This window comes from Arthrobacter sp. BE255 (assembly GCF_031457335.1).
In the GTDB taxonomy this organism is placed as follows: domain Bacteria; phylum Actinomycetota; class Actinomycetes; order Actinomycetales; family Micrococcaceae; genus Arthrobacter.
In genome coordinates, this window is the sequence record NZ_JAVDWK010000015.1 from 1 (window position 1) to 107,735 (window position 107,735).

Genomic DNA, 107,735 nt, shown 5'->3' on the forward strand with positions numbered 1-107,735 from the left:
GCTTCCTCACGGAAAGCGGCATCATATTTCCTTCTGGGCGTGGTCATCTGAAGTGAAGCTCCCATCAAGCTGTCTCAGAAAACCATACGACCGCAGAGCGATGGGGATTAACCGGCGTTAAGTGAGAGAGCGTCGTAGTTGTTCACTTGAGGTGAGGGAGCGTTGGGCAGGTCAGGACTTGCTGCCCGTCAGCGCCAGCGTTCCGCCGAGGCCGATCATCATGACCCCGCCGGCAGCGCCGAGGGTGGAGATGCGCTTCGGTGAACGGGCGAACCAGTGCCGGGCGGTGCCGGCGGCCAGTGCCCAGATGCTGTCCAGGGCAAGCGCCATCACCAGGAAAACCGCGCCCAGGGACGCAAGCTGCAGCGGAATACTGCCGGCCCGGTAGTCAATGAACTGGGGCAGCACTGCCACGAAGAAAACGATCGACTTGGGGTTCGTGGCACCCACCACGAAGCCCTCCCGCAGCAGGCGCCAGGTGGACGACGGCGGTACCGGGCCACTCGCCGTCGTGCCTCCGCCCCGGTGCCGGATCGCCTGGATGCCGAGGTACACCAGGTAGGCCGCGCCGGCGAATTTGATGATCGTGAACAGCACGACCGACTGGGCCAGCACCACGCCGACCCCCAGTGCCACCGCGATGATCTGCGGCACCATCCCCAGGGCGTTGCCCAGCACGCTCAGGAGCCCGCCCTTGCGTCCGAGGGCAAGGGAACGGCCGATGACAAACAGCACGCTGGGGCCGGGGATGGCGATGAGGACCAGGGAGGCCAGGGCAAACGCCAGGAGATTGGTGATCGGAACCATGCCTGATGATAGTCCTGGCCTCCGCCGGGGGTCGATGCCTAGCTGTTGGCGGAAACCCGGGCGGTGTCCCCGGTGGTGACCACCGGCAGCGGTGAGGTCTCGTCCACGAGGTCGGCCCGGCGTCGTCCGTTCCCCTTTATCCAGAGCCGGTAGGCGAGGACAAGCAGTCCCAGCCACACGGCTCCCACGTACAGCGCCACGCGTGTGTCCTCGAAGGCGCCCAGGACGCCGATGACCAACGCCATGAAGGCGATGGTCAGGACGGACGCGGCCGGCCACCATGGGGAAGGGAATTCCGACGCCGGCAGGCCCTTCCGGGCGATCTCCCGTTTCATGGCCACGTGGGACGCCAGGATCATGACCCACACCCAGACGGTGGCGAATGTGGCGATCGAGGCGATCAGAATGAAGACGTCTTCGGGAATGACAGCGTTGAGGACTACGCCCACCAGGAGGATGCCGGCCATCATCACCACGGTCATCCAGGGGACGCCGTGGCGCGAGACCTTGCCGAACACTGCGGGCGCGTGGCCCTGGTTGGACAGGCCGAACAGGATGCGGCCTGCGCCGAAGATGTCGCTGTTAATGGCGGACAGGGCGGCAGTGATGACCACGGCGTTCAGGATGTGCGGTGCGGCCGGGATGCCGAGGCCGCTGAAAATCTGGACGAACGGGCTGCCGTTGGTGCCGATCTCGTTCCACGGGAAGAGGCTCATCAGGACGCCGAGGGTCAGGACATAGAACAGCAGGACGCGGACCGGAACGGTGTTCACGGCTTTGGGGATGACCTTCTTGGGGTCCGCGGCCTCGCCCGCAGTGATGCCGAGGGTCTCGATCCCGCCAAAGGCGAACATCACGACGGCGAACGAGGCCAGGAGCCCTTCGAAGCCGTTGGGGAAGAGGCCTCCGTGCTCGACGAGGTTGCCCAGGCCCGGCGCCACCGTGGAGCCGCCCGCCTGGAAGCCGAAAGCGATAATGGCTGCGCCGCCGGCGATCATGGCGATGATGGCCACCACCTTGATCAGCGAGAACCAGAACTCGAGCTCGCCGAAGACCTTCACACTGAGCAGGTTCAGTGCGGCCAGGAAGCAGATGATGGCCAGGATCCAGATCCAGCGGTCCACCTGGGGAAACCAGAAGCCCATGTAGATGCTGAAGGCCGTGACATCGGCGATGGCCACGATCGCCATTTCGAAAACGTACGTCCAGCCGGTCACAAACCCGGCCAGCGGTCCGAGGTAGCGGCTCGCGTACTGGCCGAAGGAGCCCGAGACAGGGTGGCGGACGGCCATCTCGCCGAGGGCCCGCATCACCATGAACACGGCCGCGCCGCCGATGATGTACGCGAGGAGGACGGCGGGTCCGGCCTTCTGGATGGCCGAGGCCGAGCCGTAGAACAGGCCGGTGCCGATGGCCGAGCCGAGGGCCATGAAGCGGATGTGCCGGACGTTCAGTCCCCGGTTCAGGACGCTTGCGACGGCGGCGCCCGGCCCGGGCCTTTCGGTGGGGCGGGCGTCCGGGCTGGCTGCTGTGGCTTGCCTGGTGGCGTCGTGCTGCATACAAATACCTTCTCGTCATTGGGAGGGGGATCGTTAACCAGCAGACCATTTTGGCGCCCGGCGTGATGAGCCTCACGGCAGCTTGGTGTCTTTCATTCCAGACTCACGTCGGCCGCTAGAGGGCTGGCCGGTGAGTTGGATCCGGAGGAAAATGGTTCCCGCAGGGCCATCCCGGACGTTGAGCCGGACCCTGAAGGGGAGGACAAGGTGGATGACTTCATTGCGTATCTCGATACGTCCCAGGTCCGGCCCGGCAAGCTGGATGAACTCAAGGCGGCCATGGCGGAACTTGCCGCATTCGTGGATCTGAACGAGCCCAGGATCATCGCCTACCGCGTGTATTTCTCGGCAGATGGAACCACGATGAGCGTCCTGCATTTCCATCCTGACCTGGCCTCCCTGGAATTCCACCTGGAAGTGGCAGGACCCAAGTTCCCGCCGATTGCCCCACTCATCAGGATGCAGACGATCGAAATATTCGGGCGCCCAACGGAGGAACTCGTGGCCCGGCTTCAAGAGAAAGCGAAGCTTCTGGGCACCGGGTCCGTCATTGTCCGCGACTGCCACGCCGGGTTCGCCCGCCTTCCGGGCCCCTGAACGGAGGGGCGCAAAGCAACTTCCGCCTATGTCAATTAACCTTGACTCCATGTCTGCTTTCTTTTACATTGGGAGTGTCAAGTTTCTTTTACACACCTCGTGTCGGCATGGGAGCGGAAATGTCCTTCGAAGAGAAGAGCGCGTGGATCATGGGCGTGGTGGCCGTGGGCTCCTACGGCGCCTACCTGGCCATCGTCCTTGGCCTGGCCGGAACCATGCCTCTTGTTGACGTCCCGTACGTTGCACCGCTGCTGTGGACTGTTGGGGCCTCCATTGCGGCGTCCATCGCCATGCACGCCCTGATCGGCATCTTCTCGCCGAAGGAAGCAGGCAAGAAGGACCAGCGGGACCGGCAGATCTACCGCTTCGGCGAGTACATCGGGCAGTCGTTTGTGGTGATCGGTGGAGTCGCGGCACTGCTGATGGCCATGGTCGAGGCGGACCATTTCTGGATCGCGAATGTCATCTACCTGGCGTTCGTCCTGTCGGCAATCCTCGGCTCCGTGGCCAAAATTATTGCCTACCGCAGGGGGTTCCAGCCGTGGTGAAGCCAACGCTCGTGACCAACTCAATCCGGCGCCTGCGGTTCGAACGCGGCGAGATGACCCAGGCCGAACTAGCCGAGCGTGTGGGCGTCACCCGCCAGACCGTCATTGCCATCGAACAGGGCCGGTATTCGCCGTCCCTGGAGATGGCCTTCCAGATCGCCCACGTGCTCAGCGTGCCGCTCGAGGACGTTTTCCAGTACCCGCAGCTTGAAGGAGACGCATCGTGAAAGCCATAGTGCAGGACGTTTACGGGAGCGCGGATACGCTCCAGTTGCGGGACATTCCGACGCCGGCGCCCGGCGACGGCGAGGTGCTCATCCGGGTCTGCGCTGCCGGCGTCGACCAGGGCGTGTGGCACCTCATGACCGGGATGCCTTACCTCGTCAGGCTGTTCGGCTTCGGGCTGAAGAAGCCCAAGGTGCCGGTCCGTGGCAGGGAAGTTGCCGGCGTTGTGGAGGCCGTAGGTGCGGAGGTGGCCCGGTTCCAGCCCGGCGATGAGGTGTTCGGCACCTGTGAGGGGTCGTTCGCGGAATTCGTCTGCGCCAAGGAGAAGCTCGTGGCGCGGAAGCCCGCAAACCTCACGTTTGAGGAAGCGGCAGCCGCGCCGATTTCCGCCGTGACGGCACTGCAGGCCGTCCGCGACGCCGGACAGGTCACTGCAGGCCAGAAAGTGCTGGTCATTGGTGCAGGCGGGGGAGTGGGGTCTTTTGCGGTCCAGCTGGCCAAGGCGTTCGGAGCAGAGGTCACCGGCGTGTGCAGCACCGGCAAGATGGACCTGGTCCGGTCGCTTGGCGCCGACCACGTCATCGACTACACCCGGGATGATTTTGCCACCGCCGGTGTGTTTTACGACGTCATCCTCGACACTGCCGGAAACCGGCCGCTGTCTGTCTCGCGGAAGGCACTCACGCCGCAGGGGACGCTGGTGATCGTGGGCGGTGAGGGCGGCGGCAAACTGACCGGCGGGTTTGAGCGGTCCATCGGTGCGCCCCTGGTCTCGCTGTTTTCCGGGCAGAAATTCAAGGGGCTTGTCTCAACCGAGAACTACCGGGATCTTGAGGCCCTGACTTCACTTATTGAGTCCGGAGCCGTGAAACCGGCCGTGGACAAGGCCTACCCGCTCGCGGAAGCCCCGGCCGCCGTCGCCTATCTGCATGAGGGGCGGGTGCGCGGCAAGGTGGTGGTGCGCATCTGACGCTTGCCCGCCCTGCTCCCGGCCCCAGCGCGAACGTACACTTGGGGCCCGTTTTCCGGCCCGAAAGTACAGTTGTGGCCCCCGTGGTCGCAGGTTATCCACATAGGCCACCTGCTGCGTCGTTTTACTCGGGTCCTCGCCGGATGATGTGAGCATGGAAAGCACAACGTCAGTTAATGCTGAAGACCGCGAAGCCCTACGGGCGATTGAAGTGTCGATCGCTCGGCTTCAGCCGATAGTCTCAGCGTACGAATTTGATCCACCTCCTTCCGCTTATGGCCCATATGTTGATGCCGTCGGCCGAAAAGCTGCAGAGTACTGGGTGCTCAGCGAACTTGCCCGCGTGGGGATACGGCTCGCTGCGCTCAAACGACGGCTCACTGCGCGTCGCGCCCAGGCGCTGGCGGATGCGGGGGAAACGCCTTCCGGGCGCTAGCCAGGACGGCGGAGTCAGACGTCCCCGCGGAGAGGCCACTACGGCGTGGCGGCCCGCGCTGCAGCCTCGATGGTGGCGCGGTGAGTTGCCCATTCTTCCGGGGTGCGCGGAGTCAGGTTGGGATCGCCGGGACGCTGCCCCGCGGTGCCGTCGATCATTTCGCGCAGGATGTCCGCATGGCCCAGGTGGTGGGCCCTTTCCGCAACCATGTGGACGAGGATCTGGTGCAGGGTGACGTGGCGCCGCGCCTCCGGCCACCACGGAACTACCCCGGCGGCGTCCAAGGGCAAAGCCCCGATAGTTGCGTCACTGTGCGCCCCGGCAAACAAATGCAGCTCAATGATGTCCGCACGGCTTTCGTCGGGCGTGACCCACAGGTCGGCGTCGGGGCTCGCGTCGTCGTCGAACCACGGGAGGTGCCGGCCGCTGGGGCGGCCAAAAACATCACCAAGGTAGCCGAGCTCCATACTCGCCACATGCTTGACCAGACCCAGCAGGTTGGTGCCTGTGGGTGTGAGCGGTCGGCGGACGTCGTACTCGCTCAGCCCATCCAGTTTGCCGAGGAGGTTATCCCGCCTGACGCGCAGATAGTGGTGCAGTGTCTCTTTTTCGTCCATAGCGGGCACTCTATCCAACTGCCCCACCGGTCAGTGCAAAGAGCCAGGCCCCGAAGCCGTAAGTCTGTCCCGCAGCCAGTGAAGGACCGCGTCACCTTGCTGTTGCTGGAAAGCCCGGAGGGTGGGGAGCCCCGGCGGTGGCGGTTGGCGGGCGGCATCGATGAAGTACGCGGCCAGGCCTGACAGGAATCCGTTGACGTTCTTAGAGTTGGCGGTCCGGAACACGTCGTGGGAATTCACCAGTGCATCCACATCGAAGGCAGGATCGAAGACGCGAACGTTCACGAGGACCGTGACGGCGTCCACCCACGGTGCGCCGACGGCAGCCCAGGGCCAGTCCACCAGGACGGCCCCGTCCGTGGTGATGAGGATGTTGTCTGCACGGACATCCGTGTGGGCCAATGAACTCCCGGCTACATCCCGCAGCCCTTGCTCCGCCAGCCTCTCGAGCGTGTCGAGGTTCCGGAGGATCCACGGATCGCAGGCCTCCGGCGGACTGCGCCTGATGCGGGTCCAGCCGCGAAACAGATCGGCGAGCTCTGACTCAAGTCTGGGCAGTTGACCCAGTTCCGGCAGTAGCGGCGTCCGGCAAATCTTCAGCAGGGCATCGAGGACAAGGTGAACCTCGACGGCGCGCCAGGGAAGGTGGGGATGCCTGCCTTTCACGTCGCTGAGCACCAGCGCGACCCAATCGCCGTCGTCGTAAGTTCCGATCAGGGCGGGTGCCGGCAACGTGGCCGGCAGCGCCGCCGCAACCGCGGCCTCCTTGCGGTGGATTCCGGGTGAGTGCTCGTTCAGTTGCGGACTGACGGCTTTGACGAAGGCGCGCTGCCCGGAAGCTGTGAGGACTCGGTCCGCAGTGCCCGGAGAAAAGCCTCCCTGCTGGCCCGTCGCCTCCATCACGGGTGCCCCGAGAATCTGTTCTATTCCTTCCCGAACATGGCCGGGCAGGTCAGTCCAGCTGATGCGCGGACTCCATTCGGGTTGCATGCACCCATTATTCCTTCGCGGTGGATGACCCACTTGTCCGCTGTCGGAGAAGGTAGTGCGGTCCCACTGGTTACCGTTCACGGCGGCCTGGCGGCACGCACCACGGGTCTACCTGCCCGGCCAATCCTGGGAACCATCAGTCCTGAGCTTCGTGGTCAAAGAGGGGTGGCGTTGGGGCGGTTCATCTGCGTATAGAATTCGGGTACGCAACCCCGGTATCAAACGTCGTGGCCTCCCAGGAAGCCTGCTGTTAGCCGCTTCAACGGGTTGACATCACACCTGTTGGGGGAACCTTGATTACCGCTCTGCAACGCGCCCTGCGCCAACGGCTTTCAGCGGCGATGGCTGCCGGCCTCGTCTTGGCAGTCGCCATGGCTGCCCTGCTGATTCCCTCGACGCCGGCACAAGCTGCACCGGCAGATGATGACCGGGTGAAGGCTACATATCTCATTGAGAGCGAATGGGTTCGCGTCAGGTTGGCTGCTCAAAGGGCATTGGACACCTATTCACCTGCGGTCATCCGGGAGTTCCTCCGTTACGAGCAGTACCTCGCGGCAGCCATGGACACTGAGGAACAGGTCGTCCTCCGTCTGACGGCCAATGCTGATTCTGCCAGCCTGGAAGCGCGGTCGCAGAGGCTTGCTGCCGAAAGCGCCCTGGCCCAGGCGGGCGATCCTCAGCACGCCACAGCCTCTGCGGCTTCCGCCCGGGCCGCAGCTGATGCCGCGCGGACGGCAGCGCAGAAGGCTGCCGAGGCGGTAGGCGACGCGGTAGCCGTAGAAAAGGCCGCCCGAACGGAGGATCGGTCGCGCCTCGGGGTTGAATGGGCGTTCCGCACGGCCGAAGCCAAGGCCGCCAACACGGCTGAAGACGCCCAGTTGGCGGCAGAGGCCCAAGCCAGGTTGGTCAACCCGGAACCTTATCCCGCCGAGCAGCAGATCATTGCCGACCGGCAACGGACGTATCAGTACCAGGCAAGGGGTGGAGCGCACGTCCGTTCATCCGCAGAAAGCATTCTCCTCGCTGACGATCCACTCCGTGTGCGCGAATTCCTGGTGGAGGGTGTCCTCGCAGCCGAGGAACTGGACAATAGGATCGCTGCCTACTGGCTGCTTGAAACAGGCGGTCCCGAGACCAGGGTTGGAGCAGACGTAGCCATTGACGGGACGAGGGAAATGCTCCGCGCCCTGGCAACGACAGACCAGTTCCGGTTCGCTGATCGCGACCGCGAAAAGTCAGCCCTGGTCTCAGGTCTTCAGGCAAGAATTTCCAGATCGACTGGCCAGGCTGCCCAGGCTGAGTCCGACGCCCTAGCCGCAGAAGCTGCTGCAGTCGACGCGGCCGCCCGTGCGGCGTCCGGAGTCGCCACGCCGCCAGTCAGCCAGCCCAAAGCGTTTAGCAATCAAGCCCCGGATGCCAGCCGGCTTGGCTTTGCGGGAGGAACCGTTTTGAACGCAGGGGTCGTCGAGGCAGGAGCCCTTCAGCAGGTTGCACCGGCTCTACCAGGCGAAATTGCCGGGATGACCGATGCCACACCCGCAGGACCAGCAGCAGTGGGGGGTAAACCGGCGTCTGGAACAACGGACGCCGGAAATCCGGCCAGTCAGGCGGAAAGCCCGCAGGCAGCCGAGACCCGGGCTGGCCAGGGCGGCCGGTCCGTGTGGATGGTCCTGCTTGTCCTTGGCGTGATTGTGCTGGGCGGCATCGGCGCCCTTGTCCTGCACCGCCGGAGAAGCCTGGCCTGACACGGAGCAGCCGACGGACCGCCGCGGCTGCATCAGAGTTGCGGGCCGGGGCAGGGATCTTGGCGCCCTCGGGCGAGGGTGTCCGGGATTAGAGACACGGCAGCGGTGAGCGGGTCCGCCGCAGTCACTCACGGGGTGCATCCTTAAGTACGGGATACCGGACACCACCGACCAAAGAGGACGTATGCCAGCCACTGCAGCCGCCGTAACCACCACCCAGGCCCCGGCCCATGCGGGGTCAAAGGCGACCTCCAAGGTCCCCGCCGCCGAAAACACGCTGCGCATCCTCAAACTGCTGGCCTCCAAACGCGGGCCGATGGCGGCGTCGAGCATTGCCACATCCCTCGGCCTACCCCGTTCCAGCGTCTACCACCTGCTCGCCGTGATGGAGGCAAGCGGCTTTGTCCTCCACCTGCACGAGGAGCAGCGCTACGGGTTGGGCATCAGTGCCTTTGAGCTCAGTTCCGCCTACTCGCGGCAGGAACCGCTGTCGCGCCTGGGCCGGCCGCTGCTGGCATCGCTGGTAGACGTCATCGGCGAAAGTGCACACCTGGCGGTGCTCCACGGCCGCGACGTGCTGTACATCGTGGAGGAGCGGGCCAAAAACCGCCCGTCCCTCGTGACCGACGTCGGCGTCCGCCTCCCCAGCCACCTCACCGCCAGCGGCCGCGCCATCCTCGCCTCGCTGCCCAAATCGCAGGTCCGCGCGCTGTACCCGAACGCCGCGGCCTTCACCGCCCGGCACGAGGTGGAGGGTGCCATCATGAAATACTCCGCACTCTCCTCGCACCTGGACCAGGTCAGGCAGCGCGGCTACGCCACGGAACACGGCGAGGTGACGCCCGGCTTCGGCTCGATCGCCGCCGCCGTCACCGACCACGTGGGATGGCCGACGGCGGCAGTCGCCGTCACGTTCCTCGAAGACAAACTGCCGGCGGACCAATGGCCGGCGCTCGCCGCCAGGGTGCAGAAAGTGGCGGACGAGCTCTCGGTCCGCATCCACGGGCGGCCAGCCAAGTAGCACCGGCCCGGACGCTCGTCGCAGTGGTCTGGAATCCCGGACAGCACCCTCGTGAAAGCCCTGTCCGGGCCCGCCCTCAGGGGCTTTAGTAGATACAGAACCTCTTCCCAACACCGCGAAAACTACACCCGCCCAAAACACGAAGGAGCCCCTCATGGCACCCGCCGATTTCACCACCGGTGCCCGCCCGGTCAAAGCAGCCCGCGGCACAGAGCTCACCGCCAAGAGCTGGCAGACGGAAGCCCCGCTGCGCATGCTCATGAACAACCTGGACCCCGAGGTGGCCGAACGCCCGGACGACCTGGTGGTCTACGGCGGCACCGGCCGCGCCGTCCGGTCCTGGGCCGCGTTCGACGCGATCACCCGCACCCTGGAAACGATGGAGAAGGACGAGACCCTGCTGGTCCAGTCCGGCAAGCCGGTGGGCGTGTTCCGCACGAACGAATGGGCCCCGCGCGTGCTCCTGGCCAACTCCAACCTGGTGGGCGACTGGGCCAACTGGCCCGAGTTCCGCCGGCTCGAGGCCGAGGGCCTGATGATGTACGGCCAGATGACCGCCGGGTCCTGGATCTACATCGGCACCCAGGGCATCCTGCAGGGCACTTTCGAGACCTTTGCCGCCGTCGGGCGCAAGCTCCAGGCTGAAGGCCGTATTGCAGCGGGCGACGGCGGACCCCTCGCCGGGACCCTGACCCTCACCGGCGGCTGCGGCGGCATGGGCGGCGCGCAGCCGCTGGCCGTGACCCTGAACGACGGCGCCTGCCTGATCGTGGACGTCGATGAGTCCCGCCTGCGCCGCCGCGTCGGAAAGCGTTACCTGGATGAGGTCGAAACCGATCTGGACACCGCGATCGCCAAGGTCCAGAAGGCCAAGGACGAGCGCCGCGGCTGGTCCGTGGGCTACGTGGGCAACGCCGCCGAGGTCTTCCCCGAACTCCTGCGCCGCCACAAGGCCGGTGAGCTGACCATCGACGTCGTCACGGACCAGACCTCCGCACACGACCCCCTGTCCTACCTGCCCGAGGGCATCACCGTGGACGAGTGGGCCGCCGAGGCCGCCGCGGATCCGGAAGGCTTCACCAAGAAGGCCCAGGCCTCCATGGCCCGGCACGTGCAGGCCATGGTGGAATTCCAGGACGCGGGCTCCGAAGTGTTCGACTACGGAAACTCCATCCGCGACGAGGCCCGCAAGGGCGGCTATAACCGCGCGTTCGAGTTCCCCGGCTTCGTCCCGGCGTACATCCGCCCGCTCTTCTGCGAGGGCCTTGGCCCGTTCCGCTGGGTGGCGCTGTCCGGTGACCCGGAAGACATCGCCGTCACGGATGCGGCCATCAAGGAGCTCTTCCCGGAGAACACGCACCTGCACAAGTGGCTTGACGCCGCCGCCGACCGCGTGGAGTTCGAGGGCCTGCCGGCGCGCATCTGCTGGCTGGGCTACGGCGAACGCGCCAAGGCCGGACTGCTGTTCAACCAGCTGGTCAAGGAAGGGAAGGTCAAGGCGCCCATCGTCATCGGCCGTGACCACCTCGACTCCGGCTCCGTGGCCTCCCCGTACCGCGAAACCGAGGCCATGGCCGATGGCTCCGACGCGATCGCCGACTGGCCGCTGCTCAACGCCCTGCTCAACACCGCCTCCGGCGCCACCTGGGTCTCGATCCACCACGGCGGCGGCGTCGGCATCGGCCGCTCCATCCACGCCGGCCAGGTCTCCGTCGCCGACGGAACGGACCTCGCGGCGGAAAAGCTGGAACGCCTCCTGACCAACGACCCCGGCATGGGCGTCATCCGCCACGTCGACGCCGGCTACGACCGCGCCGTCGAGGTCGCCAAAGAACGCGGCGTCCGCATCCCCATGAACGAAAGCAAGTAGGCCCATCATGACTCTTACAACCCACGAACCGCTCACCGTCACCCTCGGCTCCAGCGGCGTCACACCCGAGGACGTCGTCGCCGTCGCGCGCCACAACGCCAAAGTGACCATCTCCCAGGACGCATTGGCCACGGTTGCCAAGGTCCGCGCCCACATCGACGACCTCGCCCACAGTGAGACCCCTGCCTACGGAATCTCCACCGGCTTTGGCGCGCTGGCCAACCGGCACATCCCCACGGAGCTGCGCACCCAGCTGCAGAAGTCCCTCATCCGCAGCCACGCAGCCGGCATGGGCCCGGCCGTGGAACGCGAAGTGGTCCGCGGCATCATGTTCCTGCGCGCCAAGACCCTCGCCTCCGGCCGCACCGGCGTCCGCCCCGTGGTCCTGCAGACCATGGTGGACGTGCTCAACGCCGGCATCACGCCCGTGGTCCGCGAATTCGGCTCGCTTGGCTGCTCCGGCGACCTCGCCCCGCTGTCCCACTGCGCCCTGGTGCTGATGGGTGAGGGTGAAGCGGCCGGGCCCGACGGCGTGACGTACGGCGGGCAGGGAGAGCAGCCTGTCGCAGTGCTGCTCGCGGAGCACGGCATCGAGCCGGTGACCCTTGCCGAGAAGGAAGGGCTCGCGCTGGTCAACGGCACCGAAGGCATGCTGGGCATGCTCCTGATGGCCATCGCGGACCTCCGCAAACTGCTGACGACGGCGGACATCACCGCCGCGCTCAGCGTCGAGGCGCTGCTGGGCACCGACCAGGTGTTCCTGCCGGAGCTGCACGCCGCGCTCCGACCGCATCCCGGCCAGGCCGCGGCCGCGGACAACATGCTGCGCGTGCTGTCCAACTCCCCGATCGTGGCGTCCCACCGTGTGGGCGATTCCAAGGTCCAGGACGCCTACTCGCTGCGCTGCGCCCCCCAGGTTGCAGGCGCCGCCCGCGACACCGTGGACTACGCCGCCCTGGTGGCATCCCGTGAACTCGCCGCCGCGATCGACAACCCGGTGGTCCTGCCGGACGGACGGGTGAGCTCCAACGGCAATTTCCACGGCGCGCCCGTGGCCTACGTGCTGGATTTCCTGGCCATCGCTGTCGCCGACCTGAGTTCCATCGCCGAGCGCCGCACCGACAGGATGCTTGACCCCGCGCGGTCCCACGGCCTCCCGGCCTTCCTCGCCTCTGACCCGGGCGTCGATTCCGGCCTGATGATCGCCCAGTACACACAGGCAGGGCTGGTCTCGGACAACAAGCGGCTGGCCGTGCCGGCGTCAGTGGATTCGATTCCCAGCTCCGCCATGCAGGAAGACCACGTGTCCATGGGCTGGCACGCGGCCCGGAAGCTGCGCAAGGCCGTGGAGAACCTCCGCCGTGTCCTGGCTATTGAGCTCGTCACGAGCGCGCGGGCACTCGATATCCGGACGGAACTGTCCGGCGGCGAACTGGTTCCGGGACCTGCCGGGGCGGCCATCCTGGGCGTCCTGCGTGGCGTGGTTGAGGGTCCGGGCACGGACCGGTTCCTGTCCCCGGAACTCGAAGCGGCGGACCTGCTGGTCGCCTCCGGTGAGGTGATTTCAGCCGCCGAATCCGCCGTCGGGAATCTCGCCTGACAGGGAATATTGTTCAGTCCGGCTTAGCTTTTCGGGTCGATGTCGAAATATGTGGCGACACGTACATTTCGGGCCCGGGAAGTGTAGTAGAACTGAGGATGTAGTGAAAGTCACATCAAAGAGGCTGTGGCAGCAGAACGCATACAAAGGGGTAGTAGTTCACATGAAAGCACGTGGGGCAGTCCTAACGAGGCGAAATGCCCATTCGGCCACCATCTCCGACTGGGGAACACTCCGGCCCGGGGTTCGGGTGGAAATTCTCAAGCATGCGCATGTCATTGCGACGGGCGAAGTTGAGGAAGTGTCGCAGAGCGGGAACGTTCTGTGGCTGGTGCCGGCCGGTCCGACCGAAAAGCAGCTCTTCCTGAAGTCCGACGGAGTGCAAGTGCGCCGGAGCTAACCCCAACAGGTCCTGCACCAGAAAGTCCCCGCCGTTTGGCAGCCCCTGGAAACAAGGGCAGGCCAAAGGCGGGGACTTTCTGTCTTTAAGAGAATGCAGTGCTTGAGAACTACGCTGCGATGTTCTCGTAGGTCTCGCCGAACGGCACCGACTCGTCGAGGGCGACGGTGTAGCGGCCCGGGTGCAGGCGTGTGACCAGGATGCCGCAGGCTGCATCCTTTGCGGCGGTCTCGATCAGGGTGGCAACAGCGTTGTCCAGTCCTTCATGGACCTCATCCGCGCTGGAGAATTCCAGGTCGATGGAGGGGAATTCCGCGGCTTCATCGACCGGGGAAACGGCTGGGCGGCGTTCGAGGGTGGCGGTAGTCATGTGCTGGTCTTTCTGTGATTCGTGCCGGAGGGCACGGTACATTCTACCGGCGGGCCCTCCGAATGTCAGATGACTGGTGTTTATCACACCGGGATAGCGCTTTCCCCCGGGGACCATTGTGCCACAGTGTCCCTTGAACGTTCAAGAAAAAATCCGAAGCCTGTCCGCGGAACCGCACCATCAAGGCGCGGAGCCGCGGACAAGCCCCGGATTGGTCGGAGCAGCGCCCTCAGTTGGCTTTGACGGCCAACACCGGACAGTCAGCCTCCAGCAGGATGCGCTGGGACACGCTGCCCATGATCAGCTTTCCCACCGGCGTGCGGCGGCGCAGCCCGATCACAATGAGCTCGGCGTTGTGCTCCTCGGCGGCATCCAGGACCTCCGCTGCCGCGTCATGGCCTCGGACCGGCTGTTTGATGACATGTTTGATGCCCTGGGTGGCGAGGCGTTCCTCGATGCCCTGGATCTCAGGTTCCTGCGCATACCGGTTGTCCACCAGCGCATCGCCCTTGGACGAGTTGATCACCAGCAGGGTGGTGTCGGTCTTCCGGGCCTCGGCAATGGCCTGGGTCAGCGCCGCCTCGCCCTCCGGTGTGGGGACGTATCCCACCACGATCGTCATGGCTGTTCCTCTTTTCTGTATCTTGGTCTTTTGGCTTCGGGGGCGGATGCAGGGACTGGTTAGCCGTCCCCGTCCCCGTCGCCATCACCGGTGGCGTCGCCGCGTTGGCTGCCGTGGCTGACGCTGCCGCCGGCCTCCCTCGGTGCGGAAGCGCCGGAGCCAGTCGGGGGCATTCCGGCCGGCGCTGCGGCCGGCCGGTTCCGCCGGATCAGTTTGAACAGGAACGGCCAGAGCAGGATGAGCGCTATGAGGACGTAGACTCCGACGGCGATCGGCTCGCTCCACAGGCCGGCGGGGTCGCCGGCGCTGAGCTGCAGCGTCTTGCGAAGCTGGCCTTCGATCCTCGGCCCGAGGATCACGCCAAGGATGAGCGGAAGCACCGGAAGTCCGAAGCGGCGCATCATGAACCCGAGCGCACCCAATACCAGCAGGAGGACCAGATCGAATGCCTGCAGGTTCACGGAGTAGGCGCCGAGCGTGGCGAAGAACAGAATCCCCGCGTAGAGGTAGGGCCTGGGCAGTTGCAGGAGCTTGGCCCACAGCGGTGCCAGCGGCAGGTTGATGATCAGGAGCAGGAAGTTGCCGATGAAGAGGCTCGCGATCAGGGCCCACACCAGCGGCCCCTGGCTGGCGAACAGCTGCGGCCCCGGCTGGATGCCGTACGAGGTGAACGCCGCCAGCATCACGGCGGCGGTGGCGTTGGTGGGCAGGCCCAGGGCAAGGAGGGGCGTCATGGTGCCGGCGGCGGCAGCGTTGTTTGCTGCTTCCGGTCCGGCCACACCCTCAATGGCGCCGTGGCCGAACTCCTCGGGATGCTTGCTGAGGCGTTTCTCAGTCACATAGGAGAGGAACGTGGGAATCTCTGCCCCGCCGGCCGGAAGTGCGCCGAACGGGAATCCGAAAGCGGTCCCACGGAGCCAGGGCTTCCAGGACCGCTTCCAGTCCTGCTTGCCCATCCACGGACGGCCCACCGGAATGACCTGCAACGGGTTGCGGCGCAGGTGCGCGGCGACCCACAGCGCTTCGCCAACGGCGAAGATGGCCACCGCGACCACCACGATGTCCAGGCCGTCAGCCAGCAGGGGCTGGCCGAACGTGAGGCGTCGCTGGCCTGTCACGGAGTCGATGCCCACCAGGCCAATCGCAAGGCCGAGGCCCAATGAGGCAAAGCCCCTCAGCCGGGATGATCCAAGGACCGCGGTGACTGCCAGGAGGGCAAGCACCATGATGGCAAAGTAGCTGGGCGAGCCCAGGCTGACGGCGAACTTCACCACGATCGGAGCAAAGACTGCGAGCAGGGCGGTGCCGATGGTGCCGGCCACAAACGAGCCGATGGCCGCCGTCGCCAGTGCCTGGGCGGCCCTGCCGGCTTTCGCCATCTTGTTGCCTTCGATGGCGGTGACCACCGACGACGATTCACCCGGCGTATTAAGCAGGATGGAGGTGGTGGAGCCGCCGTACATGCCCCCGTAGTAGATGCCGGCGAACATGATGAAGGCGCTGGTGGGTTCCAGGACGTAGGTGACCGGGAGGAGCAGGGCAACTGTCATGGCCGGACCCAGGCCCGGGAGGACGCCGACGGCGGTGCCCAGGAGCACGCCGATGACGGCGTAGAGGAAATTCATGGGGGTCAGGGCGGTGGCGAAGCCGTCCATGAGGGAGGAGAAGACATCCATCAGAGAACCCCTTCCAGGAGGCCGGCAGGCAGCGGAATGCCGAGGCCCAGGTAGAAGCCGTAAAAGGTGAGCACGGACAGGGCCACGGAGATGATGCCGTCACGGATGTAGTGCCGGCTTCCCAGGGCCCATGCGCTGCCCCAGAAGAGGACAGTTCCGGAGATCACCCATCCTGCCCAGTCGATGAGCAGGATATTGGCGAGGAAGGCTCCCACCAGCGGCAGGACGGTCTTCCAGTCGGCGGGGTGCGTGAGGTCCACGTCCTCGCCGCCTTCGGCTTCGCCCTGTCCGCCGCGCAGGACGTTGATGGCAAGCAGCACAGCGCACACGATGAGCAGGCCGGCCACGAGATACGGCACGGTCTTCGGTCCCACCGGATCCGACTTGGAGTATGGGGTTACCAGGGCAATGGCGTCCACTAGGACCAGGACGCCCACCGCCCCGAGCAGGAGGGCTACCCCCAGCTCGGAGCGGCCTTTGAGCCGTGAGGCCAAAGTTGGTGAAGAGCTCACGTCAGGCCAAGCTTCGTGAGGACGTCCGCCACCCGCTTGTCCTGCTCGCTCAGGAAGGTTTTGAACTTGTCACCGGTGATGAACGCGTCCGACCAGCTGTGGGTCTTCAGGGCTTCCTTCCAGGCGTCGGTGCCGTGCATCTTTTCGAGGGCGGCGATCAGCTTGGCCTTGTCGGCATCGCTGATGCCCGGAGGGGCCACAATGCCGCGCCAGTTGGTGAACACCAGGTCGATGCCGGATTCCTTCAGCGTCGGGGCGTCCACGCCGTCGAGCCGCTTTTCGCCACTGGTGGCCAGGACGCGGACCTCGCCGGACTGGATCTGCTGGAGGTACTCGCCGGCGCCGGAGGCTGCGAAGCCCACCTTGTTGCCGAGGATGGCCGGCAGGAGGTCCCCGCCGCCGTCGTAGGACACGAAGTTCACCTTGGTGGCATCGATTCCGACGGCTCCGGCGAGCTGCATGGGCAGCAGGTGGTCCGGGCCGCCGGGCGAGGATCCGCCGCCCACGCTGATGGAGCCGGGGTTTGCCTTCCACGCGGTCACCAGATCATTGATGGTCTTGTACGGTGAGTCCTTGTTGACCATGATGGCGCCGGGCTCTTCGATGAGCTTGGCCAGAGGCGTGGTGTCGGTCAGCTTGGACTCGGACTTGTTGGTGTAGCTGGCGCCCACCACCCCAAGGCCCATGAGCATGGTGAGGTCGCCGTTGCCCTTTTCATTGACGATGCGGGCCAGGCCCACGGTGCCGCCGGCACCGGCCAGGTTGAAGACTTCGGTGTTGGTGGCGACCTTCTCGTCGTCGAGAACCTTCGCCGCAACGCGGGCGGTGGTGTCGTAACCGCCGCCGGGGGTGTTGGGCACCATGATCTGCAGCCCGGTCACGGGGCCTGCAGCGGCGCCGGAAGTGGTGGTGTCTGTGGAGCTCTTGCCGGTGGCACCGCAGCCGGTGGCCATCAGGGCGATGCCGGCGGCGACGGCGGCAATACGCAATGCGCGGATCTGGCGCATGGTGTTCCTCTTCTCATCAAAACTGATCAGCAGGGCTGACTTGTAATTCCGATGCTAGGCCTGGGCGTGACCGGCATCACTCTTGTGTACTCAGAGAAAGTTAAGTTCATTGCGTTCACGTTTCCGGCATGCCACCGGCACTCTGCCGCAGGCATTGTTCAGGTAGCCTGACGTGCAGGGGCCAGCCATTCAGGAGAAAGAACCACTGTGACTCGACGAAGAGGAATGTCCCTTGCGGGGCAGTACCTGGTTCTGCAGTTGCTGATCGTCCTCGCGGTCCTGGTTGCCGTGGTGGCCATTTCGCTGGCGCAATCGGCCGCGGCCTTCGAACGGACCGAGGGCCGGCGGGCGCTGTCCGCCGCCGAAGCGCTCGGCGCCAACCCCACAGTCCGCGAACTGCTCCCCGCGGCGGAACCGCGGGGCGGATCAGCCCTTCCCGCTGTTGCGGAGTCGGTGCGTACTGTCTCCGGATCCTCGAACGTGGCGCTCGCGAAGCTGGACCGCACAGTCGTCGCATCGTCCGATCCCGGCCTCCTGGGCCAGCAGTTGGAACTCGGCCCTAGCCGGGTGCTGGAAGGCCGGGCGTGGACCGGCGTGGTGGGCGGCAATGGTACGCAGGCCCTGTCCGCCCACGTCCCGGTCCTTGACGATGCCGGGAAAATAATCGGCATCGCGTCCATCAGCCGCGACTATCCGTCCACCCTGGAGCGGCTGGGGGACGCCGTGCCCAACCTCCTCACGTACCTGGGGGTGGCCAGCGTGCTGGGCGTTGCAGGGTCACTGCTGCTGTCCCGCCGTGTGAAACGGCAGACCCTGGGCATGGAACCGAGCGAAATCACGGGGCTGGTGGAAAACCGCGAGGCCATGCTCCACGGCCTGAAGGAAGGCGTGGTGGCGCTGGACCCGCACGAGCGCATCACCGTCGCCAATGACAGCGCCCGCGCGCTCCTCGGCCTTCCCGCCGACTGCGTGGGCAAAAGGCTTGCCAGCCTCGCCGTGGAGCCCGCACTGAAGGAAGTCCTCACCCGCGAGCAGCCGGGGCCGGACCGGCTGGTGCTCGTCGGTGACAGGCTGGTGGTGCTGAACCGGGTGCCCATCCAGTCGCGCGGCCGGGACATCGGATCCGTCACCACGCTGCGTGACCGTACCGAACTGTCCTCGCTCGAGCAGGAACTTGGCGCCACGCGCACGGCAACCGACACCCTCCGCGCCCAGGCCCACGAGTTCGCCAACCAGTTGCACGTGATCTCCGGCCTGATCCAAATCGGTGAATATGATTCGGTGGTGCAGTTCGTCAATGGTGCCACCCTGGACCGGACCCGGCTCAACGACGAAGTCACCAGCCGCATCCAGGATCCGGCGCTCGCCGCCCTCCTGATTGCCAAGTCCAGCCTGGCCACCGAGCGCGGCGTGACGCTGCAGCTTGACCCCGCGTCCGGGCTGGCCAGGGTCGATGATGAGCTCTCACGCGACCTCACCACTGTCGTCGGGAACCTGGTGGACAACGCGTTCGACGCCGTCACCGGGCTTCCGGAGGCAACCGTCACTGTGCTGGTGGAGGACACGGCCAACGGCGTCACGCTTACGGTCCGCGATACCGGCCCCGGCGTGCCCGGCCGGGATATGGGCGAGATCTTCCGGCAGGGCTTCACCACCAAGGCACCGGGCCCGGGCGGCAGCCGCGGCTTCGGCCTGGCGCTCTCGCGGGTAGTCTGCCGGCGCAGCGGCGGCGACCTCACGGTGGCTAACGACAATGGGGCAGTTTTCACCGCACGCCTGTTGCGGGCGCACCCGGAAGGAACACAGCCATGATCAATGTCCTGATCGTCGATGACGACTTTATGGTGGCCAAGGTCCACGCGGGGTTCATCCAGCGCACGCCCGGGTTCGCCGTCGTCGGAGTCGCCCACACCGGTGCGCAGGCGGTGGCCGAAACCGGGCGCCTGATGCCGGACCTGGTCCTGCTGGACATCCACCTGCCGGACATCAACGGCCTGGACCTGATGCACCAGCTGCGCGAGGTGGCCCCGGAGCTGGACGTGCTGGTGATCAGCGCCGCCCGTGAGGTGGATACCGTGCGCAAAGCCCTCCGCGGCGGGATTGTCCACTACCTCATCAAGCCTTTTTCACAGTCGGACCTGCAGGAACGGCTGGAGCACTACCGCAGCGCCTATCACGGCCTGGACGCCTCCAAAAATGTGGCGGAGCAGTCGGACGTCAACAAAGTCTTCGGCCTGGACCGGACCGACCGGCCCCTTCCCAAGGGCTGCAGCATCGAAACGCTCAAGCTCGTGGAGGCGGCCCTGAAAGAGGCCGACGGCGACCTGTCCGCCAACGAAGTCGCGGTCCAGCTGGGCACGTCCCGGGTCAGTGCCCGCAGGTACCTGGAGTACCTCCACGACGAAGGCGTGCTGGACGTCCGGCTCAAGTACGGCGTCGGCCGGCCCGAGCGGCGGTACGTGCTGAAGGCGTAGGTGCGCCGTCAGCGCAGCAACGTGTTGACCAGCCGGGCGGCCACCTTGGCGGTCCGGCCGTCAATGTCGAATCCCGGGTTCAGTTCGGCCACGTCCAGATGCAGGAGCTTCCCGCTGTCGGCCGCCTGCCGGCACACCGCACTGATCACCGGCAACGGAACGCCAAAGGCGGCGGGCGCGCTCACGCCGGGAGCCGTCGACGCCGGCAGCACGTCAAGGTCGATGGTCAGGTACAGCACGTCCACGCCTTCCAGGAACTGCGCAACGAACGCCTGCGCACGCTCTGCGGTGCAGTCCTCATCCAGCAGGTACTGCACGCCCAGCCGTTCTGCCGTGCCGAAGAGTGCCCGGGTGTTGTTCGGCTCGGAAATCCCGACGACGGCGTACCGGAAGTCGCGCCCAGCGGCAGCTTCCGCCTGGGCCATCTGGAGGAACGGTGTGCCGGAGCTGGGGCGCGGCTCGTCGCGGAGGTCGAAGTGGGCGTCCAGGTTCAGGATGCCCAGCCGCAGGCCGCCGCGCACGGCCTCGGAGCCGGCCACCCCCAGGTAGCTGGCATAGGCGGTCTCGTGTCCGCCGCCCAGCACCACGGTGAGCCTGCCGGCGTCGATCATGGCGGCAATGGCCTGCCCGGCACGGGCCTGTCCGGCCTCCATGTTGCCGTCCGAAACGACGATGTCCCCGGCGTCTGACACGGCGCGGTCCAGATGGAAGGCCAGCGGCCCCAGGGCCGCGCGGATCGCCGCGGGGGCAAGGGCAGCGCCGGTCCGTCCCTTGTTGCGGCGCACGCCTTCGTCGCTGGCGAACCCGAGGACGACGGCGGGGCGGGGCGGGGCGTCAGTCGCGGAACCGGATGGCGCAGCGGCGGTCTGGCCTGGGGCGTAGGGCGACACCGCCTGCCACCAGCGCCGGTGCTCGCCGCCGTCGCCGTCGAACCGTCCCGTCCAGGGCTGCGGGGGGACATCAACGGTGAGTGCGGGGAGGACCATGATTCAAGCTCACCGCATGCCTGCACCGAAAGCGAGCCGGACCGCCGTCCTGATGTCTGTAATTCCGGATTTCAGGCGGGCCGGAGCGCCCCGCCCGCGCCAACGGAGGTTACATTCCCAGCGCGGCCTCGATCGGACCCACCGCGAAGAACAGCAGGAACGCGCCGGCCACGGCCCACATCAGCGGGTGGACATCCTTCACCCGGCCCTGGACCGTGCGGATGAGGACATAGCCGATGAAGCCGGCTCCCAGGCCGTTGGCGATCGAATACGTGAACGGCATCAGCGTGAACGTCAGGAAAGCCGGGATCGCGATGCCCCAGTCCTGCCAGTCGATCTTTCCCACCTGGGACACCATCATGAAGCCGACAACCACCAGCGCTGGGGCCACGGCTTCGAAGGGCACCAGGTTGATCAGCGGAGTGAAGAACATGGCCACCAGGAACAGCAGGCCGGTGACGATCGACGCAATGCCCGTCCGGGCGCCTTCGCCAATGCCGGCGCCGGCCTCGACAAAGATCTGGTTCGAGGACACCGAGGCGCCGCCACCCACGATGGCGCCCAGGGCGTCCACCTGCAGCACGCGGTCGACGTCGGGAATGTTGCCGTGCTCGTCCACGGTGCCCGCCTCGTTGGCCAGGCCAACCATGGTGCCCATGGCGTCAAAGAAGATGCTGAGCAGGATGACAAAGGCCAGCAGGGTGGCGGCCACGAAGCCCAGGTGCTCAAACGCGCCGAACGGGTTGGCTTTGCCTATCAGCGAAAGGTCCGGGGCCGCCCAGCCAGAGAAGGCGGGGGCAACCAGGGACCAGCCCTGCGGATTGAAGGGCTTGTCCGGGGCGACGCTCGGGCCGATGTGCAGCGTCAGTTCCAGGATGACGGAAATGACGGTGGAGGTGATGATGCCGATCAGGATGGCGCCCTTCACCTTCCGCACCACCAGGGCGATGGTCAGGACCAGGCCGAACACAAACACTGCCGTGGGCCAGCCCAGCAGCTTGCCGTCGAAGCCCAGGCCCACGGGCACTGTGGTTCCGGCGATATCGGGGATGCGGCGGACAAAGCCGGCATTCACCAGGCCGATCAGTGCGATGAACAGCCCGATGCCCACCACGATGGCCGTTTTCAGGTCCTCAGGAACGGCCTTGAAGACGGCGGTCCGGAAGCCTGTGAGGACCAGGATCAGCATCGTGACGCCGGAAAGCACCACCAGGCCCATCATGTCCGGCCAGGTCAGGCCCGGGTTGGTGGCCACCGTGACGGCGACGAAGGCGTTGACGCCCAGGCCGGTGGCCAGGGCGAAGGGGTGCCTGGCCCAGGCGCCCATCAGGATGGTGAGGATGCCTGCCACAAAGGCGGTGACCGCGGCCACGGCCGGGAACCCGAGGGAGTTGCCGCTGGAGTCGGCCCCTGAAAGGATCAGCGGGTTCAGCACCACGATGTAGCTCATGGCGAAGAAGGTGGCGAACCCGCCGCGGATCTCGCGGGACAGGTTGGACCCCCGCTCGGTGATCTTGAAGTACCGGTCCAGTGCAGAGCCTTGCTTAAGCATTGAGTCCTCCGGGGAGTCTGTGGGGATAGTTGAATCCTATGGGCCCTCCGGGCAGCGGTCCGGCAAATTCGCCTAGTCTGTAAGGAAGCCAACACAAGGGAGCAGTCCACGCATGGGTTCCATCCGCCGCCAGTTGCTGAGCGCCGTGCTCGGTTCGTTCGTTTTCGCCGCCGCCATGGTGGGCCTGGCCGGTCCGGCCTCCGCGCACGACGCCGCTGAATCCAGCAGCCCCGCCCAGGGCGCCACGGTCGCAACGCCGCCGGAAAAAGTCTCGGTGACTTTCAGCAACAAACCCCTGGGTATCGGCTCGCAGTTTTCCGTCAAGGACGCAGCCGGTATTGAATGGGCGGACGGCGCCGTCGAAATCGTGGACAACGTGGCGTCCCAGAAACTCAAGGCTGGCGCACCGGCCGGCGCGTACACGGTCAGCTGGCGGGTTGTCAGTTCGGATTCCCACCCCATTGAAGGGACCTTCGGGTTCACAGCCACAGCGGCGGCTGCCGGTGCGGCACCGGCTACCGGTCCGACGTCGGCCGCAGCCGTCCCGGGGATGGGCACCGCCCAGCCGGGCAGCACCGCGACGCCCGCGCCGGTTCCGGATGCATCCCAGCCGTTCCCGTGGAGCCTGGTGCTGTTCGCTGCAGTGGCTGTGGGGCTCCTGGTGGCCATCGGCGTCCTCGCCAGGCGGCGCCTTGGTGCGGGCGGCGACGACGACGAGGCCGCCGCCTAGGCGGGTAGTCGCCTGCGGATTGGGTTTCCTGTAGTCCCTAGGCGGGCAAAACGGCGGCGAAACTGCCGGTCATGATGGTCGGGGCGTTCTCCGGGTGGACTTTCGCAGAGATCGCCTGGCCCACGGTTTTCGCCTGGCGAAGGACTTCCTTCGGCGATGGCGTGATCAGGTCGCCCACCCCCACCAGGTAAATGCCGATGGCCCGCATCGCGGCCACCAGGTTACGGCCCACCGTGATGCCGAAATCGCTCAGCATGCGGCGCAGCTGGCTGTGCGCGCAGCGGGTGAGGACGATGTGGTCGGCCAGCAGGATGCCGGTGGGCGTGTGCACCTCCCACTGGTGGGAGGACGCCCCCTCGGCGCTGGACCCGTTGGCGCTGGACCCGTCGGCCGTGGGGCCGGGTACGGGGCGGACCATGGTCAGCTGGACGGCGCGCGTGGTGTTGCGGACGTCCACCTGGTGGCTGGCCGCGTAGTTGCGCAGGTGGCGGAGGATTTCATTCCGCTCCCGCAGCGAGACGGAGTCGGCGGCATCGCAGCGCTGCAGTGATGCGGTATTTGCCGGCTGGCCCGCGCCCAGGATGTCGAGCCCGTCCACCACGATGGAGTGCACGCCCCTGCGCCGCAGCTCGGCGGCCACGGCCAGGCCGGAGAGGCCAGTGCCGATAATCACCGTGGTGGTCTGTTCGGTCCCGCCAGTCATAGGCATGCTTGACACTACAGTTTCCTCCTTCGAAGGTGTGGGCAAACGCAGGCATCCTCGCCGTGCTCTCGCTCCGTTACCCCCAAAGTCCGGTCGCAATAGCTGGCCCGGGATGTTCTGACACAGAGCATCGGCGGACCAGCAGTGCCTCGAAGACTACAGAACAAAAACGTCCATGGATAGCCCAACCGCAAACATTCTTCCCGCGTTGAATGCGCTTTCCGCCGGCAGCGAAACCGGGTGTGGATAACCTCAGGTTGCGCCTGTGAGCATGCTTGCTAAGAACCTGTGGAACGAGAATAGTGAGAAGTGGACGCGGGCTTTGCTGATCCGGTGCGTGGCCTGTCCGGCGAGTGCACTGGTAATGGCCCGCTTCTGGCAGAATAGCCGCAACATCAGGCAGTATCGCGAGGAGGCGGCCCAATGGGCGCACATGAGATGCATCCGGACCCGGCACGGGATGGCGGCGGCAGTTCCACCGCTCCGCTGGGGATCGTGGTGGGCGTCGACGGATCGGATCACGGCCAGTGTGCCCTTGTCTGGGCAGCCCGCGAGGCTGAGCGCCGCCGCCGTCCGCTGCACATCGTCACCGCGTACTCCGTGCCGATCTTTGCTGCCTCCGGGCTCGACGGCGGCTATGCCACCGTGGATGACTCGGTGATCCGCGAGGGGGCCGAGGCCATCGTCAAGCAGGCACTGGAGAAGGTGTCCGGCTACAACATCGACGTTGATGCCTCTGTTGAGAATGGCGACGCCTCCGGTGTGCTCCTGGAGATGTCCGAGTCGGCCGAGCTGCTGGTGTTCGGGACCCGCGGGCGTGGCGGCTTTGTGGGCCGCCTCCTCGGGTCTGTGAGCAGCGCGCTTCCGGCCCACGCCAAGTGCCCCACCGTCACGGTCCCGCTGATTTGCTCCGACCGGCTGGGCGAGACCACCGAGGACAAACGGATCAAGGCTGAACAGGCGAGGTCCGGCCACCAGCCTGTGGAGAACGTTGTGGTGGTGGGCGTGGACGGTTCCGAGCAGGCACGCGTCGCCGTCCTGGAGGCCGCCTCCCAGGCCGAACGCCTCGGGGCAACATTGCGGGTGGTCTGCGCTGTGCCGCAGTACAGCGGCTCCCTCGCCTGGGTGCCGGCGCCGATGGACCGCAAAGCCCTCTTCGCCGACATCCGGGTCCAGCTCGATGCCGGGATGGCCTGGCTCAAGAGCCACTACCCGCATCTGCCGGTGGAATCCGAGCTGAAGGACGGCTCGCCGGTGGACGTGCTCGTGGAGGCCAGCCGGCATGTGGAACTGATCGTGGTGGGCACCCGCGGACGCGGCGGCTTCACCGGGATGCTGCTCGGCTCCACGTCCGACGGCGTCCTGCACCACGCGAAGGGACCTGTCCTTGTTGTCCCGGACCGGGAGGATCCGCGGTTGGCGGACCGGGCAAGCTTCGGCCCCATCCTCGGGGCAGCCTGAGGTTCCTGGCACGTCCGGGCTGAAGCCACCGTCCGAAGCCGCCCGCCCAAGTCCCTTTTTCAGCCGCAGGCCTCATGATCAGGAGGCATGGAAATGCCAGACAACCTTGGCCCGGTCCTGGGACTGGAGCACGTCCGCGCCGGCATGGTGCAGCTCGTGGGCGGCAAGGCCGCGAACCTGGGTGAGCTGCTCGCCGCCGGGCTGCCCGTACCGGAGGGCTTCTGCCTCACCACCGACGCATACCTCCAGGCCACTGCCGGCAGCCGGGAGGACGGGCAGCAGGACGGTGCGCTGGCTGATGGGGGCTCCCTCGCCGGGATCCATGAGGCGCTGAACGGCCACGCGCGGAACGGGGCTGCCCGAAACGGAACCGCCCACGGCGACTTGCCTGCCCTCGCCGCATTGGCCGGACAGGCGCGGGACCTGGTCCGCGGCACGCCGGTTCCAGCCGGCATAGCCGCCGCCATCGGGCAGGCCTACGCCGCCCTGGGCACCGATGTGCCGGTAGCGGTCAGGTCATCGGCCACGGCCGAGGACCTTCCCTCCGCCAGTTTCGCCGGCCAGCAGGACACCTACCTGAACGTGGTGGGGACCGCCGCCGTCGTGGAAGCCGTCCGGAACTGTTGGGCCTCGCTCTGGACGGACCGGGCTGTCAGCTACCGCGCGGAGCTGGGGATCGACGCCTCCACAGTGGCGCTGGCCGTTGTAGTCCAGCGGATGGTGGACGCCGTGACGGCCGGAGTGATGTTCACCGCCAACCCGTTGACCGGCCGTCGGCAGCAGGCAGTCATAGATGCCAGCCCCGGGCTCGGCGAAGCCGTGGTCTCCGGCTCAGTCAACCCGGACCACTTTGTGGTGGACCCCGGCACGGGGCAGGTCATGGAGCGGCGGCTCGGGGACAAACGGCTGGTGGTGCGGCCGCTGCCGGGTGGCGGAACCGAAACACTGGACATGCCCGACACCGGATCGACCGCCTGCCTGACGGACGGCCAGGCAGCCGAGCTTGCCCGGCTGGGCCTAAGGGTGGAGCGGTATTTCGGCTCGCCCCAGGACACCGAATGGGCCATCGATGCTGAGGGCCTGCTGTGGCTGACACAGTCCCGCCCCATCACCACCCTGTATCCGCTGCCCGAGAATGCATCGGCGCGGGAAGGCACCCGGGTTTACCTGTGCTTCAGCCTCGCCCAGGGCCTCACCCGCCCCATCACGCCAATGGGGCTGGCCGCGTTCAAATTGATAGGCTCCTCCGTTGCGCGGGCCGCCCGTTTTGACGTTCCGGAGCCCCGGAACGGCCCGTCGCCCTTTGCGGAAATCGGGCAGCGCATCTACTTCGACCTGACCACCGTGGCCCGCAGCACCGTTGGACGTCGGATCGTTCCCCGCGTGTTTGACGTGATGGAGGCCCGCTCCGCCACGGTCCTGAGGCGCGTCTTCGAGGATCCCAGGTTTTCGGTGACGAACAGGACCCCCATCGGCCTGCTGCGGCACGTGGTCCCGGCGGCGGTGCATGCCCGGGCGCCCGAGACGCTCCTTCGCGCCCTGTTCAGGCCGGAAGCCGCCCTGCGCCGGGTGAACCGGTTTGCACGGGACTTCGGGAAGTCCCTTGAGCTCGGGCCGGGCGCCACGCCGGCCGAGCGCCTCGACCACGCCGAATTCCTCCTGGGCAACCGCCTCTTCTCGATCGTGCCCGCGGTCCTTCCCCTCCCGGCGCTGGGATTCGGCATGCTGGCGCTCGCAGGGAAACTGCTGGGCGGCAACAACCGCTGGGACGATCTTCAGCACGTGCTGCGCGGGCTGCCAAACAACGTGACCACGGAGATGGACCTGGAACTGTGGCGGCTCGCCACGGTGATCAGGGACGACGGCGGGTCGTCCAGTGCGGTCAGGAACCAGGCACCGGCCGCGCTGGCCCGGCAATTCAATGCCGGGGAACTGCCTGCCGTGCTGCAGGCCGGCCTGGCCCGCTTTATGGACAGGTACGGCCAGCGGGCCGTGGCGGAAATCGACGTGGGGATGCCGCGCTGGTCCGATGATCCCACCCATATCCTGGGCGTACTGGCCAACTACCTCCGGCTGGAGGACTCCAGGCTTGCTCCGGACGTGCAGTTCAACACTGCCACCAAGCAGGCGGAGGAAACCGTAGTGCGCCTTGTGGCGGAAGCCCGGCGCCGCGGCCAGCTCCGCGGTGCCCTGGTGCGGGCGGCGCTGCGGCGGGCCAGGCTTTTCGCCGGGCTGCGTGAAATGCCCAAGTACCAGATCGTGGTGGGTCTCGCCGAGGTGCGCCGGCAACTGCAGCAGGTGGGAGCCGCGCTGGCCGAGGCCGGAAGCATCGCGGATCCGGACGACGTCTTCTTCCTCGATTTCAGCGAGGCACGGCAGGGCCTTAGCGGAAGCACGTCCGCGGACCTGCGCAGCCTCGTTGACCGGCGGAGGGAAGCGTACGCGCGTGAACTGGAACGCCGCCACGTGCCGCGGCTCCTCCTCTCGGACGGAACGGAACCCGAAGCGGTGCCATCCGGCGTCGCCGGCGCAGCACCCGCGGTGCCCGGCACGCTCAGCGGCAGCCCGGCGTCGGCCGGTATTGTCAGCGCCGACGCACGGGTCATCCTGGACCCGGTGGGAGCGCACCTGGAACCGGGGGAGATCCTGGTGGCACCGTCCACGGACCCTGGCTGGACGCCGCTGTTCCTGACGGCGGGCGGCCTGGTCATGGAGATGGGCGGCCCTAATTCGCACGGTGCCGTGGTGGCGCGGGAATACGGCATACCGGCCGTGGTGGGCGTCCCGGACGCCACGGTCCTGCTGTCCAGCGGGCAACGAATTACGGTGGACGGCGCCGCCGGAACCGTGGTGCCCGGTGGTGGCTGACCACCAAAAACGGGGTAGTGTTCCGGGCCCGTCCCAGGCGTAACCTGAACCTATGGGCTCCAAGGATGGAGTGTGGGTGGCATGAGCCGCACATGGTTGCGGTGGATGCCGGCGGCTGCAGTACCAGCCGTGATCGCCGCCGGGGTGCTGGCGGGATCCATTCCGGCGCGCGCGGGCAACCCGTTGCCCGAAAAGACTCCGGCGCAGGTGCTCGTCCTGCTCGGCGGACACACCACTACCACCCTCTCCGGAACCGTGGCGCAAACCTCCGAGCTTGGCTTGCCGGAACTTCCCTCAACCGCCCCGTCCTCCGGACCTGCGTCGGCCAGCGGAGCAGCCTCGATCGCTGAACTCCTGACCGGCCAGCACACCGCACGGGTATTTGTTGATGGTCCGTCCAAAGTCCGGGTCCAAGTGGTGGACCGCCTCGCTGAACGCGACCTCATCCGCCGGGACAGCGAGCTCTGGTTCTACAGCTCCAGGGACAATTCGGCCGCGCACCTGACCCTTCCGTCGTTTGCCCGGGACCTGCCGCTGGCTGAACCGCCGACGGCACCCACGCCGCCGGACCAGGCGCCAGCCCCGGTGCCAGGGCTCCCAAAGCCTGAACTCCCGGCCCCCGGCCTGCCACTGCCACCGATCCCGGCACCGGACATGCCGATACCGGTGCCAATGCCGGAATATTCCATTCCGACGCCGGAGGACATCGCCACCAGGCTGCTGGCCGCCGTGGACAGCTCAACCCAGGTCACCGTGGGTCCCGACGTTGAAGTCGCGGGCAGGGCGGCCTACAACCTGCTGCTGGAGCCCCGCACGCAGGGGACGCTGGTGGGACGGGTGGCCATCGCGGTCGACGGCGAAACGGGACTGCCGCTGCGCGTGACGGTGACGGCGCGTGACCAGACGGAGCCCGCCTTCCAGGTCGGATTCACCAGCCTGTCCCTCGCGAAGCCCGACGATTCGCTCTTCACGTTCGTCCCGCCGCCCGGCGCCAGTGTCAAGGAACTGCAGCTGCCAGTGCCCGCCCGGCCCTGGCCGATCATGTCTGGCTTCCCGGGATCGCCGGGCATGGCCGTCACGCCGGACACAGCCGCTGCGGAGATCCATGCGGGGACCGGGCGCCCGCAGATGCCCTCGATGGAGCGGCCCAGCGTGACAGGAACCGGCTGGGAAACGGTGATCGGGTTCCCTGCGGCACCGGCCGGACAGGGATCCATGCTGAGTGAATCCCTGCTGGAGGATCCGTTCCTGGCCCAGGCCGCCGTCGTCGTTCCCGGTGGCCGGCTCCTGTCCACCACATTGGTCAACGTGCTGATCACCGACGACGGACGGATTTTCGTCGGCATGGTTCCGGCGGAGCGGCTGCAGGCCGCAGCGGGCTCCGTGGCCAAGTGACCGCCGCTGTGGGCGGAAACGCATCAGGGACAGGGATCACCGGGCTGACCATCGAAACGCAGGGCCTGACCAAGCGGTTCGGCCATCAGCTCGCCGTGGACGGCGTTAACCTGGCCGTGCCGCACGGCTCCGTGTTCGGGTTCCTGGGCCCCAACGGGTCGGGAAAAACCACCACGATCCGCATGATGCTGGGGCTTGCCGCGGCGACGTCGGGCACCGTCAGCGTCCTCGGGCTGGACATGCCGAACCGGCTGCATGAGGTACTTCCCCGTGTGGGTGCCCTCGTGGAGGGGCCGGCTTTTTACCCTTTTCTGTCCGGTGCCGCCAACCTGCACCGGCTGGACGCCGCGAGCCGCAATGCGCGCCCGGCCACACGCCGGACCCGGGTGGGTGAGGCGCTGGAGCGGGTGGGGCTTTCGCATGCCGCCGGCAAGCGCGTCCACGCATATTCGCTGGGGATGAAGCAGCGGCTGGGGATAGCGAATGCGCTGCTGTCCCCGCGCGAGCTCCTGGTTTTGGACGAGCCCACCAACGGGCTGGATCCGCAGGGGACCCGGGAAGTTCGGAACCTGGTCCGCTCGCTGGCCGCCGACGGAGCGACGGTGTTCGTCTCCAGCCACCTCCTGGCCGAGGTGGAGCAGATCTGCACGCACGCTGCCATTATGAGCACGGGCCGCCTGGTCGCCCAGGGACCGCTCCCGGAACTCCGGCAGGCCGGTGAGGCCCGGATCCGCCTGCTAACGCCCGACGCCGGCACGGCCTTTGGCGTCCTGGCGCGGCTGGGCATGACTCCCGTGGCCGGCAGCCCAGAAACGGACGGGTCGGTGGTCACCGCCGTGTTGGGGACCGGCGCGGGCCCGGGTGCTTTGGCGGGGAATGGTTCCGTTGCGCCGGAGGAGATCGTAGCCCGGCTGGTGGAAGCCGGCGTGCGGGTCCGCGGATTTTCGGTTGAACGCGAAAGCCTCGAGGACCGCTTCGTGGCGCTCACGGGGGAGGGGTTCGACGTTGCCCAGTAGCGTGCCGGGCGATTTGCCCAACAGGGTTCCGCAGAGCATGTCCGGCGCCCAGCCCCGAGCCGTCTCCACGAGCGTCCGGGCGCGGGACCGCGCGGCGTCCAGTATCCCGCTCCTGGGTTCCGAACTAAGCGTCCTGTTCAGGCGCCGGCGGACCTGGGCAATGCTCCTGGCGCTGGCCGCCATACCCGTGCTGATCGCTGTCGCGGTCCGGCTCTCGTCCAGCGTCCCGTCGGGCCGCGGACCGGCCTTCCTGGACCGGATCTCACAGAACGGGCTCTTCGTGGCGGTCACCGCGATGCTGGTGTCAGTCCCGTTGTTCCTTCCCCTGACCATCGGTGTTGTTGCAGGCGACACCATCGCGGGGGAGGCGAGCCTGGGCACTCTGCGGTACCTGCTGGTGGCGCCGGCCGGCCGTGTCCGGCTGCTGCTGGTCAAGTACGCCGGCGCGTTGGCTTTTTGTGTGGCCGCGCCGGTTACGGTTGCCCTGGCGGGGGCGGCCATCGGTGCCTCGCTGTTTCCCATAGGGCCGGTCACACTGCTGTCCGGGGATGTGGTCCAGCCGCCGGAGGCTGCCGTGCGGCTCGTGCTGATCGCCGCGTACATGGCGGTGTCGCTGGCCGGGCTGTCGGCGATCGGGCTTTTCCTGTCCACACTGACGGTTGTCCCGGTGGGCGCCATGGCCGCCACGGTGGTGCTGTCCGTGGTCTCCCAGGTCCTGGACCAGCTGCCGCAGCTGGAGTGGTTGCACCCATGGCTGTTCAGCCATTACTGGCTGGGATTCGGGGATCTCCTGCGCCAGCCGGTGTTGTGGGATTCCTTCGGCAGCAACGCGCTGCTCCAGGCGGGCTACGTGGCCGTGTTCGGCGCCCTGGCCTACGGTAGGTTCGTCACCAAGGACGTCCTGTCCTGACGATTTGCCCCGGCGCGTTGCCCCGCCTGCGTCAGTAGCGGGCGGCGTACGGATGGAGCTGCATGCCGGCCATGCTGCTCAGTGACGTGACGCCGATGCCTTCCTCAGGGTTGAGCGCCTGTACCACCTGGCCGTTCCCGAGGTAGATGGCAACGTGGTAGAAGTTTGGCGCCGAGCCCCACACGAGCAGGTCGCCCCGCCGGGCCTGCGAGATGGGGACATGGACCGGTGCCGCCGCGTATTGCTGCGAGGCCGTGCGCGGGAGATACTTGCCCGCGGCGGCGAAGGAAGCCTGGACCAGCCCCGAGCAGTCAAAGCCAGTGGGGCCGGTGCCGCCCCACTGGTAGTAGTACGGTGCGCCGACTTTGGTCATTGCCACTGAGATGGCCGTCTCGTTGGAGCCGCCCGGCGCTGGTGACGGTGCGGGGGCCGGAGCGGGAGCGGGTGCTGGAGCCGGAGCTGGCGCCGGGGCAGGGGCCGGAGCCGGGGCAGGCGCAGGTGCTGGTGCGGGGGCCGGAGCGGGTGCTGGTGCGGGGGCCGGAGCGGGTGCTGGAGCTGGGGCCGGTGCCGCCGGTGCCGCCGGTGCAACGGGTGCGTCGCTTCCGGCACCCTGGCCCGACGCACCCTGGTCCGCCGCGGCCTGGTCGGCTGCCGCCCGGTCCGCGGCGGCGGTCAGGGCAGCAAGCCGGGCCTCCTCGCGCTGCCGGTCCAAAGCGTCAACGCGCGCCGATTCGAGGGCGACAGTGGTGTTCCGCAGCTGTGCGAGCTGGTCCACCAGGACTGTCCGCTGCGCCGCTGCCTCGGCCACCGCCTTGGCCTGAGCAGCATTGGCCTGTTCGGCCTGGGACTTGCGGGCTTCGGCGTTCCTGGCTGCTTCATCTGCTGCCCGGTTGGCGTCCTCGGCCGCTTCCGTCAGGGACGTTGCCGCCGTTGCCGCGTTCGCAGCGGATTCGAAGGCGCGGCTCCGGCTTGCCGAGATGGCTTCGAGCGTGGCGGCCTGTCCCAAAACGTCCCCGCCGCCCGTGACGAACGTGGTCAGGGCAGGGTTCATGCCGCCGTTGCGGTAGAGGTCCCCGGCCAGCTGCCCCACCTGTTTGCGCGTCCTGTCCTGCTCCAGCCCGGCTGCTTCTGCCCGTGCGGTGGCCACTTTTGCGGCCGCCTGCCGTGCCTGAAGCTCAACGAGCGACTCGCTGTAGGCGTTGTTGGCCTGCATCGCCAGGGCGAAGGTGGCCTCCTGGGCGCGCGCTGCGTCCGCAAGGAGCCGTTCGATGGCGGTGACCTGGTCCGCCGTCGCGCTTTCACTTGCCTTGGCCGCGGCAATGTCCTCGGGGGACGGGATCTCCGGCGCAGCCGGAATGCTGACGACAGGCGCGGCGGGCGCCGGTGCCAATGGTGCCGGCGCAGCCTGGGCATGCAGCGGGATGCTGCCAAGAAGCACGACGGCGAGTCCCAGCTGCGCGGCCCAACGGCCGGGTCCGGTCAAAGCCATTCGCAGAACCTCGCAGCATCTTTGGGCTGGGGAGCGAGGTCTGATTGGTCGGCACTGAGTGCCCCTCTGCCGATCGCCCAGCATTTCAGAGGCTACGGGACCATCTGCACTTTGGCAACACTGGTCACATCAATAACATAAACAACAAGAGGGCTGATGGGGTGCATTTCCGCCGGGTGTGTCGGGGCCGTTTGTGAGCTATGCGTGCTGCTGCGACTCGTGCTCTGAGTGGCTGGCCGGTTCAAGCTGGAACGTGCAGTGGTCCGTATCGAAGTGGGACCCCAGGCACGCTGTCAGCTTGTCCAGGAGCTGGTCCGCGCCCCGTGCGTTGAGAACCCCGTCCTCCACCACCACATGCGCGGAAAACACGGGCACTCCCGAGGTGATGGTCCAGATGTGGATGTCGTGGACATCCGTGACGCCCTCGACCGAAAGGATGTGCTCGCGGATCATCTTCACCTCGACGCCCTTCGGGGTTGCCTCGAGCAGGACATCCACCACGTCCCGCAGCAGGCTCCACGCCCTCGGCAGGATCATTAAGGCGATCACCACCGAGGCGATGGTGTCCGCGGCCTGGTAGCCGGTGAGCAGGATGACCACGGCAGCGGCGATGACGGCAAGGGACCCGAGTAGGTCCCCGAGCACCTCGAGATAGGCCCCGCGGACGTTCAGGCTGTCCTCATGCGCTCCCCGAAGGATCAGCAGGGACACCAGGTTGGCCACCAGGCCCAGGATGGCAGCAAAGAGCATGACGCCGGTCTGGACCTCGGGGGTGGAACCGATGCGCCGGATGGCTTCCGAGAAGATGACCACCGAAATCACAATCAGGATCAGCGCGTTTGCCAGCGCCGCCAGGACTTCGGCGCGCTGGTAGCCATAGGTCCGCTGGTCGCTGGCGGGCCGTCCGGCGATCCAGGCTGCCAGCAGGGCGATGGTAACGCCGGCGGCGTCAGAGAGCATGTGGCCAGCGTCCGCGAGCAATGCCAGCGATCCGGACAATGCCGCGCCCACCAGCTGGACCACCACAACTGCCATCGTGATGGCCAGGACAGCGATCAGCCTCTTGCGGTGCCGGCCGGTGGCCGTCATCCCGTGCGAATGGTGGTGGTCGTGTCCCATGCCTACAAGGCTAGTCCCAGGGGAAGCCGAAACCAGGCAATGCTAATCCCAGCCGAGTTCATGCAGGCGCTCGTCGTCGATGCCGAAGTGGTGGGCAATCTCGTGGATGACGGTCACCGCCACCTCCTCGACGACGTCCTCGCGGGTCTCGCAGATGTCCAGGATGGGTTGGCGGAAGATGGTGATCCTGTCCGGCAGCGACCCCGCGTCCCACCACGAGTCCCGCTCCGTGAGGGGGACTCCCTCGTAGAGCCCCAGCAGGACGGTGTCCGGGTCGTCGCCGGGCCCGGGAATGTAGTCGTCGTCGATGAACACCGCCACGTTGTCCATGGCCCGGGCGATCTTGGCCGGAATCCGGTTCAGGGCGTCGCTGACGGCGGCTTCGAACTCGTCGTCGGACATCGAGAACGGAGGGGTCTCCTGCGGACCGTCCGGGATGATGGGAAGTCCGGGCGGAAGGTGTGCGGGCATACCCTGACTCTAGCGGGAAACCCCGTCAGGCGGCTTTGCGCAGGGGGCGGGACCGGCGCCTTGTAAGGCCCACTCCCACCAGGCAGACCGCGCCTCCCACCAGCCCCCAGACGGTGGGGATTTCGCTCAGCAGCAGCCACGAAATCAGGATGGTGGTGCCCGGCACCAGGTAGGTGGTGGCGGCCAGCCTGCCGGCGTCAATCAGGGACAGCGCGTATGCCCAGGTGGTGAAGGCGATGGCGGTGGGGAAGATGCCCAGGTACACCAGGCCCAATGTGGCCGGCAGCGGTGCCGACTGCAGCTCGGACACCAATTGGCCGCTGAAGGGAAGGCAGCACAATGCCCCCACCGTGATACCGAACCAGGTGGCCTGGCCGGCGGGGAACTTCCGCAGTACCGGCTTCTGGATGATGACGCTGACGGCGGCGAGCACAGCGGCAAGGAGGCAGAGCAGCACGCCCGCCACATCCGCCGTCGAACGTTCCCCGGAACCTGGGCCGGAGCCGATCGCGATCAGCGCCACCCCGCCGAACGCCACCAGGCTGCCGATGATCAGCCACCGCGGGAACCCTTCCTTCAGCACGAGTCCGGCCATGATGGCAACCAGGATGGGGCTGACGTTGATCAGCAGGGCGGCGGTCCCGGCGTCCAGCAGGTGTTCCGCTGCGTTCAGGGCCACGTTGTAGCCGCCGAACCACATCACGCCGTACCCCAGGATGGGCCACCATTCCCTGCCCCGCGGAAGCACTTTGCTTTTGGCCAGCTGCGGGACCACCAGTGCGCCTAGCGCGACGGCGGCAACGGCCAGCCTGCCCAGCGTCAGGGAGCCCGGGGAAAAGGTAGGCCCAATCGCCCGGATGCCCACAAACGCCGACGCCCAGAGCACCACGGTCACCGCCATTGCCGCGACGCCGAGCGCCTTCACGCGGTTCGGGAGTGCGGGAGGTGCCGTCGATGTAGCGGAGTCCGTCGAGGAGGTGGTTGCCATGCTGCCAATCTAGCCTCGCGCAGGCCTCGGCGGCTGGCGGAAATCGGCCACGTCTAGTCGAGTTCCTGCCAATCGTGCGGGCGTGGACAGCGAGGGGAACGCGCAGCCTCGGTTAGGATGCGTGCCATGGTCTCAGCCACAACTTCACCGCCGGACACAGCCAAACGAATACGCCTGGTCATCTGGATCATTCTGGCCGTCATCGTCGTGGGCGGTGCGGCCTGGTACGCCGTGCTCACGTCCAACAAGCCCTCGCAGGACCCGCCGGTGGCCGGCAGTGAACAACTGGTTCGGACTGACAGCCACAGGCTCACCACACCGGCCGTGGAAAAGGCGCAGCTCGTGGAGTTCCTCGACTTCGAATGCGAGGCGTGCCGCTCCGTCCACCCCTTCGTCGAAGAGCTAAAACAGGAGTTCGGCGACAGGATCACCTTCGTCAGCCGCTACTTCCCGCTGTCGTCGCACCCGAACTCCGGACAGGCAGCGCTCGCCGTTGAAGCCGCGGCACAGCAGGGAAAGTTTGAAGCGATGCAGGCCAGGCTGTTTGAAACCCAGGACCAGTGGCACGGAAAGGCCGAATCGCAGGCGCCCCTCTTTCGGACCTACGCGGCGGAACTCGGGCTGGACCTCGCCGCGTACGACGCCGCCGTCGCGGACGACAAGACCAAGGAACGGATCCGGGCCGACATCACGGACGGCACCGCCCTGGGCGTGACCGGCACCCCGACGTTTTTCCTCAACGGCGAGAAGCTCACCCCCAGCACCAGGCAGGAGTTCCGGCAGATCCTCGCCGACGCCGTGAAGTAGCTCCTGGTCAGGCCTTTCCTGACCACTCCAGGAGGCGGTCCAGCGGCCACGTGGTGATGATGCGTTCGGCGGGCACGCTGTTGCTGGCCGCCCGTGCTGCGCCGTACTGCAGGAAGTCCAGCTGCCCCGGGGCATGCGCGTCGCTGTCGATGGAGAACAGGCACCCGGCATCGAGGGCGAGCTGGATGAGGTCGTCCGGCGGGTCCTGCCGCTCCGGGCGCGAGTTGATCTCTACGGCCACATTGTTTTCGGCGCAGGCGGCAAACACCTTTTTGGCGTCGAATTCCGACTGCGGCCGGGTCCCTCGGGAGCCTTCCACGAGGCGTCCCGTGCAGTGGCCCAGCACGTTGGTGTGCGGGTCCCTGATGCCCGCCAGCATGCGCCGCGTCATGGTGCTCCGGTCCGACCGCAGTTTTGAATGGACGCTTGCCACCACAATGTCCAGCCGGTCAAGCATCCCGGGCGTCTGGTCCAGTTCGCCGTTCTCCAGGATGTCCACCTCGATCCCGGCCAGGAGCGTGAAGCCGTTTCCGCCGGTGCCGTCGTTGATCCCGGCCACGACGTCGAGCTGTTCAGCCAGGCGCTCAGCGGTGAGCCCGTTGGCGATCTTCAGGTTGGGGGAGTGGTCGGTCAGTGCCAGGTACTCACGTCCCAGCAGCCTCGCGGCCTCGGTCATCAGACTGATGGGGGAGCCGCCGTCGGACCAGTCGCTGTGGCTGTGGAGATCGCCACGGAGTGAGCCGAGGAGCTCATTGCCGCCCTCGGCCAGAGACCCGGTGCTGCGCTGGCGCAGGTCTTCCAGATAGTCCGGCACCGCGCCGTCGACCGCCTGGCGGATCACCTGGTAGGTCCTGTCCCCGATCCCCTTCGTGCGTTTGAGCCGGCCGTCCTCCGCCCGGGCCTTCAGCTCGGCGGGCTCCAGGCCCGCGATGGTGTCCGCCGCTTTCCGGAAGGCCTGGACCTTGAACGTGGCGGCGCGTTCGCGCTCCAGCCAGAAAGCAATTTCGTTGAGCGCGGCGACGGCATCCATGGGTCCATCTTCGCCGCTTCGGGGCGCTTTGGTCAGGTGCCTGCGGGCCGATTTTGGAATATCCCGGCGTAGGCCCTATAGTTTTAGAGTCCAGTTCGGAGGAACTGCGAAGGACAAAGACTGACAGCCCCGGCTCGAAGCCTTTTCTTTTTGCTCCGAACGGGTTCTGGCCCCCATCGTCTAGCGGCCTAGGACACCGCCCTTTCACGGCGGCGGCACGGGTTCGAATCCCGTTGGGGGTACGCAAGGAACTGGTCAAACAGGCTGATAAAGTCTGGTAGGCTGGAAGCCTTGAAAAAACGCGGTAGCGATACTGCGGAAGCAAGAAAAGCAAGGCCCTGTAGCGCAGTTGGTTAGCGCGCCGCCCTGTCACGGCGGAGGTCGCGGGTTCAAGTCCCGTCAGGGTCGCTCTGATTGCCGGAAGAAATTCCGGTGGTCAAGGTGACATGTCACCTAGGCTCTGTAGCTCAGTTGGTAGAGCGTTCGACTGAAAATCGAAAGGTCACCGGATCGACGCCGGTCGGAGCCACCACTGGGAAGCATCAGTTCTTCGGAACTGGTGCTTTTCTTCTTTAACGGCCCGCACTCCTTTACCACGCCGCCTGCCAACAGGACGCTTCTCCCCGCCGTCTGGTCAATTCCCCGAGCCGTTCCCAGTGGATAAGTCCGTCTCAAGGGGACAAATCAAAATTCCCGTTGACAGCTTCCATGTAACGCGCGTAACCTGAATCACATCGCAGCATGTAACGCGCGTAACTAAAATTCCGGCCGGTCACCAGACAGGCCCCACGCAGAAGTCCCGGAGCATTCAATGGCGAACAGCACCCCACCCGCACCTGCAGCGAAGAAACGCGCAGCCGGTACGACGGCGGCGACCCCCGGGCAGCGTGGCGTCACCATGGCGGAAGTGGCTAAGCACGCCGGAGTGTCGCGCACCGCTGTGTCCTTCGTCCTTAGCAACCGGGAGCACCCCAACGTCTCCCAGGACACCAAGCACCGCATCCTTGAGGCCGTCCAGACACTCGGCTACCGTCCCAACGCCGGCGCCCGGGCCCTGGCCTCCAAGCGAAGCGACTGGTATGGCATCGTCACGGAAATCGTTACGGCCCCGTTCGCCGTCGACATCATCAAGGGCGCGCAGGACCAGGCGTGGCTGGACCGCAAGTTCCTGCTCATCGCCCCGTCAGACCAGGCGGACGCCGTAGGACCAAACCAGGGCCTGGAAGATGCCGCCGTGGAAAAGCTGCTGGAACAACGGGTCGAAGGACTCCTTTACGCGGCCACCTTCCACCGGGGCGTTCACGTTCCGAAAAGCACCCATGAGGTGCCCACTGTCCTGATCAACTGCTTCGACGCGGACGGGAAGCTGCCCTCGATCGTCCCGGACGAACGCGCAGGTGGGCGCGTCGCCGTCGAGCGTCTGCTCCAGGCCGGCCACACGAGGATCGGTGTCATCAACCTGGATCCGAACATCCCCGCCGCCGTCGGACGACTGCAGGGGTGCCGTGAAGCACTCGCCGAAGCAGGGCTGGAACTGGACCCTGATCTTGTAGTCTCCGGATACGCGACGGCGGACGGCGGCTACGAGGCAGCCTGCCAAATTCTTGATAAATATCCCGCTGGGGAAGGCAGGCCAACTGCCTTGTTCTGCCTCAACGACCGGATGGCCATGGGCGCCTATGACGCCATCAAGGAGCGCGGGCTCGCCATCCCCCAAGACATCGCCGTGATCGGCTTCGACAACCAGGAACTCATTGCGGCCTACCTCAGGCCGAAACTGACGACGGTTGCGTTGCCCTTCGAGGAGATGGGTGCGCTGGGTGTCCAGACACTCGCAAACCTTACAGCCGGACAGCCGATCACTGCACACCAGCAAATGGTCGACTGTCCGCTGCTAGAACGCTCTTCAGTCTGACGGCAAATCAACCACTGAAAAGCAACCCCCAACCACACCTTCACCTTCAGCGATGAAGAGAGGAAAGAGATACCCATCATGACACAACAGCGATTCTTCAGGGCTGCCCGAATCACGGCGGCCGGCCTGGCCGTGGGAGCCCTCCTGCTCACCGGCTGCTCAGCCAACCAGGGCACAACAGGTGCCACCGGCGCTTCGGCCGAGAGCGCATTGCTGACCATTCCCCGCGAGGACATGGGCACGTTCGTGCAGAACTTCAACCCATTCGCACCCACGGTGAACCCCATGGTGCAGCAGTCGATCTACGAGTCCCTCCTGATCTTCAATCCGGCCAATGGAGACACAACGCCGTGGCTCGCCACTGAGTGGCAAGCGGCAGGCGACGGCAAGTCCATCACTTTCACCCTCCGCGACGGCGTGAAGTGGTCCGACGGGAAGCCGCTCGTGGCCGACGACGTGGCGTACACGTTCGAACTGCAGAAGAAGATCAAAGGTGGCTTTGAATACCTCGAAACGGTGACCGCCGACGGCGCCAACAAGGTCACCTTCAGCTTCAACAAGCCCTGGTCGCCGGCCCTTTACGACCTCGGCCAGCTCACCATCCTGCCCAAGCACATCTGGTCCGCACTTGCTGATCCGGGCAAGGACACCAACGCCACGCCGGTAGGCACCGGCCCGTACACCGAAGTGGACAGCTTCCAGGCCCAGTCCTTCGTGCTGAAGAAGAACCCCAACTACTGGCAGCCGGAAAAGCAGAAGATCGCCGGAATCAAGATGCTTGCCTTCGCCGGGAACGACGGCGCCAACCTCGCCGCCGCGAACGGCGACGTCGACTGGGCGCCGCAGTACATTCCCAACATTGAGAAGACCTTCATCTCCAAGGACAAGGAACACCGCCAGTACTGGTTCCCGGCCACTGGTGCGATGATCAACTGGCAACTCAACACCACCAAGGCCCCCTTCAACGACGTTGACGTCCGCAAGGCACTCAGCATGGCCGTGGACCGCGACCAGGTGACCAAGATCGGCATGAGCGGCTACGCGAAGCCGGCGGACTGCACGGGCCTTTCCGGCAACTATGAAAAGTGGAAGAACGCCACCGTCAAGGACAACTGCACGTGGACCAAACTGGACGTGGACGCTGCGAACCAGCTGCTGGACAAAGCCGGCTTTGCCAAAGGAAGCGACGGCAAGCGCAAGCTGAAGGACGGCACGCCTTTTGAGTTCAAGATCTCCGTGGGCGCTACTTCATCCGACTGGCTCTCCGTGGCCAACGTGATTTCCCAGAACCTCGCCGAGATCGGCGTGAGCGCCAAGGTTGACTCCCCGGACTGGGCCGCGGTGGTAGCCGGCTACGAGACGGGCGACTTTGATTCGGGCATCGTCTGGAGCGCCAACGACCCCAGCCCGTACAAGTACTTCAGCACCTCCATGGGCACGGCAACGTTCAAGCCGGTAGGCACCAAAACCTTCGACAACTACCACCGCTTCGGGGACACCCAGGCAGACGCGCTGCTCGCCGAGTTCGCCGCGGAAGCCGACGAGTCCAAGCAGAGGGACATCGCCGACAAACTCCAGGAAGAATACAACGACGTCGCGCCCTTGGTGCCGCTGTTCTCCGGTCCGGAATGGGGCGCCTTCAACGACACCCGCTTCACAGGCTGGCCCACCCAGGACAATCCCTACGCGACCCTCTCGGTGAAGTCCCCGACCACGGTCCTGGTCCTGACGTCGCTGGAACCGCGCAAGTAGCCATCTTTCTCGCGGCCCCACCGCCGCACTGATCCGCACACCCGGCGCTGTTTCCGGCGCCGGGTGTGCTCCCAAACTTTCCGCAACTCCCGAATGGAGGGAAGCCGTGCGCTTTATCCTGCGCCGCCTGGGTTTCTACCTGATTGCCTTCTGGGTGTCCATCACCCTGAATTTCCTGCTCCCGCGCTTTATGCCCGGCGACCCCGTCTCCCGGATGTTCGCCCGGAACCAGGACCGGATGCAGCCCGAGCAGATCGAGCAGCTGCGCAAACTGCTCGGCGTGGACGACCGGCCGCTCTGGGAGCAGTACTTCGGCTACCTCCACAACATGCTGACCGGCCAGATGGGCGTTTCCATGTCCCGTTTCCCCGCTCCCGTCACTGAAGTGATCGGTTCACAGGTGGGCTGGACCCTCCTGCTGGGCGGGACCGCACTGGTGATTGCCGCCGTCGTGGGCAACCTCCTGGGAATCCTGGCAGCGTGGCGCCGCGGGGGAGCCGTCGACTCGGCGCTCCCGCCGCTGCTGATCTTCATCGGTTCCTTTCCGTACTTCTGGCTCGCCATGGGCGCCCTCTACCTGTTCGGCGTCACGCTGGGCTGGTTCCCCATCCGGCACGCCTTCAGCGACACCATCGTGCCCGGCTTCAGCTGGGAATTCATTTCCGACGTCGGCATGCACCTGGTGCTGCCGGCCCTCACCATCGTGCTGGTTTCGATCGGCGGCTGGATGCTGGGCATGCGCAACACCATGATCGCCACCAACGCCGAGGACTACATCACCATGGCCGAGGCGAAGGGCCTGCGTCCGGGGCGGATCATGTTCCGCTACGCCGCCCGCAACGCGATGCTGCCGTCCGTGACCGCCTTCGGCATGAGCCTGGGCTTTGTGGTGGGCGGTGCCCTCCTGACCGAGGTGGTGTTCGCCTACCCGGGCGTGGGCTACCAGCTACTGGCCGCCGTGCAAGGACTCGATTACCCGCTCATGCAGGGCCTGTTCCTGACCATCACGGCCGCCGTGCTGCTGGCCAACTTCCTGGTGGACATCCTCTACGTCCGTCTCGACCCGCGCGTGCGCAGCAACTAGGACTGATCATGACCACTTCCATCGCAAACACCGCTTCCAGCCTGCCCGCCGGGACCGTCGCAGATCCGCTCACCGGCAAAACGCCCGACGGCGGTACGGGGGTTCCGTCCGGCGGCACCGTACGCAGGTCCAACCGGAGCCTCCTCCACGGGCTGCTGACCAACAAAAAGGCCATGACCGGCGCCGCCATCCTGTTCGTTTTCATCGCGTTGGCGCTCCTGGCCCCGGTTCTATATCCGGACAACCCGTCCAAGATCACCGGCATGGCCTCCCAGGAGCCCGACGCCGAATACTGGCTGGGCACCACGGCCAAAGGCCAGGACGTCCTGGCCCTGACCATCCACGGTTCCCGCAGTTCACTGTTGGTGGGCCTGACCGTGGGATTCGCGTCCACCTTCATCGGCATCCTGGTGGGCCTGGCCTCCGCCTACTTCGGCAAGTTCATCGACGAAGCTTTGTCCCTGACCACCAACGTTTTCCTGCTGCTTCCGGGCCTGCCTCTCCTGGTGATCCTGGCTGCGTTCCTGCCGCCGGGCCTGGGCACCGTCATCCTGGTCCTGGTGGTCACCGGCTGGGCCGGCTCCGCCCGGGTGCTCCGCTCGCAGGCGCTGTCCATCCGGTCCAAGGACTTTGTGGCCGCTGCCGTGGTCACCGGTGAACGGCCGCTCAGGATCATGTTCGGCGAAATCCTGCCGAACATGGCCTCCATCGTGATGGGCACGCTCCTGGCCTGCATCATCTACGGCATCGGCGCCCAGGCCGGCCTGGAGTTCCTGGGCCTGGGCGACGTCAGCACGGTCTCCTGGGGCAACAACCTCTACTGGGCCGGCAACGAAGGCGCCCTGCTCACCGGCAGCTGGTGGGTCTTTGTCCCCTCCGGCCTGTGCATCGCGCTGGTGGCCTTCTCGCTGGCGCTGATCAACTACGCGGTGGACGAAGTCACGAATCCCCGCCTCAGGAAAATCAAAAAACCCAAGCCTGTCCCCACCCGAAAGCGAGCAGCGGCATGACCGTCTCCCAGACCTCCCTCGGCTCGCACCAGCCTGTCCTGGAGATCAAGGACCTCACCGTGAAGTACCGCGGCGACACCCGGTCCACCACCGCCGTCGACCGCGTCTCCTTCAGCATCGGCGCCGGCGAGATCTTCGGCCTGGCCGGCGAATCCGGCTGCGGCAAATCCACCATCGCGAACGCCATCATGCGGCTGCTGCGCGACCCTGCCGAAATCGCCGGCGGCAGCATCCGCTTCGGCGGCAGGGACGTCATGGCACTGGACAAGGAAGAGCTCCGCCGGTTCCGCTGGCAGGACGTGGCCATGGTGTTTCAATCGGCCATGAACTCCCTCAACCCGGTGATGACCATCGGCGACCAGATCGTCGATATCTTCACCACGCATGCCGGCTACTCCCGCAAGGAGTCCCTGCGCAGGGCCGCCGAACTGCTGGAACTGGTCCGGATCGATCCCGCCCGGCTGAAGTCCTACCCGCACCAGCTGTCCGGCGGCATGCGCCAGCGCGCGGTCATCGCCATGGCCGTGGCGCTGAAGCCCTCGCTCCTGATCCTCGACGAGCCCACCACCGCCCTGGACGTGGTGGTGCAGCAGGAAATCATGGCCCAGATCAAGGACCTGCAGCACCAGCTGGGCTTCTCCGTCCTCTTCATCACGCACGACATGTCCCTCATGGTGGAACTCTCCCACCGGATGGCGGTGATGTACGGCGGCAGGATCGTGGAGACGGCCAAGTCCACGGACATCCATACCGCCCCTCGCCACCCGTACACGCAGGCGCTGATGGGAGCGTTCCCACCCCTGACGGGACCTCGTGTGCCGCTCACCGGCCTGGCCGACGGCGTGAAGTTCAGCAACATTGCCGACCTCCGGGAAGCGGCTCCCGGGCATTTCGTGGCACCGGTTTCCCCCGCTCAGACTGCCCGGAACCAGCCTGCCCTGGAAGGAGCAAGCTCATGAGCAAGCACAGCGAAACACCAACCCTTGAAGTCCCAGCCCTTGAGGTACGGGGCCTGGTCAAGGATTTCCACAGCGGCGGCCTGTTCTCCCGCGCGGCCGTACGGGCCCTGGGCGGAGTGGACCTGAGCATCGGCCGGGGCGAAATCGTGGCCCTCGTGGGAGAGTCGGGCTCCGGCAAGAGCACCCTCGCCCGGTGCATTGCGCGGCTGGAACGGCCCACCTCAGGCCAGATCCTGCTGGACGGCACCGACGTCCTGAAACGGGACCGGTTCCAGGCATCCAAGGAATACCGGGCACACGTGCAAATGGTGTTCCAGGACCCCTTCGGCTCATTGAACCCGGTCCACCGGATAGAACACTTCCTGACCCGTTCCCTCACGTTGCACGGAAAAGCCGGGACCCCTGACCAGCTGCGGTCGAGGCTGGATGAACTGATGACCACCGTCGGACTCACCCCGGATATGCTCAATTCCTACCCGCATGAGCTCTCCGGCGGCCAGCGCCAGCGCGTGGCCATCGCCCGGGCCCTGGCCGTGGAGCCCGAGGTGGTCCTGGCCGATGAGCCCACCTCCATGCTGGATGTTTCGGTGCGGATCGGCATCCTCAACCTGCTGCGCCGGCTCCGGGACGAGCAGGGCATTTCCATGCTCTACATCACCCACGACCTTGCCTCGGCGCGCTACCTCGCGGACCGCATCGCCGTGATGTTTGCCGGCGAACTTGTGGAGGAAGGCGAATCGCTGGACCTCCTGGCGAACCCGGCACACCCCTACACCCGCCTGCTGGTATCGGCCGTTCCGGACCCTGCCCGCACCGGATCCTACGATCCCGTCGAGCGCGCCGCGCTGCGGGCGGCGGTGATGGAACCGGCGTCGTGCACGTACGACGGCGACCCGCAGCAGCGGTGCTCCGCCGCCGAACCCGTGCGGCACCAGGTGGGCGATCCTGCCCACCGGCACTGGGTCCGCTGCCATCTGTACCGGCCGCCGGCCGCTGCCGCCGGACACGCGCTGACCACCGACGCCCTGGAAGAAATGGTTTCCGCATGACCGGCCTGACCCACCCGCTGGCCACCGTGCCGCAGGATGAACTCGTGATCCGCGCCGAGGCGGATCCGCACCGGCCGCGCTTCCACTTCGTCTCGCCTGCGGGCTGGCTCAACGATCCCAACGGGGTCAGCCAGTGGAACGGCACCTACCACCTCTTCTACCAGTACAACCCGGAGGGGGCCTTCCACCACCGCATCCTGTGGGGCCACGCCACCAGCACGGACCTGGTCACCTGGACGGATCAGCCAGTCGCGCTGGAACCGTCCGAAGGGCCGGACGCTGACGGCTGCTGGTCCGGCGTGCTGGTGAACGACGGCGGCACGCCCACCCTGGTGTATTCAGGCCGGCACGGCGAACACGAACTTCCGTGTGTGGCCGTCGGATCACCGGACCTGCTCTCCTGGACCAAAGCCCCGGAAAACCCGGTGATCGCCGCCCCGCCGGCCGGGGTGGACATCACCGCCTACAGGGACCACTGCGTGTGGCGCGAGGGATCCCGCTGGCGCCAGCTGGTGGGCTCGGGCATCAGGGGCCGCGGCGGCACGGCGTTCCTCTATGAGTCGGCTGACCTCCGGACCTGGGACTATATCGGGCCGCTGCACATCGGCGACGCGTCCGCCGGCGATCCTGCGGCGACGGACTGGGAAGGCACCATGTGGGAGTGCGTGGACCTGTTCCGCGCCGGCCCCGGCGTGCTGGGGGACAGCGGTGGCCCGGCCGACGATGTGCTCGTCTTTTCCGCCTGGGACGACGGCGACACCCGGCACCCGCTGTACTGGACCGGGCGGTACGCGGGAGACTCTTACACCCCGCGGCAGCTGCGCCGGCTGGATTACGGAGGCAGGTACTTCTACGCACCCCAGTCATTCGCCGACGACGCCGGCCGCCGCGTGATGTTCGGGTGGCTGCAGGAGGGCCGGACGGATGTGGCCATGGTCGAAGCCGGCTGGTCCGGCGTCATGAGCCTGCCACGCGTGTCGACCCCCGACGAACAAGGGGAACTGGCCTTCACTCCCGTGCCGGAGATCGAGTCGCTCCGCCGGGACCACGTCAGGCTCGGGCCGCGGGACGTGGGCGGCAGCAGCGTTCTCGACGGGGTGTCCGGAAATCAACTGGATCTGGAACTGGACGTTGAACTGGAGCCCGGGGCAGTCTTCCGGCTCGGGATTCTGGGTGCCGGTATTTCCCCGGCCGAAACAGGCCAGAGCCCCGCCGAGGAGACGGTCATCGAGGTGGGCCGCGCCGACGGAATCAGCGGGGAGTCATGGCTGCGGCTCGACCGCTCCGGCAGCAGCCTGGACCAAATGGTGGACACGGAGGAGCGATCCGGGCCGGTAAGGCTTCCCGGCGGCAAGCTCCACCTGCGGGTCCTCGTGGACCGCTCGGCGTTGGAGATCTTCGCCAACGGCAAGCCCCTGACAGCCCGGGTCTATCCCACCCTTGGCGGGACTGCTGTGCGGCTGTCAGCCGACGGGAAGGTTCGACTGCGGCAGCTCGATGCCTGGCGGATGGAGGGAATCTTCGGCGGCCCGCGACCGCTGTTCCCCTAACTTTCCAGCGCCTGATCCCGCCGGCCCTTTGGGGACTCATGACGGCGCCCGCGGAGCAATCGATCCCCGCAATCAATCACCACGCTGGATCCACCCGCGGGCCGGGTCCACCGCCAAAATTTCGGTGAACTCCGGGTGGATCCAGCGTGACGTTTCCCACGATTGAATTTTTCCAATGAAACATTTGACTCCGCCAAACCGTTATGGCACGCGCGCGCTTTGGGCAATGTAAGCGCTTGCATCAAATGTCTGACAGGCTGGATTTTGGCGTCGAAACACGGTTTGAATGCAGTCGGTGTACTGCCTAGCGTGGACAGCGGGCCAGGAAATAACAATTTGTCCTGAGCCACGTACGGGGCCTCACCCAAGCCCCGTTCCCCTCGAAACAACGGCGTCCGTGATGACGCCTGAGGTGTCGTCGGGCTCGCCGGAGCATTCGAGGCCACAGGGCATACGCCCGTCTTCCACGAATAGTTTCACCTCCGCGAGAAGAGCAAAAATGCACAAGCACCCCCAAACACCCCGGATGCTGCGGTGGCGCCCCGCCGCCGCAGCACTGGCGGCAGCCGTAGCGGCCTCGGCCTTCCTGGCCATCCCGTCAGCACAGGCCAACGAGCCGGCGGATCCGCCGGCCGCCGAGCAGATGCCGGCCCCGACCCCGGGCTTCCCCCTGCCCACCAAGCACACGCAGGAGGCCCACGACCCGGCGTCGGACTTCACCTCCAAGTGGACCCGCGCAGACGCCAAGCAGATCATGGCCCAGAGCGACTCCACCGTGGCTCCCGGCGAGAACTCCATGAGCCCGGATGTCACCATGCCGGAAATCCCCGAGGATTTCCCCGCCATGAATGACGACGTCTGGGTCTGGGACACCTGGTCCCTCACGGACGAAAACGCCAACCAGATCAGCTACAAGGGCTACGACGTCATCTTCTCCCTCGTGGCAGACCGGCACGCCGGCTACGGGTTCGACCAGCGACACTGGAACGCCCGGATCGGCTACTTCTTCCGCAAGACCAACGCCGACCCGGCCAAGGACAAGTGGAACTACGGCGGCCACCTGTTCCTGGACAACACCTCGATCGGCAACACCGAGTGGTCAGGTTCCACCCGACTGATGCAGGGCAACCAGGTCAACGTGTTCTACACGGCCACCACGTTCTACGACGTGGCCGAGCGGAACGCCGGCGGCGGCGGCATCGCTCCCGACGCGGCAATCGCCAAGGCCCTGGGCAAGATCCACGCTGACGAGAACGGCGTTACGTTCGATGGCTTCGAGCACACCAAGCTGCTTGAGCCGGACGGCAAGATGTACCAGAACAAGGCCCAGAACCCCGGCTTCGCCTTCCGCGATCCGTACACCTTCGCGGACCCTGCGCACCCCGGCAAGACCTTTATGGTCTTCGAAGGGAACACCGGCGGCACCCGTGGAGAGTACGAGTGCAAGCCCGAGGACCTCGGCTACCAGCCGGGAGACCCCAACGCCGAGAACCTGAATGAAGTCAACAGCACCGGCGCCTACTACCAGACCGCCAACGTGGGCCTGGCTGTGGCGGACAACAAGGACCTGACCAAGTGGTCGTTCCTGCCGCCGGTCCTGTCTGCCAACTGCGTCAACGACCAGACTGAGCGTCCGCAGATCTTCATCCAGAACGAAAACGGCAAGAACAAGTACTACCTGTTCACCATCAGCCACCAGTTCACGTACGCTGCGGGCATGCGCGGCCCCGACGGTGTCTACGGCTTCGTCGGCGACGGCGTCCGTTCCGACTACCAGCCGATGAACAACAGCGGACTGGCCCTGGGTTCCCCGACGGACCTGAACATGCCGGCCAACGCTCCGGAAGGCCCCAACCCGCTGCAGAACGGCCGCCAGTTCCAGGCCTACTCGCACTACGTGCAGCCCGGTGGCCTGGTGCAGTCCTTCATCGACAACGTCAACGGCGTCCGCGGCGGATCCCTTTCGCCCACGGTGAAGATCAACTTCCAGAACGGCATTTCCCAGGTGGACCGCAGCTTCGGCAAGGACGGCCTCGGCCCGTTCGGCTACCTGCCCACCAACGTCCGCGTTGGCGGCGAGGGTCACTACAAGTGAACCGCCCATAGCGGAACCTGATCAAGGACCTTCCGCAGGTGGAGGCGGGGGCGTCCGGCATGGCCGGGCGTCCCCGCCTCCTGCCGTTAAGCCGCGGGCAGGGGATAGGGTTGGGTTCAACAGAAGGGGGAGTGCCTGATGGAATACCAGAACCCACAACCCGATGCGGGCGTCCAAAGACATAGCGCCGGAAGCCTGGTGCCGGGCCACGGCCGCACCGTCATCTCTGAGACTGCCGTAGCAAAGGTTGCCGGCATCGCCGCCCGTGCTGTCCCGGGGGTCTATTCGCTGGGGTCCGGACCGTCCCGTGCCCTCGGCGCCATTCGGGACGCCGTCGGCAGTTCCGACCACGCAGCCGGTGTGCACGCAGAGGTGGGCGAAACCCAGGTGGCTGTGGACATCAGCCTCGTGGCCACCTACGGCGCGCCGCTCCATTCGGTGGCTGACCAGGTCAGGTCTTCCGTGTACCGCGCCGTTGAAGAGCTCGTCGGGCTGCAGGTCATTGAAGTGAACGTCGAAATCACCGATGTCTATGTGGCCCCGCCTGTAAAACCGGCCGGTCCGGCCACCGCAGAAAGGGAGGCCGTCCTGTGAACCTGACAGTTGTGGGAATCGCCGTGGGAGCGTTCGTGGCGTTTATGTCCTTCCAGTTCGGGCTATGGGGCTTCCTGGTCTCGCTGCTGTTTATGGCAATCGGAGCCCTGCTGGGCCGCGCGGCGGAAGGGAAACTGGACCTGCGCGGCGTCCTGGATGCCATCATCGGCCGGCGCTCCTCGTCATGAGCTCGCCTGCACCGACGCTCCGGGGCCAGGTCCTTGCCGGTCATAACCGCATCAGCACCCAGGCCCTGACCAGCCTGGCCAGGGCCGCGGCAGCTGAGGCGCTGGGCGTGCCTGCCCAGGACATCCGTGCAGACTGGTCCGACGACGACGGCCTGCTTGCGCTGTCCCTCGTGGCGCCCATCCACATCCCTCCGCTGAAGGCAGTAGCTGCCGACGCCGGCAGGGTTGCTGCCTTCGGCGGGTCCATCTGGGACCGCACTGTCACAGCGAAAGCACGGATCCTGGCCACCGTCACCTCGCTCAGCGGGGCCCGGCTCAGCCGCGTGGACATCCGGATCAGCGGGGCCCGGATCAGCGAAGGAGGGCGTGTGAAATGAGCGCACCGGACAAGCAAAGAGTCCTCTACCGGGAGACCCATTCGTCCCGAGCGGTGGTCGCATCGTTCGCCGCTGTCCTCGTTGTTGTTGCCTGTGCCTATGGACTCCTGGAAGCAGCGGTCCATGCCATCGGCCAGCCGGCCTGGCTGATCGAACCGCAGACCGCTGCGGAACGGCTCGTCGCCTTGCCTTCGGGAGTACCGCCGCTGTTGCTCGGCGCCCTGGGTGCCGTGCTGGCAATGATCGGGCTGTTCTTCCTTCTGAACGCAGTGCTTCCCGGGCGCCGCGCCCGGCATGTGCTCAGCGACGACGAGGACGGCTGGAACAGTCCGGCGGTGGTGGTCGACGACGAAGTCATCGCTTCCGCCCTGGCACGCCGTGCCCGGCTCGCTGCCAACGTCACACCTGAGCAGGTCATGGTGGTTGTCTCCCGGCGCCAGGTCATTGTGAACGTCCGTCCCACCTCCGGCGTGCCGGTGGATGGGGGAGCCGTCCGCGCAGCAGTGGACAGCGAACTTGGCGAGATGGCCCTTCTCCCGGTTCCTGAGGTCCGCATCAACCTGGCATCGGCGGGGGTGATTGGCGCGTGACCAGCACACCCGCCCTGCTGAATCGGATCCTTGTGGCGATCCTGGGCCTCAAGCTTCTCGCCATTGGACTGCTCCTGGTCCTGCTGGCCACCGTTCCGGCAGTCGCCACGTGGTGGCATTCCTGGTCGGAGGATGCCTGGCAGGGGATAAACCAGGCCTTCAACAACACCCGGTTCCCCGGCAGGCCGGAGAGCTGGCTTTGGATCGTGGTGGTCCTCGTGACGCTGCTGCTAATGGGGCTGATGGTTGCCTGGGTGGCCCAGCAGGGCAAAGGCCGCAGCAACCAGCTCGTTTCGGATGACGACGCCGGGGAGGTCGCCGGCGACGTCCGGATCGGTGGAGGAGTGGCCGAGCAGGCCCTCAAGCAGGCCCTTGCGGAGCGTCCGGACCTGGCCGGTGCCACCGTTGCAACCTACGAGGTCAACGGCAGCCCGGCCCTGAAGGTCCGGCTCCTTCCGCGCCAAGGCGTCGCCCCGCACCTCCTCGCTGCGGAGGTGGCAACGCTGGTGGAGGCCCTGGACGCGGTGGTTGGCAAGCGCACACCGGTGCTGATCCACATTGGCGCCGGTGCGCGGACGCGGTTCAGCCGGGCTGAACGCGTCCGCTGAGCACCTACGTCAGCGGGTCAGGTAAACCGTGCAGTTCGGCGGTATTCCGGCCAAAAGACCGTCCGACGGCGGCACGCTGGCCATCGATGCCGTGAACCCGTCGGGTACCGGAACAGCGGCCGAACCCAGGTTGGTCAGCACCAGCACTTCGCCGTTGTGGAACGCCAGCACCCCCGCTTCCGGCTGGTGGACGTCCGCCCACCGGAACGTCCCTGATCCCAACCCGTGGGCAGAGCGGAACGCCAGCGCCGAACGGTAGAGCTCCAGAGTGGAACCCCCGACGCCGTCCTGCCGGTTGGCAGCGAGGTCCCGGAACGACTCCGGCTGGGGCAGCCACGGTGCCGCGGGCACTTTGGCGCCGGTGCCGGCGTCGGGCGTTACACCCCCGGGGAACGCCCCTGCGAAGCCGTAACCCGGCTCGTCTGCCTTCCATGGCAGCGGCACCCGGCAGCCATCACGGCCGATCTCGGCGCCGTTAGTGCGGAAGAACGTAGGATCCTGCCGGGCTTCGTCCGGGAGGGTGGTGTGTTCGGGTAGCCCCAGTTCCTCGCCCTGGTAGATGTAGACGGAACCCGGCAGCGCGAAGGAGACCATTGTGGCGGCGCGTGCCCGCTGCAGTCCCAGGATTGCGTCCGGCTGCTCGTCCCCGGCACCGATGCCCTTGGGGAACGTGGTGGGATCCTTCAAGCCGAACCGCGTGGTGTGCCGCACGGTGTCGTGGTTGCTCAACACCCACGTGGACGGTGCCTCCACGGAGGCTGCGGCCCGGAGGGAGTCGTCGATGGCTTCTGCCATGCGTTCGGCATCCCAGCCGGCGAGCAGGAAATCGAAGTTGAAGGCCTGCTGCATTTCATCCTTGCGGACGTACCGTGCGAGCCGTTCCGCGGGTTCCACCCAGGCCTCGGCGACCATCATCCGGTCGCCGTCGTAAGCGGCCAGCACGCGGTTCCAGTCGCGGTAAATGTCATGCACGCCGTCCTGGTCAAAAAACGGCGACGGCGGGTACTGCGGAGACACCGCGCGGTGCGGCTCCTGCGCCTCCGTATGGGCGCCGTGAGCATCGCCAGGCGGGGTGTGCCGGTTGTCCGGTGCTTGCTCCGCGGTGCCCTCCACCATGGCCGCGACGCCGTCCCAGTCCGGCAGGCCGGCTTCCTTGACCATGCCGTGGGCAACATCCACGCGGAAGCCGTCCACGCCGCGGTCCAGCCAGAAGCGCATTACAGAGCGCATTTCCTCCTTGACCTCGTTGTTGTCCCAGTTAAGGTCAGGCTGTTTGGTATCAAAAAGGTGAAGGTACCAGTCGCCAGGGCTGCCGTCGGCTTCCGTTACCCGGCTCCAGGCGGGTCCGCCGAAGATCGACCGCCAGTTGTTCGGGGCCAGGTTGCCGTCGCCGGAACCCGGCACCTCGTCCTTGCCCGTCCTGAACATGTAACGGTCCCGTTGCGGGGACCCCGGCGGAGCGGCCAGGGCCTCCTGGAACCAGATGTGCTCGTCGGAAGTGTGGTTTGGAACCAGGTCAACAATGACCTTCAGGCCCAGGCCGTGAGCAGTTTGTAACATTGCGTCGAAATCCGCCAGCGTTCCGAAAAGCGGATCAACCTGGCGGTAGTCCGCCACGTCATAACCGCCGTCCGCCTGGGGGGACTTGTAGAAAGGCGACAGCCAGACCGCGTCGACTCCCAGCCGCTGCAAATACGGCAAACGGGCCGTAATCCCGGGGAGATCACCCATTCCGTCGCCATTGGCGTCTGCGAAGGAGCGGGGATAGATCTGGTACACGGCGGCACTGGCCCACCAGGAATTCCTCGCGGAACCGGGGGTGGGAACGAGCGGATGGCGCATTTGGTTCCTCTCAGGTAACTTTTTGATGTAAACGCTTGCATTTCTTCCCGCAACGTTACTAGTGTGATGGTCACCACATCAACCGCACTGTCGACTTACTTGTCACTCAGCGAGGAGCCTCAAGCAATGAAAACCCGTAAATTCTTACTCCCGGCAGCAACTGCCGGCATCTTGGCCCTAACGCTCTCCGCCTGTGGCGGCGGGGGCGGGGGCACCACAGGTGGCGGCGGCACTGATGCCGAGGCTAACCTCGACGGCCGCGGCCCCATTACTTACGTCCAGGGCAAGGACAACAGCAACGTTGTCCGTCCCCTGGTGGAAAAGTGGAATGCCGCGCACCCCAACGAGAAGGTCACGTTCAAAGAGCAGACCGACCAGGCCGACCAGCAGCACGATGACCTCGTGCAGCATTACCAGGCCAAGGACGCCAACTACGACGTCGCCAGCGTTGACGTTGTGTGGACTGCTGAATTCGCGGCCAAGGGATGGCTGCAGCCGCTCAAGGACAAGATGGCCGTTAACACCACGGGCATGCTTAAGCCCACCGTTGAAGCGGGTTCGTACAAGGGAACGCTCTATGCCGCTCCGGTATCGTCCGACGGCGGCATCCTCTACTACCGCAAGGACCTCGTTCCCACTGCCCCTAAGACCTGGGCAGAAATGATGGACATGTGCTCCATTGCCAAGGCCAACAACATCGGCTGCTACTCGGGCCAGTTCAAGCAGTATGAGGGCCTTACGGTGAACGCGTCCGAAGCCATCAACTCGTTCGGCGGCTCGGTCCTGGACAAGGATGGCAAGCCCAGCCTGAACACCGCCGCGGCAAAGGCAGGCCTGGAAAACCTGGTCAAGGCCTACGCCGACGGGAACATCCCGCAGGAAGCCATCACCTACCAGGAAGAGGAAAGCCGCCGGGCCTTCCAGAGCGGTAACCTGCTCTTCCTGCGCAACTGGCCTTACGTGTACAACCTGGCCACCACTGAAGGCTCGTCTGTCGTCAAGGATAAGCTGGGCATGACGGCCCTTCCGGGCAAGGACGGACCGGGTGCATCGTCTCTGGGCGGACACAGCGCTGCAGTCAGCGTCTACTCAAAGAACAAGGCAACGGCACTGGACTTCGTGAAGTTCCTTGTCGATGCGGAGCAGCAGAAGTTCTTCGCCACCCAGGGTTCCCTGGCTCCGGTGCTCGGTGACCTCTATGAGGACAAGGAACTCGTTGCCAAACTCCCGTACCTTCCGGTGCTGAAGACCTCCATCGAGAACGCCGTTCCGCGTCCGGTGACGCCGTTCTACCCGGCTGTTACGCAGGCTATCCAGGAGAACTCGTACGCTGCGCTGAAGGGCGAGAAGTCTGCCGAGCAGGCCCTCTCCGATATGCAGAAGTCCATCGAGTCCGCTGGCGCAGGATCGTAGCTTAGCCATGGCAACCGAATTGGGCCCGACGCCGGTCAAGAAGCCGGCGTCGGGCGGTCCCGAAGTCCACCACGCACCCAAGGGTGTGGGGGAGGACAACAAGCTGATGAGCCAGGGCAGGTGGGCGTCCTGGCTGCTCGCCCCGACCATCATTGCGCTGGGCGTCGTTATTGTTTACCCGATCATCAGCGCCATTGTGATGTCCTTCCAGAAGGACGCAGGCCTGGATCCTGTCACCGGCCTCTTCACGGCCGGCGGCCCCGCAGGTATCCAGAATTACGTCAACTGGATCGGCCAGCAGTGTGCCGCCCCTGGCGGCGGCACCATCGCATGCCCCCCAGGTACGCTGGGTGGCCAGTTCTGGTCGGCGACAACCACCACGTTTATCTTCACAATCATCACGGTGACCTTTGAAACCATCCTGGGCTTCTGGATGGCCATGATCATGGCCCGCACGTTCAAGGGCCGCAGCCTCATCCGGGCCGCCGTGCTGGTGCCGTGGGCCATCCCCACCGCCGTCACCGCCCAGCTCTGGCTGTTCATCTTCGACTTCGAAGGCATCGCCAACAAACTGTTCAACGCCAGCATCCTCTGGACCGGCAGTGAGTGGCCCGCCAAATGGGCGGTCATCATCGCCGATACCTGGAAGACAACGCCGTTCATGGCTCTGCTGATCCTCGCGGGCCTGCAGATGATTCCCGCTGAAGTCTACGAAGCGGCCAAGGTGGATGGCGCCACTGCATGGCAGCGGTTCCGCCTGATCACGCTTCCGCTGGTCAAGCCGGCCCTCATGGTGGCCATCCTGTTCCGCACCCTGGACGCGCTGCGTATGTTCGACCTGCCGTACATCCTGACGCAGGGCGCCAACAACACCACCACGCTGTCCATCCTGGTGATCAACCAGATCAGGCAAGGGTTCAACGCGGCGGCGGCGCTGTCCACGATCACCTTCATCATCATCTTTCTGGTCGCTTTCATCTTCGTACGGTTCCTGGGCGCGAATGTTGTGGAACAAAGCGGCGCCACCGGTAAGGGGAAGAAATGAGCACGTCAACAGCAGCCACCGACCTGCGCGCCAGGCAGGACAAGGGGCGCAAGACCGCCCAGAACAGGGAGAAGTGGGCCCAGGGGCGCACGTACATCAGTGCGGCAGTCATCCTCATCTGGTGCCTCGCTCCTGCGTACTGGATGGTGGTGACGGCTTTCCGCGAGGTGGGCTTCACGTACGACACCTCGATCCTGCCCACCCACGTCACGCTGGACAACTTCGCCACCGCGTTCGACACCTCGTTTGGCAACAGGTTCGGCCAGGCGCTCCTGAACAGCATCTTCATCGGCGTCGTGGTCACAGCGGTGTCCCTGCTGATCGGCGTGTTCGCCGCTTACGCGCTGGCACGGCTGAACTTCCGGTTCAAGTTCCTGGTGCTGGGCTTCATCCTGGGGGCTTCCATGTTCCCCGGCGTCGCCCTGATCACCCCGCTCTTCCAGCTGTTCACCAACATTGGCTGGATGGGCACGTACCAGGCGCTGATCATCCCGAGTATCTCGTTTGTGCTGCCGCTGACCGTCTACACGCTGACGTCCTTCTTCCGCGAAATGCCGTGGGAGCTGGAGGAATCAGCGCGCGTGGACGGGTGCACTCAGGGCCAGGCCTTCCGCAAGGTCATCATGCCCTTGGCCGCACCGGCCATCTTCACCACGGCGATCCTGGCGTTCATCTCGTCCTGGAACGAGTTCCTGATCGCCAGCCAGCTGTCCAGTGACGCCACCCAGCCCGTGACCGTCGCCATCGCGAGCTTCGCGGGTGCACAGCCCAACCAGATCCCGTACACGGCCATCATGGCCGCCGGCACCATCGTCACCATTCCCTTGGTGATCCTGGTGCTGGTCTTCCAGCGCAAGATCGTTGCCGGCCTGACGGCAGGTGCGGTCAAGTGACGGAAGGCGTTTCCCGCCCCCGGAAGCCGAAAGGGGCGGGAAACGAACGCCGGCTGGCACGCTCCGGCGAGGATTTTGACATCATCATCGGATTCCTGGGTTTCTGGGCAGTGGTCCTGCTTGTGGTCACGGTCTGGATGGAGGTAACGGGACAACCCGCGCTCTGGTGGGCCCTGGGCCTGTTGGCCACACTGCTGGCAATCTATGGAATGCTGCGGCTGCGAAAGCGGCTGCCTGAGCGGAGGTAGCGCTGCCCGGGGATCCCGCCGAACGAGCGCCCGCTTCGCGGTGTAACACTGCCCACACTGACACTGGGCAGGTAACACTGCGAAGCGGGACCCGGCTCAAAATACTATGGCGTGGGGGGATCGCACTGGAGCAGGGCGGACGCCTGCAGGGAGTACATAAGGGGACACCGTGGCACGCACATCTGAAAGGTCCCAACGGGGCGGCCACAGCGGCGTCAGCATTGAGGACGTAGCGGCCGCTGCGGGAGTTTCCACGGCCACCGTCTCAAGGGCGGTTCGCGGACTGCCCCGGGTATCGCCGGCCACGCGGGAAAAGATCCTCGAGGTCGCCGGCCAGCTCGGATATGTCGCCTCCTCCTCAGCATCAGGGCTGGCCACCGGCCGTACCAAGACCATTGGTGTGCTGGCACCGTTTGTGAGCCGGTGGTTCTTTTCCAAGGCCATCGAGGGTGCCGACCGGGAGCTCCACGCCCGCAATTACAACCTTTCGCTGTTCAACCTGGGCGGCCACGGCAGCAACCGGGAGCGGCTCTTCAGCAAGACCATGGTCTACAAGCAGATCGATGCGCTGCTGGTGCTGTGTATGGCCCTCACCCATGACGAGCTCGACCATCTGCAAAAGATCGACATCCCCCTGGTGGTGGTGGGCGGCCATGTTGAGGAATGCGCTTACATCGGCATCGATGACTACGCCGCCGCCTCCACCGCAGTGCGGCACCTTATTGACCTGGGGCACCGCGACATCGCACTGGTCCACGGCGACGACGAAACCGACCTCAACTTTGACGTCCCACGGGTCCGCATCCTCGCCTTCAAGGACGTCATGCAGGCCGCGGGCCTGCCTACCCGCCCGGAATGGGATGAATGGGGCGATTTCACGGTCCGGAGCGGGCAGGAGGCATTCCGCCGGCTATGGGCCCGTCCGGGAGACAAGCCCACCGCCGTCTTTTGCGCCTCCGATGAAATGGCCATGGGCGTCATCTTCGAGGCGTCGCGGCTGGGGGTCCGCGTCCCGGAGGAGCTTTCCGTGGTGGGGATCGACAACCACGATTTCGCCGACGCGATGGGCCTGACCACGGTGGGGCAGCGTCCGGACGAGCAAGCGGAGCTGGCCACCAAAATGCTGCTGGACGAACTCGACGGCGCTATCGGGGCGGTGCGCTCCGCCGTCGCACCCCACGAACTCATCATCCGGAGGACGACGGCGCCGCCACGCGCCTAATACTGCGTGTACCTCAGCGGTGAACCTAGGACGCCCGGGCCAGTTGCCTGATGGGGATCCAGCGGGAGGCCAGACGGCGGTAAGCTGCCGCGGCGCCGGTCATGTCGCCCTCGGCCAGGCACTCGATGCCCAGCCGGATGTCCATGGGTGACTCGTCCGGGTACACCTTGTCGGCGACAGCTCCGTAATCCAGCTCCACCATGGAATTGACGTGGAACAGCTCCAGCCACTCGGTGAGCTGGGCGAGGTCGTCCAGCATGTCCAGGTCAGGCGCCGCCAAGGCCAGGTTGGCCACGGCGTACCGTGCCCGCTCCATGGCCTCCGTGATGGGCGTCCAGACGCGGACGGTGAGGATCCGGCCGCCGGATTCCACCACGTCCTTACGGTCACCTTCCATAAACAGCGAGAACCAGCTGAATGGAATGCCCCACGTGGAGGCGCGGGTGTGGACCCGGATGGATCCGTCCCGGGCCTTGACGAGGTCGATGCGTTCCTGGTGTTTATCCCGTTGTTCTTCCGGAATCAGCATTTCGGCGAGGGGGCCGTGGATTCCTTCCATCAGCGCGTTGGCTGCCAGCCCGGCCCGCAGCACCAGCTGGCTGGGGCAGTACAGCAGGACCGGGTCCGGGGCGGCACCCGAACCGGCGTCAGCGCCGCCGTCGGACGTTCCGGCTGCCGGGGCATCTTCCGGCAAAGCCGGTCCCGGAACACCGGGAGTGGTGGTGACCCGGACCAGGTCGGTGCGGCCGGTGGGAAACGGATCGCCGCCAGCCCGGGTGATCCGGCCCAGGGAGGCGAGCAGTTCGGCGTTTTCCACGGCCGCCCGGGAGGCGGTCCGGGCACCGGCCGTACGGATGGCTTCGCGCTGGTCCTCGGGAAAGGCGTCCAGGGGTTCGTAGACACGCAGCGTGGAGGAAAACGGCAGGCCGGCCTGGCCACGGTAGAGGTTTCCGGTCATCGTTCTCCCCTTTCGGCGGTCCAGGGCTGCAGCATCAGTCTGCCAGATCCACCAGCACCGGCGCGTGGTCCGAGGCGCCCTTGCCCTTGCGCTCCTCGCGGTCAATCGATGCGCCCGTGACCCTGGCGGCGAGGGCGGGGGAGCCGAGGACGAAGTCGATGCGCATGCCTTCCTTCTTGGGGAAGCGCAGCTGGGTGTAATCCCAGTAGGTGTAGACGCCGGGACCGGGGGTGTACTCGCGTGCCAGGTCCTTGAACCCGGCCTCCTCAAAGGCATGGAACGCAGCGCGTTCAGGCGGGCTGACGTGGGTGTACCTGTTATTGACGAACAGGTCGATGTCCCAGACGTCGTCGTCGAACGGTGCAATGTTCCAGTCGCCCATGAGGGCCACCTGGGCGTTCGGGTCGGCGGTGACCAGGCTGTGGGCGTGGGTCTTCAGGGATTCCAGCCACTTGATCTTGTACGGCATGTGCTCGTCATCGAGCGACCGGCCGTTGGGGACGTAAAGGCTCCAGATCCGGACGCCGCCGCAGGTAGCGGCCATGGCGCGGGCTTCCTGGACGGGGTCCTTGCCCTCCTTGCCGAACGCCGGCTGGTCCAGGAACGTCCGCTCCACGTCCTCAAGGCCCACCCGGGAGGCGATGGCCACGCCGTTCCACTGGTTCACGCCGAAGTGGGCCACCTCGTAGCCCATCCGCTCGAAGAGTTCCCAGGGGAAGTTCTCGTCCTTGCACTTGGTTTCCTGGATGGCCAGGACATCGCAGTCGCTGCGCTGCAGCCAGGCCTCCACGCGGTCGGCACGGGCACGGAGGGAGTTCACATTCCAGGTAGCAATCTTCACGTTCCTAACTTACCGAACTTGGGCGCCGCCCGAGGGCCACGGCCGAGCCGGGTTCCGCGCCTGGCTCCCGGCCGGTGCCCGCAGGAACGGGGCACTATGGCGCGGACACGCCGTCGGAACGCGCTTTCGAGGCCTGGATGCGGGTCAAAGTGCCCCACGACGGCGGCACTAAAGCATGCGACGGCGGCGGCGGGGCACTCTGGAATTTAGTAGGAAGTCCGAGTATATTCGCTTGCAGAGATGACCTGGATCACATGCGAAGGAGCATTCAGCCATGGTGCGCGAACTATCCCATTACGTATCCGGACAGAGAATTAGCGGGACATCCGGCCGTTACAGCGACGTTTTTGATCCGTGCACGGGCGAGGTCCAGTCCCGCCTGCCGCTGGCCAGCCGCGAGGAAGTCCGGAACGTGGTGGCCGCCGCGGAGAAGGCCCAGACGGAGTGGGGAGCCATGAACCCGCAGCGCCGCGGGCGGATCCTGCTGAAGTTCGTCGACCTGGTCAACCAGAACATGGATGAGCTCGCCACCCTGCTCTCCTCCGAACACGGCAAGACCTTCGCCGATTCCAAGGGCGACATCCAGCGCGGCATCGAAGTGGTGGAGTTCGCGGCCGGCGCCCCGCACCTGCTGAAGGGTGAATTCTCCGACGACGCCGGCGCAGGCATCGACGTCCACTCACTTCGCCAGCCACTCGGGGTCGTCGCGGGCATCACGCCCTTCAACTTCCCGGCGATGATCCCGCTGTGGAAGTCCGGGCCGGCACTTGCGGCGGGCAACGCCTTTATCCTCAAGCCCTCCGAGCGGGACCCCTCGGTGCCGCTGCGCCTGGCTGAGCTGTATTCCGAAGCCGGGGTCCCGGACGGTGTGTTCAATGTGGTAAACGGGGACAAGGAAGCCGTGGACGCCCTCCTGGAGGACCCGCGCGTCAAAGCCATTGGCTTCGTGGGCTCAACCCCTATTGCCCAGTACATCTACGCCACGGCGGCCGCCCACGGCAAGCGTGCACAATGCTTCGGCGGCGCCAAGAACCACATGGTGATCATGCCGGACGCGGACCTGGACATGGCCGCCGACGCCCTGATCGGGGCAGGCTTCGGCTCCGCCGGTGAGCGGTGCATGGCAATTTCCGTGGCTGTTCCTGTCGGCGAGGAAACCGCCGACCGGCTGGTGGGGAAACTCCAGGACCGCATCAAGGGGCTCAAGGTGGGCCACAGCCTGGCCAAGGACTCGGACTTTGGCCCGGTCGTGGCGGCCAGTGCCAAGGAACGGATTGAGGGCTACATCCAGGCCGGCGTGGACGAGGGGGCGACCCTCCTCACGGACGGGCGAGGCCTCACCGTTGAAGGCTACGACGGCGGCTTCTGGGTTGGTCCCACGCTCTTTGACCACGTCACCAAGGACATGAAGATCTACAAAGAAGAAATCTTCGGGCCCGTCCTCAGCGTGCTCCGTGCCGCCGACTACGACGAGGCCCTCCGGCTGTGCTCCGAGCACGAGTTCGGCAACGGGGTGGCCATCTTCACCCGCGACGGCGACGCCGCCCGGGACTTCGCCAGCCGCGTGGAAGTGGGCATGGTGGGCATCAACGTCCCCATCCCGGTCCCGATCGCGTACTACACCTTCGGCGGCTGGAAGGCCTCCGGCTTCGGTGACCTGAACCAGCACGGCGCCGATGCCTTCCGCTTCTACACCAAAACCAAAACCGTCACCACGCGTTGGCCCTCCGGGATCCGCCAGGGCGCCAGCTTTGTGATGCCGGCGGGAAGCTGATGGGGGAGCGGGAACCGGCAGAAATCCTGTTCGAGCGCCGCGGGCAGCTTGGCCTGATCACTCTGAACCGGCCGAAGGCCGTCAACGCCCTGACGCTCGGCATGGTCACTGCCATGCTGGAGCAGCTCACCGCCTGGGCCGACGACGACGCCGTAGCCACCATCCTGGTGCGCGGCGCCGGGGACCGCGGGCTGTGCGCCGGCGGGGACATCGTGGCCATCTACCAGGACATGATCCAGGAGGCAGGCCGGGCTCCGGATTTCTGGAGCGCCGAGTACCGGCTCAATTCGCTCATTGCCGGCTACCCGAAGCCCTACGTTGCCTTCATGGACGGACTGGTGCTCGGCGGCGGTGTGGGAATTTCCGCCCACGGTTCGGTCCGCGTGGTCACCGAGCGGACGCGGATGGGCATGCCCGAAACCACCATTGGATTTGTGCCCGACGTCGGCGGCACCCTCCTGCTCTCCCGGGCCCCGGGGGAGACCGGCACCCATGCCGCGCTGACGGGTGCCCACCTGAGCGGCGCGGATGCCCTGTTTCTGGGACTTGCCGACCACTTCGTCCCGTCCGGGAGTCTCCCCGCACTGGCGGAAGCGCTGGAAAGCTCGACGGCGGATGCCGCCGTCGGGCGCTTCGCCCAGGAACCGCCGGCCTCGGCACTGGAGGGGCAGAGGGGCTGGATCGATGCCGGCTATGCCGGTGACGACGCCGAGGAGATCGTCCGGCGCCTGCGCGCCGCCGGCGGTGACGCCGCCGCGGCGGCGGACACCATCGAATCGAAGTCACCCACGGCCGTGAAGGTGGCCCTGGCTTCACTCCGGCGGGTCCGGGGGCTGTCCCTCGAGGACGCGCTGGACCAGGAATACCGGGTGGGGCTGCGCTTCCTGGCCGGCCGTGATTTCCGCGAGGGCATCCGGGCGCAGGTGGTCGAGAAGGACCGCAATCCGCGGTGGCAGCCGGCCACACTCAAAGAGGTGGGCGAGGCCGACGTCGCAGCCTATTTTGAATCCCTCGGCGAACGCGAACTCGGCCTGGCCGGCGTAGGCGCCGGTGTGAAGACCTTCAGCCAGTCAAAGGAGACGGACCATGTCTGAGAAACCCGCCATCGCGTTCCTGGGCCTGGGCCACATGGGCGGGCCGATGGCCATCAACCTGGTCAGGGCCGGCTACAGCGTGGCCGGCTTCGACGTGGTGCCCGCGGCCCTGGAGGCGGCAAAAGCCCACGGTGTGCCCATTGCGGCCAGCCCTGCCGAGTCCGTGGCCGGCGCCGGCGTGGTGCTCACCATGTTCCCCAGCGGCCAGCACGTCCTGGACGCCTACCGCGGGACGGACGGTGCGCCCGGACTGCTGGCGACTGCCGCCCCGGGAACCATGTTCCTGGACTGCTCCACCATCAACGTGGACGAGGCCCGGGAAGCCGCCGCGCTGGCCGTCGAAGCAGGCCACCGCTCCGTGGACGCCCCGGTCTCCGGCGGGGTGGTGGGCGCGGAGGCCGGCACCCTTACATTCATGGTGGGCGGGGAAGAAGACGACTTCGACGCCGTGCGGCCGCTGCTCGACGTGATGGGCAAACGTGTGGTCCACTGCGGCGGGCACGGCGGCGGCCAGGCGGCGAAGATCTGCAACAACCTCATCCTGGGGGTCTCCATGATCGCCGTGAGTGAGGCGTTTGTCCTGGGCGAGAAGCTGGGCCTGACGCACCAGGCACTGTTCGACGTAGCCTCCAACGCCTCCGGGCAATGCTGGGCGCTGACCACCAACTGCCCCGTTCCCGGCCCGGTCCCCAGCAGCCCCGCCAACCGCGACTACCAGCCAGGCTTCGCCGGGGCGCTGATGGCCAAGGACCTCAAACTGGCACTGAACGCCCTGCAGAGCACCGGAGTCGCGGCCCGGCTGGGCCCGCTCGCCTCCGAAATCTACGATACGTTTGCCGCTGAAGGCGGCGCAGGCCGGGACTTCTCCGGGATCATCACGGACATCCGGGACAAGTCGCACAACGACAGGAGTCAGGCATGACGGAGTACACGAACATCCTGGTGGAACAGCGCGGCCGGGTAGGCCTGGTCACGCTCAACCGGCCGGAGGCCCTCAACGCCCTGGACAAGGCCACCATGGAGCAGCTCGTCGCAGCAGTCACCGCCATGGACGCCGACCCGGGCATCGGAGCCGTGGTCATCACCGGCTCCGGCAAGGCATTCGCCGCCGGGGCGGACATCAAGGAAATGGCGTCGCAGGGCTTCATGGACATGTTCGCGGCCGACTGGTTTCGCGGCTGGGAGGACTTCACCAGGCTCCGCATCCCCACCATCGCGGCGGTGTCCGGCTTCGCGCTGGGCGGCGGCTGCGAACTGGCCATGATGTGCGACCTCATCATCGCCGGAGACAACGCCAAGTTCGGCCAGCCGGAGATCAACCTCGGCGTGCTGCCGGGCATGGGTGGCTCCCAGCGGCTCACCCGTGCAGTTGGCAAGGCGAAGGCCATGGACATGATCCTCACCGGACGCTTCATCGGCGCCGAGGAGGCCGAACGCTCCGGGCTTATCTCGCGCGTAGTGCCTGCCGAAAACGTCGTGGAGGAGGCGCTGAAAGCCGCTGAGATCATCGCGTCCAAGTCCAAGCCGGTCGCCATGCTCGCGAAGGAAGCCGTCAACGCCGCCTTTGAAACGGGACTCGCCCAGGGTGTCCTGTTTGAACGCCGGATCTTCCACTCGCTGTTCGCCAGCGAGGACCAGAAGGAAGGCATGGCCGCGTTTACGGAGAAACGCCAGCCGGAGTTCAGCCACCGCTGACCCGCCCCGGCTCCACCCCTGCATGTGAAACGCCACGCCCTGTTCCTCCTAGACTCGTAGGAGCCGGGAAACCGGAACGGACAGTTGGCTGCGTAGGGGAATGGGGAATGGTGATGTGGGGAACTGGCGTCTCTGCCGAAGGCTCGACCGATAACCTGGGCGGCCTGGTGGGCGTCGCGGCGAGGGGCATCGAAAGCCTCGGCGAATGGGGCGTGGGCCTCTTCACCCTCGCAGAAACAGTCCTTCCGCCCATTCCCAGCGAGGTGATCCTCCCGCTGGCCGGGTACCTGGCCAAGCAGGGATCCCTGAACCTGGTGCTCGTGTTCATCACCAGCACGCTGGGCGCCTACGCCGGTGCCCTCCTGCTCTATTGGCTCGGGGCCAAACTCGGACTCGAGCGGTCCATCCGGGGCCTGTCGAAGCTTCCATTGGTGGACCGGGAGGATTTTGACAATGCCGCGGACTGGTTCCGCCGCCATGGCCGGTCCTCGATCTTCTTTGGCCGGCTGCTTCCCGGCGTGCGGAGCCTCATTTCGCTGCCGGCCGGTGCGTCCAGCATGCACCTGGCCACGTTCAGCCTCTACACGCTCGCGGGGAGCGGGCTGTGGAACGGGGCCCTCATCGGCCTGGGCTATGCGGTGGGCTCGCAGTACCAGGTGATCGAACAGTATTCACGGTTCCTCAACTATGCCGTGTACGGCGCGCTGGGACTGATGGTGGTGTGGCTCGTGGTCAGGAGTGTCCGGCGCAGCAGGAACGCCGGGCCCTAAGCACACAAAGCCGTAAGGGGCGCCATCAGTCCGTGAAGTCGCCGGCGTTCCGGCGGAAGCTGCCCAGGATCCGGATGAGCTGGTCCACATCTGCCGGCTCGAAACCCGACTGGCCAAACACCTCGGAGTTGAGCACCGCCGTCGCACGCTTTGCCACGGTGCGGCCCTCCGCGGTGAGCTCGATCAGTGTGGTGCGGCCGTCCGTTGGATGCGGCGAGCGGGCTACCAGCCCGGCTCCTTCCAGCCGGTCGACGGCGTTGGTCACCGAGGTGGGATGGACCTGGAGCAAAGCGCTGGCCTTGTTCATGGGCAGCGCACCGCTGCGGGCGAAGCTCAGCAGGGCAAGCAGTTCGTAGCGGGCAAACGTAAGTCCGAACGGTTTCAGGGCGCTTTCGATCCGGGCCAGCAGGATCTGCTGGGTCCGCATGATGGCCGTAATGGCCGCCATGGGCGCGGCGACGTCAGACCAGCCGCGGTCCTCCCAGTTGCGCTGGGCGTCGGCAATGGGATCGCGGGGTAGCGGTGCGCCCATCCCTCAGCCCTTCAACCCGGGGAAGTCAGCTTCGGAATACTCGATTCCGGCCCCTTCGGGGAGCTCGGCACCGCCGGGATGCAGGTCCCCGCCGTGCCGCACTTCCTCGTTGTGCCGCAGCTCCACCCGGCGGATCTTGCCGGAGATGGTCTTCGGCAGGGCTGCGAACTCCAGCCGCCTGATGCGCTTGAACGGGGCCAGATGGTCGCGGCAGTAGCGGAGGATGTCCTCGGCCAGTTCCGGCCCGGCATCGTAGCCGGCGGCCAGCACCACGTACGCCTTGGGGACGGACAGTTTCAGGGCATCGGGGGAGGGCACGACGGCCGCTTCAGCCACCGCCGGATGCTCGATCAGCACACTCTCAAGCTCAAACGGCGAGAGGCGGTAGTCGGAGGATTTGAAGACGTCGTCGTCGCGGCCCACGTAGGTGATGATGCCTCGCTCGTCCCGGCTGGCCATGTCACCTGTGTGGTAGTAGCCGCCGCGGAACGCCTCGGCGGTCCTTCCCGCGTCCCCGTAGTAGGACTTCATCAGCCCCACCGGGCGGGGATCCAGGCGGAGGCACAGCTCGCCGTCGTCGGACTCTTCCCCGGTGTTCGGGTCCACCAGCACCACGTCGTAACCGGGAAGCGGCTGCCCCATGGCGCCGATCTTGACCGGCTGGCCCGGCGTGTTGGCGACCTGGACGGTGGTTTCGGTCTGGCCGAAGCCGTCGCGGATGGTCTGCCCCCAGGCGCGCTGCACCTGCCCGATCACCTCGGCGTTGAGCGGTTCCCCGGCGGACACCACCTTGGTGGGCGGGGTCTTCAAAAGTGTCAGGTCGGCCTGGATGAGCATGCGCCAGACGGTGGGCGGGGCGCAGAAGCTCGTGACGGCTTCGCGGTCCATCTGTTCCATCAGCGCCCGGGCATCGAAGCGTTCGTAGTTGTAGATGAAGACGCAGGCTTCTGCGATCCACGGTGTGAAAACGTTGGACCAGGCGTGCTTGGCCCAGCCGGGCGAGGCCACGTTCAGGTGCACGTCCCCCGGTTCCAGCCCGATCCAGAACATCGTGGAAAGGTGGCCCACGGGGTAGGACGTGTGGGTGTGCTCCACGAGTTTGGCCTTGGACGTGGTGCCGGAGGTGAAGTAGAGCAGCAGCGTCTCATCCGCCGCGGTGGGGGCGTCCGCGGCAAAGGTGGTTGCCGCCGTCGTCGCTTCCGTGTACCGGAGGGCCGCCGGAGCGGTGGCTTCAGGACTGCCGGGAGTGCCGCCGTCGGCGATTTCAATGAGCCGGTAATCGCCGGGTACGCCGGCAAACTTGCCGATGTTGGAGCTCCCGACGGCGGCCCAGCCCGCCTCGCCGCGCTCCACCCGGTCCACCAGGTCCGCCGGACCCATCAGCGTGGTGGTGGGGATCAGGACAACCCCCAGCTTGATGCCGGCGAGCATCAGCTCCCACAGCTCCACCTGGTTGCCCAGCATGATGATCATGCGGTCCCCGCGGCGGACGCCCTGGCTCCGAAGCCAGTTGGCCACCTGGCTGGAACGGGCTGCCAGGTCAGCGAAACTCCGGCGGGTTGCGGAGCCGTCCTGCTCCACGATCACCAGGGCAGGCTGGGTCCCGCGGGCGGGGTCGGCGGCGATTTGGTCGAACCAGTCCAGGGCGAAGTTGAATTCCTCGAACCGTGGCCACCGGAACTCTTCCCGGGCCTGGCCGTAGTCGGAACGGAGGGCCAGCAGGCGGTCGCGTGCTGCACGGAAGTCGTCGGTGACTGTCATGGTGGCGCCCTTTCAACAAGTGATGCGCATCACTGGTTATCCAACTCTGTGCAATATACTAGGACATCCAAGGGTTTGGAAGAGCGAAGGGACCGTATGCCCGTGCCGCCACAACGACGTGATGAAGGCGCCTTGACCGCAGCCCCGCTGGCGGCACCAGCAGCCACGCTGCCGTTTCCGGACGCGGACCTGATGTACATCGTGGACCTGCTGCCGGGGCACGAGAAGGACCGCTACCTGGAGATCCGGGAGTTCCTGCAGGCCTCCGTCCGGCAGGCCTCGATCGACTACTGGAACCGCGAGGAATTCCCGTTCGGCCTCCTGGCGGAAATGGGCAAGCATGGCCTGGGCGGGCTGCAGACCGATGGCAGCTCCAAACTCTTCAAGGGCCTGATGTACGTGGAAGTAGCCCGGGCCGATGTGTCCCTCTCGGCACTGGTGGGCATCCACAATGAGCTGATCGTGGGAATGATCCACGAACTCGGTTCTCCGGAGCAGAAGGAACGCTGGCTGCCCGGGCTGGCCTCCTTTGCCCAACTGGGCGCGTTTGCCCTGACCGAGCCGGACCACGGTTCGGATATCGCGGGCGGCCTGGCCACGACTGCCCGCCTGGAGGGCGGCGAATGGGTGATCAACGGCGCGAAACGCTGGATCGGTGCCGGAACCATTGCCGACTTCGCGCTGGTATGGGCGCGTGACGACGCGGACGGGCAGATCAAGGGCTTCATTGTGGAGACGGACCGGCCCGGATACTCGGCCACGAAGATCTCCAACAAGATCGGCCTGCGGATCATGCAGAACGCGGACATTGTCCTGGATAACGTGCGGATTCCGCAGTCCAACATGCTGCCGGGCGCCACCGACTTCTCCAAAGCCAACGATCTCCTGCGGGATTCACGCGCCTGGGTGGGCTGGCAAGGCGCCGGCATCCAGCTGGCGGCCTTCGACGTCGCCCGTTCCTACGCGGTGCACCGGAAACAGTTCGGCAAGGAGTTGGCACGCTTCCAGCTGATCCAGCAGCAGCTCGCCGAAATCCTCGGCAACGCCTCCGCATCGCTGGCACTCATGGCCCAGCTGGCCAGGATCCAGGAGGACGGGAAACTGGAAATGGTGCAGGCCGCCATGGCCAAGTCCACCTGCACCCGGCTGGCGCGCGCGTCCGTGGCGATGGGCCGCTCCATCCTGGGCGGCAACGGGATCAGCACGGATTTCGAAATGGGGAAACTCTTCGGCGACGCGGAAATCCTGTATACGTACGAGGGCAGCTACGAAATAAATTCACTCATTGTGGGCCGCGGCGTCACCGGAATGTCTGCCTTCGTTTAGCTGCAAACGCGAAAACTCCCCCGCCGGTGCGAAAAGCACCAATGGGGGAGTTCCCTTGAGACGTTACAGCGGGCGGATGTTCTCTGCCTGCGGGCCCTTCGGACCCTGGGTCACATCGAATTCGACCTTCTGGTTCTCGTCCAGTGAGCGGTAGCCGCTGCTGGCAATTGCCGAGTAGTGCGCGAAAACGTCAGCGGATCCGTCATCCGGAGCGATGAAGCCAAAGCCTTTTTCGGCGTTGAACCATTTAACTGTGCCTGTTGCCATTGCTATTGCTACTTCCTTTGTAACCCTTTTCTGGTCCTGCTCCAACGGCAGGCAGATGGCGGAGATGATCCCCCGCTGTCTCCAACCTAGGGGGCGGACGGTGGCCGTGCAATAGCTGCCGTCATCAACTATTCAAGCTGTAACCTGCCGGAAATGCGGTTATGGCCTCAGCAGCACCTTGATGGCCCGGCGTTCGTCCATCGCTTTATACGCTTCTGCAGCTTCCTCAAGCGGCATTTCGACGTCGAACACCCGGCCGGGATTGATGCGGCCGGCCAGCACGTCGTCGAGCAGTTCGGGGATGTAGGTGCGGGCAGGGGCCATGCCGCCGGACACCGTGATGTTTTTGTCGAACAGGTAGCGCAGCGGTATTTCGGCGCCGCCCGTAGGCACTCCCACGAAGCCCAGGGCGCCGCCGGGGCGGACCGAGTGCAGGGCCTGTTCCATGGATTCCTTGGTCCCGACGCACTCCAGCACCGAGTCGGCGAGAACCCCGCCCAACAGTTCCCGGACCTTCGCCACACCGTCGTCCCCGCGTTCTTCGACGATGTCCGTGGCGCCGAACTCGCGGGCGATGGCCTGCCGGTCGGCGTGCCGGGACATCGCGATGATCCGCTCGGCACCCAGCCGCTTGGCCGCCAGCACGCCGCAAAGCCCCACCGCGCCGTCGCCGACCACCACAACGGTGCGGCCCGGGGACACCTGGGCGGAGAGCGCGGCGTGATGGCCCGTGGCCATGACGTCGGACAGGGTGAGCAGATTCTTCCGGAGGGCGTCGTCGGGCTCGGCCGCCAGCGGAACCTTGACCAGGGTGGACTCGGCCAGCGGAACGCGCACCGCTTCGCCCTGGCCGCCGTCGATCTTCACTCCTGAGTCGTCCCGGCCGCCCCAGCCGGCCAGCCGGGCGCACGCCACGGTGACGCCGTTGCGGCACTGCGGGCATTCGCCGCAGCTGACCACAAACGGTGCGATCACGAAGTCGCCCGCCTTCAGCTCCGTGACGTCGGCACCCGTGCTCTCCACGACGCCGATGAACTCGTGGCCGATGGCGGTGGGACGGCGGGTGGGCTTGACGCCGCGGTAGGGCCATAGGTCAGAGCCGCAGACGCACGACGCCGTCACCCTGACCACCGCATCGGTGGGCAGCTGGACCGTCGGATAGTCGCGGTCTTCGACCCTTATATCGCCGGGGCCGTGGATGATCGTGGCACGCATAACTGCTCCTGTCGGGCATGGACGAAGGGGAATACCGAGTCTAGCCCCGGCCGGCCGCCAAGGCGCCGGCGGCCGCGTCGAGGCGGCGGGTGGAAGCCAGCCCCAGGTGGTACAGGTGGAGTTCGCTGCAACCGGCGTCGAGGAGGGCGGCCCACTCCCGTGCCATGGCGCCCATGTCGGCAGCTTTCGGCGGCAACACCAGCACGTATGAGCCCACCCGCGCCTCCGGCGCCGCCGCCCGCATCGCTGACACGGTTGCGGCTCCCTGGGCTGTGTCTCCCCAACAGGGAACGACGGCGGTGACCTCGCCCATGTGCGGCCACAGTCGACTGCGGCGGAGTGCTTCCACCGGAACAAACGGCCCCGTGGACCACGGATCAGGCGAGGCATGGATCGAAATCCTGGGTGTGGTTCCGGAGTCCGCAACGACCGCCAGGCACGCATCCAGCAGGGCCGCCGTCGCACCCCATCTGGCGTCCAGCAGCGGCAGGAATTCCTGGGCACCGGACGCCGATTCCGGCGTGGTGTCTGGATCGTCCGTCCGCAGAATTTCCTGCCGCACCCGGTTCCGTAGTGACGCGGATGCCATTCCGCGCGCGTCGTAGGCGGAACAGCAGGCCGCGCAGAAGCACAAGGACAGGAGCGCCTGCACCCAGGGCGAATACTCGGCCCCTTCGGTTTTCTCATGCTGGTTCTGGTGGCCGAAGCCGAGCGGGCCCGCGGCTTCCAGGATCAACCCGTCGGGCCGGCCGCGCTGCAGCACCTGGGCCACCAGCGTGGCGGCGTACGTGCGTACTTCCGGATACGAGGGGCACAGGGCGTGGCGGTATGTTTCGCCGAAGGCGTTCCGCACGCAGAACTCAGGCTTCCCCGCCCCTAGCGCACTCGAGTGAGTCAGGACCGTCCATGCATCGACGGGAAGCCCCGTGCTCCGGACAACGGCGGCCGCCGCGGAGAAGGAATCGTCAGTTCCTGTCCACTCCTCAGCATCCGCCGGAGCAAGGGGCTGATCGGCCCAGGCAGTGCCGAGCGGCACGTAGAGGGCCGCGGAACGGGCGTCCACGACCCGGCGTTCCGGATGCCGGGGCGTGGCTGCGCGCACCGAGTGGTACGCCGCAGCCAACGCCACCCGACTGACTCCCGTCGCCCCGATGCGGTCGCCCGCGTCGGGGTCCCCGAGGACGTCCCATGGATAGAGGTAGCCTGTAACGCTCCGCATGGGTTGAGTCACCAGCGGGGCAGGTCGGCGCTGTACTCGGGCATAAACCGCTGCATGTAGCCAGTGTCATCCCGTGCGGTCATCTTTGCGTCGAGGTACTGCTGGTGCAGTTCCGCCAGTTTTTCCCGATCCAGCTCCACTCCGAGGCCCGGACCGGCCGGCACCGCTACGCTGCCATCAACAAAGCGCAGGGTGCCGGGCTTGACGACGTCGTTGTGGCCGTTCCATGGGTAGTGCGTGTCGCAGGCGTAGGTGAGTGCCGGCGTGGCCGCGGCAACGTGCACCATGGCGGCGAGGCTGATGCCCAGGTGCGAGTTGGAGTGCATGGACAGGCCGATCCCGAAGGTCTGGCAGAGGGTTCCCAGTTCCCGGGTGTGCCGAAGGCCGCCCCAGTAATGGTGGTCGCCCAGGATCACCTGGACCGAGTCCAGTTCCACACTGCGTTTGATGTGGTCAAAAGCCACCACGCACATGTTGGTGGCCAGGGGCATGGCCGCCGAAGCCGCCACCTGCCCCATTCCTTCGAGGCCGGGGGTGGGATCTTCCAAATACTCGAGGAGGCCGTCAGTCTGCCCGGCCACCCACTTGGACGTTTCCACGGTCCATGCGGTGTTGGGGTCCAGGCGGAGCGGCAGGTCGGGGAAAGCCTCGCGGAGGGCCCTGATGGCTTCGATTTCCTGGGCGGGTGGAAAGACGCCGCCCTTGAGCTTGATGGATTTGAAGCCGTATTCGGCGATCATCTTGCGGGCCTGCCGCACAATGCCCTCTGGGTCCAGGGCTTCGCCCCACTCATCGGCAATCGCCGGCCTGCCGTCCAGTGCCGGATGCTCAGCCCATTTGTAGAACAGGTAAGCACTGAAAGGGACTTCATCCCGGACGGTGCCGCCCAGCAGTTCACTGACGCTCCGGCCTGTGGCATGGCCTTGGATGTCCAGCACAGCCACCTCAAAGGCAGCGAATACAGCGGCACGTTCGAAGACGGACGGTTCCGCGGCGAGCGCTTCATTGATGAGCTGTTCCATCAGGGACGTGTCAAAGACACTGATGCCCTTGATGGCGTTGGCGCCAACGGCGAGGTTGGCCAGCCTGCTTTGCCCGCCTGCGCACTCTCCCAGGCCTAGGAGTCCGTTGGCTGTGCGGACCTCAAGGACGACGCGATGCACCAGCGGTTCGTGCACGCCGACGGCATTCAGCAGCGGAGGGTCGGAGAACGCGATGGGCGTGATGGTGATGTCCGTGATTCTCAGGTCGGCCGCCGTCGTCTTGGGTGCGGCCTGAAGGGTGGTGCTGGTATTCATGGAACTTCTTTCGGTGGGACGGCTGCGGCAGGATCCGGCGCTAGCCTTTGGTGGCGCCTGAGGTGATGCCGCGGATCATGGAGCGCTGCAGGAACAGGTACACCAGCAGGCTGGGGATCATGGCCATGACAGCTCCGGCCAGGAGCACGCCGGGTCCAACGGTGGTGTCGTTGCGCAGCACGGACAGGGCAACTGTGAGGGTGTAGTCGCTCGGGTCATTGGCGGCGATGAGGGGAAGCAGGTACTGGTCCCAGACCATCATGAATCCGAAGATGCCGATCACCCCGAGGGCGGGCTTGCAGAGCGGCAGGATGATGGTGAAAAGCATGCGGAATTCGCCGACACCGTCCAGCCTGGCTGCTTCCTCGATCTCGGCCGGGATCTCCTTCATGAATTCGCTCATGATGAAGATGGAGAAGCCCCAGATGCCGACGGGAAGGATGACCGCGAGGACCGTTCCCCGGAGGCTGATGCCGAGCAGCGGCAGGTCTCCGAGCACCAGGGACAGCGGGATGCCGATGACTTCCTCGGGCAGCATCATGGTCATCAGGACCAGCAGCATCACCAGGGCCTGCCCGCGGAACTTCTTGCGGCTCAGGCTGTAGGCGGCGAAGACCGAGACGGTCATCTGCAGGAGGAGTCCGCCACCGGCAATGACCAGGGAATTGAGCAGGTAAGCCCACAGTCCCTGTTGCTGTGCTGCCTGGAAGTTCTGCAGGGTGAACGTCTTCGGAAAAAGCGAGATTTCCGTGGGGCTGGAATTCCGGTCGAAGGCTCCGGAGATGATGGCGACGAACGGCAACGCGAAGATGCAGAACACCAGGACGCAAAGCGCGATACGAAGGATCATGTTGATCCCCAGCCTGGGCGACCAGCCCAGGGCCGAATCAAACCGGGCCGAGGAGGACACGGGGCGGGTCCGTGTTGCGGACCGTGTGCGCAGTTGGCTCATTGTTCTGCCTTCCTTCGGGCCAGGAACTGGGTACCTACTGTGAGCAGCAGGGTGACCACCAGCAGCAGGACTGCGGCGGCGGAGGCGACGCCGATGTCGTTGCGTTGAAAGCCCAGTGAATACATGCGGGTCATCCAGACCTCCGTGGATCCGGCCGGTCCGCCACCAGTGAGGACATAGACCTCCGTGAAACTGCGGAGGCTGCGGATCGCGGCAAGCGTCAGCACGATCACGATCGATGGGCGCAGCGCGGGCAGGGTGATGTAGCGCAGCCGCTGCCAGATGGTGGCACCGTCGACGCCTGCCGACTCATACAGGGACCGGTCCACGCCGGTCAGGCCGGCAAGGATGATCACCATGTTGTAGGGTGCGCCGCTCCAGATGCCGACGACGGCGATGGACCAGAGCGCGGTATCCGTACCGTTGAGGAACTGCAGTGGCTCGAGTCCGGCCCAGCCGAGTATGGTGTTCAGCGGCCCGTCGGACGTGGGGAAGTACAGGATCCGCCAGATCTCGCCCACGACGGCCAGTGCCGTCACCACAGGCAGGAAGATAGCGGTGCGAAGGACCCACAAGGACCGCGCCTGGCCCTCCAGGAGCAGGGCCAGGACAAATCCCACCACCAGGGCGCCCAGGGTCTGGGTCAGGCCGAGAACCACCGTGTGGCCCAGGGCGTCCAGGAAGCGCTGGTCGGTCAGGACGTTGGCGTAGTTGTCGAACCCCACAAACACATCGCCCAGGAACGGCTGCACCTTGAACAGGCTCAGCCTGATGCCCTCGACCATGGGGATGAACTTGAAGTAGAGGCCAAGAACCGCTGCCGGGACTAGGAACAGCCAGATAGCGAGGACTTGCGTGCTGTTCTTGCGCTTCCTCGACGCCGGCGGTGGCTTCGAAACGCCCGCAGCCCGGGAAACTCCCGCAGGCTTGGTTGGGGTTACGGTCATGATTTGGCGTTCTGGCTCGTCAGCTCGTCGTTGATGGCCTTGTCCAGTTCCTGGAGGCCCGAAGCGACGTTATCGGCGGCACAGTCGGACACGATTTTGTTCAGGCTTTCAGCAGCGGCCTGCTTGATGGGAACAAAGTTGATCGCCGACGGAAATGCCTGGGAGGAGCTCTTCAGTGCCTCCTGGACCACTGCCCACCGGGGGTCGTTGTAGACCGCCGCTGCATCAACGTCGGCGTTCACCGGAACCCGGACAATGGGCTGCTTGCCGGCAGTCATGCCCGCCTTCTGGCCGTCCGCGGAGACCAAGTAATCAATGACCTGCTTTGTCTGGTCCTTCTTGCCGTTGCTTGCGGTGACGTAGATGTTTTCGCCTTCGGCCAGCACGGTGCTGTCCACCGAACCCTTGGGGGCCGCGACCACCTCGTACGTGTCCTTGCCCAGGGCCGTGTCGAAGGAAGCAAAGTTGTACGGACCGGTCAGGATGATGCCGGTTTTGCCTGTCTGGAAGAACGGTGAGGCCACGCTGGTTGCTGCCGTGAGCGCACCAGGCTGGGTGTTTCCGGGTGTGCAGAACTGCTGCTTGATCCAGCTGACGCCCTCCTGTGTTTCGGCGGCGGATGCGTTGGAAGTGAACTTGCCATCGCCTTCGTCGGTCAGGTAGCTGCCGCCGTCCTGCCAGATATAGGAGGAGGCCCACCAGCCGAGGTAGCCGCGCTCGGTGGAGCCGGGAACCGTCATGCCGTACGTATCTGCCTGGCCGTTTCCGTCGGGATCCTCGGTGGCGAACGCAGTGGCAAGCCGGGCAAGGTCCTCCTGGGTCTCCGGGATCGGCAGACCCAGCTTTTCACGCCAGTCTTTGCGGATCAGGGTGACCATGGTCTGGCGGGAGAAGGGGACACCATAGCTGGCGCCGTCCAGTCCAACAGTCTCGTCCCAGAGCGAATCCGCGATCTTGTCGTTGCCCGACACCGTGGATTTGTCGATTTTCTGGAGGTATCCCTGGGCGGTGTAGTTGCCGAGGGCGGCGGAATCGTTGACGACAAGATCCGGCAGTTTTTTCGAAGCCGCCCTGGTCTGCAGCTGCTGGTCCAGGTCCGGCACGCCCTGAAAGTTGACCTGCACGCCAGTCTTGGCAGTGAATTCCTTGAACATGGCCGCGTAGGTGGTGGCAGCGTCTGTGCCGGCGCGGGCCCAGACCTCGATCGGCTGGCCGTCATCGGTGGCCGCCGGAGCTGACCCGCCGGCGCAACCGGTCAGGACTGCCGCGGAGGCAATGGTCAGCGCCACGGCAGTGCGGGAGCGGGACTTAATTCTCGAATCCACTTTGATTCTCCTCTTTTTACATATGTAAATCACTGTTACTATGTGAAACGTACTTCATGAGAGTATGATCGCCATCACAGACTGTCAACTGCAGGAGGAACATTGTCAGCAACACCGGAGGCCCACACCATCGCCCTGACAGGTGCTGCCGGGATGATGGCTTCCCTGCTGCGGCCCTACCTGGTGGAAGTCGGACACAGTGTCCGGCTTATCGACCTGGCGGAAGCCCCTCAGCCCGGTCCTCGCGAATCCCGGTATGTAGGTTCGGTGGCCGACGCTGACTTCATGAACACCGCGCTCGCCGGTGTCACGGCAGTGATCCACCTTGGCGGGCTCCATCGGGAGAAGCCGTGGGAAGAGTTGGTGACTACCAACATCACCGGCACCCAAGTGACGCTGGAAGCGGCGCGGAAGAACGGCGTCAAGCGCGTGCTCCTGGCCAGTTCCACCCATGCGGTGGGCTTTCACGCCTCCGCGGCGGCCGGCCTGGACACTGTCCTGGCTCCGCGGCCGGACACCTATTACGGGGTCAGCAAGGCAGCAATGGAAGCCCTGGGCAGCCTCTACGCCGACAAGTTCGGGATGAAGGTTGTCAGTGCCCGGATCGGGACAGGCGGCGAGCGGCCGGACAACGCCCGCACGCTCGCGTCATGGCTGTCTCCGGCGGATTCCTACCGGCTGGTCGAGGCGACCCTGAATGATCTGGGCGCCCCTGGCCATCACGTGCTGTGGGCCGTCTCGGCCAATTCACGCGGCTGGGCGGACCTTTCAGCCGGCCGCCGGATCGGATTTGATCCGCAGGACAACGCAGAGGACTTTGCCGCCTCGGTCACCAGCCACCGTGAAGGCGAAGAGTGGGACAGCCTCCTGGGCGGGTTCTGGGCCAGCAGTGGCCATCAGCTAGGAGTGGACAACTACCCGCAACTGGCCACGAAGTGAACTACCGTACTGTAGGGACGAGCCGAAAGGGAAGGCAGCAATGACACCGCTGGAGGAGCAGCCCGGCGACGGCGGCGGGTCCGCCGGAGACGTGAAACTCGTTAAATCCGCTGAGCGCACGATCGCAATCCTTGAATTGTTGGCTGCCGCCCCCCAACCTTTGACGACTGCGGAAATCTTCAAACAGACCGGGTACCCGCGCTCCAGCCTCCACTGGCTCCTGTTGACGCTCCTTGAGCTGAACTGGATTGAGCAGAGTGCGGAAGGCGCCTATCGGATCGGCACGCACGCACTCCTCTGCGGCACCGCCTACCTGGACCGGGATCCGGTCATGGAGCACGTCTCCGGGGTGCTGGAAAAGGTCCGCAACGCCACGACGTTCACCACGCACTACGCCCGCCTGGACCGGTCAGATGTCATCTACTTGGCAACCCGGCAGGCTGTGGACCGCCGCCGGCTCTCGTCCCGTGTGGGCCGAAAACTGCCCGCCCAGGTGACGGCGCTGGGCAAGGCCATCCTGTCCGAGTTCACCGACGCGGAGGTCCGCCAGCGGATCGGCGCCGGTCCCTACGACCAGCTCACGCCCAATACGGTGCCGGACTTCGAAGCATTGCAGGCTGAACTGGCCGTGTTCCGCCGGACCGGCCACGCTGTGGAGAGAGAGCAAAATACTGTGGGACTCTGCTGCGTCAGCGTGGTGGTGCCGTACCGGATCCCGGGCACAGATGCCATCAGCTGCTCCATTCCCACCGAACTGGCCACCGAGGAAGTCCTCCGCAACACGGTGGCCACACTGGAAGCGGCCGCCGCCGAGCTGGCCAGAACCCTGCGGGTGGCCGGTATCCGCTAGCGCATGCCCTCCCGGCGGATGGCCGTGGCGATCGCCGCGGCCCGGGTCTCCACGCCGAGCTTGGCGTAAATGTGCGCCAAATGCGTTTTGACCGTGGCCTCGGAGATGAACAGCCGCTGGCCCAGCTCCCGGTTGCTGAGCCCCTGGGTCAGGAGGCTCAGCAGCTCAGCCTCCCGCGGCGTCAGGACCTCGTCGGGGTTGCGGAGCTGCTGGAAGAGCCGCGAGGCCACGGGAGCACTCATCACGCTTTTCCCTTGCACTGCTCCGCGGATGGCGGCGAATATTTCGTCCGGGGAAGCGTCCTTCAGCAGGTAGCCCATGGCCCCGGCGTCCACCGCCCGGACGATGTCCGCGTCCGAATCGTAGGTGGTGAACACCAGGATTGCCTGCCGGCCATTGCGCTGCCGCAGCTGCTTGATGGCCTCGATCCCGTCCATCCCGGCGCCCATGGCCAGGTCCATCACCACCACTGCCGGGGAGTGCTGTTCCACCAGCCCCAGGGCCTCCTCGCCGGAGGCGGCCTCGGCCACCACGTCAAAGTCGGGCTGCGTGCCCAGCAGTGCCTTGAGGCCGCTCCGGACCACCAGGTGGTCGTCCACCAGGAGGACGGTGATGCCGGTCATGCGTCATCCTCTGACGTTTGCTGCGCAGGGGTCGCTAACTGCACCCGAACCGGCACTTGTGCGGCCACGATGGTCCCTTCGCCGGGGTTGCTTTCCACCGAGAATACGCCGCCCAGCTGCTCCACACGCTGGCGCATGGCCCGCAGCCCGTATCCTCCCGCGTCCGACGGCGGTGCTGCCGCCAGCGGATCAAAGCCCGTCCCGTCGTCGTAAATGTCCAGGGTGACGGAGTCCGGGAGGAATCCCAGCGTCAGGGTTGTGGTGGCGGCGTGTGCGTGCTGCTGGATGTTCGCGGAGGCGCTCTGGACCACCCGCAGCAGGGTGTGCCGGACCTCGGCCGGGACGTCCCGGGGCTCGCCGGTGACGAGGAGCCGGGCCTGCGGGACGTACTGCGCGGCAGCCTGGTGCAGCGCCTCGGGCAGCGGCGACGCCTCGAGGCCCGGGGCGGCGAGCTCATGGACCAGGCTGCGGGTCTCGGCGAGGTTCCGGCGCAGCAGCTCCGCAGCCTGGGTGAGCTCCTGGCGCGAACTTTTGCCTGGCCACGAACGGTCAGCGGCCTCCAGGAGCAGCAGGCTGCTGGCCAGGCCCTGCGTCACGGTGTCGTGGATTTCGCGCGATACGCGTTCGCGTTCGGCGATGGTGCCGGCCCGGCGCTCGCTGGCCGCCAGCTGCCCCTGTGCCAGCGATACCTCGGCATGGAGGCGCCGCTGCTCCGCGGCGTCGTGCTCGATCCGGTCATAAATCAGGGTCAGCATCGCGCCGACAGCGAGCGGCCCCAGCAGCATCGCGAGGTCCGTGCCCTCGCTGAGCCGGAACAGCCCGACGGCGGTGGCGGCCGCCGTCGCGCCCGCAGCCACGTAGCCCACAGCGCCTCGAAAAGCGGTGCGGCACAGGAAGAAAATCGCAAAGGAGCACCACGCAAAGCTGGGTGCGGCGATGACCAGGGCTGCCCAGACGGCCACAAACACGAGCATCCATACTGCCCACGGGCGTCCCTGCCGGGCCAGGACGGCGATCACCGCATACAGCGCGAACACCCCTGCTGCCAGGCCGAGGACCAGGAGGTTGTCCGGCAGGCTGTGCCGCATGGCATAGCGGACGCCCGAAGCCACGAGCAGGACAGCTAAGCCCAGATGGACGGCGGCATCGATCCGGCCGAGCCGGCTGGCTGCCGGGGCAGGGTGGGCAGGCCGGGCGGATCCTGTGGTCAGGGCTTCAGGGGGAGTGGCAGGCGAGGGCATGGGGTCCGGTTCAGGTCAGAGGAGTTCCTCTCCCATGCTATTGCCCGCGCCGTTGCTGGTCTCTCAGCCTTTTGGCTGATGCTGCTGGCCTTCCGGGGGACGGGGGCGCAGCCGAAGGCCCGATGTTTGTTCCGGCGGGGCTGGACAGGATGGATGGAGCCGATGCCCGTTCCAAGGGATCCCATCATCGTGAGTCCATCAGCATGAGGAGAACACCGTGAAGAAGTCCAACAAGATTGCCGCTGCCGCTGCCGCCGGAGCATTGCTGCTGACCGGAGGGCTGACCGCCGCAGCCAACGCCGGAACCAGCCAGGTGGCCGCCCCGGCCGCGGTGCCCGCCGTCGATATCCCGCAGGCACCGGAAATAGTGGTGGCGCAGAACCGCATCAGTGTTGGCGCCTCGTCCGATGCCGTCAGCGCAGCCCTCGCCAAATGCCAGGCGGACAAGCTGCCGTTCGTCACGGTGGCCCTCGTGGACCGGTTCGGAACCGTCCAGGCGCTCCTTCGCGGCGACAACGCCGCCGAGCACACGATCGAGGCTGCCAAGCAGAAGGCCTACACCGCGGCTGCTTTCGGTGCACCAACCAGTGAGCTGGCCAAGCGCATCAACGGCAACGGACCCAGCATCGCCGACCTCCCCGGCACCCTGTTCCTGGCCGGCGGCGTCCCGCTCAAGGTCAACGGCGTCTCCGTGGCGGGCATCGGCGTGGGCGGCGCCCCCGACGGCAACCTGGACGAAGCCTGCGCCACCGCCGGCGCCGACGCCATCGCCGCGCTCGCAGCCAGCCCGGCCAAGTAGGCTCGGCTCCATGAGGCGGTTCAGGACCTGGCGGTTCAGGACCTGGCGGTTGAGGACCCGGCGGCGGGCACGCCGTCCGGCACCCCTGCTGATTCTGGCGGGCGGCGTGGCAATGTGCCTTGTGGCCTGCCAGGCGGGTCCCGGCGAGGCACCACGGGGCGAGTCGCCGCCGTCGTCCGTCCTGTCGGGTCCTGAAACGTCCGCTCCCGCCACGTCCGCCCCGCCTGCCCCCACCCCCGCAAACACCGCGGGGCCGGCCTTGTCCGCCGAGGCGCAGGCCCGGCTCGACCAGGAGCTGGTCGCCGCCGCGAAGGCCAACAACGTGGCGCTGGTGGGTGAGCTGATTAGCCGCGGCGGCAACGTGAACGCGAAGGACGCCATCCAGGACTCCGCGTTCCTCTACGCAGGGGCCGAGGGGTTTAACGAGGTCCTGCGGCTGACGCTGGCGGCCGGCGCCGACGTCGCCAGCACCAACCGTTACGGCGGGACGGCACTGATCCCGGCCAGCGAACACGGCCATGTGGAGACGGTCCGCATCCTGCTTGCCGCCGGGGTGCCCGTGAACCATGTCAACAACCTGGGCTGGACCGCCATGCAGGAGGCCATCCTGCTCAACGATGGCGGGCCCAGGCAGCAGGAGGTGGTCCGGCTCCTGCTGGAGGCAGACGGGGATCCGGACATCCGGGATCCCCAGGGGCGGACGGCCCTGCAGAACGCAGAACGGCTGGGCTTTGGCGAGATCGCTACCGTGATCCGCGCCCGCTAGCTGCCCCCCAGTCCAACGCGGGGTCAGATCCTGCCCAATAATCCGATCCGGAAGGGCGTAATGTGACCCCGCGTTGCTTCTTAGACGGCCTCGAGGACGCTGACGTAGTTGGCGATGCCTACGCCTCCCATGTTCTGGACGGCGGCGCGGCGCGGGTTGGCCAGCTGCATGTCGCCGGCGGTGCCGGTGAGCTGCATCGCGGCGATGACGTGCTGGGACACGCCGGTGGCGCCGACAGGGTGGCCCTTGGCCTTGAGGCCGCCGGAGACGTTGACGGGCAGCTTGCCGTCCTTGAAGACCCAGCCCTCCTCCAACGCGCGGGCCCCCTCGCCGGGTCCGGTCAGTCCCATGGCCTCGTACATCAGCAGCTCGGCGATGGTGAAGCAGTCGTGGACTTCGGCGAAGTCCAGGCCGTCAAGCCCGACGCCGGCCATCGCCAGGGCGCGCTGCCAGGACACCCGGGTGGCCGCGAAAGCCGTGGGATCCCGGCGTTCAGCCGGGAAGAAATCATTGGCCTGGCCGAAGCCCGCGAGCCGCACCGGCGCAGTAGCCCCGCCGGTTGGTGAGACGGACAGCACGACGGCGGCGGCGCCGTCGGACACGGGGGAGCAGTCGGTGCGGCGCAGCGGGTCCGCGACCATCGGGTTCTTGTCCGAGACGGTGCGGCAGAACTCCTCGCCGAGGTCCTTGCGGAGCTGGGCGTAGGGGTTGTCCACGCCGTTGCGGTGGTTTTTCGCAGCGATGGTGCCCAGGACGTCGCCCAGCTGTCCGTCGCCGCGTCCGTAGCGTTTCCCGTAGTGCTTGGCGACGTCGGCGAAAAGCCCCGTGAAGCCGGTGGTGGACGTCTGGCCGGCCATGTCGTAGTCGGCTCCCAGCAGGGCGGCTCCCACAACGTCGGCACCGGCGTGCGTCATCTTCTCGGCGCCGATCACCAGGACGGTCTTCGCCGTGCCGGCCAGCAGCGTTTTGGTGCCCTGCTGGAACGCGGCCGAACCGGAAGCGCAGGCGTTCTCGACACGGGTGGCCGGGACGTTGGCCAGGTCCGGAGAGACCTGCAATGCCAGGGATGACGGGAAGGCCAGGGGCATCATGCCGGAGTTGAACTGGCCCAGATAGATCTCGTCGATCTGGCCCGGCTCAATGCCGGCACTGCCGATGGCTTCCGTGGCCACCTGGACGATCAGGGACTCAAGGGTCTCTTCCGTCAGTTTGCCGAACCGGCTGTGGCCCCAGCCGGTGAGCAGGACGTCTTTGCCGAACTGTTCCTTGAGGCTCATGCTGCCACTTCCTCGTTGTCGAGCTGGACGTCAAACACGGCTTCGGTCTTCCCGCGGATTTCGTCCACGGTGACCCCCGGCGCAAGGCGGGTCAGGGTGAGCTGCCGCCCGCCGCCGTCGTCCGCTTTCACAAGGTCAAAGACTGCGAGGTCGCTGATGATCCGGTCCACGCAGCTGAGCCCCGTGAGCGGGAGGGTGCATTCGGTGACGATTTTGGCGGTGCCGTCCTTGGCGTTGTGTTCGGTGAGGACCACAACCCGCGGTGTCCCGGCGACGAGGTCCATGGCGCCTCCCATGCCCTTGACCATCTTGCCCGGGATGGTCCAGTTGGCGAGGTCGCCGTGGCCGGAGACCTGCATCGCGCCGAGGATGGCGACCTTCACGTGGCCGCCGCGGATCATGCCGAAGGACGTCGCTGAGTCGAAGATGCTGCCGCCGGGCAGGACTGTGACGGTCTGCTTGCCGGCGTTGATGAGGTCGGCGTCCTCCTCGCCGTCGTAGGGGAACGGGCCCATGCCGAGCAGGCCGTTTTCGCTCTGCAGGACCACGCGGACGCCGTCGGGCAGGTTGTTGGCCACCAGCGTGGGGATGCCGATGCCCAGGTTCACGTAGTCGCCGTCGTTCAGTTCCTCGGCCGCGATGGCAGCCATTTCATCCCTGGTCCAGGCCATGGGGGTCTCCTTGTTTAAAAAGTTTCGCGGGCTTAAGTGTTCGTTCGCGCTGTGGAGCGGTACTAGGCGGGGACGTGCTCGGCGGTGCGCGGGCGGACCGTGCGCTGTTCGATGTCCTTCACCCGCCCGGACGCCTGGACCAGGCGCTGGACGTAGACGCCGGGGGTGACAATGTGGTTCGGATCCAGCGTCCCGGGTTCCACGATGACTTCCGCTTCCGCGATGGTGACCGCACCGGCCGTGGCCACCACGGGGTTGAAGTTCCGGGCGGTGTACCGGTAGACCAGGTTCCCGTCCGTGTCCGCCGTGTGGGCGTGGACCAGTGCGACGTCGGCGCGGATGGCACGTTCCTGCACGTACGTTTCGCCGTCGAACACCTCGTGCGGCTTGCCCTCGGCTACTAACGTGCCGACGCCCGTTTTGGTGTAGAAGGCGGGGATGCCGGCGCCGCCGGCGCGGAGGCGTTCGGCGAGCGTGCCCTGCGGGGTGAACTCCACCTCCAGTTTCCCGGCGAGGTACTGCTCCGCGAACAGCTTGTTCTCACCCACGTAGGAGGCGATGACCTTGCGGACCTGTCCGGCTTCAATCAGGACCCCCAGGCCTTTGCCGTCCACACCCATGTTGTTGGACACCACGGTGAGGTCCCGGACGCCGGAGTCACGGACGGCCTCGATCAGGTCAGCCGGGATGCCGCTCAGGCCGAAGCCGCCCACGGCGAGGGTGATTCCATCCCTCAGGGCATCGTGGAGGGCGTCGGCAGCGCCTGTTTTGAGTTTCGACATGCTTTTCTCCTCATTGAGAGCGGGGGCGTTGGGCGGAATTCCACTTTATGGACAATGGCTCTGGTTTCGGAGCGTACGGGAGTGGATTGGGGACTGTCAAGGCATCAGAATTGCCTAAATCGTGGCATTTTTACAGTGTGGACGGTACCCTGAGCGGAGTCCACAATATGGATACTTTGAAGCTTGAAAGGTCGTACATGAACCAGAATCCCGTGCAGGGCGCGCAGGTTGTCAGCCGCATCGCCGGACTGCTGCGCATCGCCGGCCGCAAGCCCGAAGGCAGCCCGCTGGTGGAACTTGTGAAGGAGTCAGGCCTCACCCGGCCGACGGTCCACCGTCTGCTGACCTCGCTGGCGGCGGAAGGACTGCTGGACCATGACGGCCGGACCGGCAATTGGGTCCTCGGGCCCGAAATCCTGCTGATGGGGTCCGTGGCGTCCGCAAGGTTCCCGCTCGAGGAGATCGCCCGGCCCAGCCTCCGCCGGCTGGCGGAGGAAACGGGGGAGAGTGCGTTCTTCTCCATCCGCCGGGGAGTGGAGACGGTCTGCCTGCTCAGGGAGGAAGGCAGCTTCCCGGTGCGTTCCTTCGTGCTGCATGAAGGAGTCCGTTTCCCGCTGGGCGTTGCCTCGGCCGGGACGGCGATCATGGCGTTCCTGCCGGAAGCGGAGCAGGAACAGCTGCTGGCATCCTGGGCAGGCCATGCCGGCGCGTTCGCCGCAGCGCACACGGCAGAAGTTGTCCGGGCAGGCCTGGCCAGGACCCGGCAGGCAGGCTACTCGGTGAATCCCGGCCTGGTGCTCGAAGGCAGCTGGGGGATGGGTGCCGCCGTCTTTGACCAGGCGGGACGGCCGGCGTGGGCACTTTCCCTGACCGGCATCGAACCGCGCTTCCGCGAGGACCGGCAGGAGTTCCTCGGCCGGCTCCTGATGGAAGAGGCGCACCGGATCACGAACAAGCTGGGTTCCCCCGCCAAGGAACTGTTGTGACGTCGGGCGGGGCGTGCCTACGCTAGCCGTAGAGTGCCAAACACCCGAAGGAGCCCAGGGACATGAGCACGAACGTCTACTTCGAACAGTACGGCGATCCGGAGGTTTTGAAGATCGGGCCGGAGGAGCTGCCGGAACCCGCGGCCGGCGAGGTGCGCGTGGAGTTCCGCGCCATTGGCGTCAACCCGACGGACTGGAAACTGGTGGCTGGGCACTTGAGCAAAGTGGCGCCGCTGGACCTCCCCGAAGTGCCGGGCAGTGAGGCCGCCGGAGTGGTCACGGCGGTGGGGCCCGCGTTTGAAGGCTTCACTGTGGGCGACGAGGTCATCTGGAGCGGCTTCACGGGCGGCTACCGGATGGAGGCCGTTGTGCCCGCCGATCAGCTCACGCCCCTGCCTGCCGGCGTCGATTTTGAACAGGCGGCCTGCATTCCGGTGGCGGGAGGCACTGCCTATTCGGCCCTGATGCAGGTGGGAGTAGGCCCGGGAGACACAGTGCTGATCCATGCGGCGGCCGGGGGTGTGGGGTCCGCTGCCGTCCAGATTGCCCAGGCTTTCGGCGCCCGCGTGATCGGCACAGCATCGGAAGCCAACCAGGACTACCTGCGGGAGCTGGGCGCGGAGGCCGTTCCGTACGGGCCCGGCCTGGCGGACCGCATCAGGTCCGCGGCCGAGGAGGCCGGAACTGTCACCGCCGTGCTGGACGCCGTGGGGACCGAGGAATCCGTGGCGGCAACGCTCGAACTCCTCCCGGACCGCGGCCGGGCCGTCATCACCGCTCCGGGCAAACAGTCAAAGGAAGCCGGGATCGCCGCCGTGCAGCAGCAGGAGGGCCGGATCATGGACGTGGCCACGCTCGCGGCGGAAGGCCTGATCACGTTCACCATCGCGCATCGGTTGCCGCTGGTCGAGGCGGCCGAGGCGCTGGAACTTAGCCGCAGCGGCCACGGCCACGGCAAGATCGTCCTGCTGCCCTAAGGAAGCTACCGAGCAGGATCGCGAAGGTTGTGCCTGTGCTGGACCATGCCCGCCTAAGGCCGGCCCGGCGCTCCCCGGAACCTTAGTCCTTCCACCAGGTGTCGAAGATTGTGACGGGGACTGTGCGCTTGTGGCGGGTGCGCAGGTACTTCTCTTCGATCTTTTCTGCTACCTCGTCCGGCACGTCGCGGCCTTCGAGGTAGTCGTCGATCTGGTCGTACGTGATACCCAGCTCGTCCTCGTCGGTGCGGCCGGGCTTGCCGTCCAGGAGGTCGGCCGTGGGCACTTTCTCCCAGACGCGTGCGGGGGCTCCCAGCTCGGCCAGGAGTTCACGGTTCTGGCGCTTGTTCAGGCCGAACAGGGGCAGGATGTCCGCGCCGCCGTCGCCGTATTTGGTGAAGAAACCCGTGACCGACTCGGCGCCGTGGTCGGTGCCGATGACCAGGTAGTTGTGTTCGCCGGCCAGCGCGTACTGGGCAATCATCCGCGTGCGCGCCTTGGTGTTGCCCTTGTGGAAGTCGGAAATCCCGTTTCCGACGGTCTTTTCGAACTCGTCCTCGAAGCCGTCCACGGCGGCGGAGATGTTGAAGGTCCACTCCGTCTTGGCCTGGACGAAGTCCAGTGCCGCTTGGGCGTCGTCCTCGTCGTGCTGCACGCCGTAAGGCAGGCGGACGGCCACGAAGTTGGCCTCCACTCCCTCGGCCTCCAGCTCCTCAACGGCAAGCTGGGCCAGCCGGCCGGCGAGCGATGAGTCCAGGCCGCCGGAGATGCCCAGGACAAAGCCCTTGGTGTGTGTTGCCTTGAGGTAGTCCTTGAGGAAAGCGACGCGTTTGCGCACCTCCCCGACGGGATCGATCCGGGGCTGCACGCCCATTTCTTCAACGATTTTGGCCTGGAGTTCGCGCATGTGTCCCAGCCTAGCCAGCAGTGTCAAGAACGCTCAACTGTGTCCTTCGGAGCCAGCCCGGTGGAGCCGCGGACCGTGAGGTGGGTGGGCATCACCGAGCGGCTGCGGGTGCCGCCGCCTGCCAGCGGATTCAGCTGGGCCAGCAGCATGGAGACGGCTACGCGGCCGGCCTGCTCGATGGGGGAGCTCATGGTGGTCAGGGGAGGGTTGCAGAAGTCTGCACCAAAAATGTCGTCGCAGCCCACAATGCTCATATCCTCGGGAACGCGCAGCCCGCGTTCGCGCAGCCGCTGCAGCATGCCGATGGCAATCAGGTCGTTGAAGGCTAGGCAGGCGGTCACTCCGGAGTGGACAGCAGCGTCAGCCGCGGCCGCCCCGGACTGGGTCTTGGGCGCGAACGGTCCAAGCCGCCGGACTTCCACGCCGCGTTCCTCTGCCGCCACGGCCAGGGCGGTCCATCGCCGGGAGCTGGACTGGGACGTTGCGGGCCCCGCGATGTAGGCAATCCTGGTGTGTCCCAGCGAAACGAGGTGGTCCAGTGCTTGGCTCGTGGCTGAGGGAGTGTCGATGATGACCGCCGGAACGCCCGGAACGTCCCGGTTGATGACCACCAGGGGCATGGTCGAAGCCGCTGCCAGCAACGCCTCATCAGTGAGCCGGGAGGCAGCAACAATGATTCCGTCAGCGCTCTTTTGCAGCTGGTCAACGGTGGTGGCCTCCACTTCGTCGGACTCCTCCGTGTCCACCAGCAACTGGGTGTACCCGGCTGCCTTCAGCTGGAGTTGGGTTCCGCGGATCAGGTCAAAGTAGAAGGGGTTGGTAATGTCCGGCACCAGTACCCCAACGGCAGACGTCCGGCCCGAGCTCAGCGCCTTGGCCTGGATGTTCGGCCTGTAGTTCAACGCTGCCGCCGCGGCCTCGATTCGTTCGCGGGTGCGGATGTTTACCCTGTCCGGTGTGGAAAGCGCGCGTGAAACGGTGGAAGCCGCGACTCCGCACCTGGCGGCGATGTCGTGGATCGTGGCAGGGCGGTCGGCTCCTGCGGCTTGCGTCGTCATGGCGCTCCTCTCTGAACGGAGGACGGGGAGGCTATGACCGTTGCCACAGCTGCATCCGCCAAGAATGCCACGATCAGCCAGCTATTGGCAATCGGTTGTCATTTGTTGGCGTGATGCCTAGACTTGCGGGAGTACCGTTCTGTGAACCGAGTCACCCACGCGCCGTAGCTGGAATCCACGGCTGCCCCTGCCGCGCGGGTCCTACCGAGGAGATTCCCTTGTCCCAAGCATCATCCGCAACCTGGCAGCTCTCAGGATTCGGGGACGAAATTGATCCTGATCCGGAAATCCAGGCGTCTGTGCTGCTGGCACTGGGCGCCAGCCATATCGAGGTCCGCAGCGCCTGGGGGACAAACGTCTCGGAGCTGTCGGCCGAGCAGGTTGCCGCGCTCAAGGAAATCCTCGATGCCAAGCGCCTCAAGGTCTCGGCCGTAGCAAGCCCCATCGGCAAGGTGGACGTGAGCCTGCCCGTGGAGCATGAGGTGGAACGGCTTCGCCAGATCATCTCCGTGGCCAAAGGCCTGGAAACCAAATACGTCCGGATCTTCTCGTTCTACCGGGCCGAAGGCCGGACCCCGGAAGAAATCCGCGACGACGTCCTGGTCCGCATGGGTGCGCTGGCCGCGCTCGCCGAGGAATCCGGCGTCGTTCTGTTGCATGAGAATGAAAAGGACATCTACGGGGATACGCCGCAGCGGGTGCTGGACATCATGGAATCTGTGAACTCACCGGCCCTGCGCGTCGCCTGGGACAACGCCAACTTCGTGCAGGTGGGCGTCAAACCGTACACGGACGGTTACGCCATCCTGCGCCCTTACCTTGAGTACCTCCAGGTAAAGGACGCGCTCTCCACCACCGGCGAAGTGGTGCCGTCAGGCGAGGGCGACGGCGAACTCGACGCCACTATCGCCGCGCTTAAGGCTGACGGCTTTTCCGGCTTTGCGTCACTGGAACCCCATCTGGCCAGTGCGCATGAGCTGGGCGGTTTCTCGGGACCGGTGGCTTTCGGCATCGCGGCCCGCGCCTTTGCCGCGCTCGCGGCGAAGAACGGGGTTGAATTCTCTTGATGACGACGGCGGCGGTCATCGGCTGCGGCGATGTGTCCGCCGTGCACTTCGATGCGGTTGCAAAGCTCGACGGCGCCACCCTGGTTGCGGTCTGCGATACGGATCCGCAGCGGCTGGCTGCCGCTGTGGACGGCTGTGGCGTCCCCGGCTTCGCCGACCACCTGAGCCTTATCGAGGCAGTCCGGCCCGACGTCGTGCATATCTGCACCCCGCACGACCAGCATGCGTCGGTGGCAGCGGACTGCCTGGAGCGCGGCGTCAACGTCATCGTGGAAAAGCCGCTGGCACACACCCTCGCGGAGGGGCGCCGGCTGGTTGAGGCCGCCTCAGCGGGCACCGCGAAGATCGCAGTCTGCTTCCAGAACCGCTACAACGCCACGGCGCAGGCCATGCATGCCATGCTGTCATCCGGCGAACTCGGGCCAGTGGTGGGGGCATCGGCGACGGTGATGTGGCAGCGGGTCCCCGAGTACTACCAGAGCAGGCCGTGGCGGGGTACCTGGGCGGGTGGCGGCGGCGGACTGATGATGAACCAGGCCATTCACACTGTGGACCTCCTTCAGTGGCTGGTGGGGGACGTTGTCTCCGTCACTGGCAATGCATCCACGCGCTTCCTGGGCGAAGCCATCGAGGTGGAGGACACGGCGGAATTTGTTGCCCGGCACGCCAACGGTGCCCGCAGCGCCTTTTATGCCACCCTGGCCAATTCCTTCAACGCCCCGGTCACGCTCGACGTGGTTACCGATCAGGCCGTACTGAGCTTGCGGGGAGACCTGACAGTGACGCATGCGGACGGTCGGGTGGATGTCATGCCGGAGCGCACCAGCGAATCCGGGGGCCGGTCCTACTGGGGCGTTTCGCATGAGCTCCTCATCAACGATTTCTACGCCCGGCTGGATGAGCCCGGACCTTTCTGGATCAGCCCGGCCGAAGCTGAAAAATCGCTGCGGATCATCAAGGACCTCTACCGCCAGAGCTACCCGGACTCGGTTCACCTCGTTTCCTGACCACACGGCACGATGGCCCTTGACGGGCCCACAGCACCACGGAGGAAAACAATGGCCACTATCGGCGTACAAGCGATGATGCTCAAGGGCAGCTTCGCTGAGATCGGGCCGTTCGAAACGCTCCGCAAGGTCAGCGCGATCGGGTACAACGCCGTCGAAATCTCCCAGATCCCCATGACTGCTGGCAACGTCGCTGAACTGGACCGTTCCCGCAGCGAGCTTGGCATGGACATTGCCGCACTGTCCGTCGCCGTCGAGGCGCCCAAGGCCATGCCCACCGATTCGCTCAAAGAGAACTTCAGCAAGATCGTGGACGACGCAAAACGCCTGGACACCAGGCTCCTGCGGATCGGCATGCTGCCCTTCCCGGCCATGAAATCAATCGAGGCCGTGGTGGATTTCGCCAAGCGGGCCAACGGATACGCGGAGCGCCTGCAGGAACACGGGCTCGGCCTGTATTACCACAACCACCACATCGAGTTCGCGAAGTTCGACGGCACGTACATGCTGGACCTCATTGCCGAGAATTCCCCGGCCATCGGCATGGAAATTGATGTGCACTGGGTCCAGCGCGGCGGCCTGGATCCGGTCCGCACCCTGGAAAAGTACGCCGGCCGGACCGCCATGGTGCACCTGAAGGACTACCGGATCGGCCAGCTGCCGGAGTCCGCCTTTGGCATGCTGGAAAGCGGGGACGTCGCGGGCTTTATGGCCGAATTCAAGGACGTGGTCCAGTTCGCCGAAGTAGGCGAAGGCAACCTGGACTTCCCTGCGATCATCCCGGCCGCGCAGGCTGCAGGCGCCGCGTACCTGCTGGTGGAGCAGGACGAACTCTACGGCCGGACAGTCTGGGACGCGCTGCAGACCTCCTACGACAACCTGACGGCCATGGGCCACGCCGGGCTTTTCTAAGCACCGACTTCCGGCAACTGGTTCCGACAAGCTCAACCAACGAAAAGGACAAACAACTGTGAGCACGAAAGTACGCCTTGGCATCATCGGCCTGGGCCAGCAGGGCGGCGCCTACGCCAGGTTCATCACGGAAGGCATGGTCCCCAACATGGTGGTCGGCGCCATCTGCGATACCGATCCGGCCAAGAAGGAAGTTGCCTCGGCCGCGTACCCGGACGCGCCCTTCTATGACGACTACATCGCCATGCTGGAAAGCGGCGACGTCGATGCCGTCGTTACGTGCGTCCCGCACTTCCTGCACCCGGAAATGGGCATCGAAGCCCTCAAGCGCAACATCCACGCCCTTCTGGAAAAGCCGGCCGGCGTCTACACCAAGCAGGTCAGGGAACTGAACGAGTTCGCGGCCGGCAAGCCGGAACTCTCCTTCGGCATCATGTTCAACCAGCGCAACAACCCGCTGTACAGGAAGCTCAAAGAGATCGTGGAAAACGGTGAGATCGGCAAGATCCGCCGCAGCAACTGGATCATCACCAACTGGTGGCGTCCGCAGGGCTACTACAACTCCAGCGAATGGCGCGCGACGTGGGGCGGCGAAGGCGGCGGCGTCCTGGTCAACCAGGCACCGCACCAGCTGGACCTGTGGCAGTGGATCTGCGGAGTGCCCAAGTCCGTGTACGCGAAGGTGGCCTTCGGTTTCCGCCGCGACATCGCCGTCGAGGACGAAGTCACCGCGGTGGCTGATTACGGAGACGGCGTCACCGGCGTCTTTGTCACCGCCACGCACGACCTCGTGGGAACCGACCGCTTCGAAATCCTGGGCGACCAGGGCAAGATCGTCGTCGAAAACTCCAAAACCGCCACCGTCACCCGCCTGGTCAAGCCTGAGCGTGAACTCAGCGACGCCATGGACATGGACGACGTCCGCAGGCTGTTCATGGGCGAGCTGAATCCGGAGCAGTACTACACCACCGAGGTCATCGAGTTCGACTCAGTCTGGGGCGGCCAGCACGCGGGTGTATTGGAGAACTTCGCCGCCAACATCCTGGACGGCACCCCGCTGCTGGCGCCGGGCTCGGACGGGATCAACGGCGTCCGCCTGGCCAACGCCATCCACCTTTCCAGCTGGACCGGGACCGAAGTGGGCCTGGACTTCGACGAGGACGTGTTCCTGGCCGAACTGAACAAGCGCATCGCGGACGAAGGCAAGTTCCCCGAGCGCTCGTAACGTCTGCTCCGCCACATCGGCGGGCCGGTTGCTTTTCCGATCATGGCAACCGGCCCGTTTTTGTTGCCAGGCCGTCTACGATGGAGCAGTGACTGAAGCGACGAACGCCGGAGCAGCAACCGCCCCCACTAAACGCGGACGGGAAGGTAAGTCCAACCCCACCATCTACGACATTGCCAAAGTTGCCGGCGTCAATCCGTCCACCGTTTCCCGTGCGCTCAGTAAGCCGGGACGGGTCAGCGCCAAGACGCAGAAACTCATCGAGGATGCCGCTGCCGAGCTGAACTACCAGGTCAACCCGTTCGCCCGGGCGCTGCCAACGGGCCGGACCAGCACGTTCGGCCTGATCGTCGCGGACATCACCAACCCCACCTTTTTTGACATCATCCGCGGGGCCGAAACCACCGCCACCGTGCGGGACTACACGCTGGTGCTTGCCGAGTCCGCGGAGTCCGCGGTGACCGAACTGACGGCCGCCCGCCGGATGATGGCCACGGTAGACGGCCTGATCCTGGCGAGTCCGCGCATGGACGACGACAACATCCGCACGCTGGCCCGCGACAAGCCCGTTGTGGTCATCAACCGCGAGGTCGACGGCGTGCCCTGCGTTGTCCCGGACGTCGACAAGGGCATCAGCGAGGCAGTCCGCAGCCTGGCCGCCAACGGGCATAGGAAGCTTGCCTTTGTTGCCGGGCCGCCGCAGTCCTGGATGTCCGCGCGCCGCTGGGAGGGCATGCAGGCCGCGTGCGAGTGGTCCAGGCTGGACGCCGTGCGGCTCGAATCCACCAAACCCACGGTCGACGGCGGCCGCCAGGTGGCGCGCGACGTCCGGGCCAGCGGTGCCACCGCAGTCCTGACCTACAACGACCTCCTGGCCATCGGCCTCATGCAGGAACTCCAGGCCGCGGGCGTGGTGGTCCCGGACCAGATCAGCATCGTGGGCTTCGACGACATCTTCGGTGCCGACTTCACCACTCCGCCGCTCACCACTGTCCGTTCGCCGCTGGGGGAGTGCGGCTCCGGCGCCGCAACGCTGCTGCTTGACCTCCTGCAGGGACTGGGGGAAGGCGCCGGAACCCTGCGGGTGGAAACCGAACTGGTGCTGCGTGGCTCGAGCGGGCGGCTCCTCCCCGCGGGCTAGCTCCGCGGCCAGCAACTGTAATGGCAATTGATGGCAACCGGTTGACAAAGCTCTGGTGCAGGCCGGACCATTGACCTATGTCACAGTCGATTGCCGCCAACCCTGACAGGCTCCTGCCTGCGGATCCCGGAACGCGCAGTATTGCGCGGGACCTCCTGCAGCGTGTCCAGGACCTGCCCATCATTTCCCCGCACGGTCACGTTGACGCCGCAGTCATCGAGCAGAACACGCCATTCCCGGACCCGGCTGCGCTGCTGGTCAGCCCGGACCACTACGTCACCCGGCTGATCCATGCCAGCGGCGTCCCGCTGGACCGCGTGCGCGGCTCGGCAGCAGGGGAACCGGACTCCCTCACCGTCTGGCGCGAATTCTGCAAGGCCTGGCCCCTGTTCGAGGGCACCGCGTCCGGCTATTGGCTCCGCACGCAGTTCGACAGCGTCTTCGGCCTCCAGCAGGAGATCAGCGCCGAGACTGCCGATGCCAGCTACGATGCGATCTCGGCCAAGCTGCGCGAGCCGGGCTTCCGGCCCCGCCAGCTCTTCAAGGACTTCAACATCGAGGTCCTGGCCACCACGGATGATCCCCTGGACAGCCTGGCCAGCCACAAGGCAATCGCGCAGGACCCGACATTCCACGGCCGGGTCCTGCCCACGTTCCGCCCGGACGCCTACCTGAACATCGCGCACCCCACCTGGTCCGCGAACGTTGACCGCCTGATCGCGGCAGCGGGCGACGGTGGCACCGGCTACGCGGGCTACATCACCGCGCTGGAAAACCGGCGTCGTTATTTCGTGGAGCACGGCGCCGTCTCCGCGGACCACGGCGTCCGCACTCCCGCGACGCTCAAGCTCGGCGCTGCCGACGCCGCGGCCCTGTTCGAACGGGCCCGGTCCGGCCAGGCCACGGCGCAGGACCGCGACGCCTTCGAAGCGCACATGATGTACCAGATGGCGCGGATGTCCGTGGCGGACGGCCTGGTGATGACCATCCACCCGGGCTCCTACCGCAACCACCACGAACCCACGTTCAACACCTATGGGGCCGACACCGGCCACGACATCCCCTTTGCGATCAACTACACCGAGGCGATCCGCCCCGTGCTGCAGGATTTCGGCACCGCCAAGGACTTCCACCTTGTGCTGTTCACTCTGGACGAGACGGTGTTCTCCCGTGAGCTCGCGCCGCTGGCAGGGTTTTATCCGTCCGTCTACCTGGGTGCCCCGTGGTGGTTCCTGGATGCGCCGGACGCCATGCTGCGCTTCCGCTCGGCCGTGACCGAAACCGCAGGATTCTCCCGTTCCTCAGGCTTCATCGACGATACCCGCGCGTTCTGCTCCATCCCCGCCCGGCACGATGCCTCCCGACGGATCGAGGCCTCCTTCCTGGCCCGACTGGTGGCCGAGCACCGCGTCAGCGAGGACCGTGCCCACGAGCTGATCGTTGACCTGGTGGACGGTTCGCCCCGGAGGGTGTTCAAGCTGTGAGCCTCGAACTGCAGCCTGAGGCGACATCCGCCGTCGATCTTCCCCGGCTCAACCGCAGCCTGCGCCCCGCCGCCAAGGCGCCCGTGCGGATCGTCCACCTGGGACTGGGCGCCTTCTCCCGCTCGCACCAGGCCTGGTACACGCACCAGGCATCCGACGCCGCGGACTGGGGCATCGCCGCCTTCACCGGCCGGCGCCCGGACGCCGCCCTGGCACTTGCCGAGCAGGACGGACTGTTCACGGTGGTGGAGCGCGCTGACGACGGCGACTCCTTCGCCGTGGTCGGCAGCATTGTGGAGGCCGTGGACGGAGCCGACGTGCCACGCCTGGTGGAGCTGGTCTCGGCCCCCGCCACCGCCGTCATCACTTTGACCATCACCGAAGCCGCGTACCGGATCGGCTCCGACGGGCACCTGGACCGCACCGCGTCCGACGTCGCCGCCGACCTTGCGCTGCTGGCTTCCGGCAGCGGAAACCCGACGACGCCGCTGGGCCGGCTGGTGCTCGCCCTCGCCGCCCGCCGGGCTGCCGGCGCGGGGCCGCTCGCCGTCGTCTGCTGCGACAACCTCTCGAACAACGGCACCGTTGCCCGCAAGGCCCTGGCGGGCTTCGCCGACGCGTGGGATGCAGGCCTTGCGGAATGGATCGACGCCAACATCAGCTTCGTCAGCACCTCGGTGGACCGCATCACCCCGCGTACCACGGACGCGGACCTTGCCGCCGTCGAGGCCGCGTGCGGCTACCGTGACAATTCCCCAGTGGTGGCCGAGCCTTTCTCCAACTGGGTGCTGAGCGGGGACTTCCCCGCGGGGCGGCCCCGCTGGGAAGACGCCGGGGCCGTGTTCGTGGCCGACATCGAACCCTATGAAAACCGCAAACTCTGGCTGCTGAACGGCGCCCACTCCCTGCTCGCCTACGCCGGACAGCTCCGCGGCCACACCACCGTGGCCCAGGCGCTGGCGGACCCGCTCTGCCTGCAGGCCGTGGAGCGGTTCTGGGACGAGGCCGAGGCCAACCTGCCTGCCGCCGATTTGCAGATCCCTGCCTATCGGGCCGCCCTGCTGGCCCGCTTCAGCAACGCCAGGATTGCCCACCACCTGGCGCAGATCGCCATGGACGGCAGCACCAAACTGCGGATGCGCGCTGTCCCGGTCCTGCAGGCCGAGCGGGCCGCGGGCCGTACCGGAGCCGGCGCCGCGCTGATGATCGCAGCCTGGATGGACTTCACCGCCAGTGGCAACACACTGCAGGATCCCCTCGCGGGCACGATTGCTGCCGCAAACCAGCTGACGGGGCCGGAGCGGACACAGGCCCTGCTCTCATTGCTGGATCCGGTCCTTGTCCAGGACCACTCCGTCATCGAGCTTGTGGAGAAACTCCGCGGATCGTTCTGACCGCTGCCCGCCTCGACACCCCGAAACTCACACCCGACCCTGAAAGGAACCTGCAGTGAAAATCATCGCCGCGGAAGTCTTCGTCACCAGCCCCTCCCGTAACTTCGTGACCCTCCGGATCACCACGGAGGACGGTGTGACCGGCATCGGGGACGCCACCCTGAACGGCCGCGAACTCGCCGTCGCCGCGTACCTGAAGGAACACGTCGCGCAGCTGCTGATCGGCAAGGACCCGCACCGGATCGAGGACACCTGGCAGTTCCTCTACCGCAGCTCCTACTGGCGCCGCGGCCCCGTCACCATGGCCGCGATCGCCGCCGTCGACATGGCGCTATGGGACATCAAGGGCAAGATCGCGGGCATGCCCGTCTACCAGCTCCTGGGCGGGGCGTCCCGCAACGGCCTGCGTGCCTACGGCCACGCCTCCGGCGCGGACCTCCCCTCCCTCTTCGATTCCGTCCGCGAGCACCTGGAACTGGGCTACAAGTCCATCCGCATCCAGACCGCCGTCCCAGGTATCAAGGCCGTCTACGGCGTCGCGGCCCAGGCCCAGGCCTCCGGGGAACGCTACGACTACGAGCCCGCCGGCCGCGGCGCGTTCCCGCTGGAAGAAGACTGGGACACCCGGGCCTACCTGCGCCACCTGCCCACCGTGTTCGAAGCCGTCCGGAACGAATTCGGCCCGGAGATCCCGCTGCTGCACGACGGCCACCACCGCATGACCCCCATCCAGGCGGCCAAGCTCGGCAAGGCCCTGGAACCCTATGACCTGTTCTGGCTCGAGGACTGCACCCCTGCGGAAAACCAGGAGGGTTTGCGCCTGGTCCGCCAGCACACCACCACCCCGCTGGCCATCGGCGAAATCTTCAACACCGTGTTCGACTTCCAGACCCTGATCAAGGAACAGCTGATCGACTACGTCCGGGCAGCCTCAACGCACTTCGGCGGGATCTCGCCGCTGAAGAAGGTCATGGATTTCGCCGCGCAGTACCAGATCAAGTCCGGCTTCCACGGCCCCACCGACATCTCCCCGGTGGGCTTCGCCGCGCAGCTGCACGTGGGCCTGGCCATCCACAACTACGGCATCCAGGAATACATGCAGCACTCGGACAAGACCAACGAGGTCTTCGAGCAGTCCATGACGTTCGTGGACGGCTACCTCCACCCGGGAGACAAGCCCGGCATCGGCGTCGAATTCAACGAGGAAGCCGCGGCCGCGTTCCCTTACCAGCAGGCCTACCTGCCCTACAACCGCCTCGTCGACGGCACCGTCCATGACTGGTAGCAAGGAACCTGTGATGAGCACCAAGCACCGCATCATCGTCATGGGCGTCTCGGGCTGCGGCAAAACCACTATCGGCGACCTCGTGGCCCGCGAACTGGGCGTGCCGTTCCTCGACGGCGACTCCCTCCACCCGGTGGAAAACGTCGCCAAGATGGCGGCCGGGACGCCGCTGACGGATGAGGACCGCTGGCCCTGGCTCGCCACCGTGGGCAGTGAGCTCGCTGCGGCCGGGAACGGCGGACTGGTGCTCGCCTGCTCCGCGTTGCGCCGCAGCTACCGCGACGCCATCCGCGAACAGGCGCCGGACACCGTCTTCCTGCACCTGCACGGCAGCAAGGAGGTCCTGAGGGCGCGGACCGAAGGGCGCTCCGGACACTTCATGCCGCCTGCCCTGCTCGATTCACAGCTGGCCACGCTGGAACCGCTCGAGGCCGATGAAGCCGGCGTCGTCGTCGACATCGCCGCCCCGGTGGACCAGGTGGTGGCCAAGGCACTCGCCGGCATCGCCGCCGTCGGAACTTCCGACAGCGGGACTTCCGCGGGTGCCGCCGGCACCCGGCCGCGCCAGTTCGACGTCGACCTCCAGGCCGCGCCGTTCAACCTCGACGGCGACGCTGTCGCCTGGGTGGAGTCAACCCTCGCAGGGATGAGCCTTGAGGAAAAGATCGGGCAGCTGTTCATCAACCACAACAACGACTACTCCCCGGAGTACCTCGACAGTGTGCTGGACACGTACCACGTGGGCGGCATGCGCTACCGGCCGGGACCCTCCGCAGCCGTGCAGGAACACATCCGGTACGCGCAGTCCAGGACACGGATCCCGCTGCTGGTGGCTTCCAACCCGGAAATGGGAGGCGCCGGGAGCTGCGACGACGGAACGTTTGTGTCCACGCACCTGCAGGCAGGCTCGCACCCGGACAAATCCATCGCCCGGCAAATGGGCCAGGTGGCAGGGGTGGAAACCGCCGCGCTGGGCTGCAACTGGGCGTTCGCGCCGATCGTGGACATCCACTACAACTGGCGGAACACGGTCATCTCCACCCGGGCCTTCGGCAACACGCCGGAGATCGTGGTGGAGCGCGCCAAGGAGTACTTCGACGGCATCAGCGAGTCACCCACCGTCTGCGCCATGAAGCACTTCCCGGGCGACGGCATGGACGAACGCGACCAGCACGTGGTCACCTCTTACAACACCCTCGGCTACGAGGACTGGAGCCGGACCTACGGGCACGTGTACCGCGAAATGATCGGACACGGCGTGCAATCCATCATGATCGGCCACATCGGGGCGCCCGAACTGTCGCGGCACTTCCGCCCAGGCCTGGCGGACGCGGACATCCTGCCCGCCACGCTGTCCCCGGAGCTGCTTCAGGACCTGCTGCGCGGCGAGCTGGGTTTCAACGGGCTGATCCTCACCGACGCCTCGCAGATGGTGGGCCTGACCCAGGCCATGAAGCGCAAGGACCTGGTGCCGGCCACCATCGCGGCCGGGTGCGACATGTTCCTGTTCTTCCGCAACCCGGCCGAAGACTTCGGGTACATGCTGGAAGGCTACAAATCCGGCGTCATCACCGAGCAGCGCCTGCACGACGCACTGCGCCGGATCCTGGCGCTCAAGGCAAGCCTCGGACTGCACCTGAAGCAGGCCGCGGACCTCGTGCCGCCGATGGAGGCCCTGTCCGTGATCGGCTCCGAGGCCCACCGGGCCATCGCGGCCGAGATCGCGGACAAGACCGTGACCCTGGTCAAGGACACCGCCCACAACCTGCCCATCACCCCGGAGACGCACAAACGGATCCGGCTGTACGGCATCTCCGGCGGCGCCGACTTCACCCGCGCGGACCCGCTGGCCTACCTGGACACGGTCAAGGAGGAGCTGGAAAACGCCGGCTTCGAAGTCCACCTGTTCAAAACCGCCGACCAGCGCGAAGCGGCGGGGGAGACCGGCGTGAACTTCATGCGGGTCATCTCCGAGGAAGCCACCGGCGACTATGCGGACAAGTACGACGCCGCGTTCGTTTTCGCCAACGTGAAGGGCTTCGCCCAGGAGGCCGCCATCCGGATCAAGTGGTCCACCCCGATGGCCGCGGAAATCCCCTGGTACGTCACCGAGGTCCCCACCGTGTTCGTCTCACTCAACCAGCCCAACCATCTGATTGACGTGCCGATGGTGAAGACCGCCATCAACGCCCACGCCGGGTCACGCGAGGCCATCCGGGCGACGATCAACAAGATCCAGGGCAAGTCCGAGTTCCAGGGAACGTTCAACGACAACGTCTTCTGCGACTCCTTCGACACCCGGCTGTAGCGTTTTCGGTGCGGTTTCAGACTGACGACGCGCAAATGGACTGGCGCTACGCGGATATGCGTAGCGCCAGTCCATTTCCGCGTCGCCGGCGCCGTTGCCTATCCACCGTGAACACGCACCCGGCTTCGCCCGCCGCTAAACTGGAGACCATGACTTCCCCTCTTGATGCCACTGCCGCACGTGCCCGCCTTCTTGAGCTGATCAAGGAGCTCGCCGTCGTCCGCGGCAAGGTGATCCTGTCCAGCGGAGCAGAGGCCGATTACTACATCGACCTGCGCCGCATTACCCTCCACCACGAGGCTTCCAAGCTGGTGGGCCAGGTCATGCTGGCACTGGCGGACGACGCCGGGATCGACTTTGAGTGCGCCGGCGGACTCACCATGGGTGCCGACCCCGTAGGTACCGCCGTGATGCACTCCGCGGTGGACGCCGGCCGGACTGTTGACGCCTTTGTGGTCCGGAAGGCGCAGAAGTCCTACGGCATGGGCCGGCAGGTCGAGGGCCCGTCCGTCGACGGCCGGAAGGTGCTGGTGCTCGAGGACACGTCCACTACCGGCGGCTCCGCCCTTACCGCCGTGGAGGGCGTCCGCAAGGCGGGCGGCAACGTGGTGGCTGTGGCCGTCATCGTGGACCGCGACACGGGCGCCAAGGAAAAAATCGAAGCCGAGACCGGGGTGCCCTACCTCTTCGCTTTCGGCAAGGACGAACTGGGCCTCTCCTAGTCCGGCTCCAACCGGCACCGGCGTAAACTGGTGTCGGTTGGACTGGCGCAGGGGGTCGCCCTAGTATTTGCTCAACCCTTTTTAAGCTGCTATTGGAGAACGCGCCATGCTCCCACCGGAACTTCCTTTGAATACCACCGAGCAGGTCCAGAACCTCATCCTGGACAGTGCGGATTTTGAGCAGTTCCTCAACGAGTTGGCCAGGTTCTCCGCCCACCAGGTGGCAGGCGGCGGCGACGACGCCCTGTGCGGCATCACCCTCCTCCGGGACCGGAAAGCTGCCACCATCGGTTGGAGCAGCGATTCTGCCCGCGAAGTGGACGAGATCCAGTACTCACTGTCCCAGGGCCCGTGCCTGACCGCGGCCGAGGAGGAACGCGAAGTCAACGTCCCGGACCTCTTCGAGGAGGACCGCTGGGGCCCGGACTACGCCAACGCCGTCGCGTCCCATGGGCTGCGTTCGGTGCTGTCCCTCCCGTTCAACCTCCAAGGGGAAGCGAAAGCTGCGCTGAACCTCTACTCGGACGTACCGCACAAATTCGACGAACGTGCCGCGGCCAAGGCCCGGGGCTACACGCGGGAAATCTCGCAGGCACTGAGGCTGGCCGTCAGATTTTCCCTGCACACGGACAGCGCCGCCAACCTGCGCGCCACCCTGGAGTCCCGCACCATCATCGATATCGCCGTGGGCATTGTGATGGCACAAAACCGCTGCAGCCAGGACGCGGCGGTCCAGATCCTGACCGAAGCGTCCAGCAACAGCAACACCAAGCTGCGGGATATCGCCAAGTCGCTGGTGGATTCCGTCGGCGGGGCAGGCACCCGGACGCATTACCAGGAGCCCGGCAAAGCCCACGCGGGCTAGGCCACGTCAGCGGCTTGTGCCGGGCCCGTACGGAGGATACGCTTGCCGAGGTTGAGCCGTCGGCCATAGACACCCTTATTTGGAGTACCTATGGACCGCAAATTGCACGCCCTCGCTACGCGTGACGTTCTCACGGACACCGTCAGGATTGATATCCGCGGCAGCCTTAATGAAGAATCCCGCCCGGCACTTGTGAATATGGTCCGACGTGTTCGGGCCATGGGCATTCCCTCCCACATCCACGTGGACCTCTCCCAGGCTGCCTACGTTGAATCGGCGGCGCTGGCGGGCCTCCGCAACGATCTCAACGCCATCGACGGGGTTGCCCTTCCCGGTATGGCGGGGGGTGGCGTATCGCTGGTTCTGACAGCGCCCGCCGATGCAGCCCCGCCGGAAGCCGGCGTCAACGGGCTGGCGCTGGCCATCACCGATGAGCTCGCGGGCGGTTACGCGGACGGCGCCGAAGGGGAGGCCCAGCCTCCCGGTGACGCAATGTTCGGGCGTCCCTTGGCCGAATATTCCGACGACGAACTCCTCGCGGCCAGCGACTCGATCTTTGCGCTGTTGGATAACCCTGAAGGCTTCGGCGGCTCGGACCTGCTGGCCAGGTACAACGAAATCGGCCAGGAAATATCACGCCGGAACCCGCTTGACGGCCTGTACGGCCCCGCCCGGGAGGGCCTCGCCGCCAGCTGACGCGGCCCGGTCCTGCCAGGGGGTTGCAGCGGGGGCTCCGGCTGTGCGTACGGTAGACACGTGCCGTACAGGGGGGAAACAGATCCGCAGGGACAGCCTGAACAGCCGGGAATTGACCATGCCCGGCTGCTGGCCCACGCTGCCGCCCTCCGGCAGTTCTCCCGCCGGGGCTTCCTCTGGGGAACGGGAGCCTCCGCCCTGCTGGCCGGGGACATGCTGGTCACCCGCCGGGTCCAGTCGGAGCGGCGGGTCAACAGGATCCTTGAAGTCCGGGATGACTTCGCCGATGCGTACTACCCCGATGCCAGCTGGTTCCTGTTTCCGGGCTACAAAACCAGCTGGGAAGAGGCGCAGTGGATCCTGAACGCCCTGCGTGGAGCGCTGAACAAGCGCGCCCGGCTGGCCGCCGTCGGCTATTCCAACCAGGGGCTGGACATCGACGAACTGGTGATCGCCGTGATTGAGCATGTGCGGGCGAACAAGCTCACCAAACTGTTCTTCTACGGCCACAGCTTTGGCGGCATGGTGGCCACGCAGGTCGCCGCCCGCCTCCGCGAACTTCACGGCGTGGAAGTGGCGTTCATCCTGCTCGATTCCAGCCCGTACAGCAAGCACGACGTCCTGGACCAGAGCTGGTTCGACGGCGTGGTGTTCCTCTACGAGAGCGGTTTCCGTGTCCCGTCCGTGCTGCGCGGCGGGTACGAACTGGGGGAGCGGGTGATCCACAAGGACGAACGGACCTGGCGCCAGATCCTGGACCAGACCCTGGAGCAGCTGTCCCCGATCGCCCCCTCCAGCGTGCTCGTCCAGTCGGAGTCCGCCTACATTTACCACTTCGACGGGCTCCGGTTCGTGGAAAAGCTCGGCGGGACGAAGATGGCCTACGTCGGCAACCCTCGTGACCAGACGGTGCAGTACCAGACGGCCCTGGAAGCGTGGGAGGTTGCCTTCCGTTCCAACATGGTGTCAACAAACCTGCAAACGGAGGGCGCCCGGCCGGCACATGCCAGTCCGGGCTGGAACCCCGCCGTTTACCGGCCCATCGTGGACCAACTGATGAACGAGTTCTTCCCCCTTCCCGGCGGGGGATCGCGCGTGACTGTTTTCTAGGCCGGGTTCTAGATCTGGCTTTTCAGGTCCGCCACGGAGTTGAGAACCTGGTTCGGCCGGAACGGGTACGACGCGATGTCTTCGCGCTGCGTGATGCCGGTCAGCACCAGGACCGTGTGCAGGCCGGCCTCCATGCCCGCGATGATGTCCGTGTCCATCCGGTCACCGATCATGGCAGTGGTCTCAGAGTGTGCGTCGATCTGGTTCATGGCCGACCGGAACATCATGGGATTCGGCTTGCCCACGATGTAGGGTTCCCGGCCGGTGGCCTTGGTGATCAGGGCCGCGATCGCACCGGTCGCGGGCATGGGGCCGTCCTTGGACGGACCGGTGGCGTCAGGGTTGGTGGCGATGAAGCGGGCGCCGGCCAGGATCAGGCGGATGGCCATGGTGATGGCTTCGAACGAGTACGTCCGGGTTTCGCCGAGCACCACAAAGTCCGGATCCTGGTCGGTGAGGATGAAACCTGCCTCGTGCAGCGCCGTCGTCAGCCCCGCCTCGCCGATGGTGTAGGCGCGGTTTCCGGAACCGGAGCCCTGCACCTGGTCCTTGAGGAACTGCGCGGTGGCCAGCGCCGAGGTCCAGATGTTCTCCTCCGGAACTTCCAGGCCCGACGCGCGGAGCCGGGCGGCGAGGTCGCGGGGGGTGAAGATGGAGTTGTTGGTCAGCACCAGGAAGCGCTTGGAGGTGTCCACCCAGCGCTGGATCAGCTCGGCCGCGCCGGGGACAGCCTGGTTTTCGTGGACCAGAACGCCGTCCATGTCAGTCAGCCAGCACTCGATCTCCTGCCCGCTTCGGTAAACCGCCGGTGATCCGTTGACCTGGTCTGCTTTTGCCATGTTTTCCTCCAACGCCGATGTGCCTTTTCCGGGGTCCAGTCTGTCATTCTTCGGGCACCGGAACACGTGAGGCCGAAGAAATGACGACCGCGACCGCCGACGGGGGCTGTCCGGCCCGTCGGCTAGGCTCATAGTGGCGCCATGGCGCCCATCGGCTGCGGATCGGGGGATGTCCACGGCGGGTGTTGTGCCGGCGCGCGCCGGCCGGTCCCCGCCGTCGGAAATCACCGGGCACCGCGCGAACCGCAGGATGCCTGCCAGCACCTGAAAGGGACCGCCATGAGCAACAACTACAGTGCGCCGCCGCCACCGCCCAGGGACGCGGAGGGCGACCCCCAGGCTCCTTATCCCGGCCAGCAGTACCCCCATACGCCACAGCCGGTCCAGGAGTACCCCGGCCAGCAGCAGTACCCGGGCCAGTACCCGCAGCACCCGGCGCCGCAGCCCCCGGACAGCAACAAAAAGGCGCTGTTCATTGTTCTGGGAGCCGTTGCCGCCGTCGTGATAGTTGCCCTGGTGGCCGTGTTCGCCTGGGTGATTCCCACCTTCGCCAAGCCCCAGGCCCAGGACACCCCGTCTCCCGTGGTGACATCCGAGGCAGCAGAGGAAAGCGCCGCGCCGAAGGAATCTGCCGCGCCGTCGGACGATCCCACCGCGGACGATGTCCCGGCCGGAGCCATTCCGCTGCCGCCGGGCTGGGCGGAACTGCAGGGTCCCGCGAACATCCCGGCCGAAGGCGACCCGCTGTTCAGCAAGTTTGTCACCGGGGAGTCATCTTTCCAGTACCTTGCCTCCTGGACCGGCGACGAGACCTTCGGGGTCACCACTGACCCGACCACGGGCGCTCCCATGCAGCAAAAAGCCCAGGGCACCGAGGAACGGGACGGGGACGGCATCGCCCTGGCCTTTGCCTTCTTCGCCGAAGCGGAAGAGGGCAAGTACGGCAAGGAGCCGGAGAAGGTCCAGGCCGCCATCAAGGAGATTGAGGCCAAGTTCACAGCCATGCCCGCTGCCGACATGCCGCAGCACCTCGTGGGCCATAAGTGCACGGGCAATTTCACGACGACAACTCCGGAAATCCGGGAGTTCCGCCGGACGGCGGCCGTGGTGATCGGCTTTGAGTGCCTCAACGCCCGCGGCGAAACCATCAAAGCAGTGAACCTGTTCAGCGTGACCCCGTGGGGAACGCCGCAGATGGTGGGCGTCAGCGGCCACGCGACGTACTGGGACGAACACCCCGGACTGCTGGAGCAGCTCGCCAACTCGTACCGCGCCAACCGCTGGAAGCTCGAAGGCTGACCCCGGCTAGAGTTGAGGCGTGACTGACCAGCCCCAGACCCCGCCGCTGCCCGTTCCACCGCCTGAGGAGGAATCGGGGCCAAAGGCGGAGGTCGGCGTCGGGCCCTGGGAAGGCGAGCTGCCCGCCGGGGACCACTGGGACCCCGAGCTGCTGGCCGACGGGGACCGGCGGAACGTCGTGGACCAGTACCGCTACTGGAAGCATGACGCGATCGTGGCCGATCTCGATTCCAAACGGCACAACTTCCACATCGCGATTGAAAACTGGCAGCACGACCTCAACATCGGCACCGTGGTGCGGACCGCCAACGCGTTCCTCGCCAAGGAAGTCCACATCATCGGACGACGCCGGTGGAACAGGCGCGGGGCCATGGTCACCGACCGCTACCAGCACGTCCGCCACCACCCCACCGTGGAGGACTTCGTGGTGTGGGCGCAGGGGGAGGGGCTGGCGATCATCGGCATCGACATCTTCCCGGATTCCGTTCCGCTGGAAACCTACGAACTGCCCAAGGACTGTGTGCTGGTGTTCGGCCAGGAAGGCCCCGGCCTCACGCCCGAAGTGCACGAGGCCGCCCTCGCCACCCTGTCCATCGAGCAGTTCGGCTCCACCCGCTCCATCAACGCGGCGTCCGCTGCGGCCATCGCGATGCACGCCTGGGTGCGCCGGCACGTATTCAACCAGCACGTGTAGGCAAGTGTTACCGGGTCCGCGTGAGACGAAACACAGCGCCCCGGCAGAAATGGCTAGGATGGTTCCTAGCCGACGAGGTTCACTCCAGGGCCAACCCAGCCCGCAGACGAAATTCACATTAGGAGTCAGCATGCCCATTGCAACCCCAGAGATCTACTCCGAGATGATCGACCGCGCAAAGACGGGCGGCTTCGCATTCCCCGCCGTCAACGTCACCTCTTCGCAGACGCTGAACGCAGCGATCCGCGGTTTCGCCGAGGCTGAGTCCGACGGCATCATCCAGGTTTCCACCGGCGGTGCCGCTTACTGGTCCGGCGCCTCGGTCAAGGACATGGTGGCCGGTTCCCTCGGCTTCGCAGCCTTTGCCCGCGAAGTGGCCAAGAACTACAACGTCAACATCGCGCTGCACACGGACCACTGCCCCAAGGACAAGCTGGACGGTTTCGTCCTGCCGCTCCTGGCTGCATCCGAGGCCGAGGTCAAGGCCGGCCGCAACCCGATCTTCAACTCGCACATGTGGGACGGCTCGCACGAGACCCTCGAAGACAACCTGCGCATCGCCCGCGAGCTGCTGGAGCGTTCCGCGGCCGCCAAGATGATCCTTGAGGTCGAGATCGGCACGGTCGGCGGCGAGGAAGACGGCGTCGAGAACGAGATCAACGAGAAGCTGTACACCACCACCGAAGACGCCCTGGCCACCATCGAGGCCCTCGGCGCCGGCGAAAACGGCCGCTACATGACGGCGCTGACCTTCGGCAACGTCCACGGCGTGTACAAGCCGGGCGGCGTGAAGCTGCGCCCCGAGCTGCTCAAGCAGATCCAGGCCGAAGTTGGCGCCAAGATCGGCAAGGAAAACCCGTTCGACCTCGTGTTCCACGGCGGCTCCGGCTCGTCCGACCAGGAAATCGCTGACGCCGTTTCCTACGGTGTCATCAAGATGAACATCGACACCGACACCCAGTACGCCTTCACCCGCCCGGTGGCCGGCCACATGCTCGCCAACTACGACGGCGTGCTCAAGATCGACGGCGAAATGGGCAACAAGAAGACCTACGACCCCCGCGTCTGGGGTGCCTCCGCCGAAGCCGGCATGGCAGCCCGCATTGTTGAGGCCGCCCGCCAGCTCGGCTCCCTCGGCAAGACGTTCTAGTATGTCCGACGAGTTCCGCAAGAACCTGATGGGCCCTGAGCCCACGCTCCTGCCTGCCGAGACCGACGTTTACGCGCAGCTGGACGCGGGCCAGGAAGCACTGGACCTCGTGGCAAAGCACCCCACGTCATCGCTGTTGTGGGCCGTGCTGGCGGAGGAGGCGTGGGCCGAAGGGCGCACCATCGACTCCTACGCCTACTCACGCGTGGGCTACCACCGCGGGCTGGACTCGCTGCGCCGCAACGGCTGGCGCGGCGTGGGCCCCATTCCGTGGGAGCACGAGCCCAACCAGGGCTTCCTGCGCGCGCTCTACTCGCTGGGCCGGGCTTCCTCGGCCATCGGCGAGGCGGACGAGCCGGAACGGATCGAGAAGTTCCTGAACGACTCGGATCCGGCCGCGAAGGCAGCCATCGAAGCTAAGTAGTTTGACGAGCAACGCGGGCCCACGCCCGCAGGGTTCCCTGGCCGAGCTTGCGAGGCTAGGGTGCGGGAGGGGAGGGTCACTTCCCGCCCAATAAACGATCGTTTTTGGGGAGGAAGTGACCCCGCGTTGGGGTTTCAGAAGCGAACGACGGCGGGCGGGGACCATTTTGGAAAAATGTGGCCCCCCCCCCGAGTAAGCCCGCGCGGGTGGGAACCCGGGGGGTTACATGGAACCCGGATGCCCCGGCGTGCCCAAGGG

At 66.2% G+C, this 107,735-nt stretch carries 103 protein-coding genes and 3 tRNA genes; 69 read left to right on the plus strand and 37 right to left on the minus strand.

Annotated elements, in window-relative coordinates:
- Positions 1–171 precede the first annotated feature (171 nt).
- Together J2X42_RS20550 and J2X42_RS20555 are read right to left on the minus strand one after the other, a co-directional pair.
- Positions 172–807, minus strand: coding sequence for a LysE family translocator (locus J2X42_RS20550; RefSeq protein WP_310167780.1), 636 nt, complete (start codon positions 805–807; stop codon positions 172–174).
- Between the two features lie 38 nt (positions 808–845).
- Positions 846–2,366: an amino acid permease gene (locus J2X42_RS20555; protein WP_310167781.1), complete on the minus strand. Its 1,521-nt coding sequence runs from the start codon at positions 2,364–2,366 to the stop codon at positions 846–848.
- A gap of 207 nt (positions 2,367–2,573) precedes the next feature.
- Between J2X42_RS20555 and J2X42_RS20560 the strand changes: the two genes are divergently transcribed.
- The 5 genes from J2X42_RS20560 (at position 2,574) to J2X42_RS20580 (ending at position 5,142) form a co-directional block, all read left to right on the plus strand.
- A complete protein-coding gene (locus J2X42_RS20560) occupies positions 2,574–2,963 on the plus strand; it encodes a hypothetical protein (RefSeq protein WP_310167782.1) in 390 nt (129 codons plus the stop codon).
- Positions 2,964–3,082: 119 nt separating this feature from the next.
- On the plus strand, positions 3,083–3,511 hold the full coding sequence (locus J2X42_RS20565; RefSeq protein WP_310167783.1) for a hypothetical protein: 429 nt from the start codon (positions 3,083–3,085) through the stop codon (positions 3,509–3,511).
- Entirely contained in the window at positions 3,505–3,738 is a 234-nt protein-coding gene (locus J2X42_RS20570; RefSeq protein ID WP_310167785.1) for a helix-turn-helix transcriptional regulator, read from the plus strand. Before J2X42_RS20565 ends, J2X42_RS20570 begins: the two co-directional genes overlap by 7 nt.
- Complete coding sequence (locus tag J2X42_RS20575; protein ID WP_310167787.1) at positions 3,735–4,706, plus strand: NAD(P)-dependent alcohol dehydrogenase; 972 nt, start codon at positions 3,735–3,737, stop codon at positions 4,704–4,706. The genes J2X42_RS20570 and J2X42_RS20575 overlap by 4 nt, the downstream gene beginning before the upstream one ends.
- Positions 4,707–4,860: 154 nt before the next feature.
- Positions 4,861–5,142 carry a hypothetical protein gene (locus J2X42_RS20580; protein ID WP_310167788.1) on the plus strand — a complete coding sequence of 94 codons (282 nt, stop codon included), beginning with the start codon at positions 4,861–4,863 and terminating at the stop codon, positions 5,140–5,142.
- Positions 5,143–5,180: 38 nt separating this feature from the next.
- Here the strand turns inward: J2X42_RS20580 and J2X42_RS20585 are convergent, their stop codons facing one another.
- Positions 5,181–5,759: a DinB family protein gene (locus J2X42_RS20585; RefSeq protein ID WP_310167789.1), complete on the minus strand. Its 579-nt coding sequence runs from the start codon at positions 5,757–5,759 to the stop codon at positions 5,181–5,183.
- A 30-nt stretch (positions 5,760–5,789) separates the two neighbouring features.
- Entirely contained in the window at positions 5,790–6,749 is a 960-nt protein-coding gene (locus J2X42_RS20590; RefSeq protein ID WP_310167790.1) for a phosphotransferase, read from the minus strand.
- A gap of 293 nt (positions 6,750–7,042) precedes the next feature.
- Between J2X42_RS20590 and J2X42_RS20595 the strand changes: the two genes are divergently transcribed.
- From J2X42_RS20595 to J2X42_RS20615, 5 genes are all read left to right on the plus strand, one after another.
- Entirely contained in the window at positions 7,043–8,494 is a 1,452-nt protein-coding gene (locus tag J2X42_RS20595; protein WP_310167791.1) for a hypothetical protein, read from the plus strand.
- Between the two features lie 184 nt (positions 8,495–8,678).
- A complete protein-coding gene (locus J2X42_RS20600; protein WP_310167792.1) occupies positions 8,679–9,515 on the plus strand; it encodes an IclR family transcriptional regulator in 837 nt (278 codons plus the stop codon).
- Between the two features lie 154 nt (positions 9,516–9,669).
- Complete coding sequence (locus J2X42_RS20605; protein WP_310167793.1) at positions 9,670–11,385, plus strand: urocanate hydratase; 1,716 nt, start codon at positions 9,670–9,672, stop codon at positions 11,383–11,385.
- 7 nt (positions 11,386–11,392) lie between these two features.
- Positions 11,393–12,985, plus strand: a complete 1,593-nt coding sequence (gene hutH / locus J2X42_RS20610; RefSeq protein ID WP_310167795.1) for a histidine ammonia-lyase — start codon at positions 11,393–11,395, stop codon at positions 12,983–12,985.
- A gap of 163 nt (positions 12,986–13,148) precedes the next feature.
- Positions 13,149–13,385 (plus strand): hypothetical protein, encoded by a 237-nt coding sequence (locus J2X42_RS20615; RefSeq protein ID WP_131133620.1) that lies wholly within the window; start codon positions 13,149–13,151, stop codon positions 13,383–13,385.
- A gap of 109 nt (positions 13,386–13,494) precedes the next feature.
- Here the strand turns inward: J2X42_RS20615 and J2X42_RS20620 are convergent, their stop codons facing one another.
- The 5 genes from J2X42_RS20620 to J2X42_RS20640 form a co-directional block, all read right to left on the minus strand.
- On the minus strand, positions 13,495–13,755 hold the full coding sequence (locus tag J2X42_RS20620) for a hypothetical protein (RefSeq protein ID WP_310167796.1): 261 nt from the start codon (positions 13,753–13,755) through the stop codon (positions 13,495–13,497).
- A gap of 229 nt (positions 13,756–13,984) precedes the next feature.
- A complete protein-coding gene (locus J2X42_RS20625) occupies positions 13,985–14,377 on the minus strand; it encodes a universal stress protein (protein ID WP_310167797.1) in 393 nt (130 codons plus the stop codon).
- A 59-nt stretch (positions 14,378–14,436) separates the two neighbouring features.
- Positions 14,437–16,053, minus strand: coding sequence for a tripartite tricarboxylate transporter permease (locus J2X42_RS20630; protein ID WP_310167798.1), 1,617 nt, complete (start codon positions 16,051–16,053; stop codon positions 14,437–14,439).
- Positions 16,053–16,565, minus strand: coding sequence for a tripartite tricarboxylate transporter TctB family protein (locus J2X42_RS20635; RefSeq protein ID WP_310167800.1), 513 nt, complete (start codon positions 16,563–16,565; stop codon positions 16,053–16,055). Before J2X42_RS20635 ends, J2X42_RS20630 begins: the two co-directional genes overlap by 1 nt.
- Complete coding sequence (locus J2X42_RS20640) at positions 16,562–17,572, minus strand: tripartite tricarboxylate transporter substrate-binding protein (RefSeq protein WP_310167801.1); 1,011 nt, start codon at positions 17,570–17,572, stop codon at positions 16,562–16,564. The genes J2X42_RS20635 and J2X42_RS20640 overlap by 4 nt, the downstream gene beginning before the upstream one ends.
- Positions 17,573–17,797: 225 nt before the next feature.
- Here J2X42_RS20640 and J2X42_RS20645 point away from each other — a divergent pair, with 225 nt between their 5' ends.
- Positions 17,798–19,384 (plus strand): sensor histidine kinase, encoded by a 1,587-nt coding sequence (locus tag J2X42_RS20645; RefSeq protein ID WP_310167891.1) that lies wholly within the window; start codon positions 17,798–17,800, stop codon positions 19,382–19,384.
- Complete coding sequence (locus J2X42_RS20650) at positions 19,381–20,046, plus strand: response regulator (protein ID WP_310167804.1); 666 nt, start codon at positions 19,381–19,383, stop codon at positions 20,044–20,046. Before J2X42_RS20645 ends, J2X42_RS20650 begins: the two co-directional genes overlap by 4 nt.
- Positions 20,047–20,054: 8 nt before the next feature.
- Here J2X42_RS20650 and hutG read toward each other — a convergent pair whose 3' ends face one another.
- Together hutG and J2X42_RS20660 are read right to left on the minus strand one after the other, a co-directional pair.
- Positions 20,055–21,032 carry a formimidoylglutamase gene (hutG, locus tag J2X42_RS20655; RefSeq protein WP_310167805.1) on the minus strand — a complete coding sequence of 326 codons (978 nt, stop codon included), beginning with the start codon at positions 21,030–21,032 and terminating at the stop codon, positions 20,055–20,057.
- Between the two features lie 109 nt (positions 21,033–21,141).
- Positions 21,142–22,584, minus strand: a complete 1,443-nt coding sequence (locus J2X42_RS20660; protein ID WP_310167807.1) for an NCS2 family permease — start codon at positions 22,582–22,584, stop codon at positions 21,142–21,144.
- A gap of 112 nt (positions 22,585–22,696) precedes the next feature.
- Here J2X42_RS20660 and J2X42_RS20665 point away from each other — a divergent pair, with 112 nt between their 5' ends.
- Positions 22,697–23,314, plus strand: a complete 618-nt coding sequence (locus J2X42_RS20665) for a copper resistance protein CopC (protein ID WP_310167809.1) — start codon at positions 22,697–22,699, stop codon at positions 23,312–23,314.
- 37 nt (positions 23,315–23,351) lie between these two features.
- On the opposite strand, the gene J2X42_RS20670 is transcribed toward J2X42_RS20665, so the two are convergent.
- A complete protein-coding gene (locus J2X42_RS20670; protein WP_310167893.1) occupies positions 23,352–24,023 on the minus strand; it encodes an NAD(P)/FAD-dependent oxidoreductase in 672 nt (223 codons plus the stop codon).
- A 417-nt stretch (positions 24,024–24,440) separates the two neighbouring features.
- Between J2X42_RS20670 and J2X42_RS20675 the strand changes: the two genes are divergently transcribed.
- The 5 genes from J2X42_RS20675 to J2X42_RS20695 all read left to right on the plus strand — a co-directional run bounded on the left by J2X42_RS20675 (position 24,441) and on the right by J2X42_RS20695 (position 31,667).
- Entirely contained in the window at positions 24,441–25,478 is a 1,038-nt protein-coding gene (locus tag J2X42_RS20675; RefSeq protein WP_310167811.1) for a universal stress protein, read from the plus strand.
- Between the two features lie 93 nt (positions 25,479–25,571).
- Positions 25,572–28,346, plus strand: coding sequence for a PEP/pyruvate-binding domain-containing protein (locus J2X42_RS20680; RefSeq protein WP_310167812.1), 2,775 nt, complete (start codon positions 25,572–25,574; stop codon positions 28,344–28,346).
- A gap of 81 nt (positions 28,347–28,427) precedes the next feature.
- Positions 28,428–29,741 (plus strand): hypothetical protein, encoded by a 1,314-nt coding sequence (locus J2X42_RS20685; protein WP_310167813.1) that lies wholly within the window; start codon positions 28,428–28,430, stop codon positions 29,739–29,741.
- Complete coding sequence (locus tag J2X42_RS20690; protein ID WP_310167814.1) at positions 29,738–30,757, plus strand: ATP-binding cassette domain-containing protein; 1,020 nt, start codon at positions 29,738–29,740, stop codon at positions 30,755–30,757. The genes J2X42_RS20685 and J2X42_RS20690 overlap by 4 nt, the downstream gene beginning before the upstream one ends.
- A 37-nt stretch (positions 30,758–30,794) precedes the next feature.
- The gene (locus tag J2X42_RS20695; protein WP_310167815.1) at positions 30,795–31,667 is read left to right on the plus strand and encodes an ABC transporter permease; all 873 of its coding nucleotides are present in this window, start codon (positions 30,795–30,797) and stop codon (positions 31,665–31,667) included.
- 31 nt (positions 31,668–31,698) lie between these two features.
- Here the strand turns inward: J2X42_RS20695 and J2X42_RS20700 are convergent, their stop codons facing one another.
- The 4 genes from J2X42_RS20700 to J2X42_RS20715 all read right to left on the minus strand — a co-directional run bounded on the left by J2X42_RS20700 (position 31,699) and on the right by J2X42_RS20715 (position 35,671).
- Entirely contained in the window at positions 31,699–33,156 is a 1,458-nt protein-coding gene (locus J2X42_RS20700; RefSeq protein WP_310167816.1) for a C40 family peptidase, read from the minus strand.
- Between the two features lie 198 nt (positions 33,157–33,354).
- Positions 33,355–34,275: a cation diffusion facilitator family transporter gene (locus tag J2X42_RS20705; protein WP_310167818.1), complete on the minus strand. Its 921-nt coding sequence runs from the start codon at positions 34,273–34,275 to the stop codon at positions 33,355–33,357.
- 42 nt (positions 34,276–34,317) lie between these two features.
- Positions 34,318–34,746 carry a metallopeptidase family protein gene (locus J2X42_RS20710; protein WP_310167819.1) on the minus strand — a complete coding sequence of 143 codons (429 nt, stop codon included), beginning with the start codon at positions 34,744–34,746 and terminating at the stop codon, positions 34,318–34,320.
- 25 nt (positions 34,747–34,771) lie between these two features.
- Entirely contained in the window at positions 34,772–35,671 is a 900-nt protein-coding gene (locus J2X42_RS20715; protein WP_310167894.1) for a DMT family transporter, read from the minus strand.
- A gap of 189 nt (positions 35,672–35,860) precedes the next feature.
- Here J2X42_RS20715 and J2X42_RS20720 point away from each other — a divergent pair, with 189 nt between their 5' ends.
- Entirely contained in the window at positions 35,861–36,541 is a 681-nt protein-coding gene (locus tag J2X42_RS20720) for a thioredoxin domain-containing protein (protein WP_310167820.1), read from the plus strand.
- A 7-nt stretch (positions 36,542–36,548) separates the two neighbouring features.
- Here J2X42_RS20720 and J2X42_RS20725 read toward each other — a convergent pair whose 3' ends face one another.
- Positions 36,549–37,571, minus strand: a complete 1,023-nt coding sequence (locus tag J2X42_RS20725) for a PHP domain-containing protein (RefSeq protein ID WP_310167821.1) — start codon at positions 37,569–37,571, stop codon at positions 36,549–36,551.
- A 169-nt stretch (positions 37,572–37,740) separates the two neighbouring features.
- Between J2X42_RS20725 and J2X42_RS20730 the strand changes: the two genes are divergently transcribed.
- The 16 genes from J2X42_RS20730 to J2X42_RS20805 all read left to right on the plus strand — a co-directional run bounded on the left by J2X42_RS20730 (position 37,741) and on the right by J2X42_RS20805 (position 51,342).
- Positions 37,741–37,813, plus strand: a tRNA-Glu gene (locus J2X42_RS20730).
- 92 nt (positions 37,814–37,905) lie between these two features.
- A tRNA-Asp gene (locus J2X42_RS20735) sits at positions 37,906–37,979 on the plus strand.
- Between the two features lie 48 nt (positions 37,980–38,027).
- Positions 38,028–38,103: transfer RNA gene (locus J2X42_RS20740), tRNA-Phe, on the plus strand.
- 279 nt (positions 38,104–38,382) lie between these two features.
- Positions 38,383–39,486 carry a LacI family DNA-binding transcriptional regulator gene (locus J2X42_RS20745; RefSeq protein WP_310167822.1) on the plus strand — a complete coding sequence of 368 codons (1,104 nt, stop codon included), beginning with the start codon at positions 38,383–38,385 and terminating at the stop codon, positions 39,484–39,486.
- Positions 39,487–39,564: 78 nt separating this feature from the next.
- Positions 39,565–41,238 carry an ABC transporter substrate-binding protein gene (locus J2X42_RS20750; RefSeq protein WP_310167823.1) on the plus strand — a complete coding sequence of 558 codons (1,674 nt, stop codon included), beginning with the start codon at positions 39,565–39,567 and terminating at the stop codon, positions 41,236–41,238.
- A gap of 106 nt (positions 41,239–41,344) precedes the next feature.
- Positions 41,345–42,322 (plus strand): ABC transporter permease, encoded by a 978-nt coding sequence (locus tag J2X42_RS20755; protein WP_310167824.1) that lies wholly within the window; start codon positions 41,345–41,347, stop codon positions 42,320–42,322.
- Positions 42,323–42,330: 8 nt separating this feature from the next.
- Positions 42,331–43,332 carry an ABC transporter permease gene (locus tag J2X42_RS20760; protein WP_310167825.1) on the plus strand — a complete coding sequence of 334 codons (1,002 nt, stop codon included), beginning with the start codon at positions 42,331–42,333 and terminating at the stop codon, positions 43,330–43,332.
- A complete protein-coding gene (locus J2X42_RS20765; protein ID WP_310167826.1) occupies positions 43,329–44,291 on the plus strand; it encodes an ABC transporter ATP-binding protein in 963 nt (320 codons plus the stop codon). Before J2X42_RS20760 ends, J2X42_RS20765 begins: the two co-directional genes overlap by 4 nt.
- Positions 44,288–45,340 (plus strand): ABC transporter ATP-binding protein, encoded by a 1,053-nt coding sequence (locus J2X42_RS20770; protein ID WP_310167827.1) that lies wholly within the window; start codon positions 44,288–44,290, stop codon positions 45,338–45,340. Before J2X42_RS20765 ends, J2X42_RS20770 begins: the two co-directional genes overlap by 4 nt.
- Positions 45,337–46,890 (plus strand): glycoside hydrolase family 32 protein, encoded by a 1,554-nt coding sequence (locus J2X42_RS20775; RefSeq protein WP_310167828.1) that lies wholly within the window; start codon positions 45,337–45,339, stop codon positions 46,888–46,890. Before J2X42_RS20770 ends, J2X42_RS20775 begins: the two co-directional genes overlap by 4 nt.
- A gap of 499 nt (positions 46,891–47,389) precedes the next feature.
- Positions 47,390–48,985: a glycoside hydrolase family 68 protein gene (locus J2X42_RS20780; RefSeq protein ID WP_310167829.1), complete on the plus strand. Its 1,596-nt coding sequence runs from the start codon at positions 47,390–47,392 to the stop codon at positions 48,983–48,985.
- A 138-nt stretch (positions 48,986–49,123) separates the two neighbouring features.
- Entirely contained in the window at positions 49,124–49,579 is a 456-nt protein-coding gene (locus tag J2X42_RS20785; RefSeq protein ID WP_310167831.1) for an Asp23/Gls24 family envelope stress response protein, read from the plus strand.
- The gene (locus J2X42_RS20790) at positions 49,576–49,767 is read left to right on the plus strand and encodes a hypothetical protein (protein WP_131133405.1); all 192 of its coding nucleotides are present in this window, start codon (positions 49,576–49,578) and stop codon (positions 49,765–49,767) included. The genes J2X42_RS20785 and J2X42_RS20790 overlap by 4 nt, the downstream gene beginning before the upstream one ends.
- A complete protein-coding gene (locus J2X42_RS20795; RefSeq protein ID WP_310167832.1) occupies positions 49,764–50,144 on the plus strand; it encodes a hypothetical protein in 381 nt (126 codons plus the stop codon). The genes J2X42_RS20790 and J2X42_RS20795 overlap by 4 nt, the downstream gene beginning before the upstream one ends.
- The gene (locus tag J2X42_RS20800) at positions 50,141–50,734 is read left to right on the plus strand and encodes a DUF6286 domain-containing protein (RefSeq protein ID WP_310167833.1); all 594 of its coding nucleotides are present in this window, start codon (positions 50,141–50,143) and stop codon (positions 50,732–50,734) included. The genes J2X42_RS20795 and J2X42_RS20800 overlap by 4 nt, the downstream gene beginning before the upstream one ends.
- On the plus strand, positions 50,731–51,342 hold the full coding sequence (locus J2X42_RS20805; RefSeq protein ID WP_310167835.1) for a hypothetical protein: 612 nt from the start codon (positions 50,731–50,733) through the stop codon (positions 51,340–51,342). Before J2X42_RS20800 ends, J2X42_RS20805 begins: the two co-directional genes overlap by 4 nt.
- 9 nt (positions 51,343–51,351) lie before the next feature.
- On the opposite strand, the gene J2X42_RS20810 is transcribed toward J2X42_RS20805, so the two are convergent.
- A complete protein-coding gene (locus J2X42_RS20810; RefSeq protein WP_310167837.1) occupies positions 51,352–53,184 on the minus strand; it encodes a glycoside hydrolase family 13 protein in 1,833 nt (610 codons plus the stop codon).
- 126 nt (positions 53,185–53,310) lie between these two features.
- Here J2X42_RS20810 and J2X42_RS20815 point away from each other — a divergent pair, with 126 nt between their 5' ends.
- The 5 genes from J2X42_RS20815 to J2X42_RS20835 all read left to right on the plus strand — a co-directional run bounded on the left by J2X42_RS20815 (position 53,311) and on the right by J2X42_RS20835 (position 58,005).
- Complete coding sequence (locus J2X42_RS20815) at positions 53,311–54,597, plus strand: ABC transporter substrate-binding protein (protein ID WP_310167838.1); 1,287 nt, start codon at positions 53,311–53,313, stop codon at positions 54,595–54,597.
- Positions 54,598–54,604: 7 nt separating this feature from the next.
- Positions 54,605–55,642 (plus strand): carbohydrate ABC transporter permease, encoded by a 1,038-nt coding sequence (locus J2X42_RS20820; protein ID WP_131133411.1) that lies wholly within the window; start codon positions 54,605–54,607, stop codon positions 55,640–55,642.
- A complete protein-coding gene (locus J2X42_RS20825; protein WP_131133412.1) occupies positions 55,639–56,535 on the plus strand; it encodes a carbohydrate ABC transporter permease in 897 nt (298 codons plus the stop codon). Before J2X42_RS20820 ends, J2X42_RS20825 begins: the two co-directional genes overlap by 4 nt.
- Positions 56,532–56,783: a hypothetical protein gene (locus tag J2X42_RS20830; protein WP_310167839.1), complete on the plus strand. Its 252-nt coding sequence runs from the start codon at positions 56,532–56,534 to the stop codon at positions 56,781–56,783. The genes J2X42_RS20825 and J2X42_RS20830 overlap by 4 nt, the downstream gene beginning before the upstream one ends.
- A gap of 169 nt (positions 56,784–56,952) precedes the next feature.
- Entirely contained in the window at positions 56,953–58,005 is a 1,053-nt protein-coding gene (locus tag J2X42_RS20835) for a LacI family DNA-binding transcriptional regulator (protein WP_310167841.1), read from the plus strand.
- A gap of 25 nt (positions 58,006–58,030) precedes the next feature.
- On the opposite strand, the gene J2X42_RS20840 is transcribed toward J2X42_RS20835, so the two are convergent.
- On the minus strand, positions 58,031–58,963 hold the full coding sequence (locus J2X42_RS20840; RefSeq protein ID WP_310167842.1) for a hypothetical protein: 933 nt from the start codon (positions 58,961–58,963) through the stop codon (positions 58,031–58,033).
- A gap of 34 nt (positions 58,964–58,997) precedes the next feature.
- Positions 58,998–59,804 (minus strand): exodeoxyribonuclease III, encoded by an 807-nt coding sequence (locus J2X42_RS20845; RefSeq protein ID WP_310167843.1) that lies wholly within the window; start codon positions 59,802–59,804, stop codon positions 58,998–59,000.
- Positions 59,805–60,078: 274 nt separating this feature from the next.
- On the opposite strand from J2X42_RS20845, the gene J2X42_RS20850 reads away from it, so the two are divergent.
- The 5 genes from J2X42_RS20850 (at position 60,079) to J2X42_RS20870 (ending at position 65,137) form a co-directional block, all read left to right on the plus strand.
- On the plus strand, positions 60,079–61,578 hold the full coding sequence (locus tag J2X42_RS20850; protein WP_310167844.1) for a CoA-acylating methylmalonate-semialdehyde dehydrogenase: 1,500 nt from the start codon (positions 60,079–60,081) through the stop codon (positions 61,576–61,578).
- A complete protein-coding gene (locus tag J2X42_RS20855) occupies positions 61,578–62,672 on the plus strand; it encodes an enoyl-CoA hydratase/isomerase family protein (protein ID WP_310167845.1) in 1,095 nt (364 codons plus the stop codon). The genes J2X42_RS20850 and J2X42_RS20855 overlap by 1 nt, the downstream gene beginning before the upstream one ends.
- A complete protein-coding gene (gene mmsB, locus J2X42_RS20860) occupies positions 62,665–63,594 on the plus strand; it encodes a 3-hydroxyisobutyrate dehydrogenase (protein ID WP_310167847.1) in 930 nt (309 codons plus the stop codon). The genes J2X42_RS20855 and mmsB overlap by 8 nt, the downstream gene beginning before the upstream one ends.
- Complete coding sequence (locus tag J2X42_RS20865) at positions 63,591–64,367, plus strand: enoyl-CoA hydratase (protein WP_310167849.1); 777 nt, start codon at positions 63,591–63,593, stop codon at positions 64,365–64,367. The genes mmsB and J2X42_RS20865 overlap by 4 nt, the downstream gene beginning before the upstream one ends.
- A gap of 113 nt (positions 64,368–64,480) precedes the next feature.
- Positions 64,481–65,137, plus strand: coding sequence for a DedA family protein (locus J2X42_RS20870; protein ID WP_310167896.1), 657 nt, complete (start codon positions 64,481–64,483; stop codon positions 65,135–65,137).
- Between the two features lie 25 nt (positions 65,138–65,162).
- On the opposite strand, the gene J2X42_RS20875 is transcribed toward J2X42_RS20870, so the two are convergent.
- Complete coding sequence (locus J2X42_RS20875) at positions 65,163–65,669, minus strand: MarR family transcriptional regulator (RefSeq protein ID WP_310167851.1); 507 nt, start codon at positions 65,667–65,669, stop codon at positions 65,163–65,165.
- Between the two features lie 3 nt (positions 65,670–65,672).
- Positions 65,673–67,430, minus strand: coding sequence for an AMP-binding protein (locus J2X42_RS20880; RefSeq protein ID WP_310167852.1), 1,758 nt, complete (start codon positions 67,428–67,430; stop codon positions 65,673–65,675).
- Between the two features lie 192 nt (positions 67,431–67,622).
- On the opposite strand from J2X42_RS20880, the gene J2X42_RS20885 reads away from it, so the two are divergent.
- Entirely contained in the window at positions 67,623–68,756 is a 1,134-nt protein-coding gene (locus J2X42_RS20885) for an acyl-CoA dehydrogenase family protein (protein ID WP_310167897.1), read from the plus strand.
- A 63-nt stretch (positions 68,757–68,819) separates the two neighbouring features.
- Here the strand turns inward: J2X42_RS20885 and J2X42_RS20890 are convergent, their stop codons facing one another.
- The 7 genes from J2X42_RS20890 to J2X42_RS20920 all read right to left on the minus strand — a co-directional run bounded on the left by J2X42_RS20890 (position 68,820) and on the right by J2X42_RS20920 (position 75,979).
- Positions 68,820–69,023: a cold-shock protein gene (locus J2X42_RS20890; protein WP_013599688.1), complete on the minus strand. Its 204-nt coding sequence runs from the start codon at positions 69,021–69,023 to the stop codon at positions 68,820–68,822.
- Positions 69,024–69,182: 159 nt separating this feature from the next.
- Positions 69,183–70,238, minus strand: a complete 1,056-nt coding sequence (locus J2X42_RS20895; RefSeq protein ID WP_310167853.1) for a zinc-dependent alcohol dehydrogenase family protein — start codon at positions 70,236–70,238, stop codon at positions 69,183–69,185.
- A 40-nt stretch (positions 70,239–70,278) separates the two neighbouring features.
- The gene (locus J2X42_RS20900; RefSeq protein ID WP_310167854.1) at positions 70,279–71,457 is read right to left on the minus strand and encodes a hypothetical protein; all 1,179 of its coding nucleotides are present in this window, start codon (positions 71,455–71,457) and stop codon (positions 70,279–70,281) included.
- 8 nt (positions 71,458–71,465) lie between these two features.
- Positions 71,466–72,755 (minus strand): glucarate dehydratase family protein, encoded by a 1,290-nt coding sequence (locus tag J2X42_RS20905; RefSeq protein WP_310167855.1) that lies wholly within the window; start codon positions 72,753–72,755, stop codon positions 71,466–71,468.
- A 40-nt stretch (positions 72,756–72,795) separates the two neighbouring features.
- A complete protein-coding gene (locus tag J2X42_RS20910) occupies positions 72,796–73,707 on the minus strand; it encodes a carbohydrate ABC transporter permease (RefSeq protein ID WP_310167856.1) in 912 nt (303 codons plus the stop codon).
- Positions 73,704–74,654, minus strand: coding sequence for a sugar ABC transporter permease (locus J2X42_RS20915; RefSeq protein ID WP_310167857.1), 951 nt, complete (start codon positions 74,652–74,654; stop codon positions 73,704–73,706). The genes J2X42_RS20910 and J2X42_RS20915 overlap by 4 nt, the downstream gene beginning before the upstream one ends.
- Entirely contained in the window at positions 74,651–75,979 is a 1,329-nt protein-coding gene (locus tag J2X42_RS20920) for an extracellular solute-binding protein (protein WP_310167858.1), read from the minus strand. The genes J2X42_RS20915 and J2X42_RS20920 overlap by 4 nt, the downstream gene beginning before the upstream one ends.
- 102 nt (positions 75,980–76,081) lie before the next feature.
- On the opposite strand from J2X42_RS20920, the gene J2X42_RS20925 reads away from it, so the two are divergent.
- Both J2X42_RS20925 and J2X42_RS20930 read left to right on the plus strand, forming a co-directional pair.
- Positions 76,082–76,918 (plus strand): NAD(P)-dependent oxidoreductase, encoded by an 837-nt coding sequence (locus J2X42_RS20925; RefSeq protein WP_310167859.1) that lies wholly within the window; start codon positions 76,082–76,084, stop codon positions 76,916–76,918.
- Positions 76,919–76,958: 40 nt separating this feature from the next.
- On the plus strand, positions 76,959–77,768 hold the full coding sequence (locus J2X42_RS20930; RefSeq protein ID WP_310167860.1) for an IclR family transcriptional regulator: 810 nt from the start codon (positions 76,959–76,961) through the stop codon (positions 77,766–77,768).
- Here the strand turns inward: J2X42_RS20930 and J2X42_RS20935 are convergent.
- Together J2X42_RS20935 and J2X42_RS20940 are read right to left on the minus strand one after the other, a co-directional pair.
- The gene (locus J2X42_RS20935) at positions 77,765–78,391 is read right to left on the minus strand and encodes a response regulator transcription factor (protein ID WP_310167861.1); all 627 of its coding nucleotides are present in this window, start codon (positions 78,389–78,391) and stop codon (positions 77,765–77,767) included. The genes J2X42_RS20930 and J2X42_RS20935 overlap by 4 nt on opposite strands.
- Complete coding sequence (locus tag J2X42_RS20940) at positions 78,388–79,632, minus strand: sensor histidine kinase (protein WP_310167862.1); 1,245 nt, start codon at positions 79,630–79,632, stop codon at positions 78,388–78,390. The genes J2X42_RS20935 and J2X42_RS20940 overlap by 4 nt, the downstream gene beginning before the upstream one ends.
- Before the next feature lie 217 nt (positions 79,633–79,849).
- On the opposite strand from J2X42_RS20940, the gene J2X42_RS20945 reads away from it, so the two are divergent.
- Entirely contained in the window at positions 79,850–80,431 is a 582-nt protein-coding gene (locus tag J2X42_RS20945) for a heme-binding protein (protein ID WP_310167863.1), read from the plus strand.
- Positions 80,432–80,441: 10 nt separating this feature from the next.
- Complete coding sequence (locus J2X42_RS20950) at positions 80,442–81,197, plus strand: ankyrin repeat domain-containing protein (protein WP_310167864.1); 756 nt, start codon at positions 80,442–80,444, stop codon at positions 81,195–81,197.
- Between the two features lie 80 nt (positions 81,198–81,277).
- Here J2X42_RS20950 and J2X42_RS20955 read toward each other — a convergent pair whose 3' ends face one another.
- From J2X42_RS20955 to J2X42_RS20965, 3 genes are all read right to left on the minus strand, one after another.
- Positions 81,278–82,474: an acetyl-CoA acetyltransferase gene (locus J2X42_RS20955; RefSeq protein ID WP_310167865.1), complete on the minus strand. Its 1,197-nt coding sequence runs from the start codon at positions 82,472–82,474 to the stop codon at positions 81,278–81,280.
- Complete coding sequence (locus J2X42_RS20960; protein ID WP_310167866.1) at positions 82,471–83,145, minus strand: CoA transferase subunit B; 675 nt, start codon at positions 83,143–83,145, stop codon at positions 82,471–82,473. The genes J2X42_RS20955 and J2X42_RS20960 overlap by 4 nt, the downstream gene beginning before the upstream one ends.
- A gap of 62 nt (positions 83,146–83,207) precedes the next feature.
- Positions 83,208–83,927, minus strand: a complete 720-nt coding sequence (locus tag J2X42_RS20965; RefSeq protein ID WP_310167867.1) for a CoA transferase subunit A — start codon at positions 83,925–83,927, stop codon at positions 83,208–83,210.
- Between the two features lie 197 nt (positions 83,928–84,124).
- On the opposite strand from J2X42_RS20965, the gene J2X42_RS20970 reads away from it, so the two are divergent.
- Both J2X42_RS20970 and J2X42_RS20975 read left to right on the plus strand, forming a co-directional pair.
- The gene (locus J2X42_RS20970; protein ID WP_310167868.1) at positions 84,125–84,913 is read left to right on the plus strand and encodes an IclR family transcriptional regulator; all 789 of its coding nucleotides are present in this window, start codon (positions 84,125–84,127) and stop codon (positions 84,911–84,913) included.
- Positions 84,914–84,975: 62 nt separating this feature from the next.
- Entirely contained in the window at positions 84,976–85,890 is a 915-nt protein-coding gene (locus J2X42_RS20975; RefSeq protein ID WP_310167870.1) for an NADP-dependent oxidoreductase, read from the plus strand.
- 82 nt (positions 85,891–85,972) lie between these two features.
- Here the strand turns inward: J2X42_RS20975 and nadE are convergent, their stop codons facing one another.
- On the minus strand, positions 85,973–86,797 hold the full coding sequence (gene nadE / locus J2X42_RS20980; RefSeq protein ID WP_131133442.1) for an ammonia-dependent NAD(+) synthetase: 825 nt from the start codon (positions 86,795–86,797) through the stop codon (positions 85,973–85,975).
- 23 nt (positions 86,798–86,820) lie between these two features.
- On the minus strand, positions 86,821–87,855 hold the full coding sequence (locus J2X42_RS20985; RefSeq protein ID WP_310167872.1) for a LacI family DNA-binding transcriptional regulator: 1,035 nt from the start codon (positions 87,853–87,855) through the stop codon (positions 86,821–86,823).
- Positions 87,856–88,073: 218 nt separating this feature from the next.
- Here J2X42_RS20985 and J2X42_RS20990 point away from each other — a divergent pair, with 218 nt between their 5' ends.
- The 13 genes from J2X42_RS20990 to J2X42_RS21050 all read left to right on the plus strand — a co-directional run bounded on the left by J2X42_RS20990 (position 88,074) and on the right by J2X42_RS21050 (position 103,071).
- A complete protein-coding gene (locus J2X42_RS20990; protein WP_310167873.1) occupies positions 88,074–88,922 on the plus strand; it encodes a sugar phosphate isomerase/epimerase family protein in 849 nt (282 codons plus the stop codon).
- Entirely contained in the window at positions 88,922–89,929 is a 1,008-nt protein-coding gene (locus J2X42_RS20995) for a Gfo/Idh/MocA family oxidoreductase (protein ID WP_310167874.1), read from the plus strand. The genes J2X42_RS20990 and J2X42_RS20995 overlap by 1 nt, the downstream gene beginning before the upstream one ends.
- A 51-nt stretch (positions 89,930–89,980) precedes the next feature.
- Positions 89,981–90,841 (plus strand): sugar phosphate isomerase/epimerase, encoded by an 861-nt coding sequence (locus tag J2X42_RS21000; protein ID WP_310167875.1) that lies wholly within the window; start codon positions 89,981–89,983, stop codon positions 90,839–90,841.
- A 58-nt stretch (positions 90,842–90,899) separates the two neighbouring features.
- On the plus strand, positions 90,900–92,066 hold the full coding sequence (locus J2X42_RS21005) for a Gfo/Idh/MocA family oxidoreductase (RefSeq protein ID WP_310167876.1): 1,167 nt from the start codon (positions 90,900–90,902) through the stop codon (positions 92,064–92,066).
- Between the two features lie 88 nt (positions 92,067–92,154).
- Positions 92,155–93,207, plus strand: coding sequence for a LacI family DNA-binding transcriptional regulator (locus J2X42_RS21010; protein ID WP_310167877.1), 1,053 nt, complete (start codon positions 92,155–92,157; stop codon positions 93,205–93,207).
- A 77-nt stretch (positions 93,208–93,284) separates the two neighbouring features.
- Positions 93,285–94,691, plus strand: coding sequence for a glucuronate isomerase (uxaC, locus tag J2X42_RS21015; RefSeq protein WP_310167878.1), 1,407 nt, complete (start codon positions 93,285–93,287; stop codon positions 94,689–94,691).
- Positions 94,688–96,085, plus strand: a complete 1,398-nt coding sequence (locus tag J2X42_RS21020; protein WP_310167879.1) for a mannitol dehydrogenase family protein — start codon at positions 94,688–94,690, stop codon at positions 96,083–96,085. Before uxaC ends, J2X42_RS21020 begins: the two co-directional genes overlap by 4 nt.
- A 55-nt stretch (positions 96,086–96,140) precedes the next feature.
- Positions 96,141–97,370 (plus strand): D-mannonate dehydratase ManD, encoded by a 1,230-nt coding sequence (manD, locus tag J2X42_RS21025; protein WP_131133450.1) that lies wholly within the window; start codon positions 96,141–96,143, stop codon positions 97,368–97,370.
- 13 nt (positions 97,371–97,383) lie between these two features.
- Positions 97,384–99,678, plus strand: coding sequence for a gluconokinase, GntK/IdnK-type (locus J2X42_RS21030; protein WP_310167881.1), 2,295 nt, complete (start codon positions 97,384–97,386; stop codon positions 99,676–99,678).
- 149 nt (positions 99,679–99,827) lie between these two features.
- Positions 99,828–100,400, plus strand: a complete 573-nt coding sequence (gene pyrE / locus J2X42_RS21035) for an orotate phosphoribosyltransferase (protein WP_131133452.1) — start codon at positions 99,828–99,830, stop codon at positions 100,398–100,400.
- Between the two features lie 106 nt (positions 100,401–100,506).
- Entirely contained in the window at positions 100,507–101,265 is a 759-nt protein-coding gene (locus J2X42_RS21040) for a GAF and ANTAR domain-containing protein (RefSeq protein ID WP_310167882.1), read from the plus strand.
- 90 nt (positions 101,266–101,355) lie between these two features.
- Complete coding sequence (locus J2X42_RS21045) at positions 101,356–101,961, plus strand: hypothetical protein (RefSeq protein ID WP_310167883.1); 606 nt, start codon at positions 101,356–101,358, stop codon at positions 101,959–101,961.
- A 60-nt stretch (positions 101,962–102,021) separates the two neighbouring features.
- Positions 102,022–103,071, plus strand: coding sequence for an alpha/beta fold hydrolase (locus tag J2X42_RS21050; protein WP_310167885.1), 1,050 nt, complete (start codon positions 102,022–102,024; stop codon positions 103,069–103,071).
- Between the two features lie 8 nt (positions 103,072–103,079).
- Here J2X42_RS21050 and J2X42_RS21055 read toward each other — a convergent pair whose 3' ends face one another.
- Entirely contained in the window at positions 103,080–103,910 is an 831-nt protein-coding gene (locus J2X42_RS21055; protein ID WP_310167886.1) for an HAD-IIA family hydrolase, read from the minus strand.
- Positions 103,911–104,189: 279 nt separating this feature from the next.
- On the opposite strand from J2X42_RS21055, the gene J2X42_RS21060 reads away from it, so the two are divergent.
- The 4 genes from J2X42_RS21060 to J2X42_RS21075 all read left to right on the plus strand — a co-directional run bounded on the left by J2X42_RS21060 (position 104,190) and on the right by J2X42_RS21075 (position 107,477).
- Positions 104,190–105,209, plus strand: coding sequence for a hypothetical protein (locus J2X42_RS21060; RefSeq protein WP_310167887.1), 1,020 nt, complete (start codon positions 104,190–104,192; stop codon positions 105,207–105,209).
- A 19-nt stretch (positions 105,210–105,228) separates the two neighbouring features.
- On the plus strand, positions 105,229–105,903 hold the full coding sequence (locus J2X42_RS21065; RefSeq protein WP_396134123.1) for a TrmH family RNA methyltransferase: 675 nt from the start codon (positions 105,229–105,231) through the stop codon (positions 105,901–105,903).
- Positions 105,904–106,033: 130 nt separating this feature from the next.
- Positions 106,034–107,053, plus strand: a complete 1,020-nt coding sequence (gene fbaA / locus J2X42_RS21070) for a class II fructose-bisphosphate aldolase (protein WP_310167889.1) — start codon at positions 106,034–106,036, stop codon at positions 107,051–107,053.
- Position 107,054: 1 nt separating this feature from the next.
- Positions 107,055–107,477: a DUF3151 domain-containing protein gene (locus J2X42_RS21075; RefSeq protein WP_310167890.1), complete on the plus strand. Its 423-nt coding sequence runs from the start codon at positions 107,055–107,057 to the stop codon at positions 107,475–107,477.
- The last annotated feature ends 258 nt before the right edge of the window (positions 107,478–107,735 follow it).

Excerpts from the sequence above, each read along its gene's own strand:
- J2X42_RS20550 (WP_310167780.1), bottom strand. The coding sequence starts at position 807 with ATGGTTCCGATCACCAATCTCCTGGCGTTTGCCCTGGCCTCCCTGGTC.
- J2X42_RS20555 (WP_310167781.1), bottom strand. The coding sequence starts at position 2,366 with ATGCAGCACGACGCCACCAGGCAAGCCACAGCAGCCAGCCCGGACGCC.
- J2X42_RS20565 (WP_310167783.1), top strand. The coding sequence starts at position 3,083 with ATGTCCTTCGAAGAGAAGAGCGCGTGGATCATGGGCGTGGTGGCCGTG.
- J2X42_RS20580 (WP_310167788.1), top strand. The coding sequence starts at position 4,861 with ATGGAAAGCACAACGTCAGTTAATGCTGAAGACCGCGAAGCCCTACGG.
- J2X42_RS20585 (WP_310167789.1), bottom strand. The coding sequence starts at position 5,759 with ATGGACGAAAAAGAGACACTGCACCACTATCTGCGCGTCAGGCGGGAT.
- J2X42_RS20590 (WP_310167790.1), bottom strand. The coding sequence starts at position 6,749 with ATGCAACCCGAATGGAGTCCGCGCATCAGCTGGACTGACCTGCCCGGC.
- J2X42_RS20600 (WP_310167792.1), top strand. The coding sequence starts at position 8,679 with ATGCCAGCCACTGCAGCCGCCGTAACCACCACCCAGGCCCCGGCCCAT.
- J2X42_RS20605 (WP_310167793.1), top strand. The coding sequence starts at position 9,670 with ATGGCACCCGCCGATTTCACCACCGGTGCCCGCCCGGTCAAAGCAGCC.
- hutH (WP_310167795.1), top strand. The coding sequence starts at position 11,393 with ATGACTCTTACAACCCACGAACCGCTCACCGTCACCCTCGGCTCCAGC.
- J2X42_RS20615 (WP_131133620.1), top strand. The coding sequence starts at position 13,149 with ATGAAAGCACGTGGGGCAGTCCTAACGAGGCGAAATGCCCATTCGGCC.
- J2X42_RS20620 (WP_310167796.1), bottom strand. The coding sequence starts at position 13,755 with ATGACTACCGCCACCCTCGAACGCCGCCCAGCCGTTTCCCCGGTCGAT.
- J2X42_RS20625 (WP_310167797.1), bottom strand. The coding sequence starts at position 14,377 with ATGACGATCGTGGTGGGATACGTCCCCACACCGGAGGGCGAGGCGGCG.
- J2X42_RS20630 (WP_310167798.1), bottom strand. The coding sequence starts at position 16,053 with ATGGATGTCTTCTCCTCCCTCATGGACGGCTTCGCCACCGCCCTGACC.
- J2X42_RS20640 (WP_310167801.1), bottom strand. The coding sequence starts at position 17,572 with ATGCGCCAGATCCGCGCATTGCGTATTGCCGCCGTCGCCGCCGGCATC.
- J2X42_RS20645 (WP_310167891.1), top strand. The coding sequence starts at position 17,798 with ATGTCCCTTGCGGGGCAGTACCTGGTTCTGCAGTTGCTGATCGTCCTC.
- J2X42_RS20650 (WP_310167804.1), top strand. The coding sequence starts at position 19,381 with ATGATCAATGTCCTGATCGTCGATGACGACTTTATGGTGGCCAAGGTC.
- hutG (WP_310167805.1), bottom strand. The coding sequence starts at position 21,032 with ATGGTCCTCCCCGCACTCACCGTTGATGTCCCCCCGCAGCCCTGGACG.
- J2X42_RS20660 (WP_310167807.1), bottom strand. The coding sequence starts at position 22,584 with ATGCTTAAGCAAGGCTCTGCACTGGACCGGTACTTCAAGATCACCGAG.
- J2X42_RS20665 (WP_310167809.1), top strand. The coding sequence starts at position 22,697 with ATGGGTTCCATCCGCCGCCAGTTGCTGAGCGCCGTGCTCGGTTCGTTC.
- J2X42_RS20670 (WP_310167893.1), bottom strand. The coding sequence starts at position 24,023 with ATGCCTATGACTGGCGGGACCGAACAGACCACCACGGTGATTATCGGC.
- J2X42_RS20675 (WP_310167811.1), top strand. The coding sequence starts at position 24,441 with ATGGGCGCACATGAGATGCATCCGGACCCGGCACGGGATGGCGGCGGC.
- J2X42_RS20680 (WP_310167812.1), top strand. The coding sequence starts at position 25,572 with ATGCCAGACAACCTTGGCCCGGTCCTGGGACTGGAGCACGTCCGCGCC.
- J2X42_RS20685 (WP_310167813.1), top strand. The coding sequence starts at position 28,428 with ATGAGCCGCACATGGTTGCGGTGGATGCCGGCGGCTGCAGTACCAGCC.
- J2X42_RS20695 (WP_310167815.1), top strand. The coding sequence starts at position 30,795 with ATGTCCGGCGCCCAGCCCCGAGCCGTCTCCACGAGCGTCCGGGCGCGG.
- J2X42_RS20700 (WP_310167816.1), bottom strand. The coding sequence starts at position 33,156 with ATGGCTTTGACCGGACCCGGCCGTTGGGCCGCGCAGCTGGGACTCGCC.
- J2X42_RS20705 (WP_310167818.1), bottom strand. The coding sequence starts at position 34,275 with ATGGGACACGACCACCACCATTCGCACGGGATGACGGCCACCGGCCGG.
- J2X42_RS20710 (WP_310167819.1), bottom strand. The coding sequence starts at position 34,746 with ATGCCCGCACACCTTCCGCCCGGACTTCCCATCATCCCGGACGGTCCG.
- J2X42_RS20720 (WP_310167820.1), top strand. The coding sequence starts at position 35,861 with ATGGTCTCAGCCACAACTTCACCGCCGGACACAGCCAAACGAATACGC.
- J2X42_RS20725 (WP_310167821.1), bottom strand. The coding sequence starts at position 37,571 with ATGGATGCCGTCGCCGCGCTCAACGAAATTGCTTTCTGGCTGGAGCGC.
- J2X42_RS20745 (WP_310167822.1), top strand. The coding sequence starts at position 38,383 with ATGGCGAACAGCACCCCACCCGCACCTGCAGCGAAGAAACGCGCAGCC.
- J2X42_RS20750 (WP_310167823.1), top strand. The coding sequence starts at position 39,565 with ATGACACAACAGCGATTCTTCAGGGCTGCCCGAATCACGGCGGCCGGC.
- J2X42_RS20760 (WP_310167825.1), top strand. The coding sequence starts at position 42,331 with ATGACCACTTCCATCGCAAACACCGCTTCCAGCCTGCCCGCCGGGACC.
- J2X42_RS20765 (WP_310167826.1), top strand. The coding sequence starts at position 43,329 with ATGACCGTCTCCCAGACCTCCCTCGGCTCGCACCAGCCTGTCCTGGAG.
- J2X42_RS20770 (WP_310167827.1), top strand. The coding sequence starts at position 44,288 with ATGAGCAAGCACAGCGAAACACCAACCCTTGAAGTCCCAGCCCTTGAG.
- J2X42_RS20775 (WP_310167828.1), top strand. The coding sequence starts at position 45,337 with ATGACCGGCCTGACCCACCCGCTGGCCACCGTGCCGCAGGATGAACTC.
- J2X42_RS20780 (WP_310167829.1), top strand. The coding sequence starts at position 47,390 with ATGCACAAGCACCCCCAAACACCCCGGATGCTGCGGTGGCGCCCCGCC.
- J2X42_RS20785 (WP_310167831.1), top strand. The coding sequence starts at position 49,124 with ATGGAATACCAGAACCCACAACCCGATGCGGGCGTCCAAAGACATAGC.
- J2X42_RS20795 (WP_310167832.1), top strand. The coding sequence starts at position 49,764 with ATGAGCTCGCCTGCACCGACGCTCCGGGGCCAGGTCCTTGCCGGTCAT.
- J2X42_RS20800 (WP_310167833.1), top strand. The coding sequence starts at position 50,141 with ATGAGCGCACCGGACAAGCAAAGAGTCCTCTACCGGGAGACCCATTCG.
- J2X42_RS20810 (WP_310167837.1), bottom strand. The coding sequence starts at position 53,184 with ATGCGCCATCCGCTCGTTCCCACCCCCGGTTCCGCGAGGAATTCCTGG.
- J2X42_RS20815 (WP_310167838.1), top strand. The coding sequence starts at position 53,311 with ATGAAAACCCGTAAATTCTTACTCCCGGCAGCAACTGCCGGCATCTTG.
- J2X42_RS20820 (WP_131133411.1), top strand. The coding sequence starts at position 54,605 with ATGGCAACCGAATTGGGCCCGACGCCGGTCAAGAAGCCGGCGTCGGGC.
- J2X42_RS20825 (WP_131133412.1), top strand. The coding sequence starts at position 55,639 with ATGAGCACGTCAACAGCAGCCACCGACCTGCGCGCCAGGCAGGACAAG.
- J2X42_RS20840 (WP_310167842.1), bottom strand. The coding sequence starts at position 58,963 with ATGACCGGAAACCTCTACCGTGGCCAGGCCGGCCTGCCGTTTTCCTCC.
- J2X42_RS20850 (WP_310167844.1), top strand. The coding sequence starts at position 60,079 with ATGGTGCGCGAACTATCCCATTACGTATCCGGACAGAGAATTAGCGGG.
- J2X42_RS20855 (WP_310167845.1), top strand. The coding sequence starts at position 61,578 with ATGGGGGAGCGGGAACCGGCAGAAATCCTGTTCGAGCGCCGCGGGCAG.
- mmsB (WP_310167847.1), top strand. The coding sequence starts at position 62,665 with ATGTCTGAGAAACCCGCCATCGCGTTCCTGGGCCTGGGCCACATGGGC.
- J2X42_RS20865 (WP_310167849.1), top strand. The coding sequence starts at position 63,591 with ATGACGGAGTACACGAACATCCTGGTGGAACAGCGCGGCCGGGTAGGC.
- J2X42_RS20870 (WP_310167896.1), top strand. The coding sequence starts at position 64,481 with ATGTGGGGAACTGGCGTCTCTGCCGAAGGCTCGACCGATAACCTGGGC.
- J2X42_RS20875 (WP_310167851.1), bottom strand. The coding sequence starts at position 65,669 with ATGGGCGCACCGCTACCCCGCGATCCCATTGCCGACGCCCAGCGCAAC.
- J2X42_RS20880 (WP_310167852.1), bottom strand. The coding sequence starts at position 67,430 with ATGACAGTCACCGACGACTTCCGTGCAGCACGCGACCGCCTGCTGGCC.
- J2X42_RS20885 (WP_310167897.1), top strand. The coding sequence starts at position 67,623 with ATGTACATCGTGGACCTGCTGCCGGGGCACGAGAAGGACCGCTACCTG.
- J2X42_RS20890 (WP_013599688.1), bottom strand. The coding sequence starts at position 69,023 with ATGGCAACAGGCACAGTTAAATGGTTCAACGCCGAAAAAGGCTTTGGC.
- J2X42_RS20895 (WP_310167853.1), bottom strand. The coding sequence starts at position 70,238 with ATGCGTGCCACGATCATCCACGGCCCCGGCGATATAAGGGTCGAAGAC.
- J2X42_RS20900 (WP_310167854.1), bottom strand. The coding sequence starts at position 71,457 with ATGCGGAGCGTTACAGGCTACCTCTATCCATGGGACGTCCTCGGGGAC.
- J2X42_RS20905 (WP_310167855.1), bottom strand. The coding sequence starts at position 72,755 with ATGAATACCAGCACCACCCTTCAGGCCGCACCCAAGACGACGGCGGCC.
- J2X42_RS20910 (WP_310167856.1), bottom strand. The coding sequence starts at position 73,707 with ATGAGCCAACTGCGCACACGGTCCGCAACACGGACCCGCCCCGTGTCC.
- J2X42_RS20915 (WP_310167857.1), bottom strand. The coding sequence starts at position 74,654 with ATGACCGTAACCCCAACCAAGCCTGCGGGAGTTTCCCGGGCTGCGGGC.
- J2X42_RS20930 (WP_310167860.1), top strand. The coding sequence starts at position 76,959 with ATGACACCGCTGGAGGAGCAGCCCGGCGACGGCGGCGGGTCCGCCGGA.
- J2X42_RS20935 (WP_310167861.1), bottom strand. The coding sequence starts at position 78,391 with ATGACCGGCATCACCGTCCTCCTGGTGGACGACCACCTGGTGGTCCGG.
- J2X42_RS20940 (WP_310167862.1), bottom strand. The coding sequence starts at position 79,632 with ATGCCCTCGCCTGCCACTCCCCCTGAAGCCCTGACCACAGGATCCGCC.
- J2X42_RS20950 (WP_310167864.1), top strand. The coding sequence starts at position 80,442 with ATGAGGCGGTTCAGGACCTGGCGGTTCAGGACCTGGCGGTTGAGGACC.
- J2X42_RS20955 (WP_310167865.1), bottom strand. The coding sequence starts at position 82,474 with ATGAGCCTCAAGGAACAGTTCGGCAAAGACGTCCTGCTCACCGGCTGG.
- J2X42_RS20960 (WP_310167866.1), bottom strand. The coding sequence starts at position 83,145 with ATGGCCTGGACCAGGGATGAAATGGCTGCCATCGCGGCCGAGGAACTG.
- J2X42_RS20965 (WP_310167867.1), bottom strand. The coding sequence starts at position 83,927 with ATGTCGAAACTCAAAACAGGCGCTGCCGACGCCCTCCACGATGCCCTG.
- J2X42_RS20970 (WP_310167868.1), top strand. The coding sequence starts at position 84,125 with ATGAACCAGAATCCCGTGCAGGGCGCGCAGGTTGTCAGCCGCATCGCC.
- J2X42_RS20975 (WP_310167870.1), top strand. The coding sequence starts at position 84,976 with ATGAGCACGAACGTCTACTTCGAACAGTACGGCGATCCGGAGGTTTTG.
- nadE (WP_131133442.1), bottom strand. The coding sequence starts at position 86,797 with ATGCGCGAACTCCAGGCCAAAATCGTTGAAGAAATGGGCGTGCAGCCC.
- J2X42_RS20985 (WP_310167872.1), bottom strand. The coding sequence starts at position 87,855 with ATGACGACGCAAGCCGCAGGAGCCGACCGCCCTGCCACGATCCACGAC.
- J2X42_RS20995 (WP_310167874.1), top strand. The coding sequence starts at position 88,922 with ATGACGACGGCGGCGGTCATCGGCTGCGGCGATGTGTCCGCCGTGCAC.
- J2X42_RS21000 (WP_310167875.1), top strand. The coding sequence starts at position 89,981 with ATGGCCACTATCGGCGTACAAGCGATGATGCTCAAGGGCAGCTTCGCT.
- uxaC (WP_310167878.1), top strand. The coding sequence starts at position 93,285 with ATGTCACAGTCGATTGCCGCCAACCCTGACAGGCTCCTGCCTGCGGAT.
- J2X42_RS21030 (WP_310167881.1), top strand. The coding sequence starts at position 97,384 with ATGAGCACCAAGCACCGCATCATCGTCATGGGCGTCTCGGGCTGCGGC.
- pyrE (WP_131133452.1), top strand. The coding sequence starts at position 99,828 with ATGACTTCCCCTCTTGATGCCACTGCCGCACGTGCCCGCCTTCTTGAG.
- J2X42_RS21040 (WP_310167882.1), top strand. The coding sequence starts at position 100,507 with ATGCTCCCACCGGAACTTCCTTTGAATACCACCGAGCAGGTCCAGAAC.
- J2X42_RS21045 (WP_310167883.1), top strand. The coding sequence starts at position 101,356 with ATGGACCGCAAATTGCACGCCCTCGCTACGCGTGACGTTCTCACGGAC.
- J2X42_RS21055 (WP_310167886.1), bottom strand. The coding sequence starts at position 103,910 with ATGGCAAAAGCAGACCAGGTCAACGGATCACCGGCGGTTTACCGAAGC.
- J2X42_RS21060 (WP_310167887.1), top strand. The coding sequence starts at position 104,190 with ATGAGCAACAACTACAGTGCGCCGCCGCCACCGCCCAGGGACGCGGAG.
- fbaA (WP_310167889.1), top strand. The coding sequence starts at position 106,034 with ATGCCCATTGCAACCCCAGAGATCTACTCCGAGATGATCGACCGCGCA.
- J2X42_RS21075 (WP_310167890.1), top strand. The coding sequence starts at position 107,055 with ATGTCCGACGAGTTCCGCAAGAACCTGATGGGCCCTGAGCCCACGCTC.